The 114,412-nt window shown below is 67.1% G+C and carries 103 protein-coding genes and 1 pseudogene (2 of these 104 only partly in view); 72 read left to right on the forward strand and 32 right to left on the reverse strand.

Going from position 1 to position 114,412, the window contains the following annotated elements; all coding sequences use genetic code 11:
- The 3 genes in view from KF871_RS05960 to KF871_RS05970 are tightly spaced (each overlapping or abutting the next) and all read right to left on the reverse strand, a layout consistent with a single transcriptional unit that may run on beyond the window.
- Positions 1-492: the 5' portion of a carbohydrate ABC transporter permease gene (locus KF871_RS05960; RefSeq protein ID WP_291139600.1), read on the reverse strand. Its footprint begins 402 nt before the window's first position; only the first 492 of its 894 coding nucleotides appear in the window; its start codon is at positions 490-492; the stop codon falls past the left edge of the window.
- Entirely contained in the window at positions 489-1,568 is a 1,080-nt protein-coding gene (locus KF871_RS05965; RefSeq protein ID WP_291139603.1) for an ABC transporter ATP-binding protein, read from the reverse strand. The genes KF871_RS05960 and KF871_RS05965 overlap by 4 nt, the downstream gene beginning before the upstream one ends.
- A complete protein-coding gene (locus KF871_RS05970; RefSeq protein WP_291139606.1) occupies positions 1,568-2,647 on the reverse strand; it encodes an ABC transporter ATP-binding protein in 1,080 nt (359 codons plus the stop codon). Before KF871_RS05970 ends, KF871_RS05965 begins: the two co-directional genes overlap by 1 nt.
- A 156-nt stretch (positions 2,648-2,803) precedes the next feature.
- On the opposite strand from KF871_RS05970, the gene KF871_RS05975 reads away from it, so the two are divergent.
- The 3 genes from KF871_RS05975 (at position 2,804) to proC (ending at position 6,022) form a co-directional block, all read left to right on the forward strand.
- The gene (locus KF871_RS05975; protein WP_291139609.1) at positions 2,804-3,598 is read left to right on the forward strand and encodes a DeoR/GlpR family DNA-binding transcription regulator; all 795 of its coding nucleotides are present in this window, start codon (positions 2,804-2,806) and stop codon (positions 3,596-3,598) included.
- Entirely contained in the window at positions 3,595-5,088 is a 1,494-nt protein-coding gene (gene glpK, locus KF871_RS05980) for a glycerol kinase GlpK (protein WP_291139611.1), read from the forward strand. The genes KF871_RS05975 and glpK overlap by 4 nt, the downstream gene beginning before the upstream one ends.
- Positions 5,089-5,194: 106 nt before the next feature.
- Positions 5,195-6,022, forward strand: a complete 828-nt coding sequence (proC, locus tag KF871_RS05985; RefSeq protein ID WP_291139614.1) for a pyrroline-5-carboxylate reductase — start codon at positions 5,195-5,197, stop codon at positions 6,020-6,022.
- Between the two features lie 21 nt (positions 6,023-6,043).
- Here proC and KF871_RS05990 read toward each other — a convergent pair whose 3' ends face one another.
- The 4 genes from KF871_RS05990 to recG all read right to left on the reverse strand — a co-directional run bounded on the left by KF871_RS05990 (position 6,044) and on the right by recG (position 11,195).
- Positions 6,044-7,096, reverse strand: a complete 1,053-nt coding sequence (locus tag KF871_RS05990; RefSeq protein ID WP_291139617.1) for a DMT family transporter — start codon at positions 7,094-7,096, stop codon at positions 6,044-6,046.
- A gap of 40 nt (positions 7,097-7,136) precedes the next feature.
- Complete coding sequence (gene ubiA, locus KF871_RS05995; RefSeq protein WP_291139620.1) at positions 7,137-8,024, reverse strand: 4-hydroxybenzoate octaprenyltransferase; 888 nt, start codon at positions 8,022-8,024, stop codon at positions 7,137-7,139.
- Entirely contained in the window at positions 8,021-8,980 is a 960-nt protein-coding gene (locus KF871_RS06000) for a hydrogen peroxide-inducible genes activator (RefSeq protein ID WP_291139623.1), read from the reverse strand. The genes ubiA and KF871_RS06000 overlap by 4 nt, the downstream gene beginning before the upstream one ends.
- A 133-nt stretch (positions 8,981-9,113) precedes the next feature.
- Positions 9,114-11,195: an ATP-dependent DNA helicase RecG gene (gene recG / locus KF871_RS06005; RefSeq protein WP_291139626.1), complete on the reverse strand. Its 2,082-nt coding sequence runs from the start codon at positions 11,193-11,195 to the stop codon at positions 9,114-9,116.
- 162 nt (positions 11,196-11,357) lie between these two features.
- Here recG and KF871_RS06010 point away from each other — a divergent pair, with 162 nt between their 5' ends.
- The 8 genes from KF871_RS06010 to KF871_RS06045 all read left to right on the forward strand — a co-directional run bounded on the left by KF871_RS06010 (position 11,358) and on the right by KF871_RS06045 (position 23,801).
- Entirely contained in the window at positions 11,358-13,088 is a 1,731-nt protein-coding gene (locus KF871_RS06010) for a hypothetical protein (protein WP_291139629.1), read from the forward strand.
- Positions 13,089-13,100: 12 nt separating this feature from the next.
- Entirely contained in the window at positions 13,101-13,646 is a 546-nt protein-coding gene (locus KF871_RS06015) for a hypothetical protein (protein WP_291139632.1), read from the forward strand.
- Positions 13,643-14,221, forward strand: a complete 579-nt coding sequence (locus KF871_RS06020; RefSeq protein WP_291139635.1) for a hypothetical protein — start codon at positions 13,643-13,645, stop codon at positions 14,219-14,221. The genes KF871_RS06015 and KF871_RS06020 overlap by 4 nt, the downstream gene beginning before the upstream one ends.
- Positions 14,222-14,326: 105 nt before the next feature.
- Entirely contained in the window at positions 14,327-15,385 is a 1,059-nt protein-coding gene (queA, locus tag KF871_RS06025; RefSeq protein ID WP_291139638.1) for a tRNA preQ1(34) S-adenosylmethionine ribosyltransferase-isomerase QueA, read from the forward strand.
- Positions 15,372-16,544 carry a tRNA guanosine(34) transglycosylase Tgt gene (gene tgt / locus KF871_RS06030; protein WP_291139641.1) on the forward strand — a complete coding sequence of 391 codons (1,173 nt, stop codon included), beginning with the start codon at positions 15,372-15,374 and terminating at the stop codon, positions 16,542-16,544. Before queA ends, tgt begins: the two co-directional genes overlap by 14 nt.
- A gap of 63 nt (positions 16,545-16,607) precedes the next feature.
- Positions 16,608-17,795 (forward strand): nitrate/nitrite transporter, encoded by a 1,188-nt coding sequence (locus tag KF871_RS06035; RefSeq protein ID WP_291139644.1) that lies wholly within the window; start codon positions 16,608-16,610, stop codon positions 17,793-17,795.
- Positions 17,796-17,895: 100 nt separating this feature from the next.
- Positions 17,896-20,511 carry a hypothetical protein gene (locus KF871_RS06040; RefSeq protein ID WP_291139647.1) on the forward strand — a complete coding sequence of 872 codons (2,616 nt, stop codon included), beginning with the start codon at positions 17,896-17,898 and terminating at the stop codon, positions 20,509-20,511.
- Positions 20,512-21,206: 695 nt separating this feature from the next.
- On the forward strand, positions 21,207-23,801 hold the full coding sequence (locus KF871_RS06045; protein ID WP_291139650.1) for a hypothetical protein: 2,595 nt from the start codon (positions 21,207-21,209) through the stop codon (positions 23,799-23,801).
- A 28-nt stretch (positions 23,802-23,829) separates the two neighbouring features.
- Here the strand turns inward: KF871_RS06045 and KF871_RS06050 are convergent, their stop codons facing one another.
- The 8 genes from KF871_RS06050 to KF871_RS06085 form a co-directional block, all read right to left on the reverse strand.
- A complete protein-coding gene (locus tag KF871_RS06050) occupies positions 23,830-25,023 on the reverse strand; it encodes an osmoprotectant NAGGN system M42 family peptidase (protein WP_291139653.1) in 1,194 nt (397 codons plus the stop codon).
- Positions 25,020-26,759, reverse strand: a complete 1,740-nt coding sequence (gene ngg, locus KF871_RS06055) for an N-acetylglutaminylglutamine synthetase (RefSeq protein WP_291139656.1) — start codon at positions 26,757-26,759, stop codon at positions 25,020-25,022. The genes KF871_RS06050 and ngg overlap by 4 nt, the downstream gene beginning before the upstream one ends.
- 28 nt (positions 26,760-26,787) lie before the next feature.
- Positions 26,788-28,560: an N-acetylglutaminylglutamine amidotransferase gene (locus KF871_RS06060; RefSeq protein WP_291139659.1), complete on the reverse strand. Its 1,773-nt coding sequence runs from the start codon at positions 28,558-28,560 to the stop codon at positions 26,788-26,790.
- 340 nt (positions 28,561-28,900) lie between these two features.
- Positions 28,901-29,689, reverse strand: a complete 789-nt coding sequence (locus KF871_RS06065; RefSeq protein ID WP_291139662.1) for a DUF2145 domain-containing protein — start codon at positions 29,687-29,689, stop codon at positions 28,901-28,903.
- An 8-nt stretch (positions 29,690-29,697) separates the two neighbouring features.
- Positions 29,698-30,168, reverse strand: a complete 471-nt coding sequence (locus tag KF871_RS06070; RefSeq protein WP_291139665.1) for a hypothetical protein — start codon at positions 30,166-30,168, stop codon at positions 29,698-29,700.
- A gap of 24 nt (positions 30,169-30,192) precedes the next feature.
- On the reverse strand, positions 30,193-30,720 hold the full coding sequence (locus tag KF871_RS06075) for a YiaA/YiaB family inner membrane protein (protein WP_291139668.1): 528 nt from the start codon (positions 30,718-30,720) through the stop codon (positions 30,193-30,195).
- A gap of 147 nt (positions 30,721-30,867) precedes the next feature.
- The gene (locus KF871_RS06080) at positions 30,868-31,029 is read right to left on the reverse strand and encodes a DUF1328 domain-containing protein (protein ID WP_291139671.1); all 162 of its coding nucleotides are present in this window, start codon (positions 31,027-31,029) and stop codon (positions 30,868-30,870) included.
- Between the two features lie 151 nt (positions 31,030-31,180).
- The gene (locus tag KF871_RS06085) at positions 31,181-31,813 is read right to left on the reverse strand and encodes a response regulator transcription factor (RefSeq protein WP_291139674.1); all 633 of its coding nucleotides are present in this window, start codon (positions 31,811-31,813) and stop codon (positions 31,181-31,183) included.
- A gap of 241 nt (positions 31,814-32,054) precedes the next feature.
- Between KF871_RS06085 and KF871_RS06090 the strand changes: the two genes are divergently transcribed.
- From KF871_RS06090 to pyk, 6 genes are all read left to right on the forward strand, one after another.
- Positions 32,055-32,315: a CsbD family protein gene (locus KF871_RS06090; RefSeq protein WP_291139677.1), complete on the forward strand. Its 261-nt coding sequence runs from the start codon at positions 32,055-32,057 to the stop codon at positions 32,313-32,315.
- Between the two features lie 71 nt (positions 32,316-32,386).
- The gene (locus KF871_RS06095; protein WP_291139680.1) at positions 32,387-32,839 is read left to right on the forward strand and encodes a BON domain-containing protein; all 453 of its coding nucleotides are present in this window, start codon (positions 32,387-32,389) and stop codon (positions 32,837-32,839) included.
- 64 nt (positions 32,840-32,903) lie between these two features.
- Positions 32,904-33,215 (forward strand): BON domain-containing protein, encoded by a 312-nt coding sequence (locus tag KF871_RS06100; RefSeq protein ID WP_291139682.1) that lies wholly within the window; start codon positions 32,904-32,906, stop codon positions 33,213-33,215.
- 143 nt (positions 33,216-33,358) lie between these two features.
- On the forward strand, positions 33,359-33,760 hold the full coding sequence (locus KF871_RS06105; RefSeq protein WP_291139685.1) for a response regulator: 402 nt from the start codon (positions 33,359-33,361) through the stop codon (positions 33,758-33,760).
- Positions 33,761-33,774: 14 nt separating this feature from the next.
- On the forward strand, positions 33,775-35,160 hold the full coding sequence (locus KF871_RS06110; RefSeq protein WP_291139688.1) for a CHASE3 domain-containing protein: 1,386 nt from the start codon (positions 33,775-33,777) through the stop codon (positions 35,158-35,160).
- Between the two features lie 110 nt (positions 35,161-35,270).
- Positions 35,271-36,698 (forward strand): pyruvate kinase, encoded by a 1,428-nt coding sequence (gene pyk, locus KF871_RS06115; protein ID WP_291139691.1) that lies wholly within the window; start codon positions 35,271-35,273, stop codon positions 36,696-36,698.
- A gap of 18 nt (positions 36,699-36,716) precedes the next feature.
- Here the strand turns inward: pyk and KF871_RS06120 are convergent, their stop codons facing one another.
- A complete protein-coding gene (locus tag KF871_RS06120; protein ID WP_291139694.1) occupies positions 36,717-37,484 on the reverse strand; it encodes a DUF481 domain-containing protein in 768 nt (255 codons plus the stop codon).
- 186 nt (positions 37,485-37,670) lie between these two features.
- Between KF871_RS06120 and fba the strand changes: the two genes are divergently transcribed.
- The 4 genes from fba (at position 37,671) to KF871_RS06140 (ending at position 42,783) form a co-directional block, all read left to right on the forward strand.
- Positions 37,671-38,735, forward strand: a complete 1,065-nt coding sequence (fba, locus tag KF871_RS06125) for a class II fructose-bisphosphate aldolase (protein ID WP_291139697.1) — start codon at positions 37,671-37,673, stop codon at positions 38,733-38,735.
- Between the two features lie 102 nt (positions 38,736-38,837).
- A complete protein-coding gene (locus KF871_RS06130; RefSeq protein ID WP_291139700.1) occupies positions 38,838-39,746 on the forward strand; it encodes a phosphoribosylaminoimidazolesuccinocarboxamide synthase in 909 nt (302 codons plus the stop codon).
- A 167-nt stretch (positions 39,747-39,913) separates the two neighbouring features.
- Complete coding sequence (locus KF871_RS06135; protein WP_291139704.1) at positions 39,914-40,342, forward strand: CesT family type III secretion system chaperone; 429 nt, start codon at positions 39,914-39,916, stop codon at positions 40,340-40,342.
- Positions 40,343-40,491: 149 nt separating this feature from the next.
- Entirely contained in the window at positions 40,492-42,783 is a 2,292-nt protein-coding gene (locus KF871_RS06140; protein ID WP_291139711.1) for a hypothetical protein, read from the forward strand.
- Positions 42,784-42,799: 16 nt separating this feature from the next.
- Here KF871_RS06140 and trxA read toward each other — a convergent pair whose 3' ends face one another.
- Positions 42,800-43,708: a thioredoxin gene (gene trxA, locus KF871_RS06145; RefSeq protein ID WP_291139714.1), complete on the reverse strand. Its 909-nt coding sequence runs from the start codon at positions 43,706-43,708 to the stop codon at positions 42,800-42,802.
- A 79-nt stretch (positions 43,709-43,787) separates the two neighbouring features.
- On the opposite strand from trxA, the gene purE reads away from it, so the two are divergent.
- The 3 genes from purE to KF871_RS06160 are packed head-to-tail and all read left to right on the forward strand — an operon-like array spanning position 43,788 to position 46,551.
- Complete coding sequence (gene purE / locus KF871_RS06150; RefSeq protein WP_291139717.1) at positions 43,788-44,285, forward strand: 5-(carboxyamino)imidazole ribonucleotide mutase; 498 nt, start codon at positions 43,788-43,790, stop codon at positions 44,283-44,285.
- Positions 44,282-45,523 carry a 5-(carboxyamino)imidazole ribonucleotide synthase gene (locus KF871_RS06155; RefSeq protein WP_291139720.1) on the forward strand — a complete coding sequence of 414 codons (1,242 nt, stop codon included), beginning with the start codon at positions 44,282-44,284 and terminating at the stop codon, positions 45,521-45,523. Before purE ends, KF871_RS06155 begins: the two co-directional genes overlap by 4 nt.
- Before the next feature lie 32 nt (positions 45,524-45,555).
- On the forward strand, positions 45,556-46,551 hold the full coding sequence (locus KF871_RS06160) for an L-threonylcarbamoyladenylate synthase (protein WP_291139886.1): 996 nt from the start codon (positions 45,556-45,558) through the stop codon (positions 46,549-46,551).
- Between the two features lie 24 nt (positions 46,552-46,575).
- Here KF871_RS06160 and dacB read toward each other — a convergent pair whose 3' ends face one another.
- Positions 46,576-48,051: a D-alanyl-D-alanine carboxypeptidase/D-alanyl-D-alanine-endopeptidase gene (gene dacB, locus KF871_RS06165; RefSeq protein ID WP_291139723.1), complete on the reverse strand. Its 1,476-nt coding sequence runs from the start codon at positions 48,049-48,051 to the stop codon at positions 46,576-46,578.
- 31 nt (positions 48,052-48,082) lie between these two features.
- Between dacB and tsaB the strand changes: the two genes are divergently transcribed.
- From tsaB to KF871_RS06180, 3 genes are read left to right on the forward strand one after another with little or no spacing between them, the layout of a single operon-like run.
- Positions 48,083-48,868: a tRNA (adenosine(37)-N6)-threonylcarbamoyltransferase complex dimerization subunit type 1 TsaB gene (gene tsaB, locus KF871_RS06170; protein ID WP_291139726.1), complete on the forward strand. Its 786-nt coding sequence runs from the start codon at positions 48,083-48,085 to the stop codon at positions 48,866-48,868.
- Entirely contained in the window at positions 48,865-49,461 is a 597-nt protein-coding gene (gene rimI / locus KF871_RS06175) for a ribosomal protein S18-alanine N-acetyltransferase (RefSeq protein ID WP_291139729.1), read from the forward strand. The genes tsaB and rimI overlap by 4 nt, the downstream gene beginning before the upstream one ends.
- Positions 49,458-50,276 (forward strand): uracil-DNA glycosylase, encoded by an 819-nt coding sequence (locus KF871_RS06180; protein ID WP_291139732.1) that lies wholly within the window; start codon positions 49,458-49,460, stop codon positions 50,274-50,276. Before rimI ends, KF871_RS06180 begins: the two co-directional genes overlap by 4 nt.
- Positions 50,277-50,292: 16 nt before the next feature.
- Here KF871_RS06180 and KF871_RS06185 read toward each other — a convergent pair whose 3' ends face one another.
- Positions 50,293-51,213: an EamA family transporter gene (locus KF871_RS06185; protein ID WP_291139735.1), complete on the reverse strand. Its 921-nt coding sequence runs from the start codon at positions 51,211-51,213 to the stop codon at positions 50,293-50,295.
- A gap of 71 nt (positions 51,214-51,284) precedes the next feature.
- On the opposite strand from KF871_RS06185, the gene pyrF reads away from it, so the two are divergent.
- The 22 genes from pyrF to KF871_RS06295 all read left to right on the forward strand — a co-directional run bounded on the left by pyrF (position 51,285) and on the right by KF871_RS06295 (position 73,115).
- Complete coding sequence (pyrF, locus tag KF871_RS06190) at positions 51,285-52,127, forward strand: orotidine-5'-phosphate decarboxylase (protein ID WP_291139738.1); 843 nt, start codon at positions 51,285-51,287, stop codon at positions 52,125-52,127.
- A gap of 149 nt (positions 52,128-52,276) precedes the next feature.
- Complete coding sequence (locus KF871_RS06195; protein ID WP_291139741.1) at positions 52,277-54,130, forward strand: DUF1800 domain-containing protein; 1,854 nt, start codon at positions 52,277-52,279, stop codon at positions 54,128-54,130.
- Between the two features lie 14 nt (positions 54,131-54,144).
- The gene (locus KF871_RS06200) at positions 54,145-55,578 is read left to right on the forward strand and encodes a DUF1501 domain-containing protein (RefSeq protein WP_291139744.1); all 1,434 of its coding nucleotides are present in this window, start codon (positions 54,145-54,147) and stop codon (positions 55,576-55,578) included.
- 70 nt (positions 55,579-55,648) lie between these two features.
- A complete protein-coding gene (locus KF871_RS06205) occupies positions 55,649-56,362 on the forward strand; it encodes a glutathione binding-like protein (RefSeq protein ID WP_291139747.1) in 714 nt (237 codons plus the stop codon).
- Complete coding sequence (locus tag KF871_RS06210; protein WP_291139750.1) at positions 56,359-56,967, forward strand: glutathione S-transferase family protein; 609 nt, start codon at positions 56,359-56,361, stop codon at positions 56,965-56,967. Before KF871_RS06205 ends, KF871_RS06210 begins: the two co-directional genes overlap by 4 nt.
- 31 nt (positions 56,968-56,998) lie before the next feature.
- Positions 56,999-57,601 carry a DJ-1/PfpI family protein gene (locus tag KF871_RS06215; RefSeq protein WP_291139754.1) on the forward strand — a complete coding sequence of 201 codons (603 nt, stop codon included), beginning with the start codon at positions 56,999-57,001 and terminating at the stop codon, positions 57,599-57,601.
- 110 nt (positions 57,602-57,711) lie between these two features.
- On the forward strand, positions 57,712-58,329 hold the full coding sequence (locus tag KF871_RS06220; RefSeq protein ID WP_291139757.1) for a bifunctional 2-polyprenyl-6-hydroxyphenol methylase/3-demethylubiquinol 3-O-methyltransferase UbiG: 618 nt from the start codon (positions 57,712-57,714) through the stop codon (positions 58,327-58,329).
- Positions 58,330-58,539: 210 nt separating this feature from the next.
- On the forward strand, positions 58,540-59,073 hold the full coding sequence (locus tag KF871_RS06225) for a DUF6622 family protein (protein WP_291139760.1): 534 nt from the start codon (positions 58,540-58,542) through the stop codon (positions 59,071-59,073).
- 163 nt (positions 59,074-59,236) lie between these two features.
- On the forward strand, positions 59,237-60,922 hold the full coding sequence (gene atzF, locus KF871_RS06230) for an allophanate hydrolase (protein ID WP_291139762.1): 1,686 nt from the start codon (positions 59,237-59,239) through the stop codon (positions 60,920-60,922).
- Between the two features lie 50 nt (positions 60,923-60,972).
- Positions 60,973-62,001: an ABC transporter substrate-binding protein gene (locus KF871_RS06235; RefSeq protein ID WP_291139764.1), complete on the forward strand. Its 1,029-nt coding sequence runs from the start codon at positions 60,973-60,975 to the stop codon at positions 61,999-62,001.
- 4 nt (positions 62,002-62,005) lie between these two features.
- The gene (locus KF871_RS06240; RefSeq protein ID WP_291139767.1) at positions 62,006-62,860 is read left to right on the forward strand and encodes an ABC transporter permease; all 855 of its coding nucleotides are present in this window, start codon (positions 62,006-62,008) and stop codon (positions 62,858-62,860) included.
- A gap of 112 nt (positions 62,861-62,972) precedes the next feature.
- Positions 62,973-63,794: an ABC transporter ATP-binding protein gene (locus KF871_RS06245; protein ID WP_291139770.1), complete on the forward strand. Its 822-nt coding sequence runs from the start codon at positions 62,973-62,975 to the stop codon at positions 63,792-63,794.
- Between the two features lie 10 nt (positions 63,795-63,804).
- The gene (locus tag KF871_RS06250; RefSeq protein WP_291139773.1) at positions 63,805-64,005 is read left to right on the forward strand and encodes a DUF4089 domain-containing protein; all 201 of its coding nucleotides are present in this window, start codon (positions 63,805-63,807) and stop codon (positions 64,003-64,005) included.
- 13 nt (positions 64,006-64,018) lie between these two features.
- On the forward strand, positions 64,019-65,404 hold the full coding sequence (locus tag KF871_RS06255) for an AtzE family amidohydrolase (protein WP_291139776.1): 1,386 nt from the start codon (positions 64,019-64,021) through the stop codon (positions 65,402-65,404).
- Positions 65,401-65,799: an oxalurate catabolism protein HpxZ gene (hpxZ, locus tag KF871_RS06260; RefSeq protein ID WP_291139780.1), complete on the forward strand. Its 399-nt coding sequence runs from the start codon at positions 65,401-65,403 to the stop codon at positions 65,797-65,799. Before KF871_RS06255 ends, hpxZ begins: the two co-directional genes overlap by 4 nt.
- A 42-nt stretch (positions 65,800-65,841) precedes the next feature.
- Positions 65,842-66,948, forward strand: coding sequence for a BMP family ABC transporter substrate-binding protein (locus KF871_RS06265; protein ID WP_291139782.1), 1,107 nt, complete (start codon positions 65,842-65,844; stop codon positions 66,946-66,948).
- A 117-nt stretch (positions 66,949-67,065) separates the two neighbouring features.
- Positions 67,066-68,145, forward strand: a complete 1,080-nt coding sequence (locus tag KF871_RS06270) for an ABC transporter permease (protein ID WP_291139784.1) — start codon at positions 67,066-67,068, stop codon at positions 68,143-68,145.
- 61 nt (positions 68,146-68,206) lie between these two features.
- The gene (locus KF871_RS06275; protein WP_291139786.1) at positions 68,207-69,127 is read left to right on the forward strand and encodes an ABC transporter permease; all 921 of its coding nucleotides are present in this window, start codon (positions 68,207-68,209) and stop codon (positions 69,125-69,127) included.
- A gap of 283 nt (positions 69,128-69,410) precedes the next feature.
- A complete protein-coding gene (locus KF871_RS06280) occupies positions 69,411-70,100 on the forward strand; it encodes a cysteine hydrolase family protein (RefSeq protein WP_291139788.1) in 690 nt (229 codons plus the stop codon).
- On the forward strand, positions 70,097-71,674 hold the full coding sequence (locus tag KF871_RS06285; protein WP_291139790.1) for an ABC transporter ATP-binding protein: 1,578 nt from the start codon (positions 70,097-70,099) through the stop codon (positions 71,672-71,674). Before KF871_RS06280 ends, KF871_RS06285 begins: the two co-directional genes overlap by 4 nt.
- A gap of 14 nt (positions 71,675-71,688) precedes the next feature.
- A complete protein-coding gene (locus KF871_RS06290) occupies positions 71,689-72,354 on the forward strand; it encodes a cysteine hydrolase family protein (protein WP_291139792.1) in 666 nt (221 codons plus the stop codon).
- Between the two features lie 41 nt (positions 72,355-72,395).
- A complete protein-coding gene (locus KF871_RS06295; RefSeq protein WP_291139887.1) occupies positions 72,396-73,115 on the forward strand; it encodes a GntR family transcriptional regulator in 720 nt (239 codons plus the stop codon).
- A gap of 1 nt (position 73,116) precedes the next feature.
- On the opposite strand, the gene KF871_RS06300 is transcribed toward KF871_RS06295, so the two are convergent.
- Entirely contained in the window at positions 73,117-74,649 is a 1,533-nt protein-coding gene (locus KF871_RS06300; RefSeq protein ID WP_291139794.1) for a CYTH and CHAD domain-containing protein, read from the reverse strand.
- Positions 74,650-74,980: 331 nt separating this feature from the next.
- On the opposite strand from KF871_RS06300, the gene KF871_RS06305 reads away from it, so the two are divergent.
- Positions 74,981-75,514: a hypothetical protein gene (locus tag KF871_RS06305; RefSeq protein ID WP_291139796.1), complete on the forward strand. Its 534-nt coding sequence runs from the start codon at positions 74,981-74,983 to the stop codon at positions 75,512-75,514.
- 7 nt (positions 75,515-75,521) lie between these two features.
- The gene (locus KF871_RS06310) at positions 75,522-76,361 is read left to right on the forward strand and encodes a MipA/OmpV family protein (protein WP_291139798.1); all 840 of its coding nucleotides are present in this window, start codon (positions 75,522-75,524) and stop codon (positions 76,359-76,361) included.
- Positions 76,362-76,383: 22 nt separating this feature from the next.
- Here the strand turns inward: KF871_RS06310 and uvrA are convergent, their stop codons facing one another.
- Positions 76,384-79,353, reverse strand: coding sequence for an excinuclease ABC subunit UvrA (uvrA, locus tag KF871_RS06315; RefSeq protein WP_291139888.1), 2,970 nt, complete (start codon positions 79,351-79,353; stop codon positions 76,384-76,386).
- A gap of 282 nt (positions 79,354-79,635) precedes the next feature.
- Here uvrA and KF871_RS06320 point away from each other — a divergent pair, with 282 nt between their 5' ends.
- Complete coding sequence (locus KF871_RS06320) at positions 79,636-80,808, forward strand: MFS transporter (RefSeq protein ID WP_291139890.1); 1,173 nt, start codon at positions 79,636-79,638, stop codon at positions 80,806-80,808.
- A 66-nt stretch (positions 80,809-80,874) separates the two neighbouring features.
- Here KF871_RS06320 and KF871_RS06325 read toward each other — a convergent pair whose 3' ends face one another.
- Positions 80,875-82,371, reverse strand: a complete 1,497-nt coding sequence (locus tag KF871_RS06325) for a chloride channel protein (protein WP_291139800.1) — start codon at positions 82,369-82,371, stop codon at positions 80,875-80,877.
- 119 nt (positions 82,372-82,490) lie between these two features.
- Here KF871_RS06325 and ssb point away from each other — a divergent pair, with 119 nt between their 5' ends.
- Entirely contained in the window at positions 82,491-82,988 is a 498-nt protein-coding gene (gene ssb, locus KF871_RS06330) for a single-stranded DNA-binding protein (protein ID WP_291139802.1), read from the forward strand.
- On the opposite strand, the gene KF871_RS06335 is transcribed toward ssb, so the two are convergent.
- Positions 82,989-83,246, reverse strand: a complete 258-nt coding sequence (locus tag KF871_RS06335) for a hypothetical protein (protein ID WP_291139804.1) — start codon at positions 83,244-83,246, stop codon at positions 82,989-82,991. It abuts the gene before it with no gap.
- Between KF871_RS06335 and KF871_RS06340 the strand changes: the two genes are divergently transcribed.
- The 3 genes from KF871_RS06340 to KF871_RS06350 all read left to right on the forward strand — a co-directional run bounded on the left by KF871_RS06340 (position 83,217) and on the right by KF871_RS06350 (position 87,222).
- Complete coding sequence (locus tag KF871_RS06340) at positions 83,217-83,822, forward strand: response regulator transcription factor (protein ID WP_291139806.1); 606 nt, start codon at positions 83,217-83,219, stop codon at positions 83,820-83,822. The genes KF871_RS06335 and KF871_RS06340 overlap by 30 nt on opposite strands.
- Before the next feature lie 161 nt (positions 83,823-83,983).
- On the forward strand, positions 83,984-84,400 hold the full coding sequence (locus tag KF871_RS06345; RefSeq protein ID WP_291139808.1) for a hypothetical protein: 417 nt from the start codon (positions 83,984-83,986) through the stop codon (positions 84,398-84,400).
- A 584-nt stretch (positions 84,401-84,984) separates the two neighbouring features.
- On the forward strand, positions 84,985-87,222 hold the full coding sequence (locus KF871_RS06350) for an ATP-binding protein (RefSeq protein ID WP_291139810.1): 2,238 nt from the start codon (positions 84,985-84,987) through the stop codon (positions 87,220-87,222).
- 6 nt (positions 87,223-87,228) lie between these two features.
- Here the strand turns inward: KF871_RS06350 and KF871_RS06355 are convergent, their stop codons facing one another.
- A complete protein-coding gene (locus tag KF871_RS06355) occupies positions 87,229-89,172 on the reverse strand; it encodes an MFS transporter (RefSeq protein WP_291139812.1) in 1,944 nt (647 codons plus the stop codon).
- A 205-nt stretch (positions 89,173-89,377) separates the two neighbouring features.
- Between KF871_RS06355 and KF871_RS06360 the strand changes: the two genes are divergently transcribed.
- Entirely contained in the window at positions 89,378-90,109 is a 732-nt protein-coding gene (locus tag KF871_RS06360; RefSeq protein WP_291139814.1) for a helix-turn-helix transcriptional regulator, read from the forward strand.
- A 50-nt stretch (positions 90,110-90,159) separates the two neighbouring features.
- The gene (locus KF871_RS06365; RefSeq protein ID WP_291139816.1) at positions 90,160-90,804 is read left to right on the forward strand and encodes a ProQ/FINO family protein; all 645 of its coding nucleotides are present in this window, start codon (positions 90,160-90,162) and stop codon (positions 90,802-90,804) included.
- Between the two features lie 6 nt (positions 90,805-90,810).
- Here the strand turns inward: KF871_RS06365 and KF871_RS06370 are convergent, their stop codons facing one another.
- The 3 genes from KF871_RS06370 to KF871_RS06380 are packed head-to-tail and all read right to left on the reverse strand — an operon-like array spanning position 90,811 to position 93,806.
- The gene (locus KF871_RS06370) at positions 90,811-92,100 is read right to left on the reverse strand and encodes an FIST N-terminal domain-containing protein (RefSeq protein WP_291139818.1); all 1,290 of its coding nucleotides are present in this window, start codon (positions 92,098-92,100) and stop codon (positions 90,811-90,813) included.
- Between the two features lie 4 nt (positions 92,101-92,104).
- Positions 92,105-92,938: a PhaM family polyhydroxyalkanoate granule multifunctional regulatory protein gene (locus KF871_RS06375; RefSeq protein WP_291139820.1), complete on the reverse strand. Its 834-nt coding sequence runs from the start codon at positions 92,936-92,938 to the stop codon at positions 92,105-92,107.
- A 25-nt stretch (positions 92,939-92,963) separates the two neighbouring features.
- Entirely contained in the window at positions 92,964-93,806 is an 843-nt protein-coding gene (locus KF871_RS06380) for an enoyl-CoA hydratase/isomerase family protein (protein WP_291139822.1), read from the reverse strand.
- Positions 93,807-93,909: 103 nt separating this feature from the next.
- Here KF871_RS06380 and KF871_RS06385 point away from each other — a divergent pair, with 103 nt between their 5' ends.
- Positions 93,910-94,263 carry a TraR/DksA family transcriptional regulator gene (locus KF871_RS06385; protein ID WP_291139824.1) on the forward strand — a complete coding sequence of 118 codons (354 nt, stop codon included), beginning with the start codon at positions 93,910-93,912 and terminating at the stop codon, positions 94,261-94,263.
- 31 nt (positions 94,264-94,294) lie between these two features.
- Here the strand turns inward: KF871_RS06385 and KF871_RS06390 are convergent, their stop codons facing one another.
- On the reverse strand, positions 94,295-95,308 hold the full coding sequence (locus KF871_RS06390; RefSeq protein WP_291139826.1) for a fumarylacetoacetate hydrolase family protein: 1,014 nt from the start codon (positions 95,306-95,308) through the stop codon (positions 94,295-94,297).
- Between the two features lie 84 nt (positions 95,309-95,392).
- On the opposite strand from KF871_RS06390, the gene KF871_RS06395 reads away from it, so the two are divergent.
- From KF871_RS06395 to KF871_RS06405, 3 genes are all read left to right on the forward strand, one after another.
- Positions 95,393-96,256, forward strand: a complete 864-nt coding sequence (locus KF871_RS06395; protein ID WP_291139828.1) for an IclR family transcriptional regulator — start codon at positions 95,393-95,395, stop codon at positions 96,254-96,256.
- A gap of 17 nt (positions 96,257-96,273) precedes the next feature.
- A complete protein-coding gene (locus KF871_RS06400) occupies positions 96,274-97,011 on the forward strand; it encodes a DUF3108 domain-containing protein (protein ID WP_291139829.1) in 738 nt (245 codons plus the stop codon).
- Between the two features lie 156 nt (positions 97,012-97,167).
- Positions 97,168-97,452: a DUF3567 domain-containing protein gene (locus KF871_RS06405; protein ID WP_291139830.1), complete on the forward strand. Its 285-nt coding sequence runs from the start codon at positions 97,168-97,170 to the stop codon at positions 97,450-97,452.
- Between the two features lie 63 nt (positions 97,453-97,515).
- Here the strand turns inward: KF871_RS06405 and KF871_RS06410 are convergent, their stop codons facing one another.
- On the reverse strand, positions 97,516-98,610 hold the full coding sequence (locus tag KF871_RS06410) for an AbrB family transcriptional regulator (RefSeq protein ID WP_291139832.1): 1,095 nt from the start codon (positions 98,608-98,610) through the stop codon (positions 97,516-97,518).
- A gap of 52 nt (positions 98,611-98,662) precedes the next feature.
- Between KF871_RS06410 and KF871_RS06415 the strand changes: the two genes are divergently transcribed.
- Positions 98,663-99,463, forward strand: a complete 801-nt coding sequence (locus KF871_RS06415) for a ChaN family lipoprotein (protein WP_291139834.1) — start codon at positions 98,663-98,665, stop codon at positions 99,461-99,463.
- A gap of 21 nt (positions 99,464-99,484) precedes the next feature.
- On the opposite strand, the gene KF871_RS06420 is transcribed toward KF871_RS06415, so the two are convergent.
- Positions 99,485-100,828: an aminotransferase class III-fold pyridoxal phosphate-dependent enzyme gene (locus tag KF871_RS06420; protein ID WP_291139836.1), complete on the reverse strand. Its 1,344-nt coding sequence runs from the start codon at positions 100,826-100,828 to the stop codon at positions 99,485-99,487.
- A gap of 130 nt (positions 100,829-100,958) precedes the next feature.
- On the opposite strand from KF871_RS06420, the gene purU reads away from it, so the two are divergent.
- The 6 genes from purU (at position 100,959) to KF871_RS06450 (ending at position 107,214) form a co-directional block, all read left to right on the forward strand.
- Positions 100,959-101,807, forward strand: a complete 849-nt coding sequence (gene purU / locus KF871_RS06425; protein ID WP_291139838.1) for a formyltetrahydrofolate deformylase — start codon at positions 100,959-100,961, stop codon at positions 101,805-101,807.
- A 121-nt stretch (positions 101,808-101,928) separates the two neighbouring features.
- Positions 101,929-102,798 carry a LysR substrate-binding domain-containing protein gene (locus tag KF871_RS06430; RefSeq protein ID WP_291139840.1) on the forward strand — a complete coding sequence of 290 codons (870 nt, stop codon included), beginning with the start codon at positions 101,929-101,931 and terminating at the stop codon, positions 102,796-102,798.
- Positions 102,799-102,917: 119 nt separating this feature from the next.
- Positions 102,918-103,493, forward strand: a complete 576-nt coding sequence (locus KF871_RS06435) for a hypothetical protein (RefSeq protein WP_291139842.1) — start codon at positions 102,918-102,920, stop codon at positions 103,491-103,493.
- Between the two features lie 5 nt (positions 103,494-103,498).
- Positions 103,499-104,719 carry a serine protease gene (locus KF871_RS06440; RefSeq protein ID WP_291139844.1) on the forward strand — a complete coding sequence of 407 codons (1,221 nt, stop codon included), beginning with the start codon at positions 103,499-103,501 and terminating at the stop codon, positions 104,717-104,719.
- Between the two features lie 10 nt (positions 104,720-104,729).
- Positions 104,730-105,968 (forward strand): serine protease, encoded by a 1,239-nt coding sequence (locus KF871_RS06445; protein WP_291139846.1) that lies wholly within the window; start codon positions 104,730-104,732, stop codon positions 105,966-105,968.
- A gap of 10 nt (positions 105,969-105,978) precedes the next feature.
- The gene (locus tag KF871_RS06450) at positions 105,979-107,214 is read left to right on the forward strand and encodes a serine protease (RefSeq protein ID WP_291139848.1); all 1,236 of its coding nucleotides are present in this window, start codon (positions 105,979-105,981) and stop codon (positions 107,212-107,214) included.
- A 25-nt stretch (positions 107,215-107,239) separates the two neighbouring features.
- Here the strand turns inward: KF871_RS06450 and KF871_RS06455 are convergent, their stop codons facing one another.
- The gene (locus KF871_RS06455; protein ID WP_291139850.1) at positions 107,240-107,662 is read right to left on the reverse strand and encodes an Hsp20/alpha crystallin family protein; all 423 of its coding nucleotides are present in this window, start codon (positions 107,660-107,662) and stop codon (positions 107,240-107,242) included.
- A gap of 188 nt (positions 107,663-107,850) precedes the next feature.
- Between KF871_RS06455 and KF871_RS06460 the strand changes: the two genes are divergently transcribed.
- The 3 genes from KF871_RS06460 to KF871_RS06470 are packed head-to-tail and all read left to right on the forward strand — an operon-like array spanning position 107,851 to position 113,745.
- Positions 107,851-109,353 (forward strand): FAD-linked oxidase C-terminal domain-containing protein, encoded by a 1,503-nt coding sequence (locus tag KF871_RS06460; RefSeq protein ID WP_291139852.1) that lies wholly within the window; start codon positions 107,851-107,853, stop codon positions 109,351-109,353.
- Between the two features lie 31 nt (positions 109,354-109,384).
- Positions 109,385-113,263 (forward strand): PAS domain S-box protein, encoded by a 3,879-nt coding sequence (locus KF871_RS06465; protein ID WP_291139854.1) that lies wholly within the window; start codon positions 109,385-109,387, stop codon positions 113,261-113,263.
- A complete protein-coding gene (locus KF871_RS06470; protein WP_291139856.1) occupies positions 113,260-113,745 on the forward strand; it encodes a response regulator in 486 nt (161 codons plus the stop codon). The genes KF871_RS06465 and KF871_RS06470 overlap by 4 nt, the downstream gene beginning before the upstream one ends.
- Positions 113,746-113,765: 20 nt before the next feature.
- Here KF871_RS06470 and KF871_RS06475 read toward each other — a convergent pair.
- A pseudogene (locus KF871_RS06475) lies at positions 113,766-114,412 on the reverse strand (carboxyl transferase domain-containing protein); its annotated part runs 1,165 nt beyond the window's last position; the annotation flags it as partial.

Below are 114,412 nucleotides of genomic sequence, written 5' to 3' on the forward strand. Positions count from 1 at the left end.
CCACACGTCCATGATCAGCACCGTCCACCACGCGTGGCTCGGGTTGCCGGTGTAGCTGTACTCGATGCCCATGCGCTCCAGCGCATAGCCCAGCAAGCCAATGTCGCTGCGCCCGAAGATCTGCCAGATCGTGCCCACCACGTTCCAGGGAATCAGCAGCGACAAGGCCACGATCACCAACACCACCGACGAGCGCCAGCCTTTGGCCGGCATGGACAGCGCCAGCGCGATGCCCAGCGGAATCTCCACCAACAGCACCGCCAGCGAGAACTGGATCTGCCGCCACAGCGCCAGGTGCAGCTCGGTGTCGCGCATCACCATGGCAAACCATTCAGTGCCGACGAACACGCGCCGCTGCGGCGAGATGATGTCCTGCACCGAGTAGTTCACCACCGTCATCAGCGGCAGCACGGCCGAGAAGGCCACACACAGGATCACCGGCAGCACCAGCCACCAGGCCTTCTGGTTCACGGGTTTGAGGGTCGTGCTCATGCTTGCACCAGTTGATCATCTCGGTAGAAGCAGGTGTGCTCGTCCAGCAGGCGCAGCAGCACAGTGTCGCCCACCGCGGGAACGCCGGCTTCGATCGGCAAACGGCTCTTGAGCGTGTGCCCACCCAGGTCGCAGGTGAGCAGCACATAGGTACCGATGTCCTGCACCCGCAGCGCACGCGCTGGCAGCGAGCGCCCGTCACCGGCCTGGCCCAGGCCCAGATACTCGGGGCGAATGCCCAGCTTCAGCGGCCCGTCCGGCAACTGGCGGCCATCGGTCAGCGCCAGCGGCTGCTCGTTGACCAGCACGCCGCCGCGCACCGCGGTGGCCGGCAGAAAGTTCATGCCCGGCGAGCCGATGAAATGGCCCACGAAGGTGTGCGCCGGGCGCTCGAACAGGTCTTCGGCCGCCCCTTTTTGCACCGCGCGGCCACGCGACATCACCACCACTTCGTCGGCAAAGGTCAGCGCCTCCACCTGGTCGTGCGTCACGTAGATGAGCGTGAGCTTGAGCTCATGGTGGATCTGCTTGAGCTTGCGCCGCAGCTGCCACTTCAGGTGCGGGTCGATCACGGTCAGCGGCTCGTCAAACAGCACGGCCGACACGTCGGGCCGCACCAGGCCGCGGCCGAGCGAGATCTTCTGCTTCTGGTCGGCGCTCAGGCCGGCCGCACGGTCGTCGAGTTGGCCGTTGAGCTCCAGCATCTCGGCGATGCGCCCCACGCGCTGGCGGATCTCGGCCTCGGGCACCTTGCGGTTGCGCAGCGGAAACGCCAGGTTCTGCGCCACGGTCATGGTGTCGTAGATCACCGGAAACTGGAACACCTGGGCGATGTTGCGCTGCTGCGGCGTCTGGCGCGTCACGTCACGCCCGTCAAAACGCACCGTGCCCTGCGACGGCGCAAGCAGACCCGAGATGAGGTTGAGCATGGTCGTCTTGCCGCAGCCGGACGGGCCCAGCAAGGCATAGGCACCGCCATCACGAAACACCATCTGCAGCGGCAGCAACGCGTAGTCGTCGTCCGACTGCGGGTTGGGCCGGTAGGCGTGCGCCAGGTCAAGTTCGATCAGGGCCATCAGCGCGCTCCTTGTCGGCTCAGCGGCGCGCGCACCAGCGGGCCGGCGGCATCGAAGACGAACAGGTGATCGGGGTTGAGATGCAGCGTGATGCGCGCACCCAGATCGAACTTGTGCACCCCCGCCAGCTGGGCGACCAGATCACCCACCTCGGCGTGCACGTGCACAAAGGTGTCCGAGCCGGCGATCTCGGCCAGCTCGACCCGCGCCTCAATCGCCACGTCGCCCGCCTGCGTACGTTCGCGCAGGCCACCGGCGCGAATGCCCAGCACCAGGTCGTCCCCCGCCTCGTTCGGCAGGGCCAGCGACCAGTCCACCGCGTTGGCCACGCGCACGCCACCGCCACCGGCGCGGCGCGCCGGCATCAGGTTCATGGGCGGGTCGCTGAAGGCGCGCGCCACGCGAAGGTTCTTCGGGGTATGAAACACCTCGGCCGTCGGGCCGTATTGCAGCAACTCGCCCGCATCCATCACAGCTGTGTGCCCGCCCAGCAGCAAGGCCTCGCCCGGCTCGGTGGTGGCGTACACCACGGTCGATTCGCCGCCCGCAAACAGCGCCGCCAGTTCCTCGCGCAGTTCCTCGCGCAGCTTGTAGTCCAGGTTCACCAGGGGCTCATCAAGCAACATCAGCGGTGCCTGCTTGGCCAGCGCGCGTGCCAGCGCCACGCGTTGCTGCTGCCCGCCCGACAGCTCGGCCGGCAGACGGTCCAGAAAGGCGTCGATGTGGAGCCGCTCGGCGAGCGCGCGCACGCGGGCATCGATGTCGGGCTCGCCGCGCAAACGCAGCGGCGAGCCGATGTTTTGCGCCACCGTCATCGACGGGTAGTTGACGAACTGCTGATAGACCATGGCCACGTTGCGCTCGCGAACCGAGCGGTGGGTGACGTCCACGCCGTCCACCAGCACGCGCCCCGAACTCACGGTGTCCAGGCCGGCCATGGCACGCATCAGACTGGTCTTGCCCGCCTGGGTGGCGCCCAGCAGTACGGTGACGGCACCGGGCACCGGCGCCAGGGTCATGGGGTACAGGTGAACCGACGGTCCGACCGTCTTCGTGATCTGATCCAGCAACAGTTGCATAGGGAGGTGATGGGCGCGCCCGGGCGGTAGCGCCGGCGGCGTTTTCGTTTGAGCGAATCTTTGTTCGTTTCTTTTCTTTTTGTGTTCGGTATATACCCTTAGAAGTCCATCAGTGTTTTCCGATATGTTCGTATCCGCTCGTACGGCCGCCCGACCATGAACCTGAATCCCCGCCACACCGAACTGCTCGACGAAGTCCGCGCCCACGGCCCCCAGACCATCGAAGCGCTGGCCGAGCGCTTCGGCGTGACGCTGCAGACCGTGCGCCGCGACGTGCAGCGCCTGGCCGAGGCGGGCCTGCTGGCGCGCTTTCATGGCGGCGTTCGATTGCCAGGCTCCACCACACAGAACATCGCCTACCGCCAACGCCAGGCCTTGCAGGCCGACGCCAAGCTGCGCATCGCGCGCGCGGTGGCGGCGCGGGTGCCCAACGGCTGCTCGCTGATCATGAACATCGGCACCACCATCGAGGCCGTGGCACGCGAGCTGCAGCGCCACCGCGGGCTGCGGGTGATCACCAACAACCTGCACATCGCCTCGCTCATGAGCGCCAACCCCGACTGCGAAGTCATCGTGGCGGGCGGCCAGGTGCGCTCGGCCGACCAGGGCATCGTGGGTGAGGCCACGGTGGACTTCATGCACCAGTTCAAGGTCGACATCGGCCTCATCGGCATCAGCGGCATCGAGGCCGACGGCACGCTGCGCGACTTCGACTACCGAGAGGTGAAGGTGGCGCGCGCCATCGTGGCGCAATCGCGCCAGGTATGGCTGGCGGCCGACCAGTCCAAGTTCAATCGACCGGCCATGGTCGAACTCGCGCGGCTCGACGAACTCGACGTGCTGTTCACCGACGCGCCGCCACCATCGCCATTTGCCGAACTGCTCGAGCAAAGCCACGTGGAATGCGTGGTGGCTGCCGAGCGCGAATCCATTCCAGTCCCGACGCCATGACCTACCTGCTCGCCCTCGACCAGGGCACCTCCAGCTCCCGCAGCATCGTGTTCGACCGAGACGGCCGTGTGGTGGCCATGGCCCAGCGCGAATTCCCGCAGATCTACCCGCGCCCGGGCTGGGTGGAGCACGACCCGCGCGAGCTCTGGCACACGCAGCTCGACACCGCGCGAGAGGTGCTGGGCAAGGCCGGTCTGCGCGCCGACAGCGTGAGTACCATCGGCATCACCAACCAGCGCGAAACCACCCTGGTGTGGAACCGGCGCACCGGCGAACCCATCTACAACGCCATCGTCTGGCAAGACCGCCGCGCCGAGGCCGCCTGCGCACAACTGCGCGAGCAAGGCCACGAGGGCCTGGTCCAGCGCAAGACCGGGCTGCGCATCGATGCCTACTTCTCGGGCACCAAGCTGCAATGGATCCTCGACAACGTCGAGGGCGCGCGCGCCCAGGCCGAGCGCGGCGAGCTCGCATTCGGCACCGTCGACAGCTGGCTGATCTGGCAACTCACGCGCGGCGCGCGCCACGTCACCGACCACAGCAACGCCGCGCGCACCATGCTGTTCAACGTCAACACGCTCGACTGGGACGACGAGCTGTTGGCGCTGCTGCGCATCCCGCGCAGCCTGCTGCCCGAGGCCCTGCCCTCCAGCGCCGACTTCGGCAGTGCCGACGCCGACTGGTTGGGCACCGCCCTGCCCATCGGCGGCGTGGCCGGTGACCAGCAAAGCGCACTGTTCGGCCAGGCCTGTTTCAAGGCCGGCATGGCCAAGAACACTTACGGCACCGGCTGCTTCATGCTGATGCACACCGGCGAGCGCTTCCAGACCAGCCAGAACGGGCTCATCACCACCTCGTGCGCGCAAGCGCCAGGGCCGGCGCAGTACGCGCTCGAAGGCAGCGTGTTCATTGGCGGCGCGGTGGTGCAGTGGCTGCGCGACGGTCTGAAGGCCATCTCGTCGAGCAGCGAGGTGCAGACCCTGGCCGAGAGCGTGCCCGACGCCGGTGGCGTGGTGCTGGTGCCGGCCTTCACCGGCCTGGGCGCGCCCTACTGGCAGCCCGACGTGCGCGGCACCATCACCGGCCTCACGCGCGGCACCACCATTGCGCACATTGCGCGCGCCGCGCTAGAGAGCATCGCGTTCCAGAGCGCTGCGCTGCTGCAGGCCATGAGCCGCGACGCCGTGGCCGCTGGCGGTGTGCCGGTGAGCGAGTTGCGCGTGGACGGCGGTGCCTGCGTGAACGACCTGTTGATGCAGATCCAGGCCGACCTGCTGGGCATCCCCGTGGTGCGGCCCGCCGTGGTGGAAACCACCGCGCTGGGTGCGGCCTACCTCGCGGGCCTGCACGTGGGCGTGTACCGGGGCACCGCAGAGCTCAGCGCGCAGTGGCGCGCCGAGCGCCGCTTCCAGCCCACGCTGTCGCCGGCGCACGCGGCCGAAAAAATGGCCGCCTGGGAGCACGCGGTGCGTCAGACGGTTGCGGCATAGCGGCCTCCCCCCGCGCCGCTTCGCGTCACCCCCCATCGGGGGGCGGCACCAGAGGCCCGGCAAAGCCGGTTCCTCGGTGCCCCTGGCCGCGCGCGACAATCGCGCGATGAATGCACCCACCCACCCCCTCATCACCTTCATCGGCGGCGGCAACATGGCCAGCGCCATCGTCGGCGGCCTGCTGCGCCAGGGTCACCCGGCCGGTGCCTTGCAGATCGTCGAGCCCTGGGACGAACAACGCGCGCGCCTGGCGCAGCAGTTTCCTGGCGTCGCCCTGTTCGCCGCGGCCGAGGCCCGGCTGCAGCCGTCGGACCTGGTGGTCTGGGCGGTCAAGCCGCAGACCTTCAAGGACGCCGCCCTGGCCGCCGGCCCCTTCCTGGGCCAGGCGCTGCACCTGAGCGTGGCCGCCGGCATCACCAGCGAGAGCATGGCGGCGTGGCTGAACACGCAGCGCATCGTGCGCGCCATGCCCAACACCCCCGCCCTGGTCGGCCTGGGCATGACCGGCCTGTTCGGGCGCGACGGCGCCAGCGCGCAGGACCGCGGCCTGATCGAGACCGTGGTGCGCACCACCGGCGAACTGGTCTGGGTGAACACCGAGCGCGACCTCGACGCCGTGACCGCCATCTCCGGCTCCGGCCCGGCCTACGTCTTCTACTTTCTCGAAGCCATGCGCGACGCCGGCACCCGCATGGGGCTGCCGGCCGACACCGCGCTGCAGCTGGCCATCGGCACCTTCATCGGCGCGTCCACGCTGGCACAACGCTCGGGCGACGCGCCCCAGGTGCTGCGCGAACGCGTCACGTCCAAGGGCGGCACCACCTACGCGGCCATCACCGCCATGGACGCGGCCGGAATGAAGGCCTCGTTCGAAGCGGCGCTGAAGGCCGCGCAAGTGCGCGCGGAGGAACTGGGGCGCGAGTTCGGCGGCTGAGCCCAGCCGCCCCCTGCGGCCTCAATGGCGGTGGCGGTGGCGGTGGCGGTGGTGAAGGTCCGGGTAGTGCGGGTGCTTGTGCGTCAGCGCTTCGTGCTCATGCCAATGCGTGTGCGGCTCCCGCACATCCACGCCGGGCCGATGCGCATGCTGGTGGTGCAGGTCGTGCCGGTGCCGATGCGTGTGCCCCATCGCTTCGTGGGTGTGTGCGTGGGCGTGGGTTTCGCTCACATGCAGCCACACGCCCCAGGCCATGAACGCCGCGGCGAGCCAGAAGCCGGGCGTGACGGGTTCACCGACAAAGACAATTGCCACCGCCGCCCCCACGAACGGCGCTGTGGCGAAGTACGCGCCGGCGCGGGCAGTGCCCAGGCCGCGCAGCGCCAGCACGAACAGCACCAGGCTCACGCCATAGCCCAGCAGCCCCACCAGTGACGCCGCCGCCAACAGCGAAGGCCCCGGCATGGTGGCACCCAGCCAAAGCGCGATCGACACGTTCACCGTGCCCGCCACCAACCCTTTGACGCTGGCAATGAACACCGCGTCCGATGCCGACACGCGGCGCGTGAGGTTGTTGTCGATGGCCCAGCACAGGCAGGCCAGCGCAATCGCCAGCAGCCCGGACCACGATGCCGTTGCGGCAGCCTCGTCGGGCACCGCAAGCACCACGCCACCGGCCACGATGGCCACCATGCCGAGCACGATGCGGCGATCGGCGCTTTCGCCGAACACCACCCAGGCCAGCAGCGCCGTGAGCACCGCCTCCAGGTTCAGCAGCAACGAGGCCGTGGCGCCCGCCACCTGGCTGAGCCCGACCATCAGCGCCACCGGCCCCAGCAAGCCGCCCACGGCCACGACCCCCAGCAGCCAGGGCCACTCGCCCGGCTGCAGACCGGATGGCCGCCAGCCACGGTCGCGCACCAGACGGAACAGACCCAGCCCCAGCCCGCTGCCGAGGTACAGCAAGCCGCCCAGCATCACCGGCGGTATGTCACCCACCAGCACCTTGGCCATGGGTGTGCTCGCGCCGAACAGCGCCGCCGATGCCATTGCGTAGGCGATGTGCCTGTTCACGTTGGCGCCCTGTTCAATCAGCCCGCGCCGGCCGGCCGCGTCAGGCCACCGCGGTCACGCCGAGGACCACACCGGCAAACACCGTGAAACCCAGCCAGTGGTTGGCGCGAAAGGCCGCAAAGCAGCCTTCACGGGTGCGGCCGCGGATCAGCGCGAAGTGCCACGCCACTTGCGCCAGAGCCAACACCCCCATCACCGCCCAGGCCACCGGCCGCACCTGGCCCCACAGCGCCGCGGTCCAGACCGCGAGGTACAGCAGGTAGAACGCCGTCACGGCGGCCACATCCGCGCGCCCGAGCGTGATGGCCGATGTCTTCATGCCGATCTTCAGGTCGTCGTCGCGGTCGACCATGGCGTATTCGGTGTCGTAGGCCAATACCCAGAAGGCATTGCCCAGCATCAGCACCCAGGCCAGCAGGGGCACCGCGCCCTGCACCGCCGCAAACGCCATCGGGATACCGAAGCTGAAGGCCACGCCCAACACCGCCTGCGGCATGGACACCACCCGCTTGGCGAACGGGTAGGCCAGCGTGATGGCCAATGCCGCGAACGACAGCGCGATGGTCAGGCCGTTGGTGGTGAGCACCAGGCCAAAGGCCGCGAGCGCGAGCACCGCGCCCACCGCCAGGGCTTCCCGCGTGGACACCCGGCCCGAGGTCACCGGCCGCTGCGCCGTGCGTTTGACGTGCCGGTCGAAGTCCTTGTCGGCCACGTCGTTGACGCAGCAACCCGCGCTGCGCATGAGGATGGTGCCCAGCGTGAACACCACCAGCAGGTGCCAGCCAGGGAAGCCGCCCGCAGCCACCCACAGCGCCGACAGCGTGGGCCACAGCAGCAGCAGCCAGCCGGCCGGGCGGTTCCAGCGGATCAGGTCCAGCCAGAGGGCGAGGCGCGACGGCGCCTGCGGCGAAGGCGCCACCGCGTTCATGACAGGCGCTGCACGCCAGGCAGCTCGCAGGCGTAGACGGCGTTGCGCAGCTCGGCCACGGCTTCGTAGCGTGTGAAGCTGCGCCGCCAGGCCAGCACCACACGACGCGTGGGGGCGTCGCCGTCAAAAGGCAGGTAACGCACATAGGCCGAATCGCCCAGGTCGGCCCCGGCGGGTGGCCCGCCGTCCAGCGCGGAACGCGGCACCGACAGGCGCGGCACCAGCGTCACGCCCATGCCGGCCGCCACCATGTGCTTGATGGTCTCCAGCGACGAGCCCTCGAAACTCTTGCGAATGCCCTCGGCGTCGTTGGAGAAGCGCGCGAATTCGGGGCAGACCTCGAGCACGTGGTCGCGAAAGCAGTGGCCGGTGCCCAGCAGCAGCATGGTCTCGCGCTTGAGCTCGTCGGCCGTGATGAACCCCTTGGCCGCCAGCGGGTGGTTGTGCGGCACCGCCGCCATGAAGGGCTCGTCGTACAGCGGCGCGATGGCCAGGTTGGTGTCGGGAAACGGCTCGGCCAGGATGGCGCAATCGATCTCGCCCAGACGCAGCTGCTCCAGCAGCTTGGTGGTGAAGTTCTCCTGCAGCATCAGCGGCATCTGGGGCGTGCGGTCGATGACCTGGCGTACCAGATCGGGCAGCAGGTAGGGGCCAATGGTGTAGATCACGCCCAGGCGCAGCGGGCCGGCCAGCGGGTCCTTGCCGCGCTTGGCGATCTCCTTGATGGCGGCTGCCTGCTCCAGCACCGTCTGCGCCTGCCGCACGATCTCTTCGCCCAGTGGGGTGACGGCGATCTCGGTCGCGTTGCGCTCGAAGATCTTGAGCTCGAGTTCTTCCTCGAGCTTCTTGATCGCCACCGACAAGGTCGGCTGCGACACGAAACAGGCCTCGGCGGCTTTGCCGAAGTGCCTCTCACGCGCCACGGCCACGATGTACTTGAGTTCGGTGAGCGTCATGGGCGGCTATTGTGCCCCCCTGCGCCGCTGCGCGTCTTCCCCCTGAGGGGGACAACGCCAGTGGCCCGGCGAAGCCGGTTCCACGGCGCGTGCGCGGAATGTGCGGGTGCGCTGCGCTTCGCCGGGACCAGTCTCAAGCCTTGAGGTATTCGGCCTTGCTGCCCAGCCACCGCGCGATGTGCTGCTCGGCCAGTTCGGGGTGCTGCGTCAGCATGATCGGCGCGGTCTCGCGGGCCCAGGCCAGCAGGTGGCCGTCGGTGGCGAGGTCGGCAAAGCGCAGCAGCGGCGCGCCCGATTGCCGCGCACCCAGAAACTCCCCCGGCCCGCGGATCTCCAGGTCGCGGCGCGCGATCTCGAAGCCGTCGTGCGTTTCCACCATGGCGCGCAGCCGCTCGCGTGCGGTCTCGCCCAGGCGACCGCCTTCCGGTGCGCTGTAGAGCAGCACGCATGCAGACGCGGCGGCACCGCGCCCCACGCGCCCGCGCAGCTGGTGCAACTGGCTCAGGCCGAAGCGTTCGGCGTGCTCGATGACCATGAGCGAGGCATTGGGCACGTCGACGCCAACCTCGATGACGGTGGTGGACACCAGCACGCCCATCTGCCCTTCGACGAACAGCGACATCACCGCCTTCTTCTCGGCCACCGGCATGCGTGAGTGCAGCAAACCCACCATCACGCCGGGAAGCGCGTACGACAGCTCGGCATGGGTGGCGGTGGCGTTGCTCAGGTCGAGGGCTTCGCTTTCTTCGATCAGCGGGCACACCCAGTACACCTGCCGGCCCTGCGCCAGCTGAGCACGGATGCGCTCCACCACTTCGTCGCGGCGCGCGTCGCTGATGACCTTGGTGACGATGGGTGTGCGACCGGGCGGCAGCTCGTCGATGGTGGAGACGTCCAGATCGGCGTAGTAGCTCATGGCCAGGGTGCGCGGGATCGGGGTGGCCGTCATCATCAAAAGGTGTGGCTCCAGGTGGGCCAGCGACTTGCCCCGCAGCGCCAGCCGCTGCGCCACGCCAAAGCGGTGCTGCTCGTCGATCAGCGCCAGGGCCAGCCGATCAAACACCACCTGGTCCTGGATCACCGCGTGGGTGCCGACCACCAGCGCCGCCTCGCCGCTGGCAATCAAGGCAAGCATCTCCTCGCGCTGTTTCTTCTTCTGGCTGCCGGTGAGCCAGGCCACGCGCTTGCCCAGCGGCGCAAGCAATGGCTCCAGCCAGCCGATGAGCTTGCGAAAGTGCTGCTCGGCCAGGATTTCGGTGGGCGCCATCAGCGCGCACTGCCAGCCGGCGTCGATGGCGATGGCCGCCGCCAGTGCCGCCACCACCGTTTTGCCCGAGCCGACATCGCCCTGCAGCAAGCGGTGCATGGGCACGGTGCGCGCCAGGTCGGCGGCGATCTCCTCGCCCACGCGCCGCTGTGCCGCCGTCAGGGCGAACGGCAGCACGGCCAGCAGTTGCTCGTGCAGGCCTTCGCGACGCAGCGGCAAAGCCGGGGCGTGCAGCGCGTCGCGCTCGCGCTTGGCCACGGCCTGCGACAGCTGCTGGGCCAGCAGCTCCTCGGCCTTCAGGCGCTGCCAGGCAGGGTGGCTGCGGTCGTCCAGTGCGGCCAGCGACACGTCGGGCCCCGGGTGGTGCAGGTGCTGCAGGGCATCGCGCAGTCTTGGGCTCACCCGGGTTTGCCGCTGCAGTGCGGCCAGCGCATCGGGCGGCAAGGTCTCGTGCAGATCGACCCGCGACAGCGCGCCGACCACCGCCTTGCGCAGGTAGGCCTGCGGCAGTTGCGCACTGGTGGGGTACACCGGCGTTAGCGACGCAGGCAGGTCGCCCTCGGCCAGCTTGAACGCGGGGTGCAGCATGGTCCAGCCCGCAAACCCGCCCTTGAGTTCGCCACGCGCACGGATGCGCGCCCCCACCGCCAGCGTCTTCTGGTGCGAGGGGTAGAAGCTGAAGAAGCGCAATGTGCAGGTGTCGCTGCCGTCGTCCAGCGTCACCAGCAACTGGCGCCGGCCGCGGTACTGCACCTCGCTGTGCGTCACCACGCCTTCGATCTGCGCCGATTCACCCGGGCGGGCGTCGCGCAGCGCCACGATGCGGGTCTCGTCCTCATAGCGCAGCGGCAGGTGCAGGGCCAGGTCGATGTCGCGGCGCAGGCCGAGCTTGTGCATCGCCTTCTGGGGGGCGGACAAGGGCTTGGGCGGGGTGGCGGCCTCGGGCATGGGTCGCGATTCTGCTTGTTTCCGGCCGCCGGTCGCCGCACCGTCAGCAAGCGGGCCGCCGACATCCCACGGATGTCCAGAAGGCAACCAAATAACACTTAAGAACTCATATATCCCAGATAACATCCACGCCCTGGTACCAAAGAATCAGGGAGAACGCCCATGCAGGGCCAATCGCGTCGGCACCCGGTGGCCGCATGGTGGTGTGTGTTGTGCCTCTTTTGGCCGATGGGCGCAGCGGCGCAGGATGCGTGTTCGGGGCTGGTGGCCCGCGGCATCTACTGCACCCTGACCCCCAACGACGTCGGGCCCTGGGCCTACTACGCCAGCTACGGCAACTGGACGGCCGACCTCGCACGCGACCACCCGTCCGCCGAATCCCTGCTGGCCGCCTGGGCCCAGGCCACCCGCCAGGCCCTGAACGCGCCGACCCTGCAGTGCGACGACGGCACCATCAGCGCCGACGCCACACAGAACACCACGTCCGGTCGCTTCACGGCCAGCGGCTTCCCCGACAGCCTGCAGGTGGGCAGCTACCGCAACGAACTGCACTGCACCGACACCTCGACCGGCCAGCCCGCGGCGCGCACCGTGCAGGCCGTCATCGCGGTGGCCGCCACGCGCACCGTGGGCTGCGCCGCCCCCTTGCAAGAGCGCACCGATGCGGCCACCAACACCCCCATGTGCGTGGGCGACAGCCAGCCGGTGGTGACGCTGCGCGACCTGGGCGCCGAGCAAAGCGGCACACCCGGCTCGCCACGCCGCATCGAGGCCGCCGTGCGCAACGCGGCCAACCACAACGCCCCCATGCCCGACACCGTGGTGACGCTGCAGGTGCTGCCCCCCGCCGGCCAGTTGCCCGCCGGGCGCCTGCTCAACACCAGCTACCCCGGCCAATACCTGCCCGCCACGCAAATGCGCGGCATCACCGACAGCAACGGCCTGACGGTCTCGACCTTCTACTGGCCGCAAACCAGCCAGCAAGCCCCGGTGCAGCGCATCGGTGCCAACTGCGACGCCGCCGGTGTGTGCGCCGCCGTGCTGGACTTGCACTGGCAGACGGAGATCGTGGTGGGGTTTTTCAATGGGGTGGGGAATACGGACGCTGCCGCACAAAAGAGTTTGAAGCGGCTAGAAGACGAGTTCGGTCAGAGGTTTCAATATGCCTTCTTGAAGTTCGACTGGTTCTACAACCAAACCGCCTGCGGCGACGCCTGGTACGGCAAGGTCTCATGCCTGGAGGACGTGGCCGAGGTGTTCGACCAGCGCAGCCAGGAGTTGGGCGGCGTCTTCGCCAACCGCTGGGAGGTGTTCTGGGACATCCTGGCCGGGCGCCACGCGGACGATGCCTCCGGCACCGGGCAGTTGCTGGGCCTGCTCGGCGACGGCGGCAACGCCCTGTTGCAGTGGCTCGACGCCACGGCCAACGCCCTGATCAACCAGCTCGCGCGCGACACCTTGAAGCTGATCACCCTGTTCAGCGATTCACCCACCTACGAGAACCGCGCCGATCACCTGCAGCGCCTGCAACAGCACGCCGACCAGAACCGGGCGCTGCTGCTGGTCGCGCACTCCCAGGGCAACCTGTTTGTCAACAGCGCTTTCGACGCCTTGCGTGCGCTGCGGCCCCAGGTGCCCATGCAGGTGGTGCACGTGGCCCCCGCCTCACCCACGCTGCGCGGCGCGCACTTGCTGGCCGACATCGACCTGGTCATCAACGGCCTGCGCCTGTCCGGCATCAACAGCGTGCCCGACGCCAACGTCAACCTGCCGCTCAGCCGCAAGGATGTGAGCGGCCATGGCTTCGAACCCACCTACCTCGACAAGACCCGCGCAGCCTACGCCCGCACCATTGGCATGATCAACGCCAGCCTGGCCGCACTCGCCCCCTGAAAGGAGAACCCCGTGCCCACAACGAACCTGCTGACCCGCCCCGTAACCGTGGCCGCCTGCGTCGCCGCCCTGCTGCTCACCGCCTGCGGCGGCGGCCGCAAATCAGACACCACCGCCCCCGCCACCCTGGCCGAACAGATCCAGCAACTCGAGGCCAGCGGCAAGCTGCCAAAACTCGATCGATCTGACGACATCCGAGGGCTCGACACAGACAACAACGGCATCCGCGACGACATAGATGCCTGGATCGCTGCACTGCCGATCACGGACGTGCAAAAGCGCGCTGCACAGCAAATGGCTCGGGTTCAGCAAGCCAAACTTGTCGCCAATCTCACCGACAAGACCTCACTTCAGTTGCTAGGCGATCGTTCCATGGCGGGCGTGAGTTGTTTGGTGGATGTCTTCAAGCCGAACAATCAAATGGGCTACGACCTGATCGATCAGATCGAAGCCAACACCGCCAACACCAAGAATCGCGCCATGCAATACCTCGCCTACAACCGGGCAGTGTCGGGCAGCTCGGGCACGCTACCGTCAGGCAACACCTGCGAACCATGACGCCTTCTCGCGAAATCGCCTCGCAGTGGGATTCACGCCGATTGCCCACCCATTCGGCCAAGCGCCTCCTCGCCATGAGCTTGTGCGCCACCCTCACCGCCTGCGGCGGCGGCCGCAAATCAGACACCACCGCCCCCGCCACCCTGGCCGAACAGATCCAGCAACTCGAAGCCAGCGGCAAGCTGCCCCAGCTCGACCGCTCCGACGACATCCGCGGGCCCGACAAAGACAACAACGGCATCCGCGACGACATAGACGCCTGGATCGCGGCATTGCCGATCACGGACGCGCAGAAGCGCGCGGCACAGCAAGTGGCGCGGGTTCAGCAGGCCGAGCTACTGGTCAATTTGAACGATCAGGCCGGGCTGCAAGCGCTGGGGGACCGATCCATGGCAGGCGTGAAGTGCATCGGTGACAGCTTCAAACCGGACTACCAGCGCGGACTCGACCTCTCCGCGCAGCTCGAAAGCATGATGGCCAACACCAAAAATCGCGCGCTGCAATACCTTGCCTACAACCGGGCTCGCTCTGGCAGCGTCACCGAGCTACCCTCAGGCAATACCTGCGAGCCCTGACCCACCCGCGCCGGGCCTCACCGCTTGCGCCTGGGGACCGTGGGACAATCGCACCCTCTTCTTCCCCCCTTTCCTTGGAACGGGCCCGTCCGGCCCTCAAGCGACATGACCGACCCGACAGGCCAGCGCGCCTTCACCCTGAGCGACTTCGATTTCGCTCTGCCCCCCGACCTCATTGCCCAGCACCCCGTGCCCGAGCGCAGTGGGTCGCGCCTGCTCGATGGCACCGCGGCCACAGCGGTGGACCGCGTGTTCCGCGACCTGCCGGCGCTGCTCGACCCGGGCGACCTGCTGGTGTTCAACAACACACAGGTCATCAAGGCGCGCCTGTTCGGGCGCAAGGCCACGGGTGGCGCGCTGGAGTTGCTGGTCGAGCGTGTGCTGCCCGGCCACGAGGTGGTGGCGCACATGAAGGTCAGCAAAAAGCCCCCCGTGGGCGCCGTGCTCGATATGGACGGCGGCTTCCGGGCCGAACTGCTGGGCCGCTGGCCGGACGAACACGGCGCGCTGTTTCGCCTGCGCTTCAGCGATGAGCCTCATGCGCTGATGGCCGCCAACGGCCATGTGCCGCTGCCGCCCTACATCACCCACGGCGACACGGAGGACGACGAGCGCCGCTACCAGACGGTGTTCGCCAAACACCCGGGCGCGGTGGCGGCGCCGACGGCGGCGCTGCACTTCGACGAAGCGGTGCTGGGCGCGCTGCGCCAACGCGGCATCGAGACCGCCGAGGTCACGCTGCACGTGGGCGCCGGCACCTTCCAGCCGGTCAAGACCGAGTCCATCGCCGAGCACACCATGCACGCCGAGTGGTACCGCGTGCCGGCCGAGACCATCGCCGCGATCGATGCCTGCCGCGCGCGCGGTGGCCGGGTGGTGGCGGTGGGCACGACCACCGTTCGCACGCTGGAGAGCTGGGCCGCGTTCGATCGCACCGAGGGCGACACGCAGATCTTCATCACGCCGGGCTTCCGCTTCCGGGTGATCGACCGGCTGATCACCAACTTTCACCTGCCCAAGAGCACGCTGATGATGCTGGTGAGTGCCTTTGCGGGGTACGACCAGGTGATGGCGCTGTACCGGCACGCCATCGCACAGCGCTACCGCTTCTTCAGCTACGGCGACGCCATGCTGCTTTCCAGGACCGACCATGCTGCAGTTTGAGATCCTCAAGACCGACCCGACCAGCCACGCGCGCCGCGCCACGCTCACGCTCAACCACGGCGTGGTGCAGACGCCCATCTTCATGCCGGTGGGCACCTACGGCACGGTCAAGGGTGTGATGCCGCGCAGCCTGCACGAGATGGGCGCGCAGATCATCCTGGGCAACACCTTCCACCTCTGGATGCGGCCGGGCCTGGACATCATGCAAAGCTTTGGCGGCCTGCATGCGTTCGAGCAGTGGCACAAACCCATCCTCACCGACTCGGGCGGCTTCCAGGTCTGGTCGCTGGGCGCCATGCGCAAGATCACCGAAGAAGGTGTGCACTTTGCGAGCCCGGTCAATGGCGACAAGCTGTTCATGTCGCCCGAGGTGAGCATGCAGATCCAGACCACGCTCAACAGCGACATCGTGATGCAGCTCGACGAGTGCACGCCGTACGAGACCAACGGCCACATCACCACCGAGGCCGAAGCCGAGAAGAGCATGGCCATGAGCCTGCGCTGGGCGCAGCGCTCCAAAGACGAATTCGCGCGCCTGCGCAACCCCAACGCCCTGTTCGGCATCGTGCAGGGCGGCATGTTCGAGCACCTGCGCCAGGCCTCGCTGGACGCGCTGGTGGCCATGGACTTCCCCGGCTACGCCGTGGGTGGCGTGAGCGTGGGCGAACCCAAGGACGAGATGCGCCGCATCATGGCGCACACGCCGCACCGCCTGCCCACGCACAAGCCGCGCTACCTGATGGGCGTGGGCACGCCGGAAGACCTGGTCGAAGGCGTGGCCGCCGGCGTCGACATGTTCGACTGCGTCATGCCCACGCGCAACGCGCGCAACGGCACGCTGTTCACCCGCTTTGGCGACCTGAAGATCCGCAACGCCAAACACAAGGCCGACCACCGCCCGCTGGACGAGACCTGTACCTGCCACGCCTGTGCCGGGCAAAGCGGCGTGAGCTGGGCCGATGGCGGCCGCGACGGCTTCAGCCGCGCCTACCTGCACCACCTGGACCGCTGTGGCGAGATGCTCGGCCCCATGCTCACCAGCATCCACAACCTGCACTACTACCTGAACCTCATGCGCGAGGTGCGCGACTCGCTGGACGCCGGCAGCTTCGACGCCTTCCGCCAGCGCTTTCACGCCGATCGCGCACGGGGCATCTGAAGCACCTTCGCTGACACGCGCGTGCTTGCCGCGCACGGGGCCGCGCGCCTATGCTCGCGGCCCATGACCGACGCCGCCGTCCCCCGCCACGTGTTGCCTGTGCTCGTGCTGGCGCAATTCGCGGGCACTTCCCTGTGGTTCGCGGTCAACGCGGTCATGCCCGACCTGCAGCGTGAGCTGGGTTGGGCCACCAATGCCGTGGGTACGCTGACGTCTGCGCTGCAGTTCGGCTTCATCGCCGGCACGCTGGTGTTTGCCTTGCTGGCCATCGCCGACCGTTTTTCACCCAGACGCGTCTTCCTGGTGTGCGCGCTGGCTGGCGCGCTGTGCACGGTGGGGGCCTGGTGGATGGTGCGCAACTACACCGCACTGCTGTGGTGGCGCGTGGCCACCGGCTTCTTTCTGGCCGGCATCTACCCGGTGGGCATGAAGATCGCCGCGCAGTGGTACAGCAAGGGCCTGGGCGCGGCGCTGGGCTTGCTGATCGGCGCGCTGGTGCTGGGTTCGGCCAGTGCGCACGCGCTGCGCGCGCTCGGCGACGCCCTGCCCTGGCCGTCGCTGATGCTGGGCGTTGCCTTGCTGGCCGCGCTCGGTGGCGTGTTGCTGTATGTCGGCCTCGACGACCCGCCCCATGCGGTGGCCCGGGTGGCCAGCCTGCAGTGGCGGGCGCTGGGCACCCTGTGGACCGACCGCAACGTGCGCAGCTCGGTGTTCGGCTACTTCGGCCACATGTGGGAGCTCTACACCATGTGGGTCATGACGCCGCTCATCCTTGCCACGCGCCTGCAAGGTACTGCGCTGTCGTGGGCTGCCTTCTGGGTGCTGTCCTCGGGCGTCATCGGTTGCGTGGGTGGTGGCTGGATCGCCCAACGCTGGGGCAGCGCACGCGTGGCCGGGGTGCAACTGGCCATCAGTGGCCTGTGCTGCCTGGTCGCGCCGTTCGCATTGAATGCGCCCGATGCCGTCTTCTTTGCATGGCTGGTGATCTGGGGCATCACCGTCTCGGGCGACTCGCCGCAGTTCAGCGCACTCACCGCGCGCAACGCGCCGCCCCAGGCAGTGGGCAGTGTGCTCACGCTGACCAACAGCATCGGCTTCGCCATCAGCATTGCGAGCATCCTGTTGTTCGTGCGGCTGGCCGAATCGGTGCCGCTGGGCGCGCTGCTGCCCTGGCTGGCCATCGGACCCGTACTGGGCCTGTGGGCATTGCGGCTGTTGTGGCGTGAGGACGGGCGTACCCCTCCGGGTTGAGACGCGCTGGGCACATCGCCAGACCTTTTGTGCCGGAACCGCATGCGGGAAGTTGCCACACATCGGCATCACTCACACCGCGCTGCATGGCATAGGTCACATGGAAAGAACATCGAGCCGCTCGTCGTCGTCATCATTCACTTATCCGATCAACCCGCAGGCGGCGTACCAAGAGCCGCCACACGACGATGCCCGCCCTTCCAGCGCGGCGAACCTGCGCGGCGCGCAACGCTTGAGTGCCGCGTTTCGAAATCACGATGCCGGCAAGGCGCAGTTGCAGCTGGCACTCCAAATCGCCGATCACCAGTGTCCGGGCGGGCCACCAGGCTTGAGCGAGGTCTTGTCGCGCATCGCCTGGCTCGCGGCGCGAGGCCAGGAGGTGTCGCACTTCATGGAATCGGTGATTCGGTCAGCGCAGTCGAACATGCTGGGCATTCTCGTTCGGGATCTCGACGCGAAAGTCGAGCAGTGGCTTGGCCATCAACTGACCCAAGCCATCGAAGACCCCGATGACGATCGGTCCACCGACTGCGCGCTCCTGATGCGGGTGGATCGAAAGGCCTACATCGAGCGGCGCGTCACTCAGGTCGTTCTCGACGCGCTGACCGACCCCGATGGCGGCATCACGCTCGACGCATCGTCAGCACTGCATCAGCTCCTGGAATCGGCGACAGACCTTCGCCCCTCCATTGGGAGGGATGCGCACGAACTCTGGTCGATACGGCTCACCCAATTGGTGCACGATCCGGCCTTGGCGCAACAAATCGACTCACTGGCCCAATCAATGCCGGTGAACGAAGACGCCGCGGCACTCCTTTCACTGCAATGCGGCACCTCCCACCCCACCGCCAGCCAACGCACCCTGGCGCTGCTGGGCGTGCTGTTCAGCACGGTACGTCAGTACGAAGTGGGCAATTGCTGGCAGATTGCTCCCTACATCAACATCCATCGCGAAATGCCGCAGCGGGTGTTGAACGCACTGGAGACGTGGTTCAAACACGGCGGCATGCCGTTCGAAGAAGACTCGGGCGAAACGATTCTGGTAACCCCACCGCAGGTGCCGCTGCACACCACACCCTTGCTGCGATACCGTAAGCACGCCTGGCCCACCCAATGGGCGAATTTCGACGTCGTAGTCGAAATCACCTTGCTGCTGAGCGAGATCGACGGAGGCAACGCCAGATACTGGTTCGACCTCATCGCGGAAGCCGCCCGGAACCTTCCCCCGTCCACCAAGGCCGATGGCAGGTATGTGGGTTCGCTGTTGGACCTGACCAAGGCCTTGTTGTTGGCCCACCTGGGACTGAAACCGCTGGAGGTTTCCCCCCTGAACCGCAACCCTTCGGCTCAGGTCGAGAAATACCACGCCCTGCTGGAGAAATGCATCAATCGCGTGGTCGCCCACTCCCACAACCTGCTGCTGTTGGCGTGGCAGCACACGCATTCCCATGCGACTGATCAAAGCTTCCTCGAGGAATGCTGGTCGCGAATCGACAAAGCGTTGTCCAAAAGCCTGTTGCGTCCGAAGCAGGTGAGCAAACTCCAATGGACGGCCTACCTTGCGGAACTCAAACAGCGCTTCCTTGCTGACGCGACGTTCCGGCTCGACAACACCCAAAACCTAGCCACCAGAAGCCGTGGCGTGCGCCTCTACCTCCCGCTTCCCGCCATGGGGGGACGCGGTATGGCGGTCGTCAATGGCGCGCACCTGGCAAAGCTGCTCATGCAACTGGCGCACGATGTGCGAATCGCCGGCGTTGATGCCGATGCCGTGGCGATTTGCGCGAACGCCGTTTCGATGCAGTTGCAGAGCAGCGGGTTTGTCGAGCGTGTATCGAAGCCCTTCTTTTCTCCAAGGGACGTGAAGAAAGATCATCCGTTTTATGCGTGGAACCATTCGCTGGGAAAAATGCCGAACGCTGGGCACGCCGCCGTCGAACTGAATCGGTGCATCCCGGGTCACGCTCCAATGACGGTGCGTCTGGGAAATCAAGAGCTGATCTGGTACTCATGCAGCTTGGCAATGGGAGAGAGCGAAGCAGCCATCAACTCGTGCGCGGAACTGCTGCTGTTCGCCTACAAACTGAACAAGCACTTCTACGCCGCGCTGCAGCAACAACTCGAGGAGACCCACGGGCGGGTCATCCTGGAAGGGGGAGCAGGGCACGCCATGAATCTGCTGCTGCACCACTCCAGCCTGCTGCCACTGCTCGAGGAAGCAGGCCGAGACGCATCGACCGATTGGCTTGTCCTGCACCTGGACAAACGCATGCGTCAGTTGCGCAAACGCCGCTTTGCTGACGATGAAGCGCGGCAGCTGGTGGACCGAATTCTGACTGCCTTGCCGCTGAGCCAACAAGGCAAAGCAATGCAGACCCAGCTTTGCGATCGCATCCTTCCAATCAAACGCACTGACCATGCGTGGTCGGACATCGCGTCGGCATTGCGCAAGCACCTCAAGGGTCGCAAAAACAGGGACTTGTGGTCCCGCTCTGATGATGTCGCGGAGCAACTCAGCATAGCGGTACTCAATCAACGCGAGTTTCGCGACGAGGTGATCGTGTACGCCGACCCAAACTGGAGCAACATCAGCGCCTTGTGCTTTGCCCTTTCACCCGTGACGGGCAAATTTCACCACTTCAAAGCAAACGAGATGGTGCTGCCCGAAGGGACTACGCAAGTCAGACTGTTGGCATCATCGCGTGTGTACTTCTGACACGTGTTGGGCACGGCAGAATTCTCGAGCGGGGTTCAACCGCTTCGATGCACCCACGACAGAAGTGCCCTGCGCCATCGCAATGGACACAGCAAACAACACTGGCGCTGGCGGCCGCGTCTGCGGCAACACCGCCAAAACCCAGCATGGCAGCGATGAGCGCGATTGCGCTGTTTTCTACTCCTGGATGTTGACGCGGTGCATCACCGTCGCGGGCGACTCGCCGCAGTTCAGCGCGCTCACTGCGCGCAACGCGCCTCTCCAGGGGAGGGTCGTGTGCTGACGCTGACCAACACCAGCATTGGCTTTGCCATCAGCACCGCTGACGCAGCCTGTTGCTCGTGCATCTGGCGGGCACGACATCGCTCGTCCCGTTGCTGCCCTGCCTGGCCATCGGCCACTGGCTGGGCCTGATGGCGCTGCGACCCTTGTGGCAGGCAGAGTGGCGGCGAAGCTGACACTTCGCCAAACGCTCGTTGAGCGAACGGTCACCCCCGGAACCATCCTTTTTTCCTAGGCCACCCATGTGCCGAAGCCGCCAGGAGCGGCCGATGTCACACACAAACCAGGGAATCTCAGGGATGGAAAAGAGCACAAGCCTCAGGCGCCTCGGCGCTCATGCGGACCACAAAACACGCTTGCTCAGCGGACGATCCGACAGCTATTCGGCTTCACCGCGCAAGGTCATACCGTCCATGCGATGGACAACCCACGACGCCAGATCCAGTCCTGCGCTCACCCGATTGATCGATATCCTGGCTGTCGGTCGCTTCGATCCGAAACTGTTCGACGCACTGTCGGCCTGCGGGGGTTCAGGCCACCCGAAGGGCACGCCGGCGCCCGAATGGAGCGAGGCCATCAACGCGCTGGGCTGGCTCGCCGAGCGGGCCTGCGATTACGACACGCGCGCCGCCATCGAAGAACTGCTGGGCGAACTGCTTCGCTCCCCCGACGCCGCCCCGGACCCGCAGATCAAGCGCACATTGACATCGCTGCAGCTTCGCGTTCTGGACATGAGCGTCGAAGAATTGCTCAAGGCGGATCGGTCCGCCGCCTCCGCGTACGACCGCGTGTGGCTGGACGAGACACGCCCCAAGCGGCTGGCCCGCATCGTCGCCGATGCATTGGTCGGACCGGACGGCCGATGCGACCTCAGCGCCCTGAGCGCCTTGCAATGCTTTCTGGCCGACATGGCCCGGTGTTCGCCCATTCCGTTCGATCTGCAAATGCTTTGGCAGCGAAGGCTGACGCAGTGGTCAAACCCGTCGCTCGACCTGGCCACCGCCATCGACGCCGTGGCCGACATCGAGGACCTGCCAGCGGCCTTCACACAGTTCATGCGGTGGGACAGTGATGCGGCGCCTCAGGAGCGGTCGTGTCGGACCCGATCAATCCTGCTGTCTCTTCTGCTGCCGGTGCGGCAACGCCTGGGGGCCAGCAACTGCTGGCAGATCGTGGGTTGCGTTCAGCTCCATGAGCTCGCACCCCGCGACTTTCTGGAAGACCTCGTCCGCGACATCGGCGAAGCGGCGGCGCACGATGCCGCTGTCGGCGAAGCCCGCGCCATCGAACGCACGCCGACCGTGCCGCAACACACGAGCCAGCTGATGAAGCGCCCCGTCAACGGTCGACCGAGCGAGCTCGCACAGCTGCAGCCGGTTCAGGCGCTGCTGTGCGAGTTGCAGTTTGCCGAAGGGTTCGATTCGCACTATTGGCAAGACCTGGCACCCCGAGCAATGAGCGCACTGGGCACGACCGGCCTGGGTGGGACGCGCATCGCGACGCTGAAGGCGATGGCAGAGGCAATCGTTGCGGCCCACTTGGGGCTGGCCGAAGCCGACATGCAAGGCGATTGCCGTCAACCACAACTGGGCAGGCGCGCACGGATTGATCGGTACCACCAGCTGTGCGAGCACTGCCTTGGCTTTCTGGTTGCGCAATCCAGCAGCAGCTTGCTGCTGGCATGGCAAAACGCCATCGATGTCGAACAAGGCAGACGTCTGATTGACCAATGCTGGCAAGCCGTCTGCACCTGGCTGGCATCCCGCAAGGTCGATGGCATCGATCCAGATTCGCTCGACCATGTCTTGCAGGGCCTGCATCGCTGCTTTGTCGAAGCCGCCACAGTGCGGCTCGATGATCACCGCTACAGCGATGTGACCCGGGGGCTGCGCCTGTTCTTGCGGTTGCCCTCCGGCGAGGGGCGTGGCGTGGCCATCGACAACGCCCACCTGCTGGGCGACGGCCTGGCACGCCTGGTCGGCGTGGCGCTCGACACCGCCGGGACCCCATTGGCGCAGCGCGATGAGATCGACTGGCTGAAGGCGCAATTGCGTTCGCAGGCCTTCTGTCCCGACATCCTGTCGGTGGACAAGTGGGCGCCCAACCCCGATCCCACGGACCCCTTCTACTCGGGGTGGTGGCACGAGGGCGGGAGCATGCTGTGGACCGACCCCTACGCGCCCGAGGTGCATTTGCCCAGCCTGAACCAGCGAAACGCGCGCTCAAGGCATCAGGAATGCCGGATTCAACTGGTGAATGGCGGTCATTTGTGGCACGCCGACCCCACCCGACATGCGCGCCCGGAAGCCGCGAGGCACTCGCTGCGCGAAGTTCTCAAGCTCTTGCGTACCCTGAACCTGAGCGAGCCCAAGGCGTTGCAACAGACGCTGGATACACACGCCGGCCGCGTCACGCTGGCCAGCTTCGGCCACATTCAGAACCTGCTGGCACTGCATCCGTCCCTCGCGTCCGGGTGGCGAGACGCCAGGACGCCGCGTTCGACCTGGATCGACAGACAGCTGGTCAGACCCGCTCGCCAGGCGCTCACCTACCGTCCAACGACCGACCAGGCCACACAGTTCATCCGGGAGATCGTCGGGTCGTGTGGTCTGAAGGACGACGGCAAGGAGATGGTGATCGAGCGGGTTCTTGCCGACGCACTGCGCCGGGCATCCCGCAGCAAAGTGCCGAAGCTCAAGCACTTGGTGGCTGCGCTGTCCTCGCAACTGCTGGCACCGGCATCTGCCGGGTACTGGCATGCCCCGGATCGTGCGGACGAGCTGCTCAACGCGGCACTGATGAACCATCCGGTCACCCAACCCCCCGCCGTCATCTACGCAGACCCAGGCTGGGAAACCGCCAACGTGCTGTGCTTTGCCTGTTCGCCCCTGCATCGCCAGATCGAGCACTTCGCGGCAAACGCGCAAGTCGTGCCGGCCGACATGGCCATGGCCGACCGCAACAGTGTGCTGTTGCACAACATGCGCCCCATGGAACTGTTCCTGTAGGGCAGCTCGCCTGGTCCGCTCTGGCGCGTCAGCGATCGGCTGGGTCGAGGAATTCCTGCGGATCGGGCAAGGCGGTGGTGGCCACCTGCATCTCCTCGGGCGTGAGCTGTTCGGTGAAGCCTTCGATCGAGCCCATGCTCTGGCGATCGCGCCGCGCCACCGGCTCCGACATCAGGTAGGCCACCGACAACTGACCCAGCGCCCGCAACGAATCGAAGTGGGTTCGCTCCTGCGCGTGCGAGGCGTCGGCGCCAAAGCCGATGAGTGCGGTGCGGATGTCGTTGCCGGCTTCGACCGCCGCTGCCGAGTCGCTGCGGTAGAACTTGAACACATCGCGTCGGTGCGAAATGCCGTGGGCCTGCGCCAGTTTGATGAGCTTGTGCGAGAGGTGGTAGTCGAAGGGCCCGGACAGGTCCTGCAGACAGATGGTGACGGCGCGCTCGTCGGTGGTCTGGCCGGGCGCCGCGATGGCGATGTCCAGGCTCACCATTTCGGCGATGTCGCCATGCAGCGCGGCCGACGCGCCCGAACCCACTTCTTCGGTGATGGTGAACAGCGGATGCACGTCCACCGGCAGACTCAGTTTGCCGTCGCGCACCGCCTTGCAGGCGGTCAGCAACACGGCCACCGCGGCCTTGTCGTCCAGGTACCGCGCGTTGATGTAGCCGCCCGGCTGCACCTCGGGTTGGGGATCAAACGCGATCCAGTCGCCGACGTTGACACCCGCAGCCATCAGCTGTTCCCGGCTCTGAGACGGGATGTCCAGGCGCACCTCGACGTGGTCCCAGCTGTTGGGTTGCGAATCGATGCCGTCGCCGAACGCGTGGCCCGAGGTCTTCAGCGGCAGGCAGGTACCGCGGATCTGTTGGGCGTCGGTGTAGAGCGTGAGCCGACCGCCTTCGGCGAAACGCGACGACCAGCTGCCGATGGGCACGATGCCGACGCGGCCGTTGCCTTTGAGCTCGCGCACCATGGCGCCCAGTGTGTCCAGGTGGGCCACGATGGCGCGCGCGGGATGACGCTCCCGCCCCTTGAGCGTGGCGCGGATCGCTCCACGGCGGGTGATGACGTAGGGGATGCCCAGCGCGTCGAGGCGACCGGCCACGTAGCGAACCACCGCGTCGGTCAGACCCACCGGGCTGGGAATGGCCAGCAGCTGCAGCAAGGTTTCTTCGAGGAAGGCTTCGTCCAGCGGCGGCAGGGGGTGCAGTTTCTCGGTCATGGTGCGGAGGTCTCCATGGATGCGGTGGCAGGAAAGAGCAGGTCCACGAAGCGCTGCGCGGTGGGCTGCGGTTCGTGGTTGGCCAGGCCCGGTCGCTCGTTGGCTTCGATGATCACGTAGTCGGGGCCATCCACGGCAGGTACCAGGAAGTCGAGCCCGGTGACAGGTATGTCGAGCACGCGACTGGCGTGCTCGGCCGCAACCTTGAGCGCGGGGTGCAGCTGATCGGTCACGTCGTGGATGGTGCCGCCGGTGTGCAGGTTGGCGGTGCGGCGCACCGGCACCGCCTGCCCATAGGGCGGCACGTCTTCGAGCGTGAGCCCCTGGCCCGCCAGGCAACGCCGCGTCTCGCCGTCCACCGGGATGCGCGACTCCCCCCCGGTGGCTGCGGCGCGACGGCGGCTCTGCTTGTCGATGAGCTCGGCAACTGTGGAGGTGCCGTCGCCCACCACCGTTGCGGGTTTGCGCACGGCCGCTGCGACCACCTGGTGGTTGATGACCACGATGCGCAGGTCCTGCCCTTCGCAGAACTGTTCGAGCAGCACGCGCTCGTCAAACCGGCTGGCATTCTCGATCGCGGTCTCGACCTCTTCGATCGAGGTGAGGTTGACCGCGATGCCCTTGCCCTGTTCGCTGTCAACCGGCTTGACGACGATGGCGCCGTTGGCGCGCAGAAAGGCCTCGTTGTGCGCCGCATCGGCGGCAAGGGTCTGCGCCGGCACATGCAGGCCCGCTTGCGCCAGCAGGCGCACGGTGACGCGCTTGTCGGCGCAGCGGCTCATGGCGACGGCGCTGGTCAGCTCGGACAAGGACTCGCGGCAGGTGACGCTGCGCCCGCCATGGCTGAGCTTGAAGTAGCCGTTCTCGGCGTCCACCACCTCGACGCGGATGCCGCGCCGCTGCGCCTCGTCGACGATGATGCGCCCGTAGGGGTTGAGCCCGTCTTCGGGCGAGCTTTCGGTGAACAGCGGCGCATTGATGGCGTTGCGCCGCTTGACCGCAAACACCGGAATGTTCTGAAACCCCAGTTTGCGGTACAGCGCGATGGCCTGGGTGTTGTCGTACAGCACCGACACATCCATGAACGCCCGGCCACGCGCCAGAAAGAGCTCCGCCAGATAACGCGTCAGCGCTTCACCAATGCCGGGATGGCTGGCCTGCGGCGCCACGGCCAGCGCCCACAGGCTCGACCCCGGCTGCGCATCGCCGAAGGCATCGGCGTGGTCCAGACCCATGGCCACGCCCAGCACTTCACCGGTGATGCGGTCCTCGGCCAGCACATAGACGTTGGCCCGGTCGGCGCGCTCACGCCACACCTGCGCGGGGTCCACCGGCACCATGCGCCGTGCGCGGTAGATGGCATTGATGGCCGCCACATCGGCGCGCGAACGCAGCCGGCGGATGGTGAAGCCCTGGCGCCGCGCGCGTTGCGGCACGTAGGCCGCCAGAGGCAATCGAAAGCTCTCCGACGGGTCGACGAAAAGCTGTTGCGGCGCGTGCGACACCACCAGGTGCGGCTTGTCCAGGTAGAAGGCGATGTCGCGCTCGCCGGGTTGCTCGGCCAGCAGCGCCTGCGCCACCGCGGCCGGGTCGTCGAAGGTGTGGCCGCCAATCAGGCGACCCCAGCCGCAATGCACCACGGCGTCGCGGCGTTCGCCGGGTTCGTGTGGCAGCGTGGAGCGTGCCAGTCGCAAGGCGCGCTGCGCGTGCTGGCGTTTGGTGACAGCGGTGTTCATGGGATGCCTCCTCTGCAATGTCGTCATGTCAGCGCACATGGGTCTGCAACCACAACTCCAGCAGACCCAGCTGCCAGAGCTTGGAACCCCGCAGCGGCGTGATGTGCTCGCTGGGTGCGGCCAGCAACTTCTTGACGTAGTCGTCGCGAAACAGACCCCGCTCGCGTGCGGCCTGGCTGTGCAGTGCGTCCTTGACCATGTCGAGCACGCGGCCCTTGAGGTGCTTGAGCGCTGGCACCGGGAAGTAGCCCTTGGGTCGGTCGATCACCTCGGATGGGATCACCCTGCGCGCAGCTTCTTTCAGGATGCCTTTGCCTTCGTGGGCCAGCTTGTGGCGCGATGGAATGCGTGCGGCCAGCTCGACCAGTTCGTGGTCGAGAAAGGGCACGCGCGCTTCGAGACCGAAGGCCATGGTCATGTTGTCGACCCGCTTGACCGGGTCATCGACCAGCATCACGGTGGTGTCCAGGCGCAGCGCCTGGTCGACCGGGTCGCTGGCGCCCGCTGCGCGCAGTCGTTCCGCGACGAAGGCGCGCGTCACGTCTTCGCTCAAGTGCGCGCCTTGCACCACCGTGCGCATCTCGGCGTGGTCGCGGTCGAGAAAGGCGGCGCAGTAGTCGTCCACCGGCTGCTGACTGCCCGCGACCTTGGGGTACCAGTGGTAGCCGCCAAACACCTCGTCGGCACCCTGCCCGCTTTGCACCACCTTGCTGTGGCGCGAGACGGCCTCGCTGAGCAGATAGAAGCCGATGCAGTCGTGGCTGACCATGGGCTCGCTCATGGCGGCAATGGCCTCAGGCAGGCGGTCGAGCAGTTGCGCCTCGGGCACGAAGATGCGCTCGTGCACCGTGCCGAAGCGCTGCGCCACGATGTCGGCGTACTGGAACTCGTTGCCGACCTCGCCGCCCACGTCCTCGAAGCCGACGTTGTAGGTGCGCAGGTTGGCAACGCCTTGCTCGGCCATGAGCCCGACGATGAGGCTGGAGTCGACGCCGCCCGAGAGCAGCGCGCCCACGGGCACGTCGGCCACCAGGCGGCGCTTGACCGCCGCGCGCAGGCCTTCGAGCAGGATCTCGCGCCAGTCGTCGAAAGACCGCGCGTCGTCCTTTGCGCTGCGCGCGAAGTCCAGCGACCAGTAGCGCTCTTCGCGCTGCGTACCGTCGGGTTCGATGTGCAGCAGCGTGCCGGGCGCCAGCTTGCGCACGCCGCGCAGCAGGGTGCGTGGCGGCGGCACGATGGCGTGCAGCGACAGGTAGTGATGCAAGGCCTCGTTGTCGATGGTGGTATCGACATCGCCGGCGGCCAGCAGCGCCGGCAGGCTGGACGCAAACCGCAGACCGCCCTTGAAGGGCGCCAGGTACAACGGCTTGATGCCCAGGCGGTCACGACCCAGCAGCACCCGGCCGCTGTCGCGCTCCCAGATTGCGAAGGCAAACATGCCGTTGAGGCGCTCGACGAAACGCGGCCCCCAGGCGTGGTAGGCCTTGAGGAGAACCTCGGTGTCGCCGTGCGACTGGAAGCGATAGCCCTTGCCTTCAAGCTCGCAGCGCAGTTCAGGATGGTTGTAGACCGCGCCGTTGAAGACGATGCCCACGCCCAGCGCGGGGTCGAACATTGGCTGCTGCGCCGCGTCCGAGAGGTCCATGATCTTCAGGCGCCGGTGCCCGAAGCCGAAGCGATCGAAGGCCATGAGGCCCTGGCCGTCCGGGCCGCGCGCGGCCTGTTGGTCGTTCATGCGCGCGATGGCGCGGGGGTCGACGGTCTGGCCGTCAAAGCGAATCTCGCCTGCGAGTCCACACATGGTGGTGATGCCCTCCTGTTCGGATGGCCGGTCGACGCCCACGGGACTTGCCCGACGACAGTGGCCGGACCGGGCAGCGCCGGACCGAGCCAGAAGAACAAATGGAAATGGGCGTTGATCGGCCGGTGCACGTCCGAGGCGGGGGCCGGCTCAGTGCCGGCCAGGCGGGAAGCGAATCGCCGGTGACCGCCAAGGCGACCGGTGGCGCCCGGCGTTGCCGGGGCTCCCCCCACACCGTGGCACGGGGTGCACGCGGGTTGTTGATGGGGTGGAGCGCGGCATTATATCGTTTTGAGCATGACGGTCAAGTTCATTGCTCACTTTTTCATATGATGAACGGTCAATCGGTGATGCGAACCGGTGGCCCGGACAGGCCGACGGCGGGCAGCCAGCGCCATACCGAATCGACGGTGACCGTGTCGATGCGATCCGAAAACCGCTGGGCATTCGGGTGATCGTCGAAGGCAATGTGCGCCGAGCCCACACGGGCGCCCAGCCGCGTCAGCGGCCCCAGGCGCAGCGTGGTGGGCTGGTAGCCCTTGAAGCGCAACCAGGCCTGCGCCTGCTCGCGGTCGCGGATGCCCGGCTCCAAGGCCGCGGCCAGCACTTCGATGCCCCACTGGTTGCTTTGCTGGTAACGGGTGCTCCAGGGGTAGGCCACCATGTTGTAGTCGCGGGTGTGCATGGCCAGGGCACGTTCAGGCTGGCTCAGAATTGCCAGCAGCGGCGCCTGCACCGCCGGCGTGGGTACCACCCAGCTGGCTTCGTGGCGCCACAGATCGTCAAGAAAGAACTCGCCCAGCCCCTGGCGGTGGATGGCCCCGACCGCCGTGCCGCAGTCATTGAGCTTGTGCAGCACCCGCCAGGGACCGTCGTCGGTCTTCCAGGCCCAGCCCAGGTGCGAATAGCGCAGGCCATAGCGGCTCAGGTCCTGGCCGGCGCGCGCCAGCAGCACCACGCGGGCGCCGCTGCGCGCATGCTCGGCGTCCAGCGCTTCGGCGGTGTGCTGGGCCAGGGCCATGCCGCGCATCAGCGCGTTCGGTGTCAGGGGGTGGGTGTCGCAGGCGCGGCCGGCATGGGCCGCCACACCAGCGAAGGCCAGCAGGCCGACAAGCAGGGTCTTGCGCATGGCGGGTCTCAATAGGTCAGCCGTTCGTTGTGCAACAGGGCACGCCCGAGCTCGTTCGGAATGAAGGCCAGCACCTCGGCCGCAGTGGACAGCACCACGCCCGATCCGATCACGCTCACCGTCACCACCGAGCCGACGCCGATGGCCACGGCGGATGCCGCGCGGCCCGACACCTCGACGCTCACCCGAGCGCCGTCCGATGCGCGCTCCAGCAGGTAGACCGTGCCGGTCGCGCTCACCTGCACCGCCTTCACGGTCAGAACGGCCCCACCCACCGACAAGGCCACAGGCACCGCACTCACGGTGGCCGCCGCACCGGAAGCCACCACGCCCGAGGCCGCGACAGATGCGACAACCGACGCGACGGGCAGCATCGACAACGCCACCGAGGCTTCGCTTTGCGCGCGCACCGGGCCCGCCAGACACAGACACACACCCGAGATCAGCGCCAGACGGCGCCAGGTCGACACGAGGTTCATGACAAGTCTCCTGATGGGTGGTGTTCAACGACCCAGACCGCGCTCGGCCAGGTCGGCCTCAAAGCGGTCGCGCAAGGTCTTGGCCAGCGTGAAGGCGGTGGTGACGAGGTAGAGCCAGCTCACACCCAGGTAGGCCCGGTAGGCGGGGTTGACGTCCATGCGCGCCAGACCCCAACCGGTCAGGCCCATGGCGACCGCGAAACCACCCCAGACCACCAGGCGCCAGAAAGGCGTTTCGGGCTGGCGGTCACGGCGCGCCTGCTCGCCGTCGCGAATGGCCTTGGACAGCACGAACACGCTGCTCAGGCAGAACACATAGCCCATGACCATGAAAGCACGGTCCAGGGGGGAACCAGGCAACCAGGACAGCCCCACCGCACACAGAAAGACCGCCAGTGCAAACGACACCCACACCTGCACCTGCCAGGCACGCGTGTCGCGCACCACCCATCGAATGTGCGCGCCTCTGGGCTCGCGCTCTGCGCGTTCGTGGCGTTCGGCGCGCTCAGGCGCGGTGTTGTCGGATCGGTTGGCGTTGTCGGTAGCGACCATGCATCACCTCAGCGGTGGTTGAACAGGCCGCCATGGTCAAACCGACGTTGCAGTCAGGTGCCGAGTGGATGAACCAGACAAAACAAATCGGCCATCCGGTATCTCAATTCGATACCGGATGGCCGATCAACACAGCGTGTCGGGTGATCAGCGTCGCAACAAGCCTGCGACAAAAGTGACCAGGGCGACCACCAGAAACACCATGAACAGGATCTTGGCAATGCCGGCGGCGCCGGCGGCAATGCCACCAAACCCCAGGACGGCGGCGATGAGCGCAATGATGAAAAAGACGACGGCGTAGTGCAGCATGGCGGGCTCCTTGTGTTGCGCCGAACGGGTCGGCGGGAAGGGCGTCGCGGATGCAGACCGCCCATGCCCTTCACTGTAGGGAGCGCACTGCAATGGCGCTGTCGTCACACGCCGCATGCCCGTGTCGGACAAGGCCGACACGGGTCGCATATCACTGGATCAGCCCGCTCTTGAGCGCGTAGTAGGTCAGGTCGCTGTTGCTGGCCAGGTTGAGCTTTTCCATCACGCGCGTGCGGTAGGTGCTGACCGTCTTCACGCTCAGGAACATGGCCTCGGCGATGCCGCCCACCGTCTCGCCCTTGGCCAGACGCAGAAACACCTGCAGTTCGCGCTCCGAGAGGTTTTCGTGCGGCGCGCGCTCGGTGTCACCGGCCGCGCCGTCGGCCAGCAGTTCGGCCACCGCCGGGCTGATGTAGCGACGACCCCGGGCCACCGTGCGGATGGCGTTGACGATCTCCTCGGGCGCGCACTCCTTGTTGAGGTAGCCGCTGGCACCGTGGCGCAGCAAGGTGGTGGCGTACTGCGCCTCGGGGAAGGCGCTGAGGATGAGGATGGCCAGGTCCGGGAATCGCGCCTTGATGGCCTGCAATGCATCCACGCCACCGTGCTCGGGCATCGACAGATCCATCAACAGCACTTCGACTTCGCCAGCGCGCGCCAGCTCCAGCGCTTCGCGGCCGTTGTTGGCTTCACCAACCACCTTCAGGTCAACGTGCTCGCCCAGGAACTGGCGCAGCCCGGTTCGCACGATGGCGTGGTCGTCAACGATGCCGATCTTGATCATGTGTCGCTTCCAGCGAGTTGGTTGCGCGCAATTTATCAGGGCACCGGTAGTGCCCTTGTCGGACAGCACCTACACCATGCCCGCGCATCGGTCTTGTCCTACAACCGCCCGGCGACGCCGCCGACATCGCGAAACCGTCCGGATTTTTACAGTGACTCCACGGCTCGACGCCAGGCAGATGCCTCGCAAGACAGCCGCCACCGTCACCCGGCGGTGGGACGAAACCACAAGGAGTCATCACATGAACTGGGACCGCATCGAAGGCAACTGGAAGCAAGTCAAGGGCAAGATGATCGAGCAGTGGGGCAAGCTCACCGACGACGATCTCGACGTCGTGGCAGGCCGCCGCGATCAGCTCGCCGGCAAGATCCAGGAGCGCTATGGCTGCGCCCGCGAGGAAGCGGAAAAACAGGTCGCTGCCTGGGAGCGTCGCGTCAGCGACGACTGGTTCGAATCCTCCAGCCACGCTTCCAAACATATGCAGCGCGGCAGCCGCCACTGACCGCTAACGCCCCCCAGCCCGACATTGACCAACCGCCGGCGTGCGCGTCGGCACACCTTCAGGAGATCACCATGAAACGCAACCTCAGCCCAACCGCCCGCCTGACCGCCCTGGTCGCCGCACTGTCCGCCTCCGCGCTGGTGGTGGCCTGCGGCGAAAAAGAAGACGCCACCGTCGGCCAGCAGCTCGACCGCTCCGTTGAACAAGTCCAGAGCGCTGGCACCCAGGTGCGCAACGACGCAGAGCAAGCCGTCAACAACATGAAGACCGCCGGCAGCGAAGCCGCCGACGCGATCGCTCGCGGCGCCGCGGACGCCACCATCACCGCCAAGGTGAACGCCGCCCTGGCGGCCGACGACCAGCTCAAGGCCATGGACATCGACGTCGACACCACCAACGGCCGCGTGGCCCTGATCGGCACGGCGCCCAACACCCAGGCCCGCGAGCGCGCCACCACCCTGGCCAAGGCAGTTGACGGCGTGATCGACGTCGACAACCGCCTGACCATCGACGCCCAGAGCTGAGCGCCATCCGCCGCCATCCCTCGGGGCCCCGTGCCCTGAGGCCCCATTCCCAACGGAGCCAAGCATGAAATTCGCCCACGTTCTTCTGGCCGCGGTCGCCACCACGGCCGTCCTGACCACCACCGGCTGCGCGGTCGCCCGCGACCAACAGTCCGTGGGGTCCTACATCGACGACACGACTATCACCACCCGCGTGAAGACGCGCTTTGCCAATGACCCGGTGGTCAGCGCCATGGCCATCAATGTCGAGACGCTCAAGGGCACGGTCCAGTTGTCGGGCTTTGCCAAGACCAACACCGAGCGCGAACAGGCCGAGCAAGTGGCCGCCGCCGTGCCGGGCGTGCAAGCGGTTCACAACGACATCGTTGTCCGCTGATGCGCAAGGCACGCCATCGGCTGTAGGACCCGTCCTACAGCCGATTCGGCCGCGAACCATTCCCCCGGGCGGTCGAACCGGGCATCATTCGACCCGCCCAACACTCACCCGCTGCTCGCCAAACCCCTGCCCGACATCGCCCCGTGTCCACGCTCAAGACCTTCTTTGTCGAAGACAACCTGGTCATCTACGACAACCTGGTGACCACCCTGCAAGAGCTGATGCCGCTCGAGGTGGTGGGGCATGCCCGCGACGAGTCCCACGCGGTGCAATGGATTCGCAGCGGCGAGGCGGCCGACCTGATGATCGTGGACCTGTTCCTGCTGTCGGGCTCCGGCCTGGGTGTGCTCAAGGCGGCGCAGGAGGCGCAACTGCCGGTCCGGCGCGTGGTGCTCACCAACCACGCCACCCCCGACATCCGCCAGCGCTGCGCCGTGCTGGGCGCCGACCGCGTGTTCGACAAGTCCTGTGAACTCGACGAACTGATCAGCTACTGCGAGCACATCGCCGACGGCACACCCAGCGTGCCCGGTGGGCTGCACTGAGGATCGTCCTCCGCATGGCGATCACCGCACCGATGGTTGCTGCCCTGCGCTCGCGTTGGCGCACGCCGCTGACCGTCGGTCTGGCCCTTCTGCTGGCGCTGGGCGTGTTCACCGGCACCGAATGGACCTACCAGCGCGCACTCGACTCACTGGTGAACCTCGGTGGTCGCGACAGCGCGAGCAATGCCCTGCAGACAGTGACGCGCAGCCTGCTGGACATGGAGTCCGCTCAGCGCGGTTACTTGCTGACCGGCCGGGCCGAATACCTCGCGCCCTACAAGTCGGCCCAGGTCGATCTGGACAGCGCCCTGCGACGGGTGCGCGACCACTACCAACGTGACCCCGAGCTGCTCCAGTTGGTCGAAACGTTGCAGGAGCGCGCGCTGCAGAAGGTCTCGGAAACTGCTGAAACCATCAAGCTCTACGACGCCAGCGCGCACCAGGCCTGGCAAGGCCTGCTCAACACCGACATCGGTCGCGAAAAGATGGAAGCGGTGCGCCGCGCCGCCGATGTGCTGCTGGTGACCGAAGAACGCCGCATCGCGGCCGAGCGGGCCGAGATCTACAGCACCCTGGCGGTGGGGCGATTCAGCGTGCACGGCCTGGCGGTGCTCAGCCTGTTGGCGTACGCCTTCTTCCTGCGCAAGAACGCCTTGCTGCAGGCCAGTCAGGTGCGCCACGCCCGGCAGTTGCAGCAGGAGCGCGACTCGCTCGAACGCCAGGTGGCGCTGCGCACCCAGGCCCTGCGCAACCTGGCCGGCCACCACGTGAACGCGCGCGAGGACGAACGCGGTCGCGTGGCGCGCGAACTGCACGACGAGATGGGCGGCCTGTTCACCGCGATGAAGCTCGAGCTGGCCCGGCTGCGGCGCGTGCCCGAGCTGCCGCCGGTGGCGCACGAAAGGCTGGCCGGGATCGAACAACGCCTGAACGAAGGCATCGCGGTCAAGCGCCGCATCATGGAGAACCTGCATCCGTCGGCGCTCGATCAGCTCGGCCTGATCACGGCGATCGAGGCGCTGTGCCGCGACATGGCCGGCAGCCTTGGCATCGCAATCGACGCCGACCTGTCGGCCGTGGACCTCGACCGCAACGCCGAACTCACGGTGTACCGGCTGGTGCAGGAGTCGCTCACCAACATCGGCAAGTACGCTCAGGCGCGCCACGTGCAGGTGCGCCTGGTGCAGGTCGATGCGCTCGTGCAGGTGTCGGTGCACGACGATGGACGTGGCTTCGACCCCGATGCGGTGCCCACCGGGCACCACGGCCTGCTGGGCATGCGCGTGCGCGTGGAGTCGCACGCGGGTCAGCTCGAGGTGCTCAGCCACCCAGGCAAAGGCACGCGCATCGAAGCGGCCTTGCCTGCCACCCCACCAACCCCCGAGGCGGTCACGGCTTGAACGCCGCCATGCGCGATTGCATGGCCGGCCTCACCCATAATCGCCGCCAAAACGGCATCACCACCATGGCCAACCAACGCCGAGCAATACATCCTCCGGAGACACCCCCCATGCCCACGCGCGCCACCAAGATCGTCGCCACCCTCGGCCCTGCCTCCAGCGACCCCGCCATGCTGGAGGCCATGATCCGGGCCGGCGTGAACGTGGTGCGGTTGAACTTCTCGCACGGCACCGCGCAAGACCACATCGATCGCGCCACGCTGGTGCGCGAGGCGGCGCAGCGCGCGGGCCGCGAGGTGGGCATCATGGCCGACCTGCAGGGTCCCAAGATCCGCGTCGGCAAGTTCGCGCAGGGCAAGGTGCAGCTGCAGCCCGGCGAGAAGTTCGTGCTCGACGCCGCCCGCAGCGAACCCGGCGACGAGCAAGGCGTGGGCCTGGACTACAAGGAGCTGCCACGCGACGTAAAACCCGGGGACACGCTGTTGCTCAACGACGGTCTGATCGTGCTCACCGTCGACGCAGTGAAGGGGCCGGCGGTGCACACCACCGTCAAGCTCGGCGGCGAGCTGTCCAACAACAAGGGCATCAACAAGCAGGGCGGTGGCCTCACCGCACCGGCGCTCACCGCCAAGGACATGGACGACATCAAGACCGCCATGGGCCTCAAGGCCGACTACGTGGCGGTGAGCTTCCCCAAGAACGCCACCGACATGGAACTGGCGCGCCAGTTGTGCGCGGTGGCCGGTGGCGGCCACAAGCCCGGGCTGATTGCCAAGATCGAACGCGCCGAGGCCATTCCCGAACTGGCCAACATCCTCAAGGCGTCGGACGGCGTGATGGTGGCGCGCGGCGACCTGGCGGTGGAGGTGGGCAACGCCGCCGTGCCTGCGCTGCAAAAGCACATGATCCGCCTCGCCCGCGAGATGGACAAAGTGGTCATCACCGCCACGCAGATGATGGAAAGCATGATCGTCAACCCGGTGCCCACCCGCGCCGAGGTCAGCGACGTGGCCAATGCCGTGCTCGACGGCACCGACGCGGTGATGCTCAGCGCCGAAACCGCGGCCGGCAAGTTCCCGCTCGAGACGGTCAAGGAGATGGCCGCCATCTGCCTGGAGGCCGAGAAGGCCGACTTTCACGAACTGGGCGCCGACTTCCAGGGCAAGACCTTCACCCGCATCGACCACAGCATCGCCATGGGCGCGCTGTTCACCGCCCACCACCTGGGCGCCAAGGCCATCGTCGCGCTCACCGACTCGGGCTCCACCGCGTTGTGGATGAGTCGCCACCTCGTGCGCACGCCGATCTACGCGATGACGCCCAACCTGACCACCCAGCGGCGCATGACGCTCTACCGCAACGTGCGCCCGCTGCTGATGGAAACCAACGTGGACCGAGACAACGCGCTCGCCGACGCCGAAGCGCACCTGAAGAAGCGCGGCATCGTGCAGTCGGGCGACGTCTACGCCATCACGGTGGGCGAACCCATGGGCCAGCCCGGCGGCACCAACACGCTCAAGATCTGCCGGGCGAGCTGAGACGAGACGGGCGCTGCGTCAGTCCAGGCGCATCGACACGCCTGTCACGAACATCGCATCGGCCTTCTCGAGCCCGGTGCCGGGATCGCTGTCGTAGCGGTAGGTCAGGCCCGCCGTGAGGTTGATGGACTTCGTCATCGCCACGGTCAGGCCCGCATCGAGCAGTGCGCGGTATTTGCCGCGATCCCGCAGATCGGGGTACACGGCGAACTTCTGGCGAAAGCGGGTGGTATCGGTGAGCTTGTGGCTGGATTCCTCGGCCAGCACCAGCTCGGCACGGCCGTAGGTGTCGCGCAGCGATCCGGCAACGGTGGTGGGTGCCACGTACCGGTCGTAGGCATACCCCAGGCCGGCCGACACATCAAAGAAGCCTTGTTCATCGCTCCAGACGTGGCGCCCCACACCGGTGGCCACCGAGTAGCGCGCATCGAGATTGGCCAGCCGGTCGCGCAACCATTCGCCCGAGCCGAAGGCGAACCCATCGAGCGAAAAGTCCCGGTTGTACTGGGTACGCAGGCCGAATCGCTCGACGGTGCTCACGCCGCTGCTGCGCGCCCGGTCGGCCTTGGCGTCCCAGGTCCATTTGTCGATCGCCGTCTGGCGCGCGCCTTCGGCGCTCAGGTTCAGGGTGGTCGCATCGTTGTTGCCCGAGGAGACGCTGGCGCCAGCGCTCAGCAGGTAGCGCCACTGGCCGTCCGGTTTGAGGGTGACCTGGGCAAACGCCAGCGCAGGCGCCAGAAACAGCACCAAGGCACCGACCAGTCCTCCCGCTACGCGCTCCGTCATGCAACATCCTTTCTCACCGCGTGGGTGCAAAACAGGGGTGGGTGCTGCCACGCCGCCACAGTTCCCCGCCCTTTGTGACGATTCGTGCACACACCGGGCCGGCGTCCCGGTGTCCATCAAAAGTTAGAATCGCCGGCTGTCCCGAACGCTTCACCGAAGCATCCCCGAACCCAGCAAGGAACCCCCATGGCCCTCGTCTCGATGCGCGAACTGCTCGACCACGCCGCCGCCAACGGCTACGGCATTCCGGCGTTCAACGTGAACAACCTCGAACAGGTGCAGGCCGTCATGGCCGCGGCCGACGAAGTCGGCGCCCCGGTGATCCTGCAGGCCAGCGCCGGCGCCCGCAAATACGCCGGCGAGCCCTTCATCAAGCACCTGATCCAGGCCGCCATCGAGATGTACCCGCACATCCCGCTGGTGATGCACCAGGACCACGGTCAAAGCCCCGACGTCTGCCAGGGCGCCATCAACCTGGGTTTCTCCTCCGTCATGATGGACGGCAGCCTCGAAGCCGACGGCAAGACCATCGCCAGCTACGACTACAACGTCGACGTCACGAAGAAGGTGGTCAACATGGCGCACCAACTGGGCGTCACCGTCGAAGGCGAGCTGGGTTGCCTGGGCAGCCTGGAAACCATGAAGGGCGACAAGGAAGACGGCCACGGCACCGATGCCACCATGACGCGCGAGCAGCTGTTGACCGACCCCGAGCAGGCCGCCGACTTCGTCAAGAAGACGCAGCTGGACGCGCTGGCGATCGCCATCGGCACCAGCCACGGCGCTTACAAGTTCACCCGCAAGCCCACCGGCGACATCCTGGCCATCGAGCGCATCAAGGAGATTCACCGCCGCCTGCCCAACACCCACCTGGTGATGCATGGCTCGTCCAGCGTGCCGCAGGAGCTGCTGGCCCAGATCAACCAGTACGGCGGCAAGATGAAGGAAACCTACGGCGTGCCGGTCGAAGAGATCCAGAAAGCCATCCAGTTCGGCGTGCGCAAGATCAACATCGACACCGACATCCGCCTGGCCATGACCGGCGCGGTGCGCAAGTTCCTGGCCGAGAACCCCGACAAGTTCGACGCCCGCGAGTGGCTCAAGCCCGCGCGTGAAGCCGCCAAGCAAGTCTGCAAGCAGCGCTACATCGAGTTCGGCTGCGAAGGCCAGGCCGGCAAGATCAAAGGCGACACGCTGCAGGTCGTGGCCGGCAAGTACGCCAAGGGCGAACTGGCCCAGGTGGTGAACTGATCGCCACGAACGGCGATAATCCCGCCGAACTGCACCCGGCAACTGCCCAGGCCCGTTGAGCGTTCAACGGGCCTTTTTTCTCGCCCCTCCGGATTTCGCGCCATGACCTCCGCCCTGCACACCTCCAGCCTCAAGTCCCTGCCGCTGCTCGCGCGCGGCAAGGTGCGCGACAACTACGCCGTGGGCGAGGACCGCATCCTCATGGTGGCGTCCGACCGCATCAGCGCCTTTGACGTCATCATGGGCGAGCCCATCCCGGGCAAGGGCGAACTGCTCACCCAGCTGTCGCTGTTCTGGTTCGACCAGCTCGGCCCCAAGGGCCTCAACATCTGTCCGATCCACCTCACCGGCGACGACCCGGACAGCGTGGTGACTGCCGACGAGCGTGCCCAGGTGCACGGGCGCTCGATGCTCGTGCAACGCCTCCAACCCATTCCGGTCGAGGCCGTGGTGCGCGGCTACCTGGCCGGCAGCGGCTGGAAGGAGTACCAGGACAGCCGCTCGGTCTGCGGCGTGCCCCTACCCGAAGGCCTGCGCAACGCTTCCATGCTGCCGCACCCCATCTACACGCCGGCCGCGAAGGCCGCTGTGGGCGAGCACGACGAGAACATCACCTACGAGCGCACGGTCGAGATGGTGGGCGCCGACGTGGCCGCGCAGATCCGCGACATCGCCATCCGCCTGTACCAGGCCGCGGCCGACATCGCGCTCAGGAAGGGCATCATCATTGCGGACACCAAGTTCGAATTCGGCCTGGACGCCCAGGGCAAGGTCGTGCTCATGGACGAGGTGCTCACGCCCGACAGCTCGCGCTACTGGCCTGCCGAGCAATACGCCGAGGGCAGCAACCCACCGAGCTACGACAAGCAGTTCGTGCGCGACTGGCTGGAGACCGCCAAAGTCGGCGGCAAGCCATGGGACAAGACGCCGCCCGCGCCGCGTCTGCCGCGCGAGGTGATCGAGAAAACGGCGGAGAAATACCGCGAAGCGCTGACGCGCCTGTTGGGCTGATCACCGGCCCGACAACGCGCGGCATGGGCCCGAACACGCGGCCCGATCTGGTCGCAGCGTCATCTCTAGGCCTGATTGCCTAGGCCTTCGCGCAAGGCTCGAATTTCGCGTTTGTGTCACAGACCCCCTCAACCATGCCAAGACCTGGCATACGAGGTGATCCCGACATGAACGAATCGACTTTTCTTGACATCTGCCATCAGGCCAGCACGGCGCTGGGGCTCCCCGAACCAGAACGCCTGGGACGCGACGGCCGCGTCGACATCGACGGTGTCGCCATGGTGGTGTTCTTCGATGAGCTGACCGCGCCCGACCAAGTGCGCTGCTTCGTCGACCTTGGCCCGGTGCCCACGGCCGACGGCGAAGGCCATTTGCGCCAGCTGCTGAACTTCAACCTCTTCAGTGTCCATCCTGCATCCGGCGTCTGCGCGCTCGATCCGGTGAGCGGGCATGGCCTGCTGGTGTTCACGCTGCCGCTGCCAGACAACACCACCGGCGCGCAATGGTCGCAAGCGTTGCAGGCCATGGTCGCTCAGGCGCTGGCCTTGCGCGAGGCGCCAGCCGAGGGTTCGACACAGGCCAGGGTCGCCGCATGATCTCGACATCCAGCAGCAACAAGGGCACACCGGTCGGCTCCCGCCGGACAAGCCAATCTCTTCGAAGCACGCAGCGACCGATCGAATGCATGGGGGGCGAATCGATCGCAAATGATCAAGCCGACAGTTCGGTAGACACGTTCGCCCACTTGCACGGTTTGCTCCAGGCCATGCCACCCGGCGCACACGACAACCTGACCCATCTGATCCAGGGCGCCGCAAAGCCACAAGCCAATCTGCTCGAAGCGTCAGGCGAGTCGGTGTCCGAATCTGCTGTACACACCGCACGAGCGTTTCTCCAGACCCAGGCCGATCTCCAGACACACATCGCCACCCTGCGTGCAGACATGACGTCAGAGGCGCTGGACGACTTCGAGTCGGCTCTGCGCGAACACCTGCAACGGCACGAGAGCGCCGCAGAGGCGCTGCTCACCAGCTATCGAGAGGCGACGGGCAAGCAGGGGGCCGAGTTCTATGCGGCTCACCAGCCGGCGCAGTTCGCCAGCCACACCCTTAAAAAGGCGGGCGAGTCGGCCCCCGAACGGGTGAGCGTCTTCGAGCGCTGCGCGAGTAACGCCACCAAGCAAGCGAAGGCCGACTTCGACAAGGACTGGCACGCCTACCAGCTTGAACACCTGGAGGACCACGCGTCACGCGTCCTGTGGAACCTCATGGCGGGGTACGTGGGGCAACTGAGCGGCACCGGGTTGGGTGGGCACCTCGGCCGGGCCCTGGCACTGGGCGCTGCCACTGCCGGTGTGGCCGGTGTCCCGGCGGCAGCGCTGGGCGCGCTGGTGGGTCTGGTGGTCACACCGGTGGCGCACACCTTGCTGTCCGACCCCTTGCAGGCCATGTTGCGCGACGTGACCGTGACCAGCCCCGGCGCAGAGCTTCAGCTGGAAATGTTCAAGCTCAAGGCCAGGCTGATCACCGACGCCTACCGGGAGCAGAACGGGCGTGCCGTCAGGCCCGACTTCAAGTGGCTCGACGAGCAGACCGGCGTGGTGCATCTGGTCACCGCGAAAGAGTACCTCCAGCGCATGGAGGGTCGCCTGCCCGGCGCCTTTGGCGCGTGGACCGACAAGTTCGTGGAGGAGGACCTGCCCTACGTCTTTGGCGACGGCATAGTGGGCACGCTGCGGCCCATGTTGCGCGGCACGGACCCCGAGTGGTGGACACAGACCACTGCCGGCAAGCTGACCGAGTGGTTGGGCCTGCAAATTTTCGTGCTGGGCCCCTTGTGCGGGGCGATCAACCACACGGTCAGCCAATGCTTTCGCGAGTGGAAGGTCGGCAAGATCCCGGCGCTGGAGAAGCGCCTGGCGCTGGCGCAATCCGACACCGATCGCAGGCGCTACCAGGCTGAACTCGCGTTCGCGCGCGAGGAACTCAAGCGCCTGCGCCACACCATCGAGACGAGCCGTCCCGACGAAGTGGATCTGCGGCGCGATCTGGGCAAACGCGTGGCCAGCCTGGTGGGCGACGGCGCCAGAGAGGATGTGAACAAGCCGATGGCGCTATGGCAGCGCGAATGCGTGTGGCTCACGGGCTATGTCGACGATCTGCAATCGGCCATCCACGACCTGCGCAGTTGGACAGGCCCGCTTTCTTCGGACGTGTCAAAGACGCAGGAAGCCAGGGACCGGGAACTCGAAGTATTGGGCCACGAGCTGCGTGCCATGCAGAAACAACTGGCCGAAGCGCAGGCCAAGTCGAGTATTTCGGGCAACTACGACTACCGTTTGAACACCCTGCTGCAGCGGCAGCACCGGCTCAATCCCTCGGAGCCGGAAACGCCGGGCAAACGGTGGGAAACCCTGTCCACCGTGCTCGGCAAAGCCACCGGCATGCTGCCCTTTGTGGCGGCGCAGGTCTTTGCCGCCAGGCTGCAAAGCGCGGGAGGCGCCAGCCTGTCGACGACCCTGGTGTCAGCGGCCCTGCCACCGCTGTATTTCATCGGCAGCGGTGGTTTGCTGGGCTGGATGTCGCGCAGCGAATGGGCCGGCGTGTGGCGCCAGGCGATTGCCCATGCGCGTGGGCGGTCGATGACACCAACACAGGTGACAGGGGCGGACACGCGCCCCGACAGTGAAGATTTGGGGGACAGCCTGGATGACACGGTGCCGGCGCAAATGCCGAATCGACTCATCGACGCCCATCTCGATCGCGACGCCGCGTCGCTTGAATCCGGCCTGGACGAGTCTGGCGCCATGTCCGACGAGGCTCAGAACGCTGATTTCCAGGACGACGAAGTGCGAATCGACTTGCCGTCTGCACATCACTCGCCCCGCAACGAACCCAGCGACGACGAACTGCTCGAATCCATGTCCAGCCCCGGGGTCACACCGAGACGATCAGGCATTCAAGCGTCGGATGACGACGTGGTCATCGACCTGACCGATGTCTTGGGGGTCCGGGAGCCCGACGAGCCGACCGTCTGACCCGGACCGGATCGACTCAGCTCAGCACCACGCTGGAGAGCCGGCGCCGATAGGTCGCCACCGTGGGGTCCTCGGGCGGCACCTGGCCTTCGGCCACCTTGGGTTTGGGCGGCTCGATGATGTCGAGCACGGCCACGTAGGTCTTGCGCGCGAGTTCGTCGCTCCAGGCCTTGTCGCGCATCAGGATCTCCAGCAGCTCGTCCATGGCGGCGGTCCACTGGCCGTGCGCGAAGAGCAGCTGCGCCAGCGCGAAGCGGGCGTCGAAGTCGCGCTTGTTGGCCGCGATGCGGGCTTGCAACTCGGCGGCACGGGCCTGTGGATCGGCCACGTCGATCTGCGCGTCGCGTGCCTGCATCCAGCGGTTCAGTGAGTCAAAACGACGCACCAGCTCGGTCTTGGCGATCACCGGCGCGAAGGCCACCTTGGCATCGTCGTCGAGGCCCATCTCCAGCAGCAGCTTCACCAGATCGAAGCGCGCGTCCTCGTTGTCGGGGTCGGCCTTGACGGCTTGCTGCAAGCGTTCGAGTGCGGCGTCCAGGTCACCATCGGCCAGGGCTTCCTGCGCGGCTTCTTCCTCTTCGAGCGCTTCGACCTCGCCTTCGCTGGGCACGTGCTTGTCGAGAAAGGCCTTGATCTGGCCTTCGGGCAAGGCGCCCATGAAACCGTCCACCGGTTGACCGTTCTTGAGCAGCACGCAGGTCGGAATGCTGCGGATGCCGAAGGCCGACGCGAGCTGCTGCTCCTGATCGGAGTCGATCTTCACCAGCTTGAAGCGACCGCCGTAGGCGACCTCCAGCTTCTCCAGAATCGGCCCGATGACCTTGCACGGGCCGCACCACGGGGCCCAGAAATCCACCAGCACGGGGGTGTGCATCGAGGCGGCGATGACCTCGGCTTCAAAGTTGGCGATGGTGACGTCGATCATGGTCTGCGCAGGTGGGCTGGGGTCGGAACCGTAAAATCGCGACTTTACCGGAGGCCCCGCGGGCCGAAAGCCGTTCCCCATGAACCCCATCCAGGTGGGCGTGGTCATGGGTTCCAGCAGCGACTGGGACACCATGCAGCACGCCGTGCAGATTCTTCAGCAGTTCGGTGTGGCGCACGAGGCCCGTGTGGTCTCGGCGCACCGCATGCCCGACGACATGTTTGCCTATGCCGAGGCCGCCGCCGAACGCGGGCTCAAGGCGATCATTGCGGGCGCCGGTGGCGCCGCCCACCTGCCCGGCATGCTGGCGGCCAAGACGGTGGTGCCGGTGCTGGGCGTACCGGTGGCCAGCAAACACCTCAGCGGCGTCGACTCGCTGCACAGCATCGTGCAAATGCCCAAGGGCGTGCCGGTGGCCACCTTTGCCATCGGCAACGCGGGCGCGGCCAATGCGGCACTGTTCGCCGTGGCCCTGCTGGGCAACTACGACCCGGCGCTGCGCGAGAAGCTGGCGGCCTTTCGAGCCGAACAGACGGCCGCCGCGCGCGCCATGAGTCTGCCGCCGCCCGCACCATGACCAACTCTCGCGTGTTGCTGCCCGGCGCCGATGTGGGCGATGGCCGCCCCGTGACCCTGGGCGTGATGGGCGGTGGCCAGCTGGGCCGCATGTTCGTGCAGGCGGCGCAGGCCATGGGCTTTGCCACCGCCGTGCTCGACCCGGACGCCGACAGCCCGGCCGGCCTGATCAGCCACCACCACATCCGCAGCGCCTACGACGACCCCGCCGGCCTGGCCGAGCTGGCGCGCCTGAGCGACGCCATCACCACCGAGTTCGAGAACGTGCCGGCGCAGGCCCTGGCCACACTGGCCGCCCAGCGACCCGTGGCGCCTGCCGCCGACTGCGTGGCCATTGCCCAGGACCGCCTGACGGAAAAAGCCCATTTCGTTCGCAGCGCCAGCACCGGCGGCGTGATGCCCGCGCCGCATGCCGGCATCGAGAATGCGGCGCAGCTGGCCGCCGTGCCCGACGAGCTGCTGCCCGGCATCCTCAAGACGGCCCGCATGGGCTACGACGGCAAGGGCCAGGTGCGCGTGAAGACCCGCACCGAACTCGCCGATGCCTGGGGCCAGTTGGGCCAGGTGCCCTGTGTGCTCGAAAAGCTGATGCCGCTGCGGGCGGAGTGCTCGGTGCTGGTGGCGCGTGGCGCCGATGGCCAGTGCGTGAGCTACCCGGTGCAGAAGAACACCCACCACGACGGCATCCTTGCCATCACCGAGGTGCATGACAACGCCATTGACCCCACGCTGGCGCGCCGCGCGCAAGCGGCCACGCAGGCCATTGCGGCGCAAATGGGCTACGTGGGCGTGCTGTGTGTCGAGTACTTCATCGTGGACGACGGCCAGGGTGGCCTGGACCTGGTGGTCAACGAAATGGCGCCGCGCCCGCACAACAGCGGGCACTACACCCAGAACGCCTGCGACATCTCGCAATTCGAGGCCCAGGTGCGCGCCCTGTCCGGCCTGCCCTTGCGCAAGCCGGTGCAACACAGCCCGGCCTTGATGATCAACCTGCTGGGCGACCTCTGGTTCGATGCCAACGGCGTTCGCGCCCAATCCAGCGAGCAGCCCGTGACGCCCCCCTGGGCCGAGGTGCTGGCCTTGCCCGGCGCCCACCTGCACCTGTACGGCAAGCGCAGCGCGCGGCACGGACGCAAGATGGGCCACCTCAACATCACCGGCGCCAACATCGCCGCCGTGCGCGACAGTGCGGCCCGCGCATTGGCCCTGCTGGGCCTGCCAGCGCTCGACGCCTGAGGCCGGCCCCGCCGAGTGCCATTGACATGCCCCTGCTGCTGGATGCTGCCGACCCCGCCGCCGTTGCCCAGGCGGCGCAACGCCTGGCCGCTGGCGCCCTGGTGGGGCTGCCCACCGAAACCGTCTACGGCCTGGCGGCCAACGCCGACGACGCGACCGCGGTGCGGCGCATCTTCGACGCCAAGGGCCGCCCCGCCGACCACCCGTTGATCGTGCACGTGGCCCCCGACGACCCGCGCGCGGCCATCGATGCCTACGCGCGCGAAGTGCCCGGGTTCGCGCAGCGGCTCATCACCGCCTTCTGGCCGGGACCTCTCACACTCATCCTGCCGCGCCGCGAGGGTGTTGCCGCGGTGGCCGCGGGTGGGCAGGACTCCATCGGTCTGCGCTGCCCGGCCCACCCCGTGGCCCAGGCCGTGCTGCGGGCCGCCGCCAAACAAGGCGTGCGAGGGCTGGCCGCGCCCAGCGCCAACCGCTTCGGCCGCGTGAGCCCCACCACCGCGCAGCACGTGGTCGAGGAGTTCACCGACCTCGGCGACGACGCCCTGCTGGTGCTCGATGGTGGTGCCTGCACCGTGGGCATCGAATCGACCATCGTCGACTGCACCCGCGGTGCACCCGTGCTGCTGCGCCCGGGCATGCTGACGCCGGCGCAGATCGAAGCCGCTGCCGGCCAGCCCCTGCGCGAGCGCGACGAGGCGGCGCCCCGCGCCTCCGGCACGCTCGAATCGCACTACGCGCCACGCGCCAAGGTGCGCCTCATGGACGCCAAGCAACTGCGCGCCGCGTTTCAGGTGCTGGGCGACGACGCGAAACACATTGCGCTGTACGCGCGTTCGCCGATCGAGGCGGCGCGCGGCGCGCCGCGTCGGCGCATGCCCGAGAACGCCGCCGCCACCGCGCAGGAGCTGTTCGCCGTACTGCGCGAGCTCGACGCCACCGGCGTGCGCCTGATCTGGGTGGAAACACCGCCCGACAGCGCCGAGTGGGACGGGGTGCGCGACCGCCTCAACCGTGCCGCGGCCTGACGCCCGCACGCCGCGAGAGCAGTCTCAATCCTCCAGCCGCGCGGTCCACTCCAGCAAGGCCTCCAGCGCCGGCCGCGCGGCACTGGCGTTGGGGTGGTTGACGAAAGCCACCACCACATAGCGCGTGCCATTGGCCGCGTTGACATAGCCCGCCACGCCGGTCACATCGCGCAGCGAGCCGGTCTTGATCCAGGCGTTGCCATAGGCCGCGCTGCGCGGGTCGGCGTAGCGCCGGGCGGTGCCGTTGACACCGGCGATGCCCAGCGAATTCACGAAGGCATCGGCCCGCGCGTGGTGCGCCGCATGGCGCAGCAGCAGGGCCAGCGCCTCGGGCGTGATGCGCTCGTCGCGCGACAGACCGGAGCCGTTGTCGAGCACCGGCGCCGGCACCCGCGGGCCAAAGGTGCGCTGCCACCAGGCCAGCACCACCCGGCGGGCGCGATCGAAGTTGGTGGGTGGCAGCGGCAAGGGTGCCGTGCCCGGCAGCGCGGTGGCCTGCGGCGTGAGCTCGCCCAGGGTCAGAAACACCTGCTGGGCCATCACGTTGTTGCTCCACTGGTTGACGTCGGTGATGACCTCGCCCAGCGGCAGCGAGGGCGCGTCAAACAGCAGGGTGGCACCGGGCGGCACCATGCCCGCCCGCACCCGCCCAGTGAGCAGGCCACCGGTGGTGCGCCAAAGGCCCTCAAGGGCGCGTGCGGCGTAGCTGGACGGGTCCTGGTAGGCCACGGGCCATTGCCCTTCACCGCAGCGCGTCGGGTATCGGCCTTCAAAGCTGATACGCGCCGGGTCGTCGAAGCGCGCGCGCAGGGTGCTGCGCCAGTCGCCGCAAGAGCCGGTGGTCAGCGGCACGGTGGCGTCGATCTGCAGCCCGGCCATTGGCGGCTCGCTCAGCACCTGGGCCACACCATTGGCGGGGTCGGGCACGAACTTCAGGATCACCGACTTGAAGTTCACCAGCAGCGCGTCCGGCCCGGCGTTGTAGGGCCGCAGGGCCTCGCCGTCGAACGCCCCCGGGTCGACCACCGGCACGTCGAAAGCGCTGTTGTCGAGCACCAGATCGCCCAGGATGGCCTGGGCGCCCATGTCGTGCAGCGTGTAGAAGACGTCCTGGATGCGCTCCAGCACGAACTTGGGGTCGCCGCCGCCGCGGATGTAGAGGTTGCCGCGCAGGGCGCCGCCGTCGATCACGCCGTCGGTGTAGAAGCGGGTGCGCCAAGTGTAGTCGGGGCCGAGCAGATCGATGGCGGCGTAGGTGGTGACCAGCTTCATCACCGACGCCGGGTTGACCTGCATGCCCGACTGGTGTCGCAACCGCGCTTCGGCCCCATCCAGCGGCGCCACCACCGCAGCAAAGTCGCTCGCCGGCACCTGGGCCCGACGCAGCGCGGCGGTCACGGCTGCCGGCAAGGGGTCGCGCGACGGCCCCTGGGCACAGGCCGGCAGGCTCAGGGCAGTGAGCAAGGCCAGCAGGGAGGGCAAGAGGGTTCGACGGCGCACGGGCCGATTATGGGCCGGGGATAATCCCCCGATGACCCCCGAACCGCGCCTGCTTGCCATTGACTCCAGCACCGACACGCTGTCGCTGGCGCTGGCCGAAGGCACACGCGCCGTTCAACACCACACCGGCCCGGGCGGCGCCCAGGCCTCACACAGCCTGCTGCCCCAGGCGCAGGCCCTGCTGGACGCCGCCGGCTGGGGCCTGAGCGACCTGGACGCCATCGTGTTCGGTCGCGGGCCGGGGTCGTTTACCGGGCTGCGCACCGCCTGCGCGGTGGCACAGGGCCTGGCCTACGGCACACGCAGCGCGCGCCATCCCGAAGGTCTGCCCGTGCTGCCGGTCGACACGCTGCTGGCGCTGGCCGAGCAGGCCCGTGCCGACCACGCCGCCGAGGGCAGCGTCCTGCCGCGACACATCGTGGCCCTGCTGGACGCCCGCATGGACGAGCTCTACCTCGCCGTCTACGCCTGTGGCCCGCAAGGCGTGCTCAGCGAAACCGTTTCACCCCGACTCATTGCCCCGGCCGACCTCGCGCCCTGGCTGCTCTCCCAAGGCCTGGGGGAGCACACCTTGCTGGCGGGCAATGCCTTCGCCCCTTATGCCGACGCGCTCGCCGCCGCTCCCGGGCAGCGCCGCAACGCGCTGCCCACGGCACAAGCCCTGCTGCGCCTGGCGCCGGCCATGCTTGCCAACGGCATGGCGGTGGCCGCGCGCGAGGCCCTGCCGCTCTATGTGCGCGACAAGGTTGCGCGCACCACCGCCGAACGCGAAGGCCGCCCAGCGAAGCCGCAGCAGCAGCCGGAGCCCACACCTTGACCACCGCCCTGCCCGACTGGGCCCACGGCCTGTGGCCCGCCCCGCCCGACTCGCGCTGGCGCTCGCTCGACACGGTGGAGCGGCGCGTGCGCTTTCAGCCCATGAGCGAAGACGACCTCGACACCGTCCACGCGGTCGAGACCAGTGCCTATGGCCACCCCTGGACGCGCAAGCACTTTCGCGATTCGCTGCAATCGGGCCACCCCTCGGTGATGCTGCTGGGCCAGCCCCTGCCGGGCGAGCAACCCGCGCCCGCACGAGCCGATGGTCGCTGGCTCATGGGCTACTTCATTGCCATGGCCGGCGTCGAGGAAGTGCACCTGCTCAACATCACCGTCGCGCCCGTGCACCAGCGCCAGGGCTGGGCGCGTTTCATGCTGGACGCGCTGGCGCTGTGGTCGCGTGGCCAGGGCGCCCAGGCCCTGTGGCTGGAGGTGCGCGAGAGCAATGCGCCGGCCCGCCGTCTGTACGAGAGCTATGGGTTCGAGGCCATGGGCCTGCGGCGCGGCTATTACCCGCTGACCACTCACCAGCGCGAAGACGCCGTCGTGATGTGTCTGCGTTTGCCGGCCTCGGCCCGGGTGCCAGCATGAGCGCCGACGACGCCTGGGTTCGCGCGCTCGACGCACGCCAGCGCGCCATGCTGGCCGAGATGGGGATCAAGGTGTGGCTGCCGAAGCCGGTCGCCGCTGAGCCTGCCCCAGCGCCGACACAGGCTGTCGACAACGCGCCGCCTGCACGGCCGGCACACGCGCCGGTGCGCCCCATGGCCACGCCCCTGGCCGCGCCCATGGCACCGCCCACGGCGCAGCCTGCTCCGGCGCGCAACGCCCCCGCACGCGGCGACGTGGCCCAGCTGGACTGGCCCGCCCTGCGCGAGGCCGTGGCGCAATGCCGCGCCTGCGGTTTGTGTGAATCGCGCCGGAACACGGTGTTCGGCGTGGGCCATACCCAGGCCGACTGGATGATCGTGGGCGAGGCGCCCGGCGAGCAGGAGGACCGGCAAGGCGAGCCCTTCGTGGGCGCGGCTGGCCAGTTGCTCGACGCCATGCTGCGCGCCTGCCACCGCTCGCGCACCGCCAACGATGCCAGCGGCGTCTTCATCGCCAATGTGCTGAAGTGCCGCCCACCGGCCAACCGCAACCCGACACCCGAGGAGGTGCTGCAGTGCGAGCCCTTCCTCGCCCGGCAGGTGGCGCTGGTGCAGCCGAAACTCATCATCGCGATGGGGCGTTTTGCGGTGCAGGCGCTGCTCAAGACCAACGAGCCCATCGGGCGGTTGCGGGGGCGCGTGCACCACTACGAGGGCGTGCCCGTGATCGTCACCTACCACCCCGCCTACCTGCTGCGCACCCCCACCGACAAGGGCAAGGCCTGGGCCGATCTTTGCCTGGCGATGTCGCAGTAAAGCGCCTGGCCCGGCGTCAGGCGTCGCTCGCCGAGCCGTCCTGAGCGGAGGCGGACTGTGTGGCGCGGGCAGGCCAAAGCACGGACGCGATGGCCACCATGATCAGCAGCACGGCGGCCAGATCCTGCCAGTGCAGCACCTCGCCCAGCCACCAGGCTCCCGAGAACACACCCAGCACCGGGATCATCATCACGCTCAGCGTTGAGGCAATCGGCGGCAGGTCGCGCGCCAACACCAGCCAGGCCACCTGCGCGAACGCGAACACGCCAATCGCGTTGTAGAGGATGGAGGACCACACCATGGGCGACGGCATCGACCAGCCATCACTCTCGAAGACCCAGGCCAGCAGCGTCATCCAGGTCGCGGTGAGCACGGTCATCCAGAACGACAGCGCCAGCGTCTGGTACGGCAAGGTGGTGCGGCGCATCATCTGCGTGCCCACCGCCCAGCCCGCCGCGGCCACCAGCATCATGGCCACGCCCTGGGGCGCGCCCGACAGGCGCACGAACTCGTGCCACAGCAGCAGCACAACGCCCAGGGCCGCCGCGGCCACGCCACCCCAGGCCCGCGACGGCAGGCGCTGGCCGAACCAGAACGCGCCCAGGATCGCCGAGAACACTGGCATGGTGTAGCCCAGGATGGCCGCGCGCCCGCTGGACAGCGACTGGATCGCCAGCACCGCCAGCGTGTGCCAGAACAGCATGTTGAAAACTGTCAGCACTGCCAGTGCGCCCCAGTGCTCGCGCGCCACGCGAAACGGCACCCGCCGCCACACCAGCAGCAGCGCCAGCACGGGCAGGCCGATCCACATGCTGAGCACCCGGAAAGTCAGCGGCTGGTAGGCCATGATGCCCATCTTCATGATGGGCCAGTTGATGCCCCAGACCAGGGTGAGCACGGTGAGCAGCACCAGGTGCTGGCGGGAGATGGCATGCATGGGCGCGCATCGTACGCGCTCACCAGGGCGCTCGCCGGGCCGCCAGGCCCCATCCACCTAGAATTCCGTCCATGCTTTTCACCGACCAGTTGCAGGCCGCCACCCAGGCCAACGCCAGCCTGCTGTGCGTGGGCCTCGATCCCGACCCCGCCCGATTCCCGGCCGACCTGCGCGGCAACGCCGCTCGCATCTACGACTTCTGCGCCGCCATCGTCGACGCCACCGCCGACCTCGCCTGCGCCTTCAAACCCCAGATCGCCTACTTTGCGGCCCACCGCGCCGAAGACCAGCTCGAGCGGCTGATCGCGCACATTCACCGCAACGCCCCCGGGGTGCCAGTCATCCTGGACGCCAAACGCGGTGACATCGGCAGCACCGCCGAGCAATACGCCATCGAATCCTTCGAGCGCTACAACGCCGACGCCGTCACGCTCTCGCCGTTCATGGGTTTCGATTCCGTCGAGCCTTACCTCAGGCACCACGGCAAGGGCGCGTTCCTGTTGTGCCGCACCTCCAATCCGGGTGGGGACGATCTGCAGGCGCAGCGCCTGGCGTCGGTCGAGGGTCAACCCCTGCTCTACGAACACGTGGCCCGTCTGGCACAGGGGCCATGGAACCTCAACGGCCAGCTGGGCCTGGTGGTGGGCGCCACCTACCCCAACGAGATCGAGCGCGTGCGGGCCCTCGCCCCCACGCTGCCGTTGCTCATCCCGGGCGTCGGCGCACAAGGCGGTGACGCCACCGCCACCGTGCGCGCCGGCTTGCGCACCGACGGCGACGCGGTCACCGGCACCGTCGTCGTCAACTCCTCACGCGCCATCCTGTATGCGTCCGCCGGAGCCGACTTTGCCGCAGCGGCCCGCCAGGCGGCCTTGCGCACGCGTGCGGAATTGCACGCAGCGCGAAGCCGCTGAACGACCGGCGGCGCCGACGCACCCCCCAGTGGTATGCCGTTCGGCGGCTGCGGCGGGGCCGCGACAGCCCCCTGTAACGACACGCAACCCACCATCACGCTGCGATGACGGCTGCCTAGACTCGCCCTCCATCCAACAGGAGGACGGTCATGGCAGCAAAGGAAATCGACCTGGCAGCCGACGGGAAGGTGATCGGTGATGCGCCCCACGTCGTGCAGGACAACGACCCGGGAGACACGGCATGGAAGACCGCCGCGGCCGTAGGTGCTGCAGCGGCGCTTGTCGCCTGCGGCGGTGGCGGCGGCGGTGGCAGCGGTGAAGAAGAACCGCCCTTCGTGCCTGTGGTGGACTTCTCCACCGCCGGCTACACCTACCTGGACGCCGGCAACGATCAGGAAGCCGCGCGCTTTCTGCAACAGGCCCAGTTCTCGTCGACCCGCGAAGAAATCGCCGCCGTGCGCAGCGAGGGCTACGCGATGTGGCTGGCGCGCCAGTTCCAGCAACCGCTCAAGTCCAGCGGCGTGGGCTGGCTCAACGCGCGTGGCTACGGCGTCAACGACAGCAACAACTATTACTTCAATACCTACCCGGCCGATTTCATGATCTGGGGCCAGCTCCTGAGTGGCCCCGACATGATGCGCAAGCGCTGTGCACTGGCGCTCTCGGAGCTGTGCGTGAGCTCGATGTCATCGGCCGAGTTCACCTGGCGCAGCCACGCCTACGGTTCGTGGTGGGACATGCTGGTGCGCAACGCCTTCGGCAACTTTCGCACCCTTCTCGAGGACGTGACCCTGCACCCCGCCATGGGCTACTTCCTCAACACCAAGGGCAACCAGAAGGAGAACACCTCCACCGGTCGCGTCCCAGATGAGAACTACGCGCGCGAGGTGATGCAGCTCTTCACCATCGGCCTGCTCGAGCTCAATCTGGACGGCACGCCCAAGATGAGCGGCGGCAACCCCATCGAGACTTACGGCCAGGACGACGTCACCAGCCTGGCGCGGGTCTTCACGGGTTGGGACTTCGACACCTCCGACGGCGTTCGGCTGACCCCACCGGGCCAGAGCTACACCATCGAGTCGTCGGCGTTCAGCGGCAAGCCCATGAGCCTGCGCGAGAGCCGTCACTCCACGCTGGAGGCACGCTTTCTGGGCGTGACCGTGCCCGCTGGCACGCCCGGGCGCGATGCGCTCAAGATCGCCCTGGACACGCTGTTCAACCACCCCAACGTCGGCCCGTTCGTGGCGCGCCAGATGATCCAGCGCCTGGTGACCAGCAACCCCAGCCCGGCCTACGTGCAACGTGTGGCGACCAAGTTCAACGACAACGGCAAGGGCGAGCGCGGCGACATGAAGGCGCTCTGGCTGTCCATCCTGCTCGATGAGGAAGCGCGCGGCCCCGCCTCGCTGGCCAGCGACAGCTTCGGCAAGCTGCGCGAGCCCATGCTGCGCTTCATTCAGTGGGCGCGCAGCTTCGCCGTCAGCTCGGCCGCCGGCAGCTGGAAGATCTTCGATCTGAGCAACGGTGGGACGCAGCTTGGCCAGAGCCCGCTGCGTTCGCCCTCGGTGTTCAATTTCTTCCGCCCCGGCTACGTGCCACCGGGTACGGCCATGGCCACCAGCGACGCCACCTCGCCCGAGTTCCAGCTCGTCAACGAGACCAGCGTGGGCGGCTACCTCAATTTCATGCAGAGCGTGATCGAGCGCGGCATCAACTGCCCCAACCCCGGCGTGCCGCAGGCGGCCTACAACAACTACGCCTACGACGTGCAGGCCAACTACTACCGCGAGCTGGCGCTGGTGACCGATGCCGCCGCGCTGATCGATCACCTCAACCTGGTGCTCACGGCCGGGCGCATCTCACCGGCCTCGCGCACCATCATGGTCAACGCCCTGGAGGCCACACCGGTCACGGCAGCCAGCAGCGCCACCGTCAAGAACCGCCGCGTCTGGGCCGCGGTATTCATGGTGATGGGGTGCCCCGAGTACCTGATCCAGAAGTGAAACGGGAGGCCACCATGCATTTCATCAACCCCGACAAGTACAACCGCCGCGCCTTCCTGCGCCGCGCCGGCCAGCTCGCTTTCACCGGTGCGGCCATGCCCACCGTGATGAACCTGGCCGCCATGGGCGAGGCCGCCGCCTTCAACGCCACCGACTACAAGGCGCTGGTCTGCGTCTTCCTGTTCGGCGGCAACGACTACGCCAACACCGTCATCAACTACGACACCACCAGCCACGGCCAGTACAGCACCATCCGCGGCGGCATTGCCATCGCGCGCGGCGACCTGACCGCCACCGCCCTCAACCCCACCACGCCGCTGCCCGGTGGTGTGCAATACGCCTTTCACCCGTCCATGACCGGGTTGGCGGGGTTGTTCAACGGTGGTGCCGCGGCGGTGCAGCTCAACGTCGGCCCGCTGGTGGTGCCCATGACGCGCCAGCAGTACAACGCCAACAGCGCCGCTTACCCACGCCCGCCCAAGCTGTTCTCGCACAACGACCAGCAGTCGGTGTGGATGAGCTCGGCCGCCGAGGGTTCCACCACCGGCTGGGGTGGCCAGATCGGCGACCTCGCGCGCTCGTCCAACAACCCCAACAACGTGCTGACCTGTGTCTCGGTGGCCGGCAACACCGTGTTCCTCTCGGGCGATCAGGCGCTGAGTTACCAGGTCAGCTCCAACGGCGCGGTGCGCATCAACTGCCTCAATGGCAACGTCTACAACTCATCGGCGGTGCGCTCGGCCATGCTTCAGCTGGCGCTGCAGACTCGCACCCACCCGCTCGAGAACGAATACAACCTCGTCACCGCACGCGCCTTCAGCACCGAGGGCGCCATCACCAACGCGCTGGCGGCCTACCCAGCCACCGACGCGCCCTTTAGCGCCTTCCCCAGCAACGGTCTGGCCAACCAGCTCAAGCTGGTGGCGCGCCTGATTGCCGCGCGCGACACGCTGGGCACCAAACGCCAGGTGTTCTTTGTGTCCATGGGTGGCTTCGACCTGCACGACAACCTCATCACCAACCAGGCCAACCTGATGGGCCAGCTCAGCAGCGCGCTCACCGCCTTCTACGACGCCACCGTGCAGCTCGGTGTTTCCGACAAGGTCACCGCGTTCACCGCGTCCGACTTCGGCCGCACACTGACCTCCAACGGCGACGGCTCCGACCACGGCTGGGGGTCGCACCACCTGCTGGTGGGTGGCGCTGTCAAAGGGGCCGCGCTGTATGGCAAGGCGCCACCGGTGAGCGTGACCAACAGCACCACCGACGCCTTCGACCAATGGCACGTGGGCCAGGGGCGGCTGCTGCCGAGCACCTCGGTTACGCAGTACGCGGCCACGCTGGCCAAGTGGTTCGGCGTGGAGGCCGCCGAGATGCCGCAGGTGCTGCCTTACTACAGCAACTTCGGCGGCGCCGAATATCCGGTCGACGTGGGCTTCATGGCCTGAACCTGCGCGTCGCGGGGCCCGAAACCTGTGTGACACCAGGGGCGATCATGGGCGCCTAGCATGAGCGCCCATGATCGATCTCTACACCGCCGCCACCCCCAACGGACACAAGGTCTCGATCGCGCTGGAGGAGCTGGGCCTGCCCTACACCCTCAAGGTGCTCGATCTGGCCGCCGGCCAGCAAAAGCAGCCCGCCTTCCTGACCATCAACCCCAATGGCCGCATCCCCGCCATCGTCGACCGAGAGGCCGATGACTTCGCGGTGTTCGAGTCTGGCGCCTGCCTGATCTACCTTGCCGAGAAGACCGGCCAGCTCATGCCCGCCGACACAAAGGGGCGCTCGCTGGTGCTGCAGTGGCTGATGTTCCAGATGGGTGGCATCGGGCCCATGATGGGCCAGGCCAATGTGTTCTTCCGCTATTTCCCCGAGAAAATCCCGGCGGTCATCGACCGCTACCAGGGCGAGAGCAAGCGGCTGTTTCGCGTGCTCGACGACCGCCTCAAAGACCACGAATTCCTGGCTGGCGATTACTCCATTGCCGACATCGCCAACTGGGCCTGGGTGCGCACGCACCGGTGGTCGGGCGTCGAGGTGGACGACCTGCCCCACCTCAAACGCTGGCGCGACGCCATCCGGGCGCGGCCTGCGGTGCAACGCGGCATCGAGGCCCCGCCGTCGCGCGTGGATCTCACGCGCGACGGCGACGCCGCGGCCAAGCGGTTCTCGGAGGAAGCTCGGCGCATGGTGGAAACCGGGCAGTCGCTCAAGGAGGACCGGCGATGAAGCTCTACGTCAGTGAGCGCGCACCCAACCCGCGGCGGGTGCAGATGTTCATCGCCGCGAAAGGCATTACCGGCATCACCGAGGTGCTGGTCGACATCAACGCGCACGAACACCGCCAGGCAGAGTTCCTCGCGCGCAACCCGATGGCGCGCATCCCGATCCTTGAGCTCGACGACGGCCGCTGCCTGAGCGAATCGCGCGCGATCTGCAGCTACCTCGAAGGCCTGTACCCCGAGCCCAACCTGATGGGCCGCGACGCCGATGAGCGCGCCTTCATCGAGATGCACGACCGCCACGTGGAGTGGTACCTCACCCTGCCGCTGGCCCAGGCCATCCGCCACCAGCACCCCGGTCTGGCCGTGCTGGAGCAGCCCCAGTTCCCCGAGTTCGGCGCCTCGCAGCAAGCCAAGGCCATGGACTCGGTGCGCTGGCTCGATGGCGTGCTGCAGCGCCAACCCTGGGTTGCCGGCGAACGCTTCACCATCGCCGACATCACCGCCTTCTGCACCATCGAATTCGCGCGGCTGCTGAAGTTCAAACCCGGCGAGCAGGGTTTTGGCGCGCTGCAGGCCTGGCGCGATCGCGTGGCGGCGCAGGTGCCCTGACCTGCTACACGCCACCTGCCAACCAGCCCGTATGCACATCGCCATCCTCACCTTCCAGGGCTTCAACGAGCTCGACTCCCTGATCGCACTCGGCGTGCTCAACCGCGTCAAAGAGCCCGGCTGGCGCGTCACGCTGTGCTGCCCCGAGCCCCAGGTGACCTCCATGAACGGCGTCACCGTGCACGCCCAGTCGACGCTGGAAGAAGCCGCCAGCGCCGACGCCGTTCTGGTCGGCAGTGGCATCAGGACACGGGACATCGTCGCCACGCCCGGGTTGCTGTCGCGCATCCGGCTCGACCCTGCGAAGCAACTGGTGGGAGCGCAATGCTCCGGCACGCTGATCCTGGCCAGGCTGGGTCTGGTGAGCGACATCCCCGCGTGCACCGACCTGACCACCAAACCCTGGGTGGTCGAAGCCGGCGTGCAGGTGCTCAACCAAGCCTTTTATGCGCGCGGCAACCTCGCCACTGCCGGCGGCTGCCTCGCGGCGTCCTACCTGGCCGCCTGGGTCATCGCCCGCACCGAAGGCATGGACGCCGCCGCAGCGGCACTGCACTATGTGGCCCCGGTCGGCGAAAAGGATGACTTCGTGGCCAACGCGCTGCGCCACATTGCGCCGTGTTTGCCCGCGTGAAACGGGTTTGACGCCAGCAATTTGCGGGACAAGACCCTGGCATGCGGCTACCGGCCAGAGGTGCCCGTTCGGTACGTGTAGAAACCACAAACCAGACTTCCTTCCTACCTATGTCTTCCACAGTTCCTGGCGCTGCGGGCTACGGCGCGAACGCGTCGGTGTTGGCCTCACAGTACGAGAGCATCACCTTCTCAGAGGTCTACCGCGACCTACTGCACCTTTTTCCCGTACAGCCCTGTGCGGTGCTGGACATTGGAGCGGGCTCGGGTCGAGATGCTGCAGAACTTTCGCGACGCGGCCATCAAGTTGTTGCAGTAGAGCCCACAGCAGAGCTTCGCGCCGAGGGGCAACACATCCACCGCGAGCTGGCGATCGAATGGGTGGACGATCATCTCCCGACGCTCGCAGCGCTGAGGCGAACGAAGCGGCGGTTCGATGTGGTCTTGCTCACGGCGGTGTGGATGCACCTTGATGAAAGTGAGCGGAGCGCTGCCATGGAAGCGCTCGCCGAACTTTCTGCAGAGGGCGGTGTGATCTTCATGTCGCTGCGCCACGGCCCCATACCCGAAGGCAGAAGGATGTTCGAAGTTTCTGCCAAAGACACCATTCAATTGGCAGCTGGTTTCGGTTTTCGCTGTGATTTCGAAGCCGAACGTGAGGACATGCTGGGACGGTCAGAAGTGAGATGGAGCTTCCTGGCGCTACACAAGAGGGTCGCTCATCGGTAGTCTCTACATCCGGTTCGGGCCCAGGCAAGCCGTGACCCCAAGTCCCACTGGGGGAAGTCCTTGTCCTCCGCCATGTGCGGCGCTATGCGCTTCATCCGCCCGTGGCCGCATTTCGCACCTCCACCTTGGCAATTCGTCTCAGCCCGTTGGGCAGTGCGTCCGGTAGCCACCACAGTGCGCGCATCCGATGAATGCCCCCAAGGAGCCGTCATGCTGCTGCAACTCTTGATTCAACATCCGTCCGCCGTTATTCCGATCGTTCGCTCAACGCCACTGTGGGTATGGGGCTTGCTCGCGGGCCTGCTCGCGCTGGGCGCCAGCCAGGCGCGCGATCGCACGGCCAGCCTGGCGCGCGTTTCCCTGTTTCCGGTGGCCATGACCATCTTTTCGGCCTGGGGCGCACTGGCCGCCCTGGGCACATCGCCCCACCTCAAGCTTTTGATCGCAACCTGGCTTCTGACCGCCCTGATCACCGTCGGCCTGGTTGCCCGGGGCCGCAGCGCTGCCCGCTACGACGCGACAACGCGCCGGTTCGCGCTGCCGGGCAGCCTCGTGCCGCTGCTCCTGATCACCGCCATCTTTCTGGTGAAGTATGTGGTGGGGGTGGACATGGCGATGGCGCCGCAGCTGGTGCGCAACCTCGCGTATGTGCTGTGTGTCGCGGCGCTGTATGGGACTTTCTGCGGGGTCTTCATGGGGCGCGCCCTGCGCCTGTGGCGCCTGCCGACGCTGCGCGCCGGATGAGCCTGCGCCACACGAAGGGCTGACCCCGTCCGCGGCCCGGCACCCTGCACGCCTTAGCCCCTGTCCAGTCGGTTCCGCCCGGAACCGGGCGCCGTTTGTCACCCTTGCGGCAGTTGGCACCCATCTTGCATCACGTCTTGTATCCAAGATGGGATGACTCAACATGGTGCAAGCAGCTTCCGACGCCACCCCCCAGGCCGCCTGGCTTCACCGGCCGGCGCAAGCCCTGGCCGGACACCCCGATGGCCCGCTGGCCGGCCTGCGCTTCGCCGTCAAGGACAACATCGACGTGGCCGGCTGGCCCACCACCGCCGCCTGCCCCGCCTTCGAGCACACCCCCGGCGCACACGCCACCGTGGTGCAACGCCTGCTCGACGCTGGTGCCGAGCTGGCCGGCAAGACCAACCTCGACCAGTTTGCCTGCGGCCTCAATGGCACCCGCTCGCCGTACGGCGCGGTGCCCAACAGCTTCGACCCCAGCCTGGTCTCGGGCGGCTCCAGCTCGGGCTCGGCCTATGTGGTGGCGGCGGGCGAGGTGGACTTCTCGCTCGGCACCGACACCGCGGGCTCCGGGCGCGTGCCGGCGGGCCTGAACAACATCGTCGGACTCAAGCCCTCGCGCGGCCTGCTCAGCACGCGCGGCGTGTTGCCGGCGGCGCAGAGCATCGACTGCGTGTCCATCTTCGCGCGCACCGTGGGCGTGGCCGCGCGCGTGCTGGCGCAGGCCATGGGGCACGACCCGCTCGACCCTTACTCGCGCGCGCTCACACTGGCTGCACCGTCACTGAGCGGGCGCTTCCGCTTTGGCGTGCCCGATCAACTCGACGCCTGCGACGCGCCCAGCCGCGCTGCGTTCGAGCAAGCGGTGGCGCAGTTGCAGGCGCTGGGTGGCACGCCGGTCAGCTTCGACTACACACCCTTCGCGGCGGCGGCCGACCTGCTCTATGAAAGCGCCCTGGTGGCCGAACGCTACGCGGCCATCCGCGGCTTCTTCGACGGCCACGAGAGCGAGGTGATCGAGCCGGTGCGCACCATCGTGGGCAACGGTCGCAACTATTCGGCGGCCGACTGGTGCGACGCGCAGGTCAAGTTGCGCGCCTACGGGCAGCAGGCGCAGGCCGCCTGGGCGCAGATGGACGTGATGGTCGTCCCCACCGCGCCGGCACACATTCGCATCGACGCCATGCGCGCCGACCCGGTGGCGCAGAACCGCCGCCTGGGTGCGTACACCAACTTCGTCAACCTGCTCGACTACGCGGCGCTGTCAGTGCCCACCAGCCTGCGCGAAGACGGCCTGCCCTTCGGCGTCACGCTGATCGCACCAGCCGGCATGGACCTCGCACTGCTCGACCTGGGCCAGCGCGTGCACCACGCCAGCGGCCTCACCCTGGGCGCCACCGGTGCACCGCTGCCCACGCCCGAGCCGCTGCCGGCCATGGGCGAACCCACGGTCGACGTGGCGGTGGTGGGCGCGCACCTGAGCGGCATGCCGCTCAACAGCCAGCTCACCGAGCGCGGCGCCACGCTGGTGCGCAGCGGCTTCACCAGCGACGCCTACCGCTTGTTTGCCCTGCCCGGCACCACACCGCCCAAGCCAGGCCTGCTGCGCGTGGGCCGCGGCCTGGGCCAGCCGATCGCGATCGAGATCTGGCGCATGCCCTTGCGCCACTACGGCAGCTTCGTCGCGCTCATCCCGGCGCCGCTGGGCATCGGCTCGCTGGAACTGGCCGACGGCCAGCGCGTGCAGGGCTTCAGCTGCGAGCACGAAGCCACCCTGAGCGCACGCGACATCACCGATTTCGGCGGCTGGCGCGCCTACATGGCGCAGAACAAGCCAGCCACAGCCTGAACACCCGACACCTTTTTCAACCTCACCCTTCATCAACGCAGGAGCCCACCATGACCCAGCCACTTCGTGCCGCCAAGCCCAAGATCGCCGCCCCGTCCGAACAACGGCGCCAGCTCCTCAAGATGGGCGCCGGTGGTGCGCTCATCGGCGCGCTGGGCGCGCCCGCGCTCAGCCTGGCGCAGAGCGGCCCCAAGATCCGCATCGGCTACTGGCCCATCGCCGCCGGCCTGCCGTTCTACTCGGCCTTCGAGCTGGGCTACTTCAAGGAAGCCGGCCTGGACGTGGAGCCGCAGCGCTTCGCGGGTGCCCAGCAGGTGATGGAAGCGGTGCTCTCAGGCCGCGCAGAAGGCACGGCCAACGGCACCGGTTCGGCCAACATCGCCATCGGCGAGATCGCCGCGCCCGGCACCTTCAAGATCTTCTGCTCCAACCCGAGCAACGTGAAAAACGTGCTCGACGAAGTGATCGTGCCGGTGGCCAGCCCGGCCAAGACCATCGCCGACCTCAAGGGCAAGCGCATCGCCTCGGGCCCCGGCATCCAGAACGTGACGCTGGCCAAGACGGTGCTTGAGCGCGGCGGTGCCGCCGGTGCCACCGTGGTCGAGCTGCCGATCGGCCAGCACGTGGCCGCTCTGGCCGCCGGCCAGATCGACGGCGCCTACACACTCGAACCCACGGGCACCATCGGCCGACTCAACGGCACCACGCGGGTGCTTGAAGCCGGTGTGATCGCGCACTACGTGCTGGGCGACCCCAACGCACCGTGGTTCGGTGGCTCGGCCTCGCTGTCGGGCGCCTTCATCAAGAAGTACCCCGAAGAGGCCAAGAAGTTCGTCGCCGCCTACGGCAAGGGCGTGAACTACGTGCGCACCAAGGCCGTCGAGGCGCGCCAGTACCTCAAGGGCTACACCGCCATCGAAGGCGCCCTCACCGGCGAAGTGCCGCTGGCCGCGTACACCATGTACAACGAGTTCACGCCCGCCGACGTGGCCCACTTCCAGAAGTTCTTCGACCTGTTCAGCGAGAAGGGCATCTTCAGCTCGCGCCTGATGGTCGACTCCATGCTCTACAAGGGCTGAGGCCATGGACATGGAAGCCCGGCCCCAGGCCACCGAGACGGCGCCTGCCAGCGCCAAGCCGTGGAGCCCGCCGGCCTCGGCCGGTGCGCCCACGCCACCCAAGAAGACCGACTGGGCCCGGGCACTGCCCGTGGTGGGCCCGGTGGTGCTCTTCCTCGTGTGGGACATCGCCGTGCGCGGCGGGTTCATCAACCGCATCCTGCTGCCCTCGCCGGTGGATGCGATCGGTGCGCTGCTCAGTGGCCTGGCCGGTGGGCCCTTGCTCAACGACTTCCTGATCACGGTGTGGCGCACGGTGCAGGCCTTCCTCATCGCCGCCTTCGTGGGCATGCCTTTGGGCATCGTGCTGGGCAGCACCGAGAAGGCCTACCGCAGCGTGGAGTTCCTGATCGACTTCTTCCGCTCCACGCCGTCGTCCGCACTGATCCCGCTGTTCCTCATGATCTTTGGCGTGTCCGACATCAACAAGGTGGCCATCGCGGCCTTCGGCGCCTTGCTCATCGTGGTGTTCAACAGTGCCTACGGCGTCATTAACGCGCGCAAGCAGCGCGTGATGGCGGCCAAGGTCATGGGCGCCACGCCCTGGCAGGTGTTCAAGGACGTGCTGTTCTGGGAAAGCCTGCAGCCCAGCTTCGTGGGCCTGCGCTCGGCGGTGTCGATGGCCTTGGTGATCGTCATCGTGGCCGAGATGTTCATCGGCGCCGACAGCGGTCTGGGCAACCGGATCATCAACTCGCAGCAGGTGATGAACGTCAAGGACATGTACGCCTCGATCCTGGCGGCCGGTGCCCTGGGCTACGCGCTCAACGTGTTGTTCCTGGTCATCGAACGCAAGGTCGTTCACTGGAGCGGAAGATGACAAGGACCACTCCCGCCGCGCTTCGCGCGACCCCCTTCAAGGGGGCGATGCCAGCGGCCCGGCAGAGCCGGTTCCGCGGCATCCCTGGTCACTTTCTCCGACTGGAGTTGCCATGTCCGTTGTACTGAATGCGCCCGTCGTGGCCGACGTCCCCGCACCGAAGTTCGAGCCCGGCCCCGCCGGCACCCACATCACCATCCGCGGGCTCACCAAGTACTTCGCGGGCTGGCCGCTGTACGAGAACTTCGACCTCGACATCCCCAAGCACAAGATCGTCTCGGTGTTCGGGCCCAACGGCTGCGGCAAGAGCACGCTGATCAACATGATCGCGGGCCTGATCCCGATCGACTCGGGCGAAATCCTGTTCGACGGCAAGTCGCTCAAGGACACCAAGATCGGCTACGTGTTCCAGAACTACCGCGAAGCGATGTTCCCGTGGATGCGCACCATCGACAACATCGCCTACCCGCTCAAGCTGGAAGGGCGCAGCAAGGCCGAGGTGGACCGCCGCGTGGCCGAACTGGTGGCCTCGTTCGACGTCAAGTTCGACCTCAACCGCTTCCCCTACGAGCTCTCGGGTGGGCAGCAGCAGACCGCGTCGATCATGCGCGCGCTGGCGCCCAACCCCGAGGTGCTGTTCCTCGACGAACCCTTCTCGGCGCTCGACTTCGAGATGACGCTGTTCATCCGCGAGAAGCTGCAGGAGGTGTTCATGCAGACCGGCACCACCATGATGCTGGTCTCGCACGACCTGGAGGAAGCCGTCTACCTGGCCGATCAGGTGTTGCTGCTGACCAAGCGACCCACCAAGGTGGCCGAGATCCTGCCTTACGAAGACCCGCGCCCGCGCACCGTGGCCACGCTGTCCGAGCCGAGCTTCATTGCCGCCAAGAAGCGCAGCCTGGAGATCTTCCAGCGCGAAGTCAGGCGTTGATGCAATGTCGATGAACGAGCCCCAGACCCTGGCCTACGTGCAGGCCGTGGCCACCGCACTCGAGCTGCCGCTGGACGCAGCACGGGCCCAGCGCGTGGCCACGCACCTGCAACGCACCACCGCCATGGCACAGCTGTTGCAAGCCTTCCCGCTGGACGACGAGGTCGAACCCGCTGAGGTGTTCTGCCCCGCGCCCTACCCCCACGACTGACGCCGAACGACCGATGCCCAGCTTGAGCCAGACCGCCCAGGACGTCACCACCGGCCGGCGCAGCGCCAGCGAGGTGCTCGAAGCCTGCATCGCACGCATTGAAGCCACCGAGCCGCGCATCAACGCCTTCACCAGCACGCGATTCGACGCGGCGCGGGCGCAGGCCGGTCGCATCGACGCGCAGGTGGCACGCGGCGAAAAGCCGGGGCCGTTGGCCGGTGTGCCGTTCGCGGTGAAGAACCTGTTCGACATCGCGGGCGAGGTCACGCTCGCGGGCTCCAAGGTCAACCGGTCCAACCCGCCGGCGCGCAGCGATGCGGTGCTGGTGGAGCGGCTGCAGGCGGCGGGTGCGGTGCTGGTGGGCGCACTCAACATGGATGAGTACGCCTATGGCTTCACCACCGAGAACAGCCACGAAGGCGCGACCCACAACCCGCACAAGCCCGACCACACGGCCGGTGGCTCCTCAGGAGGCTCGGGTGCGGCCGTGGGCGCGGGCCAGGTGCCGCTGGCGCTGGGCTCCGACACCAACGGCTCGATCCGCGTGCCGTCGTCGTTTTGCGGCGTGTGGGGTCTCAAGCCCACGTTCGGCCGGCTGTCGCGCCGCGGCAGCTACCCCTTCGTGGCCAACATCGATCACCTCGGCCCTTTCGCCGACGACCTGGCCGGGCTGGCGCTGGCCTACGACGCCATGCAAGGCCCCGACCCGCTCGACCCGGGCTGCTTCGCCACCTCGGTGCAGCCCACGGTGCGCGGCCTGACCCAGGGCGTTGACGGCTTGCGCGTGGGCGTCCTTGGCGGCTACTTCAACGAACTGGCCAGCGCTCCGGCCCGGGCGGTGGCCGCACAGGCCGCGGCGACCCTGGGTGCGAAGGACGCGGTCGACTGGCCGCTGGCGGCCGAGGCACGCGCGGCCGCCTTCATCACCACCGCCAGCGAAGGCGGCGCGCTGCACCTGGCGCGCCTGCGCGAGCGCGCCGACGACTTCGAGCCCCACTCGGTGGACCGCTTCATCGCCGGTGCCTTGCAGCCCGCCGCCTGGTATGTACGCGCGCAACGCTTTCGCCGCGTGTACCGCGACCGCATCAACGACCTGTTCCGTCACTGGGACGTGCTCATCGCGCCGGCCACCCCGGTGGCCGCGCCCGTGCTCGGCAGCGAGTGGATTGACATCAACGGCCAGCGCTTCCCCTGCCGACCCTCGATCGGCCTGCTGACGCAACCGGTGTCTTTCTCGGGCTGCCCGGTGGTGGCCGCGCCGCTGTGGCCCGAAGGCACCGACGGCCTGCCCATCGGCGTGCAGTTGATTGCCGCACCGTGGCGCGAGGACCTGGCGCTGCGCGCGGGCTGGGCACTCGAACAAGCGGGCGTGGCCCGTGTGAAGGAGACCAGCCTGTGAACGCTGCCGGGATCAGCCTGCCGGAAATCAACTTGCCGGAGGTGCGTGCCGAAGTCACGGCCGCCTTCGAACGCTATGAGAAGGCCCTGGTCGGCAACGACGTCGACGTGCTCGACGAGTTGTTCTGGAACAGCCCTCACACGCTGCGCTACGGCGCCACCGAAAACCTCTACGGCTACGCCGAGATCCAGGCCTTTCGCAAGGCGCGGCCTTCGGCGGGTCTGGCGCGCACGCTGGGGCGCACCGTCATCACCACCTACGGCCGCGACTTCGCCACCGCCAACACCGAGTTCCACCGCGCCGGCAGCGACCGTGTCGGTCGCCAGAGCCAGACCTGGATGCGCACGCCCGAGGGCTGGCGCGTGGTGTCGGCGCACGTGAGTTTGTTGGCCTGACCTTCCCTTTCGATTCCCCCACCCACCCACTGGAGCGTTCCCATGAAGCACACCCTGCCCAATCGCCGCGACTCGCTCAAGACCCTGGCCGCCCTCGGCGCTGTGGCGTCGAGCCCGTTCGCTTTCGCGCAAAAGCCCATTACCGTGGGCGTGATCTACGTCGGCCCGCGCGACGACTACGGCTACAACCAGGCGCACGCCGAGGCCGCCGCCCTGCTCAAGAAGATGCCCGGCGTGAAAGTGGTGGAAGAGGAGAACGTGCCCGAGACCGCCGCGGTGCAACGCACCATGACCGGCATGATTGCGCAGGACGGCGCCAGCCTGCTGTTCCCCACCTCCTTCGGCTACTTCGACCCGCACATGCTGGCGGTGGCGGGCAAGTACCCCGACGCACGCTTTGCGCATTGCGGCGGTATGTGGACCGAAGGCAAACACCCCAAGAACACGGCCAGCTTCTTCGGCTACATCGACGAGTGCCAGTACCTCAATGGCGTGGTCGCCGGTCACATGAGCAAGAGCGGCAAGCTCGGCTTCGTGGCCGCCAAGCCCATCCCGCAGGTGCTGCGCAACATCAACGCCTTCACCATGGGCGCGCGCTCGGTCAACCCGGCCATCACCACCAGCGTGATCTTCACGGGTGACTGGTCGATGCCGGTGAAGGAGGCCGAGGCCACCAACAGTCTGGCCGACCAGGGCGTGGATGTGTTCACCATGCACGTCGACGGCCCCAAGGTCATCGTCGAGACCGCGGCCAAGCGCGGCAAGATGGTCTGCGGCTACCACGCCAGCCAGGCCAAGCTCGCGCCCGACGCCTACCTCACCGGCGCCGAGTGGAACTGGCTCACCGCTTACACCACCTTCCTCGACGCCGCTCGCAGTGGCAAGCCGCACCCGAACTTCGTGCGTGGCGGCCTCAAGGAGGGCTTCGTCAAACCCTCGGCCTACGGCCCCAAGGTCACCGATGCGGCCAAAAAGCAGGCCGACGGCATCAAGGCCCAGATGATGGCGGGCAGCTTCGACATCTTCAAAGGCCCGCTCAAGGACAACAAGGGCGGCATGCCGATCGCGGCCGGCAAGGTGCTCAAGCAGACCGACCTCGAGCTGGAGAAGATGAATTACCTGGTCGAAGGCGTGATCGGAAGTGTTTGACGCACACCCCCGCAGCGCCTGCGGCGCTACCCCCTCAAGGGGGCGCCACCCGCGGCCCGGCAAAGCCGGTTCCGTGGTGGCCCTCGACAAGACACGCATATCGCGAGGGTGACCGTCATGCGAACTTGGGTGAGCAGCAGCTTCTTGACCATTGGCGCCATCACAGCGGCGCTGGCGGTGTTCGGCCTGATCGTCGCCTTCGCCGGCGTCGACCCGATCCAGGTCTGGATCCTGCTGTTCAAGGGCGCGTTCGGCGACGCGTTCTCGTGGCAGAACACGCTGCAGCGCGCAGCGCCACTGATGCTGACCGCGCTGTGCGTGGCCATCCCCGCGCGCGCCGGGCTCACCATCATTGGCGGCGAAGGCGCGCTGGTGCTGGGCGGGCTGGCCTGCGCGGCACTGGCCCACGCGGTGCCGCTGCCGGGCAACATCGTCGGCAGCGTGATGGTCTGCATCGCCGGGGCGGTGGCTGGCGCGCTGTGGATTGCGCTGGCCGGCTGGCTGCGGCAGTACCGCGGCATCAACGAAACCATCAGCAGCCTGTTGCTGGCCTATGTGGCGATCGGGCTGTTCAAGCACATCGTCGAAGGCCCGCTGCGCGACCCGGCCAGCCTGAACAAGCCTTCCACCCCCGCGCTCGACGAGGGTCTGCTGATCGGCACCATCGCCGGCTCCGACGTGCACTGGGGCCTGGTGGTGGGTGTGGTCGCCTGCCTGGCCGCCGGGCTGTGGCTGCGCGTCACCGCGGGCGGCTTTGCGCTGCGGGTGGTGGGCGGCAACCCGCGCACCGCGCAGCTGGTGGGCCTGCCCGCCACGCGCCTGATCCTGCTGGGCTGTGCGCTGGGTGGCGCGGCGGCCGGTGTGGCGGGTGCGATCGAGGTGGCCGCGGTGCACACCAGCGCCAACGCCTCGCTGATCGCGGGCTATGGCTACGCCGGCATCCTGGTCGCCTTCATCGCGCGCCAGCAGCCGGTGGCCATCATCCCGGTGGCCATCCTGTTCGGTGGCTTTGGCGCAGCGGGCAGTCTGCTGCAGCGCCGCCTCGGCCTGCCCGACGCCTCGGTACTGCTGCTGCAGGGCATCGCCTTCGTGTTCATCCTGGCCAGCGAAGCGCTGCGCGACCACAACTGGCGCGCCACCTACATCCGCATCATGGGTTTCGACCCGCCCGCGCCACCCAAGGAGAAAGCCGCATGAGCGCCGCCGGGCCGTTCCCAAGGCGCTCAGTCCCGCAGTTCGCAGAACGGAGGGTAGTTGAATGAGCGCTGATCAATGGGTCATCCTGCTGGCGGGCATCGTCGGCGGCGCACTGCGCGTCGGCGTGCCCTTCCTCTTCGTGAGCCTGGGTGAGTGCCTGACCGAAAAATCCGGTCGCATCAACCTGGGGCTCGAAGGGGTGCTGGTGCTGTCGGCCATGACGGCCTTCGGTGCCTCCTACCTCAGCGGCTCGGCCTGGATCGGCGTGCTGGCCGCCGCCGCCGCGGGCGCGCTGCTGGCCACGCTGCACGGCCTGCTGTGCTCGCTGCCGCGCGTCAACGACATCGCCACCGGCATCGCGCTGATGCTGCTGGGCACGGGCCTGGCGTTCTACCTGGGCAAGCCGCTGATCCAGCCGCAGGCCGCGCAGCTGACGCCGATCGCCCTGGGCGGCTGGAGCGACTCGGCCGCAGTGCGCGCGGCCCTGCAGGTCAACCCCTTGCTGCCCCTTGGCGTTGTGCTGGCGGGCGTGATGGCCTGGGCCTTCACCCACACGCGTGGCGGCCTGAAGGTGCGCATGGCCGGCGACTCGGCCAACGCCACGCGCGCGCTGGGTTACTCGGTCAACGGCATCCGGGTGGCGGCCACGGCACTGGGTGGCTGCATCGCCGGGCTGGGTGGCGCGTCGCTCACGCTGTTCTACCCGGGCAGCTGGAACGAAGGCATCTCCAGCGGGCAGGGCCTGATCGCGGTGGCGCTAGTGATCTTTGCGCGCTGGAACCCGTGGCGCTGCCTGATGGCGGCACTGCTGTTCGGCGGCGCGGGCGCCATCGGCCCGGCGCTGCAATCGATCGGCATCGGCTGGGGCTACCACCTGTTCAACATCGTCCCTTACGTGCTCACGCTGGTCATCCTGGTCATCACCTGCCGCCCGGGCAGCATCGTGCCGGGCAGCCCGGGTGAACTCTCGTCGCAACGCTAGGGCCTGTTCACACCATTTTTTCAAGATGCGATGCGGATCAAAAAGACCATGCGCAAGGCGCGAGACGCAGGCGGGCCGGTGGCCCGTCGAGGCTTCGCAACGCGGCGCATGGCCTTTTTGGCCGCAACCCGCAGGGAACGGGGTGGAAACAGCGCCACTCGTCGTTGCACTCCTAAGCCAGGCGCCCAGCCTGGCTGTCGTCGCGCGCCTCGATTGGCGCTGTTTCCACCCCGTTCGCACTTGGAAAAATGGTGTGAACAGGCCCTGAAGGAGGTCCGCAGCCATGGAACGTTTCGTCGACGCCAACCCCTACGCCTGGCCCTGGAACGGCGACCTGCGCCCGGACAACACCGCGCTCATCGTGATCGATATGCAGACTGACTTCTGCGGCGTGGGCGGCTACGTGGACAAGATGGGCTACGACATCTCGCTCACGCGCGCGCCGATCGAGCCCCTGAAGACGCTCATGGCGGCCATGCGCGCCGGCGGCTATCACCTGATGCACACGCGCGAAGGCCATCGGCCCGACCTGTCGGACCTGCCGGCCAACAAACGCTGGCGCTCGCGTCAGATTGGCACCGACGGCGTGGGCATTGGCGATGCGGGCCCTTGCGGACGCATCCTGGTGCGCGGCGAGCCGGGCTGGGAGATCATTCCCGAGCTCGCGCCCCTGCCCGGGGAGCCGGTGATCGACAAACCCGGCAAGGGCTCGTTCTGCGCCACCGACCTGGAGCTGATGCTGCACACGCGCGGCATCCAGAACATCCTGCTTGCCGGCATCACCACCGACGTCTGCGTGCACACCACCATGCGCGAGGCCAACGACCGCGGCTTCGAGTGCCTGCTGCTGTCGGACTGCACCGCCGCCACCGACCGCGGCAACCACGAAGCGGCGCTGAAGATGATCACCATGCAGGGCGGTGTCTTCGGCGCCCACGCACCATCGTCCGCCGTGCTGGAGGCCATCGCATGATCGAGCAGCCCCCCACCCCGATCGGCGGCCTGCCCCGCGGCCAGGGCGCCATGGCGCTCGAGACTTACGAGATGGGCATGCGCTTTGGCAGCTTCGACGCGCTCAAGGACGTCAGCCTGAAGGTCGCCCCCGGCACGGTGCACGCGCTGCTGGGCGAGAACGGCGCCGGCAAGAGCACGCTGGTCAAATGCGTGGCGGGCTTTCAGCGGCCCACCAGCGGCAGCATCCTGGTCGATGGCCGCGAACAGGCGGTGGCCAACCCGGTGGTCGCGCGCAGCCTGGGCATCGGCATGGTCTACCAGCACTTCACACTGGCACCAGGCATGACGGTGGCCGAGAACCTCCTGATGGCCGGCGGGCAGGTGCCATCGATGATCGACTGGCGCAGCGAGCGCGCAAAGCTGGCGCAGTTTCTGGAGACCACGCCCTTTCGACTGGACCTGGACGCGCGACCGCAGGAGCTGGCCGCTGGCGAGAAGCAAAAGCTCGAACTGCTCAAGCAGCTCTATCTGCGCCCGCGATTGCTGATCCTGGACGAGCCGACCTCGGTGCTCACGCCGCAGGAGGCCGACGAGGTGCTGGGCCATGTGCGCGCCTTTGCGCTCAGCGGCCTGTGCACCGTGGTCATCATCACGCACAAGTTCCGCGAGGTGACCGCCTTCGCCGACGACGTGACCGTGCTGCGGCGCGGCCGCGCGGTGTTCCAGACGGCGGTGAAAGCCACCGACCCGACGCAGCTGGCGCAGGCCATGGTGGGTGGTGAAGGTACGCCAGCCGACGACGCCGCTGCGCCGTCGACCGCTGCGACCAGCGACACCCCCACCGGCGAGGTCTCGCTCGACGTGCAGGCCCTGCAGGTGATGGGCGACCGTGGCACGCTGGCGGTCGAGGGCCTGAGCCTGCAGGTGCGCGCTGGCGAGATCCTGGGTGTGGCGGGTGTCTCGGGCAATGGCCAGCGCGAACTGGTGGAGGCCCTGGTGGGCCAGCGACCGCGCGCCAGTGGCGAGGTGCGTGTGCGCGGCGAAGCCTACGGCGCGCGCCGCGAAGAGAACCACCGTTTGAAGGTGCGCAGCCTGCCCGAAGAGCCGCTGCGCAACGCCTGCGTGGGCGATCTGTCGGTGGCGCAGAACATGGCCTTGCGCGACTTCGATCGCCCACCGTTGTGCCGGGGCGGGCGCCTGCGCTTTGGCGAATGGCGTCAGCGCGCGCGCGCCTGGATCGCCGAATACGGCATCAAGACACAGGGCGAGGGCGCGCCGATCCGCAGCCTGTCGGGCGGCAACGTGCAGCGCGCGGTGCTCGCGCGCGAGCTGCACGGCGAGATCAATGTGCTGATCGCGGCCAACCCGGTGTTCGGGCTGGACTTCGCGGCGGTGCGCGAGATCCACGACCGCCTGCGCGAGGTGCGGCGCCGCGGTGGTGCGGTGCTGCTCATCAGCGAAGACCTGGATGAGTTGCTGGAGCTGGCCGACCGCATCGTGGTGATGAGCGAGGGCCGCATCGCCTACGAAACCCCGGCCGCGCAGGCGAGCCGGCAAACGCTTGGCGCCCACATGGGCGGCGGGCACCACTGACGCGGCACACCATCATGCAGATCGACGCCCAACCCTTCCCCTTCGAGCTGGACCCGGCGCACGCCGCGCTGGTGATCATCGACATGCAGCGCGACTTCGTCGAACCCGGTGGCTTTGGCGAAACCCTGGGCAACGACGTGTCGCTGCTGCAGGCCATCGTGCCGGCCTGCGCGGCCATGCTGTCGGCCTGGCGCCAGGCCGGTGGCCTGGTGGTGCACACGCGCGAGGCGCACCAGGCCGACCTGTCGGACTGCCCGCCGGCCAAGCGACTGCGCGGCAACCCCACGCTGCGCATCGGCGACGAAGGCCCCATGGGCCGCATCCTCATTGCCGGCGAGCCGGGCAACCAGATCATCGATGCGCTGGCGCCGCTGCCGGGTGAGATCGTGATCGACAAACCCGGCAAGGGTGCGTTCTACGCCACGCCCTTGCAGAACCTGCTGCAGCAGGCCGGCATCCGGCAGCTGCTGTTCATGGGCGTGACCACCGAGGTCTGCGTGCAGACCAGCATGCGCGAAGCCAACGACCGCGGCTACGACTGTCTGCTGCTGGAAGACTGCACCGAGAGTTACTTTCCGCACTTCAAGGCCGCCGCCGTCGAGATGATGCGCGCGCAAGGCGCCATCGTCGGGTGGACGGCGCCCAGCGCTGCCGTGCTGGCTGCGCTTGCCAACAAGTGAACGCTTCACGCTGCTAGAGTGCCCTCGTGCCCACCAACCCGATCAAACGTCGCCCCCTGGCCAAACACGGTACCCGCGCCGCCACGCCACCGTCTCGCGCCGACGAGGTGTACGAGCAGCTCAAGCGCGACATCGCCGACTTTCACCTGCTGCCGGGCGACCGCTTCACCGAAAACGAGCTGTGCGAACGCCTGGGCGTGTCGCGCACGCCGGTGCGCCAGGCGCTGATCCGGCTGCAGCAGGAGGGCTTTGTCGAGGTGATGTTCCGCAGCGGCTGGCGCGTGCTGCCGTTCGACTTCAACCGCTTCGACCAGCTCTACGACCTGCGCATGCTGCTCGAGACCGCCGCCGTGCAGCGCCTGTGCCAGCACGAGGGCGCGCCCGTTCCCTTGTTGCAGGGGCTCAAGGACATCTGGCTGGTGCCGGTGGCCGATCGGGAAACCGACCCACCCACAGTGGCCGCCATGGACGAGGCCTTTCACCAGACGCTGGTGCGCGCGGCCGGCAACGATGAGCTGGCACGCGTGCACCAGGACGTGACCGAACGCATCCGCATCATTCGCCGGCTCGACTTCCTCAAGCAGATGCGCATCGACGCCACCTACGAAGAGCACGGCAAGATCCTGCGCGCGGTGCTGGCGCACAACGCCGACCGCGCCAGCCTGCTGCTGCGCACCCACATCCAGACCAGCCAGGTCGAGGTGCGCAAGATCACGCTGCACCAGGTGTTCCTGGCGCGCCAGTCGCCCACGGGCGGCTGACTCAGCGCCAGGGCGTTGGCGAACGCTCCAGCGCCAGTTCCATGGTGGGCAACGCCAGCAGGCCCGCTTCGAGCTGCTTTTGCAGCCCGGTTTGCAACTGCGCCACCAGCGATGGTGCCAGCGTCGCAGGCGCCTGCTGAAGCAGCAGCTGCGCGGTGCTCAGGTCGTTGAGTTCGCCCAGCAGGGTCTGCGCTTCGGCGAGCGTGGTGGTACTGCGGGCCACCCGTTTGGGTGGCAGCAGGCTGGCGAGGAATTCCTGCGCGTAGCGCAGCTTCTTGAGGGCGAGCCGCAACTCGTGACGCCCCTCGGGGCCGAGCCGCCGCGCCTCGCGGGCCTGCCGGCGCAGCGCCGCATGACCTTCGCGCAGGACGCCGATCGCCCAGGCACGCAGGTCGGTCCGGCGCTTGCCGTGCAAGGCCATCGCCGAGCGCGTGAAGGCGAGCACGGCCAGCGCGTGCGACGGTTCGGCCAAGGCTTGCGCCGCGCGCCGGTTGGCCGCGATGCGCTGATCGGTCACCCAGGCACGCAGCGCGTGTGCCTCAGCGCGGTCGTCGGTGGCGGGCAACAGGTCGGGCAGACCTTCGGTGGCGAACACGTCCCAGTTGCGCGCCGCACCCAACACGTCGGCGAGCGCCTTCCAGTGCGCCGACCAGTGGCGGACCCAGTCGGGGTCGAGGTCGGCACGGAACAGGCGCAAGCCGGTGCGCAGGCGCCGCAGGGCCACGCGCGCCTGGTGCACGAACTCGGGGTCGGGCAGGTGCGCGGCGTCGACCTGCGGCGCGAGCGCGGTCTCGTTGCCCTGCAGGTGGGCCAGGCTGGCCAGGCAGGCCGCGCGGCAGGCCGCGTGGGTCGATCCATCGGCGTCCAGCGTCAGGGGCGCCGACTTGAACGGCCGCACCGGCTCGCGCAGGTGCAAGGCGTAGCCCCGTTCGGCCTTGCTGCGTTGCGCCGGTCGCAAATGCAGCGCGCGATCGGCATGCCCCGTGGGGCCCAGCGCCAGGGTGTGTGCCAGGTCGAGCAGCGCGTCTTCGTCGCCCGTCAGCAGCTCCAGTTCCAGTTCGAGAATGCGCTCGCGCCGCGGACGGGCGGGTGTGCCAGCGACCACCCAGCCGTCGTCAAGCGCCACCTCGACGCGTGCGCCCCGATGGGTCAGGACCCAGGTGCGGCGCTTGAAGTCCGTGCGGAACACGGCCGTCATCGCCGGCGCCCATTGATTGAGGCGCTGAGCCAGTTCGGCGTCGTCGACGATGCGCGAAAAATCGGGCATGCCCTTGGGCCGCGGCACTTCCCATTCGCTGCGGCGCGACAGACCACCGACCGACGAGGCAGCGGTTTTGACGGTCAAGAGCTCGCGCTGGCCGATCTGCCGCACGCGCAAAGCCATGCGCGCCGCCAGCAAATCGAGCGTCGGCGTGTCCAGGTAGGTGTTGCGCAAGTGCACATCGCGCGATGGCACCTGGAGCAGGGGATGCGCCAGCAAGGCGGGAAGATCCTGCGACAGCAGGCTGAGCTTGATCTCGATTTCCTGCGGCATGGGTTGCGCGGTGAGACAAAGACGAGGGGACAGGAACCATACCTTACAACTCGTAACCGGGGTGTGACGCGCGCAGGCAAGAATGGCCGTCCCCTTCACCTGTCCTGTCCCATGGGACGCACCGCGATGACGCACCCAGCGACGACACAACCGGCACTGTGCAAAGCCACTTTGGCTCACCCGATCACCGGCGCCGCCGGCAGCGCTGCCGGCAACTTTTTCCGTTGCGCCGCCACGAACGACACGGCCTCGACCGCTGGTCTGCCTGGCACAGCGCACACCGCGTTCACTACCCAAGAATTCCCTGACCTTTGACCCGAGGAGCGCGCTCATGAGCCACGCCGTTCGACACCCCATTCACACCCTCGCACTGGCCGCCGCGCTGGCATTCGCCACCACCGGCGCACTGGCCGACAAGCCCGACCACGCCGGCAAGCCGGAATACCTCAAAGAGCACAGCGGCAAATCCGACAAACATGCGCGCCGCGATGACGACCACGAACGCCGAGGCAGCGACGATCGCACCAGCGTGTCGGTGCAGATCAACGTGGGGGGCTACTTCACGGTGTCGCAACGGCGCGCGGTGGTCGACTACTACGAACCGCGCTTCAAGGCCGGCAAATGCCCACCCGGTCTCGCCAAAAAGAACAACGGTTGCCAGCCGCCCGGCCTGGCCAAAGCGTGGCGCAAGGGCCAGCCCTTGCCGCGCGACGTTGCCTACTACCCGGTGCCTGAAGGTGTGTCCATCCGCCTGGGGCTGCCGCCCGAGGGGCACAAATTCATTCGCGTGGCCAGCGACATCCTGCTGATCGCCGTGGGCACCGGCATGGTGGTCGACGCGATTGAAGATCTGAGCCGACTGTGAGTCGCCAGTGACGTCCATCGTCCGATCACTCGGGCTGCTGGTCTGTGCCTCGGCCACCGCCTGTGGGGCCCACGCGCAGGAGCGCAACGACAAGGTGCAGCTCGAGGCCAGCCGCGATTACCTGCTGGGTGCCTCGGTCGGCTCCTCGCGCGACCCGTTTGGCGACTCGCGCCGGGAAACGCGCCCGGGCGGCATCTGGGCCTTCCAGCTGGGCCGCTTCCGGTTTGCCAGCTCGGGGGCCAGTGCCTTGCTGTACCAGGGCCGCGAAACGGTGGACAGTGGCGTGAGCACCGTGCTCGCGCGCAGCGACAAGTTCTCGCTCAACACCTCGCTCTCGCTGGACGAAGGCCGCGACTGGGCCGACGAGGATGACCCACGCTTTGACGGACTGCCCAAGATCCGGTCCACGGTGCGCGGGCGGGTCACCCTGGGCTACGCACTGGGCAAGCGCTGGAGCAGTTCCTTTCGAGCCTCGCAGGATCTGCTGGGACACGGCGGCGGCCTGCACCTGGACGCAGGCCTCGTCTACCGTCACCCGGTGAGCACCCAGACCCACTGGGACCTGGCCTTTGGCGTGGGCTGGGGCAATGGCACCTATCGCCAGACCCACTACGGCATCACATCCGAAGGTGCCGCCAACAGCGGCCTGCCCGCCTACGCAATCGGTGCGGGCTTCGACTCGGTCTCGATTGGCTGGCGCATCACGTCGGCCCTGAGCCAGCGCTGGGTAGGCTATGCCGGCATCGGCGTCAGCCAGTTGCAGGGCGCGGTGCGCTACAGCCCGCTGACGACGCACAGTACCAATACCAGCGCCAACTTCGGCATCGCGTACCGCAACGTGCGCTGAGGCCGGTACACCCTATATCGCCTCAAAGCAACCGCGCGAGGTACCGCCCGGTGTGGCTGCCCGGGCTGGCCGCCACCTGCTCGGGCGTGCCTTGCGCCACCACGGTGCCGCCGCCGGCGCCACCTTCCGGCCCCATGTCGATGACCCAGTCGGCGGTCTTGATGACGTCGAGGTTGTGCTCGATGACGACGATGGTGTTGCCCGCGTCGCGCAACTGGTGCAAGACCTTGAGCAGCAACTCGATGTCGGCGAAGTGCAAGCCGGTGGTGGGCTCGTCGAGGATGTACAGCGTGCGGCCGGTGTCGCGCTTGCTCAGCTCCTGCGCGAGTTTGACCCGCTGGGCTTCGCCGCCCGACAAGGTGGTCGCGCTCTGGCCCAGGGTGATGTAGGACAGCCCGACGTCGAGCAGCGTCTGCAGCTTGCGCCGCAGGGTGGGCACGGCGCTGAAGAACGCGTGCGCCTGCTCAACCGTCATGTCCAGGATCTGGGCGATGTTGCGGCCCTTGTAGAGCACTTCGAGCGTTTCGCGGTTGTAGCGACGGCCGTGGCAGACCTCGCAAGGCACGTACACATCGGGCAGGAAGTGCATCTCGACCTTGACCACGCCGTCGCCCTGGCAAGCCTCGCAGCGACCGCCCGCCACGTTGAACGAGAAACGGCCGGGGCCATAGCCGCGCTCGCGCGCCGTGGGCACTTCGGCCATCAGCTCGCGAATGCCGGTGAACAGGCCGGTGTAGGTGGCCGGGTTGCTGCGCGGCGTGCGACCGATGGGCGACTGGTCGACGTTGATGACCTTGTCGAAGCCGTCGATGCCTTCGATGGCGTCGTGCGGCGCCGGCTCGTCGTGCGAGCGGTACAGCGTGCGCGCCACCGCGGCGTACAGCGTGTCGTTGACCAGGGTGGACTTGCCCGACCCGGACACGCCCGTCACGCAAGTGAACAGGCCCACCGGGAAGTCGACCGACACCTGCTTGAGGTTGTTGCCATGGGCACCCACCACACGCAGGGCACTGTGCGACGGGGTCGACGGTGAGGGTGCCGAGGGTGCAGCCTTTGCCGCCCCCGGAAACCGCGGTTTGACCGGCGCATCGGCCTGGCCGGGTTGGCTTGGCGCCTGCCAGGCGGTGCGGCGCTCGGGCACGGGAATGCACCGCGCGCCGCTGAGGTACTGGCCGGTGAGTGAGTCGGCGCTGGCCACCACGTCGGCATACGTACCTTGCGCCATCACACGCCCGCCGTGCACGCCGGCACCCGGGCCCATGTCGATGATGTGGTCGGCCGCACGAATCATGTCCTCGTCGTGCTCGACCACCAGCACTGTGTTGCCGAGGTCACGCAGGTGCTGCAAGGTGGCAATGAGGCGGTCGTTGTCGCGCTGGTGCAGGCCGATGCTGGGTTCATCGAGCACGTACATCACACCGGTCAAGCCACTGCCGATCTGACTGGCCAGGCGGATGCGCTGGGCTTCGCCGCCCGAGAGCGTGTCGGCACTGCGTTCCAGGCTGAGGTAGTTAAGGCCCACGTCGTTGAGGAAGCGCAGCCGTTGCCGGATCTCCTGAATGACTCGGGCCGCGATTTCCCCTTTGGCGCCCGGCATGACCAGATCGGCGAACCAGCGGTGGGCCTCGCCCAGGGTGACATGGCCGATCTGGTGGATGGCGCGGCGGTGCGCGCCTTCGCCGACAAACACGTGGCGCGCCTCGCGACGCAGTCGCGCACCGCCACAGTCGGGGCAAGGCTGCGTGGCCCGGTAGCGGGCGAGTTCCTCGCGCACGGTGATGCTGTCGGTCTCGCGCCAGCGGCGCTCGAAATTGTGCACCACGCCCTCAAACGGGTGCTTTTTGCTCACGCGCTTGCTGGCGCGCTCGCCGCCATCGAGCGCATAGCTGAAGCGGATGGGCTCCTCGCCCGAGCCGAACAGCACCACCTGGTGCACCGCCGGCGGGAGGTCTTCCCAGGGGTCCTCCGGGTTGAAGCCGTAGTGCGCGGCCAGGCTTTCGATCAGCGAAAAGTAGTGGCCATTGCGCCGGTCCCAACCCTTGATGGCACCGCTGGCCAGGCTGAGCGAGGGGAAGGCGACGATGCGCGTGGGGTCGAAGAATTCCGTGTGACCCAGCCCGTCGCAGGTGGGGCAGGCACCCAGCGGAGAGTTGAACGAGAACAACCTCGGCTCCAGCTCGCTGATGGTGTAGTCGCACAGCGGGCAGGCAAATCGCGCCGAATAGCCGTGCTCCACCTCGGCGTCGGTGTCGAGCGCGATGGCCCGGCCATCGGCGATGCGCAGCGCCGTCTCGAAGCTCTCGGCCAGGCGCTGGCGCTGCGGGTGCGCGACATCGTCGTCACCGGCGGCACGCACCTTGATGCGGTCAATCACCACGTCGATGTCGTGCTTGTCGTTCTTGCGCAGCGCGGGCAGCGCGTCGGCTTCGACGGTCTGTCCGTCAACCCGAAAGCGCACATAGCCCTGGGCCTGCATGTCGGCGAACAGGTCGGCAAATTCGCCTTTGCGGGCGCGCACCACCGGCGCCAGGATCATCAGCCGGGTGCCCTCTGGCAGCGCCAGCGTCGCATCGACCATCTGGGCCACGCTCTGCGCCGCCAGCGGTTGGTCATGCTCCGGGCAATGCGGCGTGCCGGCGCGGGCGTACAGCAGCCGCAGGTAGTCGTGGATTTCGGTGACGGTACCGACCGTGGAACGCGGGTTGTGGCTGGTGGCCTTTTGCTCGATGGCAATCGCCGGCGCGAGACCTTCGATCAGGTCGACGTCGGGCTTGTCCATGAGCTGCAGAAACTGGCGCGCGTAGGCCGACAGGCTCTCCACGTAGCGGCGCTGACCCTCTGCATACAAGGTATCGAACGCCAGGCTGGACTTGCCCGAACCCGACAGGCCGGTGACCACCACCAGGCGGTGCTTGGGAATGTCGAGATCGATGTTCTTGAGGTTGTGCGTGCGTGCGCCGCGCACAGCGAGCACTGCGCTGCGCGCGCGCATGGCGTCGGCCAGGTAGCGGGCGTCAGGCTCGCTGGCGTGCAAGACCTCGGCAGGCAATTCGGGCGGTAGCTTCTGGTTCACGGGTGCAGGCGCTTCGAGGGCAACCCGGCATGATAAGCCGCCAACCAATGCCCACCGCCCCCTTCGGTACCGCCGGTGGGCGAGGTTCGGCCTTGTCCGACAATAGGCGGTTTCTCGCCCCGACCGAGACCCGCCTTGACCGTTTCGAGCCCCTCCCCCACCGCCGACCCGCTGGCGCGGGCCAGCGCCCCCAGCCAACGGATGACACCCGCCGAACGACGCACCAGCGCCGCGCTGGCGTCGGTGTATGCCTTGCGCATGCTGGGCCTGTTCATCGTGCTGCCCGTCTTTGCCTTGCAGGCACGCCACTACCCCGGAGGTGATGACCCGGCCCTGGTGGGGCTGGCCATGGGCATCTACGGCCTGACCCAGGCACTGCTGCAGGTCCCGCTGGGCATGGCCTCCGACCGGCTGGGGCGCAAGCCGGTGATCCTGGCCGGATTGGCCATGTTCGCCATCGGCAGCGCCGTGGCCGCCTGGGCGCCCAGCATTGGCTGGCTGGTGGCAGGCCGCGCGTTGCAGGGCGCCGGCGCGATCTCGGCCGCCGTCACCGCCTTGCTCGCGGACCTGACCCGTGATGCCGTACGCACCAAAGCCATGGCCTTGGTGGGTGTGAGCATTGCGCTGATGTTCGCCCTGTCTCTGGTCGCCGCCCCGACGCTGGTGCCGCACGTGGGCCTGTCGGGTCTTTTCGTCATCACCTTGTGCCTGACCCTGGCGGCCATGGCGGTGGTGGCCTGGGTGGTGCCCGCCGAGCCGCCGCGCCAGCCTGGCGCACCGCGCGCCTCGCTGCGTGAAGTGCTGCGCCAGCGCGACCTGCTGCGTGTGGATGCGGCGGTGTTCATCCTGCACGCCGCGCAAATGATGACCTGGCTGACGGTACCGGCACTGCTGGTGCAGGCCGGGCTGGACGCGGCGCACCACTGGCAGGTCTATCTGCCCGCGGTGGTGGTCTCCCTGCTCATCGTGGGTGGGTTGCTGTTCCGCCTGGAACGCATGGGCTACTTCCGCGCCGTGTACCTGGGCACGGTGGCGCTTATCGGGCTTGTACAGCTGGCGCTGCTGACCCAGGTGTCATCGCCCAGCCTGTGGACGCTGGGCGTGCTGCTGTGCCTGTACTTTGTGGGCTTCAACACCCAGGAGGCAAGCCAGCCCAGCCTGGCCTCGCGCCTGGCGGCGCCGCACCAACGCGGCACGGCATTGGGTGTGTTCAACACCCTGATGTCACTGGGCATCTTCACCGGTGGCGCAGTGGGAGGCATGGTGGCCCGCACATGGGGGCCCTCAGGCATCTTCGTTGCCAGTGCCGCACTAGTGGCGGTGTGGTTAGCCGTGGCCTGGGGCATGAAGCCCGGCGCCGCGCCCAGGCACTGACTGGCGGCCTGAACGAGCGATCCCGCCCAATCCGCGCCACTCGGTTGTGGCGGACAGTTGCAGCGCTCAGTTGCGGTGATCCGGAGGCACCTCGGGCGCTGGTGGCGCCTCGGACGCCGGCGGGACCTCCGGGGTGGCCGGCGCAGGGGCTGCCGCCTCGTCCACCGGCGTCGCACTCGCCGCGACGGCGGGCTCCGACACCGGCTCGGTGTCACCGGCGTCCAGTGTCGATGCACCGCGGCGACCCAGCTTGCGGGTCATCATGGCGGCCAGTGCCGAGTACAGCGGGCGGCTGATCAGGCGCGCGATCAGGCTCGACAGCATGGCCGCGGCCATCAGGCTGAGCACCATCGAACGGCCGTTGATCATCTCCATCACGATGATGAAAGACGTCAGCGGCGCCTGGGTGGTGGCGGCCAGGAAGCCCGCCATGCCCAGCGCGATGAGGCTGGGCGCCAGCACATGCGCATCCGCGCCGCCCAGCAGCATGGCCACGTCGTTGCCGATGCCGCCACCGATCGACAGCGACGGGGCAAAGATGCCGCCCGGCACGCCACTCCAGGAGGTCAGCCAGGTGGCCACCAGCTTGAGCAGCACATACACAGGGGACAGCTCGCTCTCGCCGGCCAGCATGTGCCGCACCTGCTCGGCCCCTGCGCCAAAGGTTGCGCCACCGGTCACCAGGCCGATCACCCCGATCGCCAGCCCTGCCGCGGCCGCAAAGCGCACCGGGTAGCGCCGACGAAACGCGCTGACACGGTCGGGCAAGCCTTTGAGCGATGCCGCCAGCAACCGGCTGAACAGACCGCCGAGCACGCCGCACACCACCGCCACCAGCAAGCCTGGCCAGAAGGCATGCCAACTCAGGCGCGGCACGACGATGGTGCCGAAGTACGTGAGGTTGCCGAACACCGAAATAGCCACCAGACCGGCGACCACGATGGCCGCGATGATGAGGCCGTTGTTGCGCGACTCCATCTTCTTGGACAACTCTTCGATGGAGAACACCACTCCGGCCAGCGGTGCGTTGAAAGCGGCGGCAATGCCGGCCGCGCCGCCGGCCACCAGCAATGCGTGCTCGCTCATGGCCGAGCCCGGGCGCAGCCAGCGGCGCGCGTCGTGCATGACGCCGGCAGCCACCTGCACCGACGGCCCCTCGCGACCTGCCGACAGGCCTGCCAGCAGGCTGGTGGCGCCCAGGATCATCTTGGCAAACGTCAGGCGCAGCGACACGAGGCCGGCGCGCATGGTGGGCGTGACGCCCGAATCGAGCGCGGCCATCACCTGTGGAATGCCTGATCCAGCGGCCCCCGGCGCAAAGCGGCGGGTGGCCCAGACGATGAACGCCGTCAGGCAAGGCGTCCAGATCAGCACCGCCCACGGTTGGGCCTCGTGCAGGTGCTTGAAGGCCTCGAACGCCGTCTCGCTCATCCAGGTGAAAGCCACCACGAACAAGCCGGCGGCAATGGCATAGGCCAGCACGATGGAGCGGTCCAGCCACGCGCGACCGTCCGAAAACTCGTCCTGCAGGTTCTGGAAGAAGTCGGGCTCGCGGTGTTTCATGCAGGTGCGATTATTGATCCGTCCACAAACCGCAGCGGCACGTTCGGGTGCATGCGGCACAATCCCCCGGTTTCGCCCGCCGCTGGCGCGGCGTGCCACCGACCCGCAAGGAATCCACCATGGCATCCGTCAACAAAGTCATCCTCGTCGGCAACTGCGGCCGCGATCCCGAAATCCGTTATCTGCCCTCCGGTCAGGCCGTGGCCAATGTCAGCGTGGCCACCTCGAGCCGCCGCAAGGACCGCAACAGCGGGGAAACGGTGGAAGACACGCAATGGCACCGGGTGACGTTCTACGACCGCCTGGCCGAGATCGCAGGTGAATACGTCAAGAAGGGACGCCCCATCTATGTGGAAGGCCGGCTGAAGTACGGCAAGTACACCGACCAGTCCGGCGTGGAACGCAATACCGTGGACATCATTGCCACCGAACTGCAGTTGCTCGGCGGACGTGAAGGCATGGGCGGCAATGACGAAGGCGGCGGATCCGGTGGCGGTTACTCGCGTGCGCCCGCGTCCCGCCCGGCGGCTCGCCCCGCCCCGGCCCCTGCGCCGGCCGCCACACCCGCCCGCCAGTCCAGCGGCTTCGACGACATGGACGACGACATTCCTTTCTGATCAACCAAAAAGCGCGTAATCTCGCCCACCGCCTTCGCGGTGGGCTTTTTTTTGCGATTTCGCACGGTTCGGGCATCCGCCGAATTGATGCCTTTGAAGTATTCTTGCCGCCAGATGATCACTGATCTGGTAACTGAAGTAGTACCCAAGGCTCTTTTTTTGCGAGACACGGCCATGATTCGAGTGGTAGTTGCCGAAGACCATGCCCTGGTGCGGCAGGGCATTGCGATGCTTTTGCAGGCCGAGGGTGGGTTTCATCTTGTCGCCGAAACGGCCAAGGGCTCCGATGTGGACCTGCTGGTGCAGTTCCACAAACCCGACCTGCTGCTCCTCGATCTCGCCCTCAGCGACAGCTCGGGCATCGAAGTGGCACGGCGCGTCAAGCGCGTGGCGCCACAGGTGCGCATCCTCATCGTCACCGGCAACGTATACCCGGGCTCGGTCACGAACGCATTCGGCGCCGGCGCCAACGGGTTCGTACTCAAGCATGAGCAGGGCAACGATCTGCTCGATGCGATCAAGACGGTGATGTCGGGGCGTCAGTACGTCAGTCCTCAGGTCGCCAAAGGACTCGACCAGTCGGCCGCCAAGCGGCCCAACGCCACGGGCATGCCTCAAACGTTGACGCGACGGGAACAGCAGATTGTTCGTTTGATCGCTCGAGGTAGCACGAACCAGGAAATTGCCGATCAATTGCACATCAGCGTTTTGACTGCCCGAAAGCACAGGCAGAACGTGATGCTCAAGTTGGGGCTGCACAACGGCGCCGAGATCGCGGCCTACGCCATGCAGTCCGGGCTTATGGAAGCCCCTGACATCGACTCCAACCTCTGAGTCCAGGTCGATTGGGTTTGTGCTGTGCGCGGTTGCGCACAGCCAAAAATCAAAATAGTGCTGGAGCATTATTGGGCTGCGGGGCACCGGTGGAGATACTTTCCTCACCCTGAACACACGTTCAAACCACCCACCACCCGCACTGCTCAAGAGGTGACCACATGATGCAAGCACTGACCGTCGGCATGATGGAACGCCTGGGCATTCGCAGCACGACCGCCATGAGCCCGCCCGAAGACGTCACGTCAGAACTGTCTCCCAGCTCGCTATCCAGTGACTATGAAGAGCTGATCACCGAATGCCTGCACTTTCTCGGCCTGAGCCCCGATCAGGTCCGAATCAGCGTGCGCCCCGTTGGGGTCAATGCGGCCGGACTGGACGTTTATGCGGCCTTCGTGAAGGTGGTTCGATGGGATCCCGCCGTGATCAAGGCCATGACGCGGATGCCCTACATCGAAAAGAAGATCGAGCGCCGCATCCGGCTCAGCGACGTACTGCGCTACAGCGCTTTCGCCGGCTTGTGGTTTCGCTCCCCCTCGTCGCTCGAAGGGCTTGGCAAGGACGCTGCCGTTCACTGATGCCGGACAGCCAGGCGAGCCTGATGGGGCCTGGGCCAATTGTTTGGATGGAAGCCACTTCCCAGTTCAGGTCATGAATGGCTCCTGGCCAACAGTCATCTCATGCGTTGCGCTACGTCGCACTTGGCAGGCAGGAGCGATCACTTGCTTCGCGGGAAAAAGTCCTGACCGAAAAGCGACCCATTCCCGGCATACCCAAATGGGCGGCTGCTCAATATCGCTCTCTTGCAGGCACTTGCCAAAGCCCGCGCCAGTCTTTTCAGTGCCCTTCCGGCCCACTCGCCGCGGCCGTCGAGGCATGTGTCCCATTCACCCACACCAAGGTGTGGTGAGCGCCCTGGTCACATCGGCGTCCCAACGGCATTGCGTGCGTATGACCTCGTCAAGGTCGACCACGAATCGCCAAAAAATGACGAGTCACGGCGTGTGCACCTGGACAGAGTGCGCGGCACGCTGCGGACCCGGACAAGGCATCAGGACAAGGATTTGGTTTTGTACAGCACCATCTGAATAATCTCTTCGCGGAGCTTTCCAGATAGGCTGCCGCCAGCCAAACTGTTTGTCAGCTACAGCCAATCCACCCGATGCCTACCGCTGACCTTTGCCGCGACGATTGGGGCCTGATGCCTGGTGTGGCGGCCTTGCTGTCGCGCACAGGAGAACCCATCGCCGTCTCTGCGTTGTGGCAATCGCGGATGGCTTCGGTGGTGGGCGCAGGAGACTGGCGCGACGCGCTCGACGACGACGGCAGGCTTGGGTTGTTGGACGCCCTCGCACGCCGAAGCCATTTCACTCTCAAGCTCAATACCACGCACCGTGGGTCGTCGGTCGTGCACTGGCAATGCCAGGCGTGGTGGGATCCGCACGCGCAGGCACATGCGTGCTTCTTCGCGGATGTGACCGCCAGCGAAGTGGGACGCATCGCCCACCTTGAGGACAGTCAGCGCATTGAGTGGATGTTCGAGAGGCTGCCGGTCGAAGTCGCCTTCTACTCCTTCGAGCCAGAGCTGATGTGTCTCTATGCGAATGAGCGCTACGCGAAAAGCATTGGCCGCACGCTCGCGAACACCCTCGGCAAGAGCGCCTACGAACTGCTGACATCGCAAGAGCGGCAACACATCGCAGCGCACCGACCCTCTTCGCTTCGCGAGGGCGAGTCGATGACCTTCGACATGCAACGGCGTGATCCCGACGGGCAGACCCGTGACCTTGAGGTGACGATCACCTGCCATCGTGAGGCCAGGCAACTGCTCAATGGCTATCTCGTACTGCTGACGGATGTCTCGGAGCGCCGAAAAACCGAGGCTTCGATGCGCGCATCGCAAGCGCGTCTGTTCCGATTCATGGAAGCCAGTGCCGAGGGTGTCGTGTTTCATCGGGAAGGCGTGATCACCGACGTCAACCCCGCCGCATGCCGCCTGTTCGGCCAGGCCCACGCGGAGTTGGTCGGGACATCGATCTTGCGACTGCCGCCGCAGTCCTTGCACTCGCGCACCAGTCTGAGCATCTTCAGCGGGGCTGACGCCTTTCGCGAATCGGAGATCGTCGATGCCCAGGGACGCCATCTGCCGGTGGAGTTGATCGGCCGCACACTGGATCGTCACGGCGAGAGACTGCGCATGACCGTCATCCGCGACATCCAGGACCGCCGTCAGGCGCAAACGCGCATTCACGCCCTGATCGACGACCTGCGCTCGCAGAAGGAACGCGCCGAAGCGGCCGATCGCGCCAAATCAATGTTCCTGGCCGCAGCCAGCCACGACCTGCGCCAACCCATCCACGCCCTCGGCCTGTTCCTCACCGCCCTGCGCGCCATGGCGCAGAGCACGGTGGTGCCCAGCGAAGAACTGGGCCAGATCTGCAAACGCATGCAGACCTCCCTGGATGGCCTGGGCCAACTGCTCAACATGCTGCTGGACGTCTCGCGCCTGGATGCCAACGCCATCGAGGTCCGCCTCGCGCCCACCTCGCTCACCCAGCTCTTCGGTGAAATCGAGCAGGAGTTCGCCGACATCGCCCTCGAACGCGGCCTGGCTCTTGACGTGGCCTACACCAATGGCTGGGTGCTCACCGATGCCACCGTGCTGCGCCGCATCCTCTCCAACCTCATGGCCAACGCCATTCGCTACACCCCGCGTGGGCGGGTATTGCTGGGCTCGCGCAGCCGCGGCGATCACATCGAGATCCAGGTGCACGACAGCGGCATCGGCATCTCTCCCGAACAGCTCGACGCCATCTTCGAGGAGTTCTATCAGGTCGACGTCTCCGCCTCTCAGGGCAATGAGTCCCACGGCCTGGGTCTGGGCCTGTCCATCGTCAAGCGCTCAGCGCGCTTGCTCAACGCCCAGATCCAGGTGCGCTCCACCCCGGGGCGCGGCTCCATGTTCTCCATCATGGTGCCCGCCTGCGAACCCGCCCAAGCCTTACCCGAGCACGGGCACGACGACAGCGCCAGCGACCCCGGCAGGCGCTGTGTGCTCGTCATCGACGACGACGAGCAGGTGCTCATGGGCATGCAGCAGTTGCTGCAGATCTGGGGCCACACCGTCTGGTGTGCCGCCACCGCCGACGAGGCTGTGGTGCTGGCCATCGCGCACGCCGCCGAGATCGATCTGCTCCTGAGCGACTACCGCCTGGGCGGCAACACCACCGCCGTGCAGGCCATCGCCGCCATACACGCCTGCCTGGGCCGACCCGTGCCCACCTACATCCTCACCGGCGACACCTCGCCACAACGCATCCAGGAAGCCTCCGAGCTCGGCTTCCCGCTCCTGCACAAACCCGTCGACGTCAATGCGCTCAGGAGCGCGCTGGAACATTGAGACCGCTCAACTGACAAGGGCGGCCACCTGCCGATGAAGCAGGTCGGGTGTCACATCGCCGGCAGGCACCCCGGTGCCAACGGTGAGACCGACGCGATTGAAGAAGCCCCGTCGAAACGGCCTGACCATTGCAACGTTCTGCCCCTCACGGACTTCCACCCGGCTGAAGTATGAACCCCACAGGTTGGTCAGCCCCATCGGCACGACCGTGACGTGGACACCCTCCTGGCGGGCTCGCTCCAGGATCTTCATGACCCCGCCTTTGAAGGGTTGCAGTGTCCCATCCCTGGTGATGCCACCTTCCGGAAATATGGCCAGCAAATCACCGTCCCTGAGCACGCCGGCAGCGGCCTCGAACGCACGCTCATACGCTTGCGCATCTTCTTGCTGTGGGGCAATCGGAATGGCCTTGGCGAGGCGAAACAGCCACCCAAGCACAGGCACGCGAAAGATCTTGTGGTCCATCAGGAACCGGATCGGGCGCGGGCTCGCCGCCATCAGCAGAATCGCGTCGACAAAGCTCACGTGGTTGCACACCAATACCGCGGGCCCCTGCAGAGGGATGTGCTGATCGCCGTGCACCTTGAAGCGGTAGACCAGGCGCGACGCCAGCCAGGCAACAAATCGCAGGAGGTATTCCGGCACCAGCATGAAGATGTAGAACGCCACCACCGCGTTGAGCAAGCCAACCACCAGAAACATCTGCGGAATCGTCATGCCGAGCTTCAACAGCAGTCCGGCCACCACGGCACTGGCGATCATGAACAAGGCATTGAGAATGTTGTTGGCGGCGATGATGCGGGCACGGTGTGTCGGCACACTGCGCATCTGGATCAGCGCATACATGGGCACGCTGTAGAGGCCGGCGAACAAGCTGAGCAAGGCCAGGTCGATCAGCACACGGGCGTGAGCGCCTTGCGACAAAAACGCATTCAGTCCCATCGTCCCCGCGTCGCCCAGCGAACGCGTCGCAAAGTACAGGTCGATCGCAAAAACGCTCATGCCGATTGCACCCAAGGGCACCAGACCGATCTCGACATGCCGACGCGACAGCACTTCGCACATCAGCGAGCCCACGCCGATCCCGATCGAAAACACCACCAGCAGCAGCGATGCCACCTGCTCGTCACCGTGCAGCACATCGCGCGCGAAGGCAGGAAAGAGGCTCAGGAACACCGCACCGAAGAACCACATCCAGCTGATGCCGAGTACCGAGCGAAACACCACAGTGTTGCCGTGTGCGAGCTTGAGGTTTCGCCAGGTTTCGCTCAATGGGTTCCAGTTGATCGTCAATCCCGGGTCCATTGCCGGCGACGCCGGGATGAAGTGGGCAGCGACGCGCCCGGCAATCGCCAGCGCCACACAGGTGAAGCCGACGTGGTGGGCACCGATCTCGGGCACCGCAATGATCAGGCCGCCTGCCACGTTGCCCAGCAGGATGGCCACGAAGGTGCCCATCTCGACCACCCCGTTGCCCCCCGTCAATTCGCGCTCGCTCAGGTGCTGGGGGAGGTAAGCGAACTTCACCGGTCCGAACACCGCCGACTGCAGGCCCATCAGGAAGATGCTCAGCAACAGTGCTGGAATGCTCTGCACGAAGAACCCCCAGGCGGCCAGCGCCATGATCAGCACCTCGGCCCGCTTGAGCCAGACGATCAACCAACGGCGATCGTGCTTGTCGGCGAGTTGGCCGCTGGTGGCCGAGAACAGAAGAAATGGCAGGATGAACAAGGCCCCGATGACCAACCCGGCCAGGTCGGCTGGCAACCAGCTGACCCGCAGCTGATAGGTCACCAGCACGGTGAAGGCGAACTTGAACAGGTTGTCGTTGGCAGCGCCCAGGAACTGGGTCCAGAAAAAGGGTGCAAAGCGGCGCTGCTTGAGCATGCCGAACTGACCGTGGTCCCGTCCGGAATCGTCTTCAGCAGGTGCCGGCGTTTGGACAGACATGAAGTTGCCTCCTCGGTGTTTGTTGCCTCGTTGGGGATCGCCGGCGCGATTCTGCGGCAGGCGGTGGGTGCGAGATGTCAAGTCGATGCGGGATGGAGTGCAGGTCGCGGCACTGTGATCGGGACTGCGCGCTCAAGGGCGCGCATTTCAATACGACCTCTGTTTCGTGGACGCACGGTATCGAATTGCTGTACCTTACGCCGCCATGAGCACCTCCGCCGATCTGGTCACCGCCATCAAACGCGAACTCAAGGCCTCGCGCATGACCTACGCCGATCTGGCGCGTGCGATGGGCATGGCCGAGTCGAGCGTCAAGCGCATGCTCGCCAAGGGGGACATGGCGCTTTCGCGCATCGACGCGATATGCCGCGTGCTCAAACTGGACTTTGCCGACCTCGCGCGACGCGTGGCCGATGCGCAGCCGCTGGTGGTCGAACTCACTCCGGCGCAAGAACGTGCGGTGGTGGCCGACAAGAAGCTCCTGTTGGTCGCCATCTGCGTGCTGAGCCAATGGACGGTGGAGCAGATCACCACCACCTACCGCCTCAGCGAGGCAGAAGCCATCAAGTACCTGGCCCAGCTTGATCGCATCGGCATCATCGAGTTGCGCCCGCTCAATCGCTACCGCCTCAAGCTGGCCAAGACCTTTCGTTGGCGGGCGCATGGCGCGGTCATGAACTTCTTTCGGGACCACGCATTGCTCGACTACTTCTCGGGCGGTTTCGATGGGTCCGGCGAGGGGCTGATGCTGGTGCACGGCTCAGTCAGTCGAACGCTGGCACCGGGTTTTCTTGAGCGACTGCAGCGGGTTGCGCAGGACTTTGCGCAACAGCACCAGACCGATCAGAAGCTGGCCGACAAGGACCGCGGGGGTTACACCCTGGTGCTGGCCATGCGCAGTTGGGAGTTCGAGGTTTTCACGCAATTGCGGCGTTGAGCCCCGCGACGCTGGCATCATCGCGGGTTCGCGCCCTCTCCCATCCACGAATGAACGCCACCCCAACGCCCGCACGTCCCGCACAACGCCCCCGCAAGCAGGCGCCCTCCGCCCCGCGCCACCCCGTGCTCATTCAACTGGCTGAGCGCTGGCCCGCCTTGTTCGGAGACGAGCCCCGCCCGCTCAAACGTGGCATCTATGAAGACCTGAGCGTCGCCCTGGGCGATACGGTCAAGGCCGAGGACCTCAAGGCTGCGCTGGCGCTGCACACACGCACCACGCGTTACCTGAATGCGGTCGCCACCGGTCAGCCCAGGCGCGACCTCAATGCACTCGTGGTCGAAGAAGTGGCACCCGACCAGCGCCATCACGCCATCGTCGAGGTGCACCGTCGGCGCCAACAGCGCAGTGCCGAAGACCTGACACCACAAACCCGGCAGCGGGTGGTGCGCGCGTTCGAAGCCAGCGGACTCGGCCAGGAGGCCTACCTGACCCTGGTGCGTGGGCGCGACGAAGCCATCAATGCGTTGACCGAGGCAGCCGTCGGTGAAGCGAGTGCAACCATGGCCCGTGAAGCAGCGCTGCTGCGCGCCTTTGAATCGGGTGGCCAGTCGGTGGAGGACTTTGCTGCCGGCTACGGCATGACGCCCGACGTGGCGCAGCGCATGCTGAACCGCGCGCGACAGCGACGCTGAGCCGGCTCAGGCCGGCCGGGTAAACACCGTCAGGACACCGGTGTAACCGTACAGATGGTGGTGGGCAATCTCGCCACCGGCAAAGAAGCCCACCAGCGGCACGTCGCCGAGGGCATGGCGAACAATCTGCAACTCGGCGCTGGGCCCACCAAAGTGAGGACCACCGCGCCCGGCACAACTGACGTAGACCGCACCGGCAATGGCCCGCGGCGCCGCAAGCGCCTCGTCCACGTCACCCTCTGACCCAACCAGCACCGCCTCGGGTTCCAGCTCTTCGCGCACCTCGGCGCACACGCGCATCAGGTCGGCCCGCGCGGCCTGCACGTGGCGTTCGCAGAATGACAGGCGGGTGCCTTCGGGCACGAGGTCGGCGATCGCCACACCACGGCGCGCCGGGTCCAGACCGATCAGGTGCCGCACGATCACCTCGTGTCCAAAGGCCCCGCGCTGGCGGGAGGTCTGATTGGTCTCGAGCGCCGCACCGCCAGGCCCGGGCTTGATCAGCCCCACCAGCGTGCTGCGAAGGCGCGGCATCGCGTGTTCGGGGTGGTCCAGCGAGATCGACAGGTCCCGCAGCAGCACATCGAGCGCTGGCTCACCATCCAGACGCAGCACCAGATTGCCATCCGACTCGGTGACCACCCGCTCTGCCGAGACCGGCTGCGCGCCTTGCGTCACCCGCGAGACGATGTCCACCTCACGCGCGAAGGCCACGCCACTGAGACCGCCGTGAAACACCCCACTGGACGCACCGTGACCCGACAGGGTGCCCGAGCTGCCCAAAGCGAACTGCACCGTTGAACCCCGGCTGCCTGCGAGCCCACCGAACAGATAGCCACTGCCGGTGCGCTCTGCCATCTCGTGAATGAGCTCGGCCAGTTCTGGCGTGGCGCCATCGGCGTGCACCAGCGCCGTGTGCGCCGAGAAACCGTCACCCGCTTCGGCGCGGCCGCTAACGGACAAAGGTGCCACGCCACTGAACACCCGGTATTGGTCCGGGCTCAGGTCGCACAACATGACAGACATCGCCGGCTCGTCGAAATACTCGACGTTGTTGGCCGACACGCCGACGCCCACGGTGCCCACCCAGTCCGTCACCTCGGGCATTTCCGCACTCAGGCACTCCAGAATGGTCTCGGCCTCGGGAACGTAGTGATCGGTGATGTAGAGCAAGCCCAGCGAGGGCTGCGCGGCGTGATCGGGCAACGCCATCTGGGCACGCAATTGCGCCACCACCATCGCGGCGGCCATGCGCCATTGAGGGTGGGTGGCGTGCGCGTGCGGAAATCGTTTCATCGGATCACTTCTGGCGCGACTTGCGCGCCGGGGCCACGCGTGACTTGGCCGAGGGTGACTTGGCCGCGGGTGCCTGGTTGAGGGCGCGCGCGGCGGCTCGCCCAACGCCCGCCGCGGTGCCCACGCCACGGCCAACGGTGCCAGCTGCCGTGCGCGCGGCCTGCCCCGCCAGCCCCGACGCCGTTCGCACGGCCGCACCGGTCAGGTCGGTCGCCACCTGCCGCGTCGTGTCCAGCGCGGTCTGCTTGGCAGCGTCCTTCATCGCATTGGTGGCGATCTGCTGAAACTGCTGCGACAAGGCACCCCACCACTGCATGGGATCGACCACGCCCCCGGCCAACGCCGCATCGGATGCGGACTGGCTGGCGCTCTTGCGTGGCGCCGCACGCTTGCGCGCCGGTTTGGGCACTACCTTGGCCGCGGGTGGCACCGGGTCGCCATAGTTCTTGGGCGGAATCTCCAGACCGGCAAAACGGGTACCCGAGCCCGACGGCGCAGCGTCCTTGACCTTGAGTGCGCCCGCCACATCGCCCAGGCTGAAGTTCATGGACTTCAGCGTCGACAGGGTCATCTTCTGCACTTCAAGTGCCTGGATGGTGGCACCCAGCGCCTTGGCGTTCTGATCAAGCCAGAAATGCACCGCCTTGAGTTCGTCGATGCGCTTCTCGAGCTCTTCGACATTGAAGGTGGGTGCCACCCAGTTGCTCAGGCTGGGCATCTGCGGCAGGTTCTGCCCGATGCCTTGCGCAATGCCCCCTGCGGCCTGGGATGCAAGGTTCTGCAGGAACTCGAATCCCGGCACGAACCTGCCGAAGCCACCGGTGGGTACATCGCTCATCGCGTTCTCCTCATGGACCTGTCGCTCAGCCATCCACGCCATAGCGCGGCGCGCGGCGCTCGCGCAAGGATGCCACACCTTCGCGCACATCGGGTCCGGCAAAACCCATGAATTCCAGCGCCAGCGAAGTATCGAAGCTCGGACCCGCCTGACGCAGCCAGTTGTTGAGCGAGTACTTGGTCCAGCGGATCGCGCTGGCGCTGCCGCTGGCAAGGCGGTCGGCCACTTCGTAGGCCTTGTCCAGCAACTGATCGTCGTCGACCACGAGCGAGACGAGCCCGATGCGCTCGGCTTCCTCGCCGCTGACCGCATCGCACAGCATGAGGTAGTACTTGGCCTTGGCCATGCCACACAGCAGCGGCCAGACGATCGCCGCGTGGTCGCCCGCCGCCACGCCCAGGCGGGTGTGTCCGTCCACGATCTTGGCACTGCGCGCCGCGATCGAGATGTCCGCCAGCAGACCGGCCACCAGGCCCGCGCCGACCGCAGGCCCGTGCATGGCACTCACGATGGGCTTGTCGCAGTTGATCACGTTGTAGACCAGGTCGCGCGCCTCTTTCCAGACCCGCGATCGCACCTCGAAATCGGTGGCCATGTCCTGCACCAGGGCCAGGTCGCCACCGCCCGAAAAGCCCATGCCGCTGCCGCGCAGCACGGCAGCGCGCACGCTGTCGTCTCGACCCACGTCGCGCCAGATCTCGCTCAGTTCCCAATGGCCTTCGTGACCGGCAGTGGGCAGCTTGCCGTTGCCGCCCGGGCCATCGGCACGCATGCGGATGTCCAGCACGCTCGCCACCCCGTTGACCAGCGGCCCTCGGCGCGTGATCTCCAGGGTCTGGTAACGGCTGTAGTCAACGGACTGGCTCATGGGTGTCTCCTCGTGTGTCGTGTGGATCGATCGATTGTGCTTGACCTGCATCAAGCCCCAAGGCAGGTGTCCCCCGCAAGATGCCCACTGCACAGGAGACCCCATGAACGCACCGATCTCAGACACCTTCGAGGCCCAGTTGCGCAGCGAGCGCCAGGCACTGCTGGCGCGCTTGCAAGCCCAGCGGGGCGGCACCCGCAGTCGCACCGAAGTGGCGGCCGACAAGCGCGCCATGGCCGACGACAACGGTTTCCGCGCCGACGAGTCTTTCGATCTGGGCTCCGTGCTGGGTGAGCGCGAGGCCCTGGAGCTACAAGCGATCGACGCTGCATTGCAGCGCATCGCCGACGGCAGCTATGGCTTGTGCCTGCAATGCGGCGCGTCCATTCCCGCCGCACGCCTGCACGCGCAACCCACCGCCGAGCGCTGCGTGGACTGCCAGGCCAAGGCCGAGTAGGTTCCGCAGGGCCAGCGGCCTGGCCGACGCATCAAGCCGGGGTCAGCGGCGCGATCGTCTGCTCGATGGCGCCGAAGATGCTCTGACCATCCTTGCCCTTCATTTCGATGCGGATGGTGTCGCCGTACTTCATGAAGGCGGTGGACGGCTTGCCGTCGAGGATGGTTTCGATGGCACGCTTTTCGGCAATGCAGCTGTAGCCCTTCGGCCATTCCTTGCGGCCGTCCACTTCCACCCCTTTGTTGCTGACCGTGCCGCTGCCAACAATGGAGCCGGCCCGCACATTGCGCGTCTTGCAGATGTGCGAGATGAGCTGACCGAAGTGGAAGGTCATTTCGGGGCCGGCGTCGCACATGCCGACCTTGCGACCGTTCCAGGTGCTCTGCAGCGTGAGGTGAACGCGCCCACCCTGCCAGGCGTCACCGATCTCGTCGGGCGTCACGGCCACCGGGCTGAAGGCCGTGGCGGGTTTGCTCTGGAAGAAGCCAAAGCCCTTGGCCAGCTCGGGCGGAATCAGGTTGCGCAGCGACACGTCATTGGCCAACATCAGCAGACGAATGCCATCCAGCGCCTGCGCCGGCGTGGCGGTCATGGGCACGTCGCCCGTGACGACGGCAATCTCGGCCTCGAAGTCGATGCCGAAGTCCTCGCTGGGGCAGATCACATCGTCGGTGGGGCCGATGAAATCGTCGCTACCGCCCTGGTACATCAAGGGGTCTTCGTAGAAGCTGGCCGGCACCTCCGAGTTGCGCGCAGCACGCACCAGCTCCACGTGATTGATGTAGGCCGAGCCGTCGGCCCACTGGTAAGCACGCGGCAGCGGCGCCATGCACATGGCCGGATCGAACGGAAACGCGTGGCGCGCCTTGCCCTGGTTGAGCGTGACGTAGAGGTCCTGCAACTGCGGCGAGATGAAGTTCCAGTCGTCCAGGGCCTGCTGCAAAGTCTGCGCAATGCCGGTCGCATAATGGGCCGTGCTCAGATCGCGCGACACCACCACCAGTTGTCCGTCGCGTGAGCCATCCTTGTAGGTGGCGAGTTTCATGCCGTTCTCCTGCTGCCGTTTCGGGTGATATGGGGCCCCGGCTGGTTCGGGGCCATAATTACGAATAGTGAAATCCATTCACCTATGCGTAAGCGCGAGATTCTAGACCAAAGCCCGAACGACGACAGCGACGATGCCGAACCCCAGCGGGCCGGCATTCAGTCGGTCGAGGTCGGCTTCGAGTTGCTCAAAGCCATGTCCGAGGCCAGTGGCCCGCTGATGCTGCGCGATCTGGCGGCTGCGGCCGGCATGAGCGCGGCCAAGGCACACCGGTATCTGGTGAGCTTCCAGCGCCTGGGCCTGGTCACCCAGGACCCGGTCAGCACCCGCTACGACCTGGGTCCGGCCGCGTTGCGCCTGGGCCTGGCCAGCCTGTCACGCATCGACGCCGTCAAACTGGCGCGCGAGCGCGTGGACGACCTGCTGCAGGAAACCGGGCACACCGTCGCCATCGCGGTCTGGGGCAACCAGGGGCCCACCATGGTGCATTGGGCCGAGGCGCCACAAACCGTGCCTGTGACCCTGCGTCTGGGCGACGTGATGCCCATGCTGACATCGGCCACCGGTCGCTGTTTCGCGGCCTTCATGGGCAACGAAGGACGGGACGCACAACGCATCGCCCCCATGATCCGCGATGAGCTGGCGCGGCTGAAAAAGCTGCCGCGCAACGGCACGCTGCCGCCGGACTTGCCCCAGACCAGCGCAGAGGTCGACGCCATGCTGGACGAGGTCAGGCAACGCGGGTTGGCCCGCGTGGTGCACAGCCTGCTGCCGGGCGTGGCGGGCTTCTGCGCACCGGTGTTCGACGCCCAAGGGCATCTGGTGCTGGCCATGGTCGTGCTGGGCTCGGTCAGCACCCTGGACACCGACTGGGCGAGCGCACCCGCCACCGCTCTGCTGCGCGCCACCCGTCGGCTGAGCGCCGATCTGGGGCACCCTGGGCAGTGAGTGGGGTCCCAGGCCACATGGGTCTTGTAGCCACGTCTCCCAACCGCCGTACCGTGCTGGGCCTGTTGCTGGGCACCGGGCTGGTTGCTTCGCGCGCCGGCACACCGCAAACCGCTGCCGTCGTCTGCCGCCCACCCCCCAGCGTCGTGCTCGACTACGACGTGCAGGGGCGCATCAGCGGCTTCAACTTTCGCGCCGACGGCCAGCTTGACTGGCGCCTGGACGCCAACGGCTACCTCGCCCGCCTGTCCCTGTCGATGCCGCTGCTGGGCAAGCGCGAGCAAACCAGCGAGGGCCTGATCGGGCCTGATGGCTTGCAGCCGGAGCGCTTCGTCGATCGGCGACGCTCCAAACAGCGCCAGGTGCAGTTCGAGCGCGCTGACCACCGCATCCGCTTCGGCAACGACGCGGCGGTGACCGATTTGCTCCCCGGCGCGCAGGACCGCCTGAGCCTGTTCATGCAACTGGCCGGGCTGATGCGTGCGCAGCCGCGCAAGTCGGGCGAACACGTTGAATTCCAGGTGGCCGGTTTCGGTGATGCCGAGGTGTGGCGTTTCGACATTGGCGCGCAGCAACGTCTTGATTTGCCTGCGGGCCAATTGGGGGCTGTCCACATCGCGCGCGCCCCCCGCAAACCCAACGACAGCCGAGTGGAACTCTGGCTGTCACCGGAATTGGACCACCTGCCGGTTCGTCTGCGCGTGACGCAGCCAGAAGGCGATGTGGCCGATCAGCTGCTCGCACGGCGCCCCTGAGCGGTCAAGCAGCGCGGAACCCAAAGCGCGAGAAAAACCACAACCCTTGAAATAAATGCCCCTGCCGACCATATGTGGTCTCAAGGGACTCCACCCGGACCACCATTTGCCGATATAAGGGCAACAGGTCTGGAGCCAGCACAAGGAACACGCGCCATGCACATGCTTTACGACTCGGACGCTTTTGCGGTCGTTCACATCCTCGCCAACGCACCGGCCGAGGGTGAGCCGGAGGTCGACGAGGGACCCCAGATGCCTCGCCACGGTTTCGAGATCGTGGACAAGCGCTCGGGCAAAGAGGTCTACCTCGACGGCTCCTGGGCCGAGATGTTCCAGCAGCAAATCGTTGAGTGGCAACGCAACAGCCCTTCGCAGGAAGAGGTCGAAGACACCCTGGAAGGCTACGCTTCGCTGGCCCAGAATCCGGTCGTCATGCACTGAGGCGCACCCAGCACTCCCCGCAAGCCCGGCCACTCAGCCGGGCTTTTTGTTGCCTGAACGACTTCAGCAGGTCGCCGTCGTCGCGCGGGCCTCGCGCCAGCGAAACACCGGCTCGGCCAGCACCAGCACCGCCACCAGGCGGCACACCTGAAACGCCGTGACCACCGGCACGCCCAGTTGCAGCACCTTGGCCGTGATGGCCATCTCCGCGATGCCGCCTGGCGCGGTGCCCAGCAGCATCGTCACCGGGTGCAAGCCGGTGAGCCGGCCCATGACCCAGCCGAAACCAGCGCACAAGCCCATCATCACGAGCGTTGCCAGGGCCACGGAGGCCAGCCAGCGCGGGGCGGTGTGCACGAACGCCGGCGTGAAACGAACACCCAGGCTGACCCCGATGAACAATTGCGCCGCATTGGTCAGCCATTGAGGCAAGGCCGACCACTGCTCCCCCGCCAGCGTCACCACCATGGTGGCCACCAGGGCCCCCATGAACCAGGGGTTGGCCCGCCCCAGGCTTTGCATCAGCAAAGCGCCCGCCAGGGTGATGGCCGCCAACGCGGCCAGCCCGACGGGTTGCACCACCCGGATGGCGGGTGGCAGGGTGTCGATGCCGTGCACGCCAAAGGCCTGCAGGGCGAAGGGAATCGTCACCGTGACCAACAGCACACGCAGGCTGTGGGCGGCGGCCACCAGATCGGTACGGGCGCCCTGGCGCTCGGCGATCAGGGTCATTTCAGACGCCCCCCCGATCGCGCCGGCGAAGTAGGCAGTGCTGCGCCATTGGGCCGCGGGCAGCGGCAGGTGCGCGGCATGGCTGCGCTGCAACCAGGTGCCAAAGGCCAGGCCCAGCATCAGCGCCCAGGCCACCGCCAGTCCGATGGCCCACCACAGGCTGGCCACCAGCGCACCCACCTCGGGTGTGAAGTACAAGCCCAGCGCCGTGCCGATCACCCACTGCCCCAGGTTGCGCAAGGGCGTCCAGCTTTCGGTCGCCACGCCCAGCACCGACACCAGCGCCGTGACCAGCAACGGACCGATCATCCAGGGAATGGGTGTGCCCAGCCACACGCACGCACGCGCCGCGGCAAAGGCCAGCAACAAGGTCAGGGCCGCTCGCGTCCAGGACGCAGGGCTGAAGCGAGACAGGAGTGGGGGCACGGCGGACAAACCTGCATGCAGGGTGCAGGCAAACGGTGGCTAGTATCGGCGCATGGCCTGTCGATCCGCTGTCACCCTCGCTTTGTCCCTGGCTTTGCTGCTGGGGGGCTGTGCCACCCCAACGCCCGATACCGTCGAACGGCTGCTCGCGCGGGTCGGCGACACCCCGCTGCTGTTGATCGGCGAGCAACACGACGCCCCGGAACATCAGGCTTTGCAGCAAGCGATTGTCGAATCGCTCGCCCGAGGCAACCAGCTCGTGGCGGTGGTGATGGAAATGGTCGACGCCGGCCACGACACCCATGGTCTGCCGACCAGTGCCAGCGAAGCCCAGGTGCGTGAAGCGCTGGCCTGGCGCGACGCAGGCTGGCCGTGGCAGACCTATGGTCCGGTGGTCATGGCCGCCGTGAAGGCGGGCGTGCCGGTGTTCGGTGGCAATCTGCCGCGCATCGCCATGCGAACCGCCATGATTGACCGCTCGCTCGACCAATCGGTCAGCAAGGCGGTGTTCGACCAACAGCGCGAGGGCATTCGCGAGGCCCATTGCGACTTGCTGCCGCCCAATCAGCTGGCGCCGATGACACGCATCCAGCTGGCACGCGACCGCTCAATGGCGCAGGTGGCCACGGCCCTGGTGCAACGGGGCAAGACCGTGCTGCTGATTGCCGGCAACGGGCACGTGCGCACCGACCTGGGCGTGCCCTTGCACCTGGCCAGCCAGTTGCCTTATCGCGCCGTGGTGGCGCGCGCCGGCGAGGCGGCACGCGATGTGCCGGCCCACGCCTACTGGGACACGCCCGCGCTGCCAGAGCGCGACCACTGCGCGCAGCTGCACGAGCGGTTCAAGCGCTGAGGCGCGAACCGGCGACGTCGATCAAGCGGGCAAGCGTTTGATGGCGTCGGCCAGCACCGAGACCATGGTCTCGATGTGCTCGCGCTCGACGATGTAGGGCGGCGCGAACACGAGGTTGTCGCCCGCATTGCGCACCAGCACGCCGCGGTGGAAGCAGTCGAGGAAGACATCGAAGGCGCGCTTGCCGGGCATGCCGGCCTGCGGCGCGAGCTCGACCGCGCAGGCCAGACCCAGGCTGCGGATGCCGATGACGTGCGGCAGGCCCTTGATGGCGCTGAACATGGCGTCACTGAGCAACTGGCCCATCTCGCCCGCGCGGGCAAACAGGTTCTCGCGCTGATACAGCTCCAGCGTCGCGATGGCGGCCGCGCAGGCCACCGGGTGGCCCGAGTAGGTGTAGCCATGGAAGAACTCGATGGCGTGGTCGGGCGCGTTGCCGTGCGCGCCCATCATGGCGTCGTAGATGCGCTGGCTGCAGATCACGCCGCCCATGGGGATCACGCCGTTGGTGACGCACTTGGCGAAATTGAGCATGTCGGGCTGCACGCCGTACCAGTCGGCGCCGAAGGCCGTGCCCAGGCGCCCGAAGCCGGTAATGACCTCGTCGAAGATCAGCAGGATGCCGTGCTTGTCGCAGATTTCGCGCAGGCGCTTGAGGTAACCCTTGGGCGGCACGTACCAGCCCGCGCTGCCCGCCACCGGCTCGACGATCACCGCCGCCACGTTGCTCGGGTCGTGCAGCGGCAGGATGCGGTTTTCCAGCTCGAGCAGGATGTCTTCTTCCCACACCGGCTCCTGGTGCTGCACAAAGGCGTGCCTGAGCGGGTCGTGGATGAAGCGCAGGTGATCCACCCGCGGCAGCAGGCTGGTGCCGTAGACCTTGCGGTTGGCCGGAATGCCGCCCACCGACATGCCGCCAAAGCCCACCCCGTGGTAGCCGCGCTCGCGGCCGATGAACAGGTTGCGCTGGCCTTCGCCACGCGCGCGGTGATAGGCCAGGGCCACCTTCATCGAGGTGTCGGCCGCCTCGGAGCCCGAGTTGCAGAACAGCACCTTGTTCAGATCGCCGGGCGCCATGGCCGCGATCATCTCTGCGGCGCGAAAGGCCTTGTCGTTGCTGATGCTGAAGGCGGTGGCGTAGTCCAGCGTGTCCAGCTGCTGTTTGATCGCCTCGTTGATGGGCGCGCGGTTGTGGCCCGCGCCGACGCACCACAGGCTGGAGATCCCGTCGATGACCTGGCGGCCGTCGTGGGTGGTGAAGTGCATGCCGTCGGCCGCCACGAACACACGCGGGTCCTTGGCGAAGCTGCGGTTGGGGGTGAAGGGCAACCACTGGTTGTCCATGCGAAATTCGGTGTAGGCCATGGCGGCGTCTCCTCGCGGGCAATGATCGGCGGATTCTGGCACCGACCGCGACCGGCCGATGGCGCCACTGATGAAGTACGCGCCAGGCCCACCAGCGCGGCCGGCGGCGGGCTGCGACAATCGCGCCGCCATGGAAAACACCTACGTTCTCACCCTGTCCTGCCCCGACCGCCCGGGCATCGTGCACGCCGTCTCCGGCTTTCTGTTCGAGCGCGGCGGCAACATCGAAGAAGCGGCCCAGTACAACGACCACGCCACCGGCCTGTTCTTCATGCGCGTGCAATTTGCCTGCACGCAATTGACCCGTGCCGATCTGGGTGAGCAGCTGGCGGCCTTCGCTGCCCCCTTCGAGATGCGCTGGGGCCTGCACCCGCTGACCCAGCCAATGCGCACGGTGATCTTCGTCAGCAAGGAAGGGCACTGCCTCAACGACCTGCTGTTCCGCTGGAAAAGCGGCCTGCTGCCGCTGGACATCCGCGCCATCGTGAGCAACCACCGCGACTTCTACCAGCTGGCGGCCAGCTACAACGTGCCCTTTCACCACGTGCCCATGTCCGCGGCCACCAAGACGCAGGCCGAGGCCCGGCAGCTGGAAATCATTCGGGCCGAGGAGGCCGAGCTCGTGGTGCTGGCGCGCTACATGCAGATCCTCTCCAACGACCTGTGCCGGGAGCTGGCTGGCCGGGCCATCAACATCCACCACAGCTTCCTGCCCAGCTTCAAAGGCGCCAAGCCCTACTACCAGGCGCACGACCGCGGTGTGAAGCTGATCGGCGCCACCGCGCACTACGTGACGGCCGATCTGGACGAAGGGCCCATCATCGAGCAGGACGTGGCGCGCGTGGACCACACCGACACCGTGGAAGACCTCACGGCCCTGGGCCGCGACACCGAGAGCCAGGTATTGGCGCGGGCCGTCAAGTGGCACAGCGAGCACCGTGTGCTGCTCAACGGGCACAAGACCGTCGTCTTCAAATGAATAGGACGCCCCCCGATGCAGCCCTGCGGGCTGCCTCCCCCCACTGGGGGGCGCGCGGCCGCTTCGGGGCGGCCGTGCGCGGCGCACCCCGGCTCGGTCACGTCGCTTGAAACGTATCGCCATGACGATGCGCATCCCGCCCATTCAGTGCCTGCTCACGTTCGAGGCACTGGCGCGGCTGCGCAGCGTCACCCAGACCGCCGACGAGCTCAACGTCACGCCCAGCGCGGTCAGCCACCGCATTCGCCAGCTGGAAGAAGCCCTGGGCACCAAGCTCTTTGGCCGCGCCGATTTTTCGTTGACCACCGAGGGCATCGAGTACCTGGCCCGCGTGCGCGAAGGCCTGGCGTCGCTGCAGCAGTTCCCGTCGCAACAGGCCTCGCCGGGCCGGCGCAAGCTGCGCCTGGCGGTCACGCCAACGTTTGCGCGTTCGATCCTGCTGCCCCGCCTCAAGCAGTTCAGCGATGCCTACCCGGAAATCGACCTGACGCTGCAGGTCAGCATTCCGCTGCTGGATGTGGTGGCCGAAGACGCCGACCTGATGGTGCGGTTCGGTACCGGCCGCTATGCGGACGTGGAGCACCTGTTGCTGGCCAAGGACGACATCTCGCCCATGGCCTCACCCGCCTTCGCTCGCGAGCACGGCCCGTTCGATACCCCCGAAGACCTGGCGGGTGTGCCCATGCTGCGCAGCCCGCTGGAGCCCTGGCGCACCTGGTTCGCCGCCCACGAGCTGGACTGGCCCGAACCCGTTGAGGGCTCGCAGTTCAACGACATTGGCCTGATGTGCGACGCCGCCGCCGCCGGTATGGGCGTGGGCCTGCTGCGCTACAAGCTCGCGGCGCCCTGGCTCGACAGCGGCGTGCTGATTCCCCTGTACCCCCGGCGCGTGCCCAGCCCGCACGCGCACTACCTGTGCTGGCGCAGCGGAACCATGGAGCGCTGGGAGTGCGCGGCGTTTGCTCGTTGGCTGCAACAGGCCATGGGCTAGGGTTTCCCCCTGGCTGCGCAGCATCGGCGCAACGCCGATGCTGCACGCAGCGGCAAGCGTGTAACTCGAAGTTACAGTCGCGCATCAATCCAGATGAGGGAGTACAAATGTTCGGAAGGATGGCCCTTCTCGTGGCGTGCCTGACCATGACCGGTTGCGCGACCGTCCTCAACGAGACCACCCAGCCCGTGAAAGTCGAAACGCTGACCGCAACCGGCGAAGTGGTCACGGGCGCAGATTGCAAACTGGGCAACGAGTATGAGAGCGTAAAAGTCAGGTCGGGCAACACCGCAGACGTCAGGCGATCCGGGACCGATCTGGACATCGTTTGCAGCCACCCGGACAACCCCGATGCCAAGGCCCGGGCCGTCTCGCGAGCCAACTCCGGCATGTTTGGCAACATCATTCTGGGCGGCGCTGTGGGCGCCATCATCGACCACAGCAAGGGCACGGCCTACACCTACCCCACCTGGGTGCAGCTGGTGTTTGGCAAGACGCTGATCTTTGATCGCAAGGACGAAAAAGACGGCCAACCTGTCGCAGGCACCGACACCGGCGCCCCGCCCAGCACGACGACCAGCAAAGACGCCAATCCATCGCAATCGCCGATGCCCGCCACCGCGGGTTCGGCAAAGCCCGGCGAGTCCAGGGTGACGATCGACGACCTGCGAGGCCTGTTGCCGCCCCAAAAGTGAGCACCATGCGCCGGCACACCCTGCTCCTTTCTGGTTTGGTACTCGGCATCTCGATGGCCCAGGCCCAGCCCGTCCTGACCCCGGAGACACTCTTCGAGCGGGTCGCCCCCAGCGTGTGGACGGTGCGCACGGCCGACACCGAAGGCAGACCCCTGACCCAGGGCAGCGCCGTGGTCATCGGACCGGGCCGTCTCATCACCAACTGTCACGTGCTGCGCCGCGCGGCACGGGTGTCGGTGGGCCGCGAGAACGTCAGCTACGGCGCCGAGCTTGAGCACCCCGACACCGAGCGCGACCTGTGCCAGCTCAAGGTCGCCAACTTCAGCGCGCCACCCGTGACCATTGCCCCGCCCGAATCGTTGCGCGTGGGTGCGCGGGTGTACGCCATCGGCGCACCGCGCGGGCTGGAGACCACCATCAGCGACGGCCTGCTATCGGGCATCCGGCGCAATCAGCGCGCCGCGTTTGAGGCGCTGCAGATCACGGTGCCTGTATCGCCGGGCTCGTCCGGGGGGGGGCTGTTCGACGCGTACGGCAGGCTGATCGGTATCACCAGCTTTGTCCTGAAGGACTCACAGAACCTGAACTTCGCGGTACCCGCAAGCTGGATCGCCGAGGTGCCCGAGCGTGCGCAGGCGGCCCAGGCAGCGCGCAATGCGCCGCCGCCCGACACCGGCAATGGCGCCAGTTCCGCGGCTGCCACTGCGGCCAGCCGGGTCTTCGAGTACCGCCTCACCGACCGCTCTACCGGCAACTTCAAGTCCATCGTCTACCGGCTCGATCGCGTGGAAGGCGATCGCATGGTCTTCAACAACGGTGACCGCATCGAGCGCGAAGGCGGAGGCGTCATCGAGAACAAGCAACCTCTGGGCGGTGAGTTCGATCTGGTGATGCCGCCCGGCGGGTGGGTGTCGAGCAAGCCAGAGCTCGGCGCTGCCTGGCGGCTCGACTACAAGTCCCGTCTGAGTTACGGCAGTGCGCACATGGAGTTGCGGGCCCGCGCGACCGAGACTTCGTCCATGCGCATCGGCACGCGGGACTTCGACGTGGTGGTCGTCCGGTTCGAGGGGTACACGACCCGCTCCACCGCCGGTTTCTCCAGCTACAAGGCCTCTGCCTGGTATGCGCCGGCGCTGGGCCGCGTTGTTCGCTTCGAGGCCAAGGCGCATGATCGCTACATCTATGTGGACGAAGCGCTCGAGCTGGTGGACATTCGCAGCGAATGATCCGATTCCCATGAAACCCTACGCCCTTTTGCGTCAGCTGCCGTTGTTCGGCACCCTGGCCCTGACCTGCGCCGCCCAGGCCCAGACCGACCTCACCCCCGAAACACTCTTCGAGCGGGTCGCCCCCAGCGTGTGGACGGTGCGCACGGCCGACACCGAAGGCCGACCCCTCACCCAGGGCAGCGCCGTGGTCATCGGGCCCGGCCGCCTCATCACCAACTGCCACGTGCTTCGCCGCGCGGCTCGCGTGTCGGTCGGGCGCGAGAACGTCAGCTACGGCGCCGAGCTTGAGCACCCCGACACCGAGCGCGACCTGTGCCAGCTCAAGGTGGCCAACTTCAGCGCACCACCCGTGACCATCGCTCCGCCCGAATCGTTGCGCGTGGGCGCGCGGGTGTACGCCATTGGCGCACCGCGCGGACTGGAGACCACCATCAGCGACGGCCTGCTATCGGGCATCCGGCGCAACGAGCGCGCCGCGTTTGAGGCGCTGCAGATCACGGTGCCGATTTCACCGGGCTCCTCCGGCGGTGGTCTGTTCGACGCGCAGGGGCGGTTGATCGGCATCACCACCTTCGGATTGAAGGACTCGCAGAACCTGAACTTCGCGCTGCCCGCGAGCTGGATTGCCGAGGTGCCCGAGCGCGCGCAGGCGGCACTCGCGGCGCGCAATGCACCGCCGCCACCGGTGGCTTCAGGCGGCACCGCCGCCGTGCCCCAGGGCGATCGGGTCTTTGAATACCAGCTGCGTGACCGCCGCTCGGGTGTGTCGCAAAAGGTGATCTACCGCCTCGATCGGGTCGAAGGCGACCGCATGGTGTTCAACAACGGCACCCGTGTGGAACGCGTGGGTGGCGGCGTGCTTGAAAACACGCTGGCGATCGGTGGTGAGTTTGACGCCTTGATGCCCAACGGGGGCTGGATACCGTCCAAACCAGAACCAGGGAGCAGCTGGCGCCTTGACTACACCAGAGGTCAGGGCGATGAGGCCCGGCAGGTGGAACTGCGCGCACGCTACATCGACGCCAGCAGACTGCGGGTGGGTGCGCGTGAGCTGGACGTCATTCATGTCGAGTTCAAGGGGTTCGTCAGGCGAATGGTGTATTCGGTGCCCTACACGCTCAACGCGTGGTACTCGCCGGAACTGGCCCGGATGGTCCGGTTCGAGACCGTGGCCAACGGTGGGCATGGTGTGGGGCGGGTAAACATCGACGAGGTCCTGGAATTGATCGACATCCGCAGCGAGTGACTGGAGCCCCATGAGAGCCCTTACCCGTGTTCGTCAGCTGCCGTTGCTCGGCGCCCTGGCCCTGACCTGCGCCGCCCACGCCCAGACCGACCTCACTCCCGAAACACTCTTCGAGCGGGTCGCCCCCAGCGTGTGGACGGTGCGCACGGCCGACACCGAAGGCAGACCCCTCACCCAGGGCAGCGCCGTGGTCATCGGGCCCGGCCGCCTCATCACCAACTGCCACGTGCTGCGCCGCGCCGCGCGCGTGTCGGTGGGCCGCGAGAACGTCAGCTACGGCGCCGAGCTGGAGCACCCCGACACCGAACGCGACCTGTGCCAGCTCAAGGTCGCCAACTTCAGTGCGCCACCCGTGACCATCGCCCCGCCCGAATCGCTGCGGGTGGGCGCGCGGGTGTACGCCATCGGCGCACCGCGCGGGCTGGAAACCACCATCAGCGACGGCCTGCTCTCGGGCATCCGGCGCAATGAACGCGCCGCGTTCGAGGCGCTGCAGATCACGGTGCCGATCTCACCGGGTTCTTCGGGTGGCGGGCTGTTCGACGCGCAGGGGCGGCTGATCGGCATTACGTCATTCGGATTGAAGGACTCGCAGAACCTGAACTTCGCGCTGCCCGCGAGCTGGATCGCCGAGGTGCCCGAGCGCGCACAGGCGGCTCTGGCGGCGCGCAATGCGCCACCGCCCGTGGCCGCGACCACCGCCTCGGCCCCCAAAATGGACCGGGTGTTCGAATACAAGCTCACCGACCGATTCACGGGCAACACGCAGACGGTGGTCTATCGGCTCGACCGTATCGAAGGCGACCGGCGCATCTTCAATGGTGGCGACCGCGTCGAGACAGCGGACGGCAAGGTGGAAACCAACCGCCTGGGCGCTGGCGGTGAACTGGACCTCGCCATGCCGCCGGGCGGCTGGGTCTCAGGTACACCCGAGGTGGGCACCAGCTGGCGCCTGGACTACTCGTTGCGGCACGCCGATGTCGAAATTTCCATGGAGCTGCGCGCGCGCGTGGTAGACGCCAGCACAGTGCGCGTCGGCGAGCGCGAACTGAAGGTCGTCAGGGTGACCCTCGAAGGCTACACCCGTCGCCTCACGGGCAGACACGTGTCGTTCGGCGCGCCCTACAAGGCCTCCGCCCTTTATGCACCCGCGTTGGGTCGCATCGTGCGCTTCGAGGCGGTGGCCAAGTCACAGATCTTCCAGGTTGACGAGTCCATCGAACTCGTCGACATCCGCAGCGAGTGAGCGCGGCCAGCCTGCCGCGCCCGCCTCACTCGATCGTCAGTCGCTGACCCGCCACCGCGGCCTTCTTGGGCAGCGTCAGGCGCAGCACGCCGTTGTCGTAGCGCGCCTTGGCGGCGGACTCGTCGATGTCCTGCGGCAGCTGAAAGCTGCGGGCCACTGCGCCGAAGTAGCGCTCGCTGCGCAGCACGCGCTCGCCATCGCGCTGGGCGTCGGCCTGCTTGACCTCGGCGCGCAGCGTCACCACGTTGCCTTCGATGGTCACGTGAATGTCGTCCTTGGCCACGCCGGGCACTTCGGCGTCGATGGCGTAGGCATTGCCCACTTCCTTCACGTCCACCTTCATCTGCGCGGGCAGCGCGTCACCATGCAGGGGTTTGACAAAGAAGCCGGGCGCCACGTCGCGAAAGAGGTCGTCGAACAGGTTGCCGCGAGAGATGAGTCCATTCATGGGTGAGTCCTCCAGAAGCTTGGCCGGTGCGACCGCCGCACTGCGCCATGCCCCCAAACTGACGTCGGCCCCAAACATTTCAAGAGGGGTGCCTCGCCGGACTTGACGGGCGTCAAACCGGCCTGAAGGAATTTTCAATCTGTGGCCGGGGCCGCGGTTCTACACTGCCCGGCAAGGAGACTTCCCCCATGAATGCGCCCACACTTCCCGCCGAAGCCGATCGAGTGCGCCGCGCCCAACGACAGGCCGAAGTGGTACAGGCCCTGGCCAGAGCCGTGCCCGCGCACGCGCTGCTGTGGCAGCCCGAGGACACCGTGCCCTACGAGTGCGACGGCCTGACCGCCTACCGCGAACGGCCGCTGGCGGTGGCACTGCCCGAGACCGAGGCCCAGGTGGCGGCCATTCTGAAGGCCTGTCACCAACTGGAGGTGCCGGTAGTGGCGCGCGGGGCGGGCACCGGCTTGTCCGGAGGGGCCATGCCCCATGCGATGGGCGTGGTGTTGTCGCTGGCCAAGTTCAACCGCATCGTCGACATCGATGTCCGCTCGCGAACGGCCACCGTGCAGGCCGGCGTGCGCAATCTGGCAATCAGCGAGGCCGCGGCACCGTTCGGCCTGTACTACGCCCCCGACCCCAGCAGCCAGATCGCCTGCACCATCGGTGGCAACGTGGCCGAGAACTCGGGGGGTGTGCACTGTCTGAAGTACGGGCTCACCTTGCACAACGTGCTGCAGGTGCGCGGCTTCGGCATCGACGGCGAGCCACTCACCCTGGGCAGCCGCGCCCTGGACGGCGCAGGCCTTGATCTGCTGCCGCTGATCGTGGGCAGCGAAGGGATGTTGGCGGTGACCACCGAGGTGGTGGTCAAGCTGGTGCCAAAACCCCAGCTGGCGCGCTGCATCATGGCCAGCTTCGACGACGTGCGAAAGGCCGGCGATGCCGTGGCGGCGGTGATCGCGCAAGGCATCATCCCGGCCGGCCTGGAGATGATGGACAAGCCCATGACCGCGGCGGTCGAGGACTTTGTGCACGCGGGCTACGACCTCACGGCCGAGGCGATTCTGTTGTGCGAGAGCGACGGCACGCCGGAAGAGGTAGCCGAGGAGATCGAGCGCATGAGCGCGGTCTTGCGCAACGCCGGCGCCACCGCCATTGCCGTCAGCCGAGACGAGGCCGAAAGACTTCGCTTCTGGAGCGGGCGCAAGAACGCCTTTCCGGCCAGCGGGCGCATCAGCCCCGACTACATGTGCATGGACTCGACCATTCCGCGCAAGCGCCTGACGGACATCCTGCTGGCCATCCAGGCCATGGAGAAGACCTACAACCTGCGCTGCGCCAACGTCTTTCACGCCGGCGACGGCAATCTGCACCCGCTGATCCTCTTCGATGCCAATGATCCGGACCAGCTCAAACGCTGCGAGCGCTTTGGCGCTGACATTCTGGAGACCAGCGTGGCGATGGGCGGAACGGTCACCGGCGAGCATGGTGTGGGGGTTGAAAAGCTCAACAGCATGTGCGTTCAGTTCTCGGGCGAAGAGAACGCGCAGATGTTCGCCATCAAGCGCGCATTTGATGCCAAAGGCTTACTGAATCCGGGCAAGGTGATCCCCACATTGCAACGCTGCGCGGAGTATGGGCGCATGCTGGTGCGAGGCGGGCGGCTCGCACATCCGGAAATACCTCGCTTTTGAGGCGCTTTTTGAGGTCGAAATACCCCTGACCGTGGGGTACATTGCGGCAATGAGCGTGTTGTTGCCGTCTGGTCTGACACCGCTGGCACGCCGCGACGGCGAGGTTGGCGAGACGGATCGCGAGCGCGCGCTGCTGCTGGAGCTGCGCACGCTGAAGGCCGAGAACGAATACCTGCGGCAACGCTACGCCCAGCACCTGAGTCCGGTCAACGGCGACGCACATGGCGTCAACGGCAATGCGAGGTTCCACGCGGACTTGCCACTCGACCTCAGTACAGCACTGACCGCCGACCCCGCTCACCACCCCACCCGCCTGGAATACGAAGCTCTGTTCGCCGCCCTGGGCAGCGTGTTTCCCATCGGCATCTTTCGCACCGACGAAGCGGGCTTGCTGACGCACATCGACGCTCAGCTGCAGCAGATTTTCGGCCTGGAGCGTGATGAGTTCCCCAACTTCGGCTGGCTGGCCCGGGTGCACCCCGAAGACCTCGAGCGTGTGCAAGCCCACTGGGTGCGCGCGATTTCCCGGGGTGAAGGCTTGAGTGTCGAGTTCCGGCTGATCAAACCCGACAACCAGACCGTCCATGTGATGGTGCGCAACGCGCCGCTGCGCGACGCCAATGGCCACCTGACCGGGCAACTCGGCTTCGTGCAGGACATCACCTCGCTGCGCGAGCTTGAAGCCGAAGCGCGCTTCAAGGAAGAGCTCAACCGCCAGATCATTGCCAGCAGTCCGGATTGCACCAAGGTGCTGGACCTGCAAGGCCGGGTGGTTCAGATCACCGACCAGGGTCGTCGCCTGGTCGAGGTCGACGATTTCGAACAGATCCGCCTGAGCGACTGGACGACCTGGTGGCCGGACGAAGGCGGCACCCTGGCGCGCTCGGCGATCGAGGCCGCGCGCAATGGCCAGAGTTCGCGCTTCGTGGCCTTTGGCAACACCTTCAAGGGCACGCCCAAGTGGTGGGACACGGCCATCACACCCATCTGCGATGCCCAGGGCCACCCCGTCATGCTGCTGGCGGTGTCGCGCGACATCACCGACCAGCACAACCAGCAGGAAGAAATTCGCCAGTTCAACGCGGAACTGGAGCGACGGGTGAAGGAGCGCACCGACGAGCTTGCCGACGCCAAGGAGCGTGTGAGCATGGCCCTGGCGGAGGCGCAGTCGCTCTACAACCAGGCACCGTGCGGCTACCACTCGCTCGACGCCAATGGCACCTTCGTGCTGATGAATCGCACCGAGCTGGACTGGCTGGGCTACGAACGACACGAAGTCGTGGGCCAATTGCACCTGCGCGATGTACTGCGCCCCGAGCATCTGGAATTTGCGCTGACCCGGCTCAAGGCCTTGGTGGAAGGGGCACGGATCGAACCCGCCGAACTCACCTTCCGTCGCCGCGATGGCACCGAGTTCATCGCGCTGGTCAGCAGCACCGCGGTCAAGGATGCCAAGGGCCGATTCCTGCGTACCAACAACACCTTGATCGACATCACCGAGCGCAAGGTGGTCGAACAGGCACTGGCTGCTCAAGGGCGATTCCTTCAGGCGATGACCGACACGGTGCCGGTTCAACTGGCCTACTTTGATCGCGACCTGATCTGCCGCTTTGCCAACGCCAGCTATGCGCGCTGGCGCGGTGGCGACCCCAGCAGCGTGGTCGGCCTGCACCTGAGCGACATTGCGCGTCAGGAGGACTACGAGGGCGCACGCGAGCGATTGGACGCTGCCTTGCGCGGCGAACACCAACGATTCGAAGGCGAGCGCGCCTTCCCCGGTGGCCCCACGTTCTACGCGAGTGTCGAGTACACGCCCTGGATCGAGAACGGCGTGGTCAGTGGCTTGATCATTCAGATGATCGACATCACGGAGCGCAAGGCCGCAGAAGACCGCGTAGGACAAGCCAACCAGCAACTGGGCCGCGCCCTGGACCAGGCCAAGGCGCTCTACAACGGCGCGCCTTGCGGTTACCACTCGCTCGACGTCAACGGCACCTTCGTGTCCATCAACGACACAGAACTTGAATGGCTGGGCTTTCGACGGGAAGAGGTGGTGGGACGCCTCAACTTCCGCGATGTCATTCCACCCAGTCAGGTCGCGCTGCTCGAATCCCGCATGGGCCGCATGCTCCACGACGACGCTGTGGATGCCGTGGAGTACGAGATGATGCGCCGCGACGGCTCGCGCTTCTATGCATTGCTGTCGTCGTCTGCGGTGCGCGATGCGCAAGGTAATTTCCTGCGCAGCAACACCACGGTGGTCGACATCACCCGCCGCAAGGCCGCAGAAGAGGCCTTGCGGGAACAACAGCGTTTCCTGCGCAACATCACCGACCGGGTGCCTGGCCTGATCGCCTACCTCGACGCCGATTTGCGCTTTCGGTTTGCCAACGCCGAGCACTTGCGTGTGTACGGCATGGATCCCAACCGAATCCTGGGTGAACCCATCAGTGAATGTGTGCCACCAGAGGTCTGGGCTGACATCGCGCCGCGCATGGCCGCGGCCCTGGCTGGCGTGCCCCAGCATTTCGAGACCTGGCGCCAGACCACCGATGGCCACCCGATCTTCATCAGTGCCAATTACCTGCCCGACCTCGACGCCGAGGGTCGGCCGCGCGGTGTCTTCATCCAGATCATCGACATCACCGAGCGCAAGCGCATCGAGGAGCGCGTCAGCCACCTCAACGAAGAGCTTGAATTGCGCATCCAGGAGCGCTCGGCCGAACTGCTGGAGAGTGAACAGCGGTTCAGGTTGATGGTCGACAACCTGCGCGACTACTGCATTTACTTTCTGGACGCCAACGGCTTCATCACCGACTGGACGGACAGCGCGCAGCGCATGGACGGCTATTCACCGGTGCAAATGCTGGGACGCCACTTTGGGGTGCTGTTCGACGCCGACAATCCCGAAGCGGGCAAGGCCGATGCAGAACGCATGCTGCGACTGGCGGCGTCGCGGGGCCAGCACGATGTGCAAAGCTGGCTCACCCGCAAGGACGGCAGTCGCTACTGGTCGCATTCGGTGTTGATCGCCTTGCGCGACCAGCACGGTGATCTCAAAGGCTTTGCCAAGATCAACCGCGACATGACGGACGCCAAGCAACTGGACGACCTCATGCGCAACATCAACGATGAGCTCGAAAAGCGCGTCGTTGAGCGCACCGAGCAGTTGCTGGCCGCCAACCGGGATCTGGAGTCGTTCTCGTATTCGGTGTCGCACGACCTGCGCTCACCGCTGCGCCACATCTCCAGCTTCGTGAGCCTGCTTGAAGAGCACCTGGGTGCCCAGCAGGACGAAACCACCAGCCGGTATCTGGGCACGATTGGCAACTCGGCCCGGCACATGAGCCAACTCATCGACGGCCTGCTCGCTTTCTCGCGACTGGGCCGCGCCGCGGTGAACTTCTCACCGGTCGATTTCAACCACCTGGTCAGTGCGGTCGTGTCGCAACTGGCCCACGACACCGAAGGGCGTGTGGTCGATTGGCAAATTGCCTCCGATCTGCCCATCGTCCATGGCGACGCGCTGCTGCTGCGCGAAGTGTGGGCCAACCTCCTTGGCAACGCCTTCAAATACAGTCGCCCGCGCGAGCGCGCCGTGATCGAAGTCAGCTGGTCCATCGAGCACGCGCGCGGCTACGTCTTCGCCGTCCGTGACAACGGCGTGGGTTTCGATACAAAATATTCGCAAAAGCTGTTTGGCGTTTTTCAGCGTCTGCACCGCGCTTCGGAGTTCGAAGGAACCGGTATCGGTCTGGCGCTGACCCGCCGCATCGTCGAGCGCCACGGTGGCAGCGTCTGGGCAGAAAGTCGCCTGGGCGAAGGCAGCGTGTTCTACTTCTCCCTTCCGATCGACAGCCCCCGTTTGTCAGACGCCACCGACTCGATGCCGGCCCCGCTCGAACCATGAACAAGAACGCCGACGCCATTCTTCTCGTCGAGGACAACCCCGACGACGCCGAACTCACCAAGCTGGCTTTGTCCCGCCATGGGCTGGACGGGCGAGTCACCCACGTCTCCGACGGCATGCAGGCGCTGGACTATCTCTACCGACGCAACCAGTTTGCGCAGCGTGCGGGCAGTCACCCGGTGCTGGTGCTGCTCGATCTGAAAATGCCCTTGCTGGACGGCATCGGCGTGCTCAAGGAAATCAAGTCATCGGATCAGTTGCACAACATTCCGGTGGTGGTGCTGACCTCGTCCACCGAGCCCAGCGATCTGCTGCGCGCCTACGACGCGGGCACCAATGCCTACATTGCCAAGCCCACGGAGTTTTCGCAGTTCCTGAGCGCCATGAAACACGTCTGCGAGTTCTGGGTGAACATCAACCAGACGGCGCCCCCACTGGCATCGGCAGGCGTTCGCAGCACAGGCTTCGGCGAACTGCTCTGACCTGAAGTCATCCGCCGGTCTTACCAGGGGTCAACGAAGCGGTTCGCCGCCATCGTGCCCACCGGTGCGCCTGCAAGACCACGCAGCAACCAGTCGCGCGTCTGCGCCGGGTCGATGACCGCATCGATCTCCAGCGTGGTGGCCATCGGAATGGCCGCGCCCTGGCGCACCTGGCGTGCCAGCAGCTCTTCGAACAGCTTTTCGCGTTCAGGTCCTTCGGGTTGCGCCTCCAGCTCCTTCCGATAACCCAGTCGCACGGCGCCTTCCAGTCCCATGGCGCCGAACTCTGCGCTGGGCCAGGCCACGGTGAAGCCCGGTTCGTGAAACCCGCCGGCCGTCAGCGCCATTGCACCCAGACCAAAGGCCTTGCGGACCACCACGCTGAACACCGGCACACGCAGATTGGCGGCGGTCACGAACAAGCGGCTGGCATGACGCACTTGGGCGCGGGCCTCCACGTCCGGCCCCACCATGAAGCCCGGTGTGTCGACCATGCTCACCAGAGGCAGGCCCCAGGCGTCGCACAGACGCATGAATCGGGCGAACTTGTCTGCCGCGTCCGGGTCGATCGCGCCGCCCAGGTGCAAGGGGTTGCTCACGGCAAATCCGACCGCTTGGCCACCCAGACGCCCCCACCCGGTGTGGATCGCCTTGCCGAAACCGTCAC

Origin of the sequence: Hydrogenophaga sp., from assembly GCF_019635465.1 — a bacterium.
GTDB lineage: Bacteria > Pseudomonadota > Gammaproteobacteria > Burkholderiales > Burkholderiaceae_C > Hydrogenophaga.

Excerpts from the sequence above, each read along its gene's own strand:
- KF871_RS05965 (WP_291139603.1), bottom strand. The coding sequence starts at position 1,568 with ATGGCCCTGATCGAACTTGACCTGGCGCACGCCTACCGGCCCAACCCG.
- KF871_RS05970 (WP_291139606.1), bottom strand. The coding sequence starts at position 2,647 with ATGCAACTGTTGCTGGATCAGATCACGAAGACGGTCGGACCGTCGGTT.
- KF871_RS05975 (WP_291139609.1), top strand. The coding sequence starts at position 2,804 with ATGAACCTGAATCCCCGCCACACCGAACTGCTCGACGAAGTCCGCGCC.
- glpK (WP_291139611.1), top strand. The coding sequence starts at position 3,595 with ATGACCTACCTGCTCGCCCTCGACCAGGGCACCTCCAGCTCCCGCAGC.
- proC (WP_291139614.1), top strand. The coding sequence starts at position 5,195 with ATGAATGCACCCACCCACCCCCTCATCACCTTCATCGGCGGCGGCAAC.
- ubiA (WP_291139620.1), bottom strand. The coding sequence starts at position 8,024 with ATGAACGCGGTGGCGCCTTCGCCGCAGGCGCCGTCGCGCCTCGCCCTC.
- KF871_RS06000 (WP_291139623.1), bottom strand. The coding sequence starts at position 8,980 with ATGACGCTCACCGAACTCAAGTACATCGTGGCCGTGGCGCGTGAGAGG.
- recG (WP_291139626.1), bottom strand. The coding sequence starts at position 11,195 with ATGCCCGAGGCCGCCACCCCGCCCAAGCCCTTGTCCGCCCCCCAGAAG.
- KF871_RS06010 (WP_291139629.1), top strand. The coding sequence starts at position 11,358 with ATGCAGGGCCAATCGCGTCGGCACCCGGTGGCCGCATGGTGGTGTGTG.
- KF871_RS06020 (WP_291139635.1), top strand. The coding sequence starts at position 13,643 with ATGACGCCTTCTCGCGAAATCGCCTCGCAGTGGGATTCACGCCGATTG.
- queA (WP_291139638.1), top strand. The coding sequence starts at position 14,327 with ATGACCGACCCGACAGGCCAGCGCGCCTTCACCCTGAGCGACTTCGAT.
- tgt (WP_291139641.1), top strand. The coding sequence starts at position 15,372 with ATGCTGCAGTTTGAGATCCTCAAGACCGACCCGACCAGCCACGCGCGC.
- KF871_RS06035 (WP_291139644.1), top strand. The coding sequence starts at position 16,608 with ATGACCGACGCCGCCGTCCCCCGCCACGTGTTGCCTGTGCTCGTGCTG.
- KF871_RS06040 (WP_291139647.1), top strand. The coding sequence starts at position 17,896 with ATGGAAAGAACATCGAGCCGCTCGTCGTCGTCATCATTCACTTATCCG.
- KF871_RS06045 (WP_291139650.1), top strand. The coding sequence starts at position 21,207 with ATGCGATGGACAACCCACGACGCCAGATCCAGTCCTGCGCTCACCCGA.
- KF871_RS06050 (WP_291139653.1), bottom strand. The coding sequence starts at position 25,023 with ATGACCGAGAAACTGCACCCCCTGCCGCCGCTGGACGAAGCCTTCCTC.
- ngg (WP_291139656.1), bottom strand. The coding sequence starts at position 26,759 with ATGAACACCGCTGTCACCAAACGCCAGCACGCGCAGCGCGCCTTGCGA.
- KF871_RS06060 (WP_291139659.1), bottom strand. The coding sequence starts at position 28,560 with ATGTGTGGACTCGCAGGCGAGATTCGCTTTGACGGCCAGACCGTCGAC.
- KF871_RS06065 (WP_291139662.1), bottom strand. The coding sequence starts at position 29,689 with ATGCGCAAGACCCTGCTTGTCGGCCTGCTGGCCTTCGCTGGTGTGGCG.
- KF871_RS06070 (WP_291139665.1), bottom strand. The coding sequence starts at position 30,168 with ATGAACCTCGTGTCGACCTGGCGCCGTCTGGCGCTGATCTCGGGTGTG.
- KF871_RS06075 (WP_291139668.1), bottom strand. The coding sequence starts at position 30,720 with ATGGTCGCTACCGACAACGCCAACCGATCCGACAACACCGCGCCTGAG.
- KF871_RS06080 (WP_291139671.1), bottom strand. The coding sequence starts at position 31,029 with ATGCTGCACTACGCCGTCGTCTTTTTCATCATTGCGCTCATCGCCGCC.
- KF871_RS06085 (WP_291139674.1), bottom strand. The coding sequence starts at position 31,813 with ATGATCAAGATCGGCATCGTTGACGACCACGCCATCGTGCGAACCGGG.
- KF871_RS06090 (WP_291139677.1), top strand. The coding sequence starts at position 32,055 with ATGAACTGGGACCGCATCGAAGGCAACTGGAAGCAAGTCAAGGGCAAG.
- KF871_RS06095 (WP_291139680.1), top strand. The coding sequence starts at position 32,387 with ATGAAACGCAACCTCAGCCCAACCGCCCGCCTGACCGCCCTGGTCGCC.
- KF871_RS06100 (WP_291139682.1), top strand. The coding sequence starts at position 32,904 with ATGAAATTCGCCCACGTTCTTCTGGCCGCGGTCGCCACCACGGCCGTC.
- KF871_RS06110 (WP_291139688.1), top strand. The coding sequence starts at position 33,775 with ATGGCGATCACCGCACCGATGGTTGCTGCCCTGCGCTCGCGTTGGCGC.
- pyk (WP_291139691.1), top strand. The coding sequence starts at position 35,271 with ATGCCCACGCGCGCCACCAAGATCGTCGCCACCCTCGGCCCTGCCTCC.
- KF871_RS06120 (WP_291139694.1), bottom strand. The coding sequence starts at position 37,484 with ATGACGGAGCGCGTAGCGGGAGGACTGGTCGGTGCCTTGGTGCTGTTT.
- fba (WP_291139697.1), top strand. The coding sequence starts at position 37,671 with ATGGCCCTCGTCTCGATGCGCGAACTGCTCGACCACGCCGCCGCCAAC.
- KF871_RS06130 (WP_291139700.1), top strand. The coding sequence starts at position 38,838 with ATGACCTCCGCCCTGCACACCTCCAGCCTCAAGTCCCTGCCGCTGCTC.
- KF871_RS06135 (WP_291139704.1), top strand. The coding sequence starts at position 39,914 with ATGAACGAATCGACTTTTCTTGACATCTGCCATCAGGCCAGCACGGCG.
- trxA (WP_291139714.1), bottom strand. The coding sequence starts at position 43,708 with ATGATCGACGTCACCATCGCCAACTTTGAAGCCGAGGTCATCGCCGCC.
- purE (WP_291139717.1), top strand. The coding sequence starts at position 43,788 with ATGAACCCCATCCAGGTGGGCGTGGTCATGGGTTCCAGCAGCGACTGG.
- KF871_RS06155 (WP_291139720.1), top strand. The coding sequence starts at position 44,282 with ATGACCAACTCTCGCGTGTTGCTGCCCGGCGCCGATGTGGGCGATGGC.
- tsaB (WP_291139726.1), top strand. The coding sequence starts at position 48,083 with ATGACCCCCGAACCGCGCCTGCTTGCCATTGACTCCAGCACCGACACG.
- KF871_RS06180 (WP_291139732.1), top strand. The coding sequence starts at position 49,458 with ATGAGCGCCGACGACGCCTGGGTTCGCGCGCTCGACGCACGCCAGCGC.
- KF871_RS06185 (WP_291139735.1), bottom strand. The coding sequence starts at position 51,213 with ATGCATGCCATCTCCCGCCAGCACCTGGTGCTGCTCACCGTGCTCACC.
- pyrF (WP_291139738.1), top strand. The coding sequence starts at position 51,285 with ATGCTTTTCACCGACCAGTTGCAGGCCGCCACCCAGGCCAACGCCAGC.
- KF871_RS06195 (WP_291139741.1), top strand. The coding sequence starts at position 52,277 with ATGGCAGCAAAGGAAATCGACCTGGCAGCCGACGGGAAGGTGATCGGT.
- KF871_RS06200 (WP_291139744.1), top strand. The coding sequence starts at position 54,145 with ATGCATTTCATCAACCCCGACAAGTACAACCGCCGCGCCTTCCTGCGC.
- KF871_RS06205 (WP_291139747.1), top strand. The coding sequence starts at position 55,649 with ATGATCGATCTCTACACCGCCGCCACCCCCAACGGACACAAGGTCTCG.
- KF871_RS06210 (WP_291139750.1), top strand. The coding sequence starts at position 56,359 with ATGAAGCTCTACGTCAGTGAGCGCGCACCCAACCCGCGGCGGGTGCAG.
- KF871_RS06215 (WP_291139754.1), top strand. The coding sequence starts at position 56,999 with ATGCACATCGCCATCCTCACCTTCCAGGGCTTCAACGAGCTCGACTCC.
- KF871_RS06220 (WP_291139757.1), top strand. The coding sequence starts at position 57,712 with ATGTCTTCCACAGTTCCTGGCGCTGCGGGCTACGGCGCGAACGCGTCG.
- KF871_RS06225 (WP_291139760.1), top strand. The coding sequence starts at position 58,540 with ATGCTGCTGCAACTCTTGATTCAACATCCGTCCGCCGTTATTCCGATC.
- atzF (WP_291139762.1), top strand. The coding sequence starts at position 59,237 with ATGGTGCAAGCAGCTTCCGACGCCACCCCCCAGGCCGCCTGGCTTCAC.
- KF871_RS06235 (WP_291139764.1), top strand. The coding sequence starts at position 60,973 with ATGACCCAGCCACTTCGTGCCGCCAAGCCCAAGATCGCCGCCCCGTCC.
- KF871_RS06240 (WP_291139767.1), top strand. The coding sequence starts at position 62,006 with ATGGACATGGAAGCCCGGCCCCAGGCCACCGAGACGGCGCCTGCCAGC.
- KF871_RS06245 (WP_291139770.1), top strand. The coding sequence starts at position 62,973 with ATGTCCGTTGTACTGAATGCGCCCGTCGTGGCCGACGTCCCCGCACCG.
- KF871_RS06250 (WP_291139773.1), top strand. The coding sequence starts at position 63,805 with ATGAACGAGCCCCAGACCCTGGCCTACGTGCAGGCCGTGGCCACCGCA.
- KF871_RS06255 (WP_291139776.1), top strand. The coding sequence starts at position 64,019 with ATGCCCAGCTTGAGCCAGACCGCCCAGGACGTCACCACCGGCCGGCGC.
- KF871_RS06265 (WP_291139782.1), top strand. The coding sequence starts at position 65,842 with ATGAAGCACACCCTGCCCAATCGCCGCGACTCGCTCAAGACCCTGGCC.
- KF871_RS06270 (WP_291139784.1), top strand. The coding sequence starts at position 67,066 with ATGCGAACTTGGGTGAGCAGCAGCTTCTTGACCATTGGCGCCATCACA.
- KF871_RS06275 (WP_291139786.1), top strand. The coding sequence starts at position 68,207 with ATGAGCGCTGATCAATGGGTCATCCTGCTGGCGGGCATCGTCGGCGGC.
- KF871_RS06280 (WP_291139788.1), top strand. The coding sequence starts at position 69,411 with ATGGAACGTTTCGTCGACGCCAACCCCTACGCCTGGCCCTGGAACGGC.
- KF871_RS06285 (WP_291139790.1), top strand. The coding sequence starts at position 70,097 with ATGATCGAGCAGCCCCCCACCCCGATCGGCGGCCTGCCCCGCGGCCAG.
- KF871_RS06290 (WP_291139792.1), top strand. The coding sequence starts at position 71,689 with ATGCAGATCGACGCCCAACCCTTCCCCTTCGAGCTGGACCCGGCGCAC.
- KF871_RS06300 (WP_291139794.1), bottom strand. The coding sequence starts at position 74,649 with ATGCCGCAGGAAATCGAGATCAAGCTCAGCCTGCTGTCGCAGGATCTT.
- KF871_RS06305 (WP_291139796.1), top strand. The coding sequence starts at position 74,981 with ATGAGCCACGCCGTTCGACACCCCATTCACACCCTCGCACTGGCCGCC.
- uvrA (WP_291139888.1), bottom strand. The coding sequence starts at position 79,353 with ATGCGCGCGCGCAGCGCAGTGCTCGCTGTGCGCGGCGCACGCACGCAC.
- KF871_RS06320 (WP_291139890.1), top strand. The coding sequence starts at position 79,636 with ATGACACCCGCCGAACGACGCACCAGCGCCGCGCTGGCGTCGGTGTAT.
- KF871_RS06325 (WP_291139800.1), bottom strand. The coding sequence starts at position 82,371 with ATGAAACACCGCGAGCCCGACTTCTTCCAGAACCTGCAGGACGAGTTT.
- ssb (WP_291139802.1), top strand. The coding sequence starts at position 82,491 with ATGGCATCCGTCAACAAAGTCATCCTCGTCGGCAACTGCGGCCGCGAT.
- KF871_RS06340 (WP_291139806.1), top strand. The coding sequence starts at position 83,217 with ATGCTTTTGCAGGCCGAGGGTGGGTTTCATCTTGTCGCCGAAACGGCC.
- KF871_RS06335 (WP_291139804.1), bottom strand. The coding sequence starts at position 83,246 with ATGAAACCCACCCTCGGCCTGCAAAAGCATCGCAATGCCCTGCCGCAC.
- KF871_RS06345 (WP_291139808.1), top strand. The coding sequence starts at position 83,984 with ATGATGCAAGCACTGACCGTCGGCATGATGGAACGCCTGGGCATTCGC.
- KF871_RS06350 (WP_291139810.1), top strand. The coding sequence starts at position 84,985 with ATGCCTACCGCTGACCTTTGCCGCGACGATTGGGGCCTGATGCCTGGT.
- KF871_RS06355 (WP_291139812.1), bottom strand. The coding sequence starts at position 89,172 with ATGTCTGTCCAAACGCCGGCACCTGCTGAAGACGATTCCGGACGGGAC.
- KF871_RS06360 (WP_291139814.1), top strand. The coding sequence starts at position 89,378 with ATGAGCACCTCCGCCGATCTGGTCACCGCCATCAAACGCGAACTCAAG.
- KF871_RS06365 (WP_291139816.1), top strand. The coding sequence starts at position 90,160 with ATGAACGCCACCCCAACGCCCGCACGTCCCGCACAACGCCCCCGCAAG.
- KF871_RS06370 (WP_291139818.1), bottom strand. The coding sequence starts at position 92,100 with ATGAAACGATTTCCGCACGCGCACGCCACCCACCCTCAATGGCGCATG.
- KF871_RS06375 (WP_291139820.1), bottom strand. The coding sequence starts at position 92,938 with ATGAGCGATGTACCCACCGGTGGCTTCGGCAGGTTCGTGCCGGGATTC.
- KF871_RS06380 (WP_291139822.1), bottom strand. The coding sequence starts at position 93,806 with ATGAGCCAGTCCGTTGACTACAGCCGTTACCAGACCCTGGAGATCACG.
- KF871_RS06385 (WP_291139824.1), top strand. The coding sequence starts at position 93,910 with ATGAACGCACCGATCTCAGACACCTTCGAGGCCCAGTTGCGCAGCGAG.
- KF871_RS06390 (WP_291139826.1), bottom strand. The coding sequence starts at position 95,308 with ATGAAACTCGCCACCTACAAGGATGGCTCACGCGACGGACAACTGGTG.
- KF871_RS06395 (WP_291139828.1), top strand. The coding sequence starts at position 95,393 with ATGCGTAAGCGCGAGATTCTAGACCAAAGCCCGAACGACGACAGCGAC.
- KF871_RS06400 (WP_291139829.1), top strand. The coding sequence starts at position 96,274 with ATGGGTCTTGTAGCCACGTCTCCCAACCGCCGTACCGTGCTGGGCCTG.
- KF871_RS06405 (WP_291139830.1), top strand. The coding sequence starts at position 97,168 with ATGCACATGCTTTACGACTCGGACGCTTTTGCGGTCGTTCACATCCTC.
- KF871_RS06415 (WP_291139834.1), top strand. The coding sequence starts at position 98,663 with ATGGCCTGTCGATCCGCTGTCACCCTCGCTTTGTCCCTGGCTTTGCTG.
- KF871_RS06420 (WP_291139836.1), bottom strand. The coding sequence starts at position 100,828 with ATGGCCTACACCGAATTTCGCATGGACAACCAGTGGTTGCCCTTCACC.
- purU (WP_291139838.1), top strand. The coding sequence starts at position 100,959 with ATGGAAAACACCTACGTTCTCACCCTGTCCTGCCCCGACCGCCCGGGC.
- KF871_RS06430 (WP_291139840.1), top strand. The coding sequence starts at position 101,929 with ATGACGATGCGCATCCCGCCCATTCAGTGCCTGCTCACGTTCGAGGCA.
- KF871_RS06435 (WP_291139842.1), top strand. The coding sequence starts at position 102,918 with ATGGCCCTTCTCGTGGCGTGCCTGACCATGACCGGTTGCGCGACCGTC.
- KF871_RS06440 (WP_291139844.1), top strand. The coding sequence starts at position 103,499 with ATGCGCCGGCACACCCTGCTCCTTTCTGGTTTGGTACTCGGCATCTCG.
- KF871_RS06445 (WP_291139846.1), top strand. The coding sequence starts at position 104,730 with ATGAAACCCTACGCCCTTTTGCGTCAGCTGCCGTTGTTCGGCACCCTG.
- KF871_RS06450 (WP_291139848.1), top strand. The coding sequence starts at position 105,979 with ATGAGAGCCCTTACCCGTGTTCGTCAGCTGCCGTTGCTCGGCGCCCTG.
- KF871_RS06455 (WP_291139850.1), bottom strand. The coding sequence starts at position 107,662 with ATGAATGGACTCATCTCTCGCGGCAACCTGTTCGACGACCTCTTTCGC.
- KF871_RS06460 (WP_291139852.1), top strand. The coding sequence starts at position 107,851 with ATGAATGCGCCCACACTTCCCGCCGAAGCCGATCGAGTGCGCCGCGCC.
- KF871_RS06470 (WP_291139856.1), top strand. The coding sequence starts at position 113,260 with ATGAACAAGAACGCCGACGCCATTCTTCTCGTCGAGGACAACCCCGAC.